Genomic DNA, 112,220 nt, shown 5'->3' on the forward strand with positions numbered 1-112,220 from the left:
CCCCCGCGCGGCTCACCGCCCGGGGCCGCGCCGCCGGAGCGCGACGTACCCCGTGCGTAATACACCGGGACCCCGGCCGTAACACACGCGCCGCACGCTCGGTGGCATGCTCGCCACCGCCACCACCTCCACGCACTGCCCGTACTGCGCCCTGCAGTGCGGAATGAACCTCCGGCCCGCCGAGGGCGGCGGGGTCGACGTCGTGGAGCGCACGGACTTCCCCGTCAACCGGGGCGCCCTGTGCGGCAAGGGACGTACCGCACCCGCCGTGCTCTCCTCCCGGGTCAGGCTGACCGGGCCGCTGATCCGGCGCCACGCCGCGGGCGGGCTGGAACCGGCCACCTGGGAGGAGGCACTGCGCGCCGTCGCCGACGGGCTGCGGCGCACCCGCGCCGCGCACGGGCCCGACGGGGTCGGGGTGTTCGGCGGCGGCGGGCTCACCAACGAGAAGGCGTACACGCTCGGCAAGTTCGCCCGGCTCGTCCTCGGCACCTCCCAGATCGACTACAACGGCCGCTTCTGCATGTCGTCCGCCGCGGCGGCCCACACCAGGGCGTTCGGCCTCGACCGGGGCCTGCCGTTCCCGCTGGAGGACCTCCCGCGCACCGGCTGCGTCATCCTGGTCGGCTCCAACCTGGCCGAGACGATGCCGCCGGCGCTGCGGTACCTGACCGAGCTGAGGGAGAACGGCGGCAGGCTCGTCGTCGTCGACCCGCGCCGCACCCGCACCGCCGAACAGGCCGACCTGCACCTCGCGCCCCGCCCCGGCACCGACCTCGCCCTCGCGCTCGGCCTGCTCCACCTGGTGGTCGCCGAGGGGCGCGTCGACGAGGAGTTCGTCGAGAGCCGCACGACCGGGTGGGCCGGTGCCCGCGCCGCCGCCATGTCCCACTGGCCGGCGCTCGTCGAGCGCATCACGGGCGTGCCGGTGCCGCAGCTGCGCGAGGCCGTCGCGATGTTCTGCGACGCGCCCAGCGGCATGGTCCTCACCGCGCGCGGCCCCGAGCAGCAGTCCAAGGGCACCGACACCGTCGGCGCCTGGATCAACCTGTGCCTGGCCACCGGCCGCGCCGGCCGCCCCCTGTCCGGGTACGGCTGCCTCACCGGCCAGGGCAACGGCCAGGGCGGCCGCGAGCACGGCCAGAAGGCCGACCAGCTGCCCGGCTACCGCAAGCTGGACGACCCCGCGGCCCGCGCCCACGTCGCCGGAGTGTGGGGCGTCGACCCGGACACCCTGCCCGGCCCCGGGCGCAGCGCCTACGAACTGCTCGACGCGCTCGGCCGGGACGTCAGGGCGCTGCTGCTGATGGGGTCCAACCCGGTCGTCTCCGCGCCGCGCGCCGCGCACGTCGAGGAGCGGCTGAGGTCCCTGGACTTCCTCGCCGTCGCCGACGTGGTGCTCTCCGAGACGGCCGCCCTCGCGGACGTCGTCCTGCCCGTCACGCAGTGGGCGGAGGAGACCGGGACCACCACCAGCCTGGAGGGCCGGGTCCTGCTCCGCCGCCGGGCGATCAGCCCGCCCGAGGGGGTCCGCAGCGACCTGGAGGTGCTGCACGGCCTCGCGGAGCTGCTCGGCTGGGAGAAGGGCTTCCCGACCGACCCCGAGGAGGTCTTCGACGAGCTGCGCCGCGCCTCCGCGGGCGGCATCGCCGACTACGCGGGCATCAGCTACCGGCGCATCATCGAGGAGGACGGCGTCTTCTGGCCGTGCCCCGACCCCGGCCACCCCGGTACGCCCCGGCTGTTCCTCGACCGGTTCGCCACCCCGGACGGCCGGGCCCGGTTCGTCCCGGTCACGCACCGGGCGTCCGCCGAGGAGACCGACGAGGAGTACCCGGTCGTCCTGACGACGGGCCGCGTCGTCTCCCAGTACCAGTCGGGCGCCCAGACCCGGCGGGTCGAGGAGCTGAACGCCGCCGCCCCCGGGCCGTTCGTGGAGCTGCACCCGCGGCTCGCGGAGCGGGTCGGCGTCGCGGAGGGCGACCCGGTCGCGGTCGTGTCGCGGCGCGGGCGGGCGGTCGCCCCGGCCCGCATCACCACGGCGATCCGGCCCGACACGGTGTTCATGCCGTTCCACTGGCCGGGCGAGGGCCGCGCCAACACGCTCACCAACCCGGCGCTCGACCCGACGTCGAAGATGCCCGAGTTCAAGGTGTGCGCGGTACGCCTCGAAGCGGCCGGCGGCTGAGCCAGTCGCCGCCCGGTATCCGCGGCCCCGGCACGGCGCGCGCCGCCGCCACGTACACCCACGCCGGCACCGGGGCCCCGTCCCGCACGCGGACCACGTCGCAGCGCCGGCGCTCGTACAGGTTCCGCGGGTGGCCGGGGCCGTGGTACTCCTCCAGCAGGTCCAGGGAGGCCAGCAGCCCGCCGTACGCGCCCGGCGCGGCGTGCACGAGGTCCCCGGCGACGTGGCCGGTGCCGCCGCGCACCGCGTACGGGTAGCCGGGCCCGTCGTGGAGGACGGCGCCCGGCAGCCGCGCCGGCTCCTCGGCGGCGGTGCGGCCCCGGAGGAACAGGGCGTGGTTGGGCTCGCCGGGCCGCAGCGTCCCGTACACGAAGAACGGCAGCTCGCCGGCGGTCATCCGGCCGTCTCCCGCTCCACCCACGCCAGGTAGTCGGCGCCGCCCCGCACCACGGGCGTGGCGACGATCTCCGGCGTCGCGTAGTCGTGGTGGCGGCGGATGTGCTCCTCCAGCGCGTCGTACCGCGCGGCGGCCGTCTTGAACAGCACCTGCCACTCCTGCGCGGTCTCGACGGCGCCCTCCCAGCGGTAGACGGACGTCACCGGCCCGGAGACCTGCGCGCACGCGGCGAGGCGCGCCTCCACCGCGCCCCGCGCCAGCGCCTCGGCCTTCGCCGCGCCGTCGGTGGTGGTCAGTACGGTCAGAACCTGCGTCACGCTCGCGCACCTCCGGGTGGGACACCGCCGTCGCCACCAGGATGGCACCCGCGCCCCGGCGCGCGGGCCCGCCCGTCAGGGGCGGGGGTGCAGGGGCACCGGCGGCCGGTCCAGGCGGACGCCGAAGTGCTCGCGGTACGCGGCGAGCAGCTCCGCGTCGTCGGCGAGCGGGCGCTCCGTACGCCGGCCGTCCTCGGTGGTGACGAGCCGCCGGCCGCTGAGCGTGAGGCGGCCCCGCGCGGTGAGGAGCGAGCAGACCGGCGAGCGGGTGAAGTGCGACCGGGGCGAGGTGCGGTGCCACCAGGCGCCCGCCGCGAAGTCGGACAGCGCGCGCGGCCGCCGCTCCAGCCGGTACTGGGGCCTGCCGTCCCGCACCACGTCGAGGTCGCCGTCCGCCCCGGGCCCCTCGCACTCCACGATCCGGAACACCCCCGACGGGTCCTTCTGGTCGCCCCGTTCGCCGAGGTCGATCGGGAAGTGGCTGTGGTCGCCGAAGCCCACGTCGGTCAGCCAGGCCCGGCCGTCGCCGTCGGCCGCCCGGACCCGCAGCGCGAGGTGGTCGTAGGGGATGCCGGGGCGGCCGTCCTTGTCGTACACGCGGGCCTGGAGCAGGTCCACCTCGTACCCGAGGGACCGCAGCAGCGCCGCGAAGGCGCCGTTCAACTCGTAGCAGAATCCGCCGCGCAGGCCGTCCACGATCTTCCCGACGAGCGCCTCCTCCTCCAGGACGACGTCCTCGCCGAGGTGGATCGAGAGGTTCTCGAACGGCACGGTCGTCAGGTGCCGCAGCTGCAGGTCGTGCAGCGCGTCCTCGGTGGGGCGGGAGGGCCGGTCGGCGCCGATGCGGCGCAGGTACGCGTCGACGCGTTCGGGTGACAGGGTCTCCATGTCCCCAGTCTCGCAGGCCCGTCTGGGCAGCCGCCCCGGGGAGGGCGGGCGCGGCGCCCCCGGCGCCCGGCCGGCCGGGGCCCGCACGGCGGCCCGGCGGGGGCGGCGCCGGGCAGCGCGCCGAGCGACCGCGCGGCGACGAAGCCGGGCAGCGAGGCGGGCGCGATCCCGGTGGCCGCGCCGCCGCCCGCTGACACCCGCCCCGCCCGCCGGGTGAGCCGACGCCAAAGCACCCGTCACCGCCGCGCAACACCGCGGCAATCTCCGCGCGCCAGGATCGGCACACGATCCCCACCCCCGACGGAACGCGCAGGCCGCCCATGAGCACACCCACCCTGGTCGCCGTCGCCCACGGCAGCCGAGACCCCCGGGCCCTGCCCGCGGTGGCCGCGCTGCTCGACGAGGTCCGCGGGCTCCGCCCCGGCCTGCCCGTCCGGCTCGGCCACGTCGAACTCGACGAACCCCTGCTCACCGACACCCTCGACGACCTCCCCGCCGGCGGCGACGCGATCCTCGTGCCGCTCCTCTTCGGCCGCGGCCACCACGTCAAACACGACCTGCCGCGGGCCGCCGCGGCCGCCGCCCCCCGCGTGCGCGTCCGTGTCGCGGCCCCCCTCGGACCCCACCCGCTCCTCGCCGAGGCCCTCCACGACCGGCTCGCCGAGGCCGGCTGGCGCCCCGGCCCCCGCACGAGCCGCACCGCCGGCGTCGTCCTCGCCGCCGCCGGCTCCCGCGACCCCGAGTCCACCGCCGGCACCCGCCGCCTCGCGGCGCTCCTCGGCGAACGCCTCGGCGGAGTGCCCGTCGTCCCCGCCTACGCCTCCGCCGCGTCCCCCACCGTCCCCGAGGCCGTCCGGGAGCTCGCCGCCCGCGGCCGCACCCGGATCGCCGTCGCCTCCTGCTTCACCGCCCCCGGCCTCTTCGCCACCCGCAGCGCCGCCGCCGCGCCCTGGATCGCCGCCGCCCCCCTCGGCCCGCACCCCGCGCTGGCCCGGCTCGTCCTGCACCGCTACGACGAGGCCCTCACCCGCCGCGCCGCGGCCCCGGCGCCCCGCGCGTACGCCCCCGCCTGACGCGGCGCACGCTTCACCGTCACCCCGGGCGGTTACCTTCACTGCATGAACGGCACGGCAGGCACGACCCCCCAGGACAGCGCGTACGACGCGGCGGCCACCGAACGCTGGGCCGCCGAGCCCGACAAGCGCCCCGGCCGCACCGCCTTCCAGCGCGACCGGGCGCGCGTCCTGCACTCCTCCGCCCTGCGCCGCCTCGCCGGCAAGACCCAGGTCGTCACCCCCGGCACGAGGAGCCCCGCCTGGGACGCCAGCCCCCGCACCCGGCTCACCCACTCCCTCGAATGCGCCCAGGTCGGCCGCGAACTGGGCGCCGCGCTCGGCTGCGACCCCGACCTCGTCGAAGCCGCCTGCCTCTCCCACGACATGGGCCACCCGCCGTTCGGGCACAACGGCGAGCAGGCCCTCAACGAGTTCGCCGAGGACTGCGGGGGCTTCGAGGGCAACGCCCAGTCGCTGCGCCTGCTCACCCGCATCGAACCCAAGCGGTTCGTCCCCGACCCCGCCACCGGCGACCTCGTCAGCGTCGGCCTCAACCTCACCCGCGCCGCCCTCGACGCCGCCACCAAGTACCCGTGGCCGCGCGGCGCCCACCCCACCGACCCGCACTCCCCGAAGTTCGGCGTGTACGAGGACGACCTGCCCGTCTTCACCTGGGCCCGCCGGGGCGCCCCCGCCGGCCGCACCTGCTTCGAGGCCCAGGTCATGGACTGGTCCGACGACGTCGCCTACTCGGTGCACGACTTCGAGGACGGCCTCCACGCCGGACACGTCGACCCCAACCTCCTCCTCGCCGAACCGGAGCGCGCCGACATCTGGCGCGTCGCCGTCGGCCGCTACGTGCCGGCCGACACCGACCCGCAGGAGCTCGCCGACGCCCTCGACCGGCTCGTCGACCAGGAGTGGTGGCCGCACGGCTACGACGGCACCGCCCTCGCCCAGGCCCGCCTCAAGGACGCCACCAGCCAGCTCATCGGCCGCTTCTGCCTCGCCGCCGAGGGCGCCACCCGCCAGGCGTACGGCTCCGGCCGCCTCACCCGGTACGGCGCCCGGCTCGTCGTCCCCCGCGAGACCCGCAACGAGTGCGCCGTCCTCAAGGCCGTCGCCGACCGGTACGTGATGCAGCGCGCCGAGCAGGAGGCCCTCCGCGCCGACCAGCGCGTCGTCATCGCCGAACTGGCCGACGCGCTGGTGCGGCGCGCCCCCGACGGCCTCGACCCGCAGTTCCGCGCCCTGTTCGACGCCGCGCCCGACGACCGGGCCCGCAAGCGGGTCGTCGTCGACCAGATCGCCTCCCTCACCGACGCCGCCGCCCGCGCCCTCCACGCGCGCCTGGCCGCCCCCCGCCGCACCCGGTAGGCCCTCCTCCGCGCCCCCGCACGGCGCGGGGCCCTCCCCGGGCACCCGACCGGACGGCGGCGCGCGGCGTAGCGTGGACACGGACGCACCGCGCATCCCGGGTAGGAGGCGACACGTGGTCGACACGGACGAGACCTTCGTCATCGTGGGCGGGGGACTGGCCGGTGCCAGGGCGGCGGAGACCCTGCGCGCCGAGGGGTTCCCCGGACGGGTGGTCCTCGTCGGCGACGAACCCGACCACCCCTACGAACGCCCCCCGCTGTCCAAGGGCTACCTGTCCGGCAGGGAGGCGCGCGACGGCGTCTTCGTCCACGAACCCGCCTGGTACGCCCGCTCCGGCGTTGAGCTCCACCTCGGCCGGCCCGCCACCGCCGTCGACCGCGACCGGCGGACGGTCCGCCTCGCCGACGGCACCACGCTCCCCTACGACAGGCTGCTCCTCGCCACCGGCGCCGAACCGCGCCGCCTCGACGTCCCCGGCACCGACCTCGCCGGCGTCCACCACCTGCGCCGCCTCGGCGACGCCGACCGCCTCCGGGGCGCCCTCGCCGCCCTCGGCCGCGACAACGGCCACCTGGTCGTCGCCGGCGCCGGCTGGATCGGCCTGGAGGTCGCCGCCGCCGCCCGCGGCTACGGCGCCGAGGTCACCGTCGTCGAACCGGAGGCCACCCCGCTCCACCAGGCCGTCGGCCCCGAGCTGGGCCAGATCCTCACCGAGCTGCACGCCGACCACGGCGTCCGCTTCCGGTTCGGCACCCGCCTCTCCGAGATCGTCGGCCAGGACGGCGCGGTCCTCGCCGCCCGCACCGACGACGGCGACGAGCACCCCGCGCACGCCGTGCTCGCCGCGGTCGGCGCCGTGCCCCGCACCGAGCTCGCCGAGGCCGCCGGGCTCGCCCTCGCCGACCGCGCCCACGGCGGCGGCATCGCCGTCGACGCCTCGCTGCGCACCTCCGACCCGTACATCCACGCCGCCGGCGACGTCGCCGCCGCGCACCACCCCCTCCTCGGCGTCCGGCTGCGCGTGGAGCACTGGGCCAACGCCCTGGACGGCGGCCCGGCCGCCGCCCGCGCCATGCTCGGCCGGGCCGTGTCGTACGACCGGCTGCCCTCCTTCTTCTCCGACCAGTACGACCTCGGCCTGGAGTACTCCGGCTGGGCGCCGCCCGGCTCGTACGACCAGGTGGTGCTGCGCGGCGACGCCGGCAGGCGCCGGTTCGTCGCGTTCTGGCTGAAGGACCGCCGGGTCCTGGCCGGGATGAGCGTGAACGTGGGGGAGGTCACGGGGCCGGTGCAGGACCTGGTCCGCGCGGGCGCGGCGGGCGCGGCCGTGGACACGGAGGCCCTGGCGGACCCGTCGGTCCCGCTGCCCTCCCTGCTGCCGGGAGCGTAGTCCGGGAGCGCGCCCCGCCCCCGTAGAATCTCTGCGTGGCAGGCAGGATCAACGATGACGACGTGAAGGCGGTGCGGGACGCCGTCCCCATCGACGCCGTCGTGTCCGAGTACCTCCAGCTGCGCAACGCCGGCGGCGGCAACCTCAAGGGGCTGTGCCCCTTCCACGACGAGAAGTCCCCCTCCTTCCAGGTCAGCCCCAGCAAGGGTCTCTTCCACTGCTTCGGCTGCCAGGAGGGCGGGGACACCATCGCCTTCGTCATGAAGATCGACCACCTCTCCTTCTCGGAGACGGTCGAGCGGCTCGCCGCCCGCGCCGGCATCACCCTCCGCTACGAGGAGGGCGGCTACAACCCCACCCACCAGCGCGGCGAGCGCATCCGCCTGGTCGAGGCGCACAAGGCGGCCGCCCAGTACTACGCCGAGCAGCTGGACGGCGCGGAGGCGGAGATCGGGCGCAGGTTCCTCGCCGAGCGCGGCTTCGACCAGGCCGCCGCCGGCCACTTCGGGGTCGGCTACAGCCCCGCCGGCTGGGACCACCTCACGCGCCACCTGCGCGGCAGGGGCTTCTCCGACAAGGAGCTGATCCTCTCCGGCCTGTCCCAGGACGGCCGCCGCGGCCCCATCGACCGCTTCCGCGGCCGGCTGATGTGGCCCATCCGCGACGTGGGCGGCGACGTGGTCGGCTTCGGCGCGCGCCGGCTCCGCGACGACGACAACGGGCCCAAGTACCTCAACACGCCCGAGACGCCGATCTACCGCAAGTCGCAGGTCCTCTACGGCATCGACCTCGCCAAGAAGGACATCGCCAAGTCCAGCCGCGCCGTCGTCGTCGAGGGCTACACCGACGTCATGGCCTGCCACCTCGCCGGTGTCACCACCGCCATCGCGACCTGCGGCACCGCCTTCGGCGGCGACCACATCAAGATCCTCCGCCGGCTGCTGATGGACAACGGCTCCGCCCGCGTGATCTTCACCTTCGACGGCGACGCGGCCGGCCAGAAGGCCGCGCTGCGGGCCTTCGAGGACGACCAGAAGTTCGCCGCCGAGACGTACATCGCGATCGCCCCGGACGGCATGGACCCCTGCGAGCTGCGGCTCGTCAAGGGCGACGAGGCCGTGCAGGAGCTGGTCGAGCCGCGCACCCCGCTGTTCGAGTTCGCACTGCGGCAGATCGTGAACCGCTACGACCTGGAGACCCCGGCGGGCCGCGCCGCCGCCCTCGACGAGGCCGCGCCGATCGTCGCCCGCATCAAGAACGTCGCCTCGCAGCACGAGGTCGCCGTGGAACTGGCCGGGATGCTCGGCATCCTCGACACGCAGTTCGTCGTGAAGCGCGTCGCGCAGCTCGCCCGCTGGGCCAGGGACCGCGGCGGCGCCCCCGACGGCCGCCCCCGCCCGGGGACCGGCCCCCGCCCGCCGGCGCCCGCCGGGCAGCGCCAGGCCCAGCCCTCCTTCACCGGCCCGGCCCTCAACCTGCGCAGCCCCGCCCACCGCACGGAGCGGGAGCTGCTGAAGCTCGCCCTGCAGTACCCGGCCCTGGTGTCCCCGGCGTTCGACGCGTACGGCGCCGACGAGTTCACCGCCCCGCCGTACGCCGCGGTGCGCCGCACCATCGCCGAGGCGGGCGGCGCCGCGCAGGGTGTCGACGCCGCCGCCGACTACCTGGCCCGCGTCCGCGCCGCCGCCCCCGACGACACGGTCCGCGCGATGGTCACCGAGCTGGCCGTGGAGGCCGTCCTCACCCGCACGGTCGACGAGGCGTACGCGGGGGAGCAGCTGGTCCAGGTCCGCCTCCGCGCCGTCGACCGCCGTGTCCACGAGGTCCAGGGCACCCTCACCCGCCTGGGCACGCACGGCGACCCGGAGCGGCTCGCGGCCGTCCAGAACGAACTGTGGGTCCTCCAGCAGTACGGCCAGTCGCTCCGCAACCACGGCGTCGCCGCCCTGTGAGGCGCCCCGCGCGCGGCCCCGCCCGCCGTACCGGCGGGTAGTCGCGCCGTCACGCACCGGTCGCAGAAAGTGGGCGCACGACCCTCGTGGCGGCGATGTGTCGTACCCCACACTGGGGGCGGTGACGGACCGAACCGGCAGCGATCACCTGGAGGTCGCCCCCGTGCAGACCCAGACCCTGAACGACGCCGTCCCCGTGCAGGACGTCCCTGTGCAGGGCCCGCCGCCGGAGCACCCCGAGCCCCTCCCGGAGGACGTGCCCGACCTGCCGGAACCGCTCCCGGAGCCGCCCGCCCGCCCCGTCGCCGACCGGACCGCGGCGCCCTCGTCGGACCTGTTCCGGCAGTACCTGCGGGAGATCGGCCGCATCCCGCTCCTCACCGCCGCCGAGGAGGTCGAGCTGGCCCGGCGCGTCGAGGCGGGCCTCTTCGCGGAGGAGAAGCTCGCCCGCACCCCGGACCCGGACTCCCGGCTCGCCGTCGACCTCGACACCCTGGTCGTGCGGGGCCGGATGGCCAAGCGCCGGCTCATCGAGGCGAACCTGCGCCTCGTCGTCTCCGTCGCCAAGCGGTACGTCGGCCGCGGCCTGACCATGCTGGACCTCGTCCAGGAGGGCAACCTCGGCCTGATCCGGGCCGTCGAGAAGTTCGACTACGCGCGCGGCTACAAGTTCTCCACGTACGCGACCTGGTGGATCCGCCAGGCGATGTCCCGGGCCCTCGCCGACCAGGCCCGGACCATCCGGGTCCCCGTCCACGTCGTGGAGCTGATCAACCGCGTCGTACGGGTGCAGCGCGGCCTGCTCCAGGAGCGCGGGCGGGAGCCCACCGCCGAGGAGGTCGCCGCCCGCCTCGGCCTGCCGCCCGAGCGGATCGGGGAGGTGCTGAGGCTCGCCCAGGAGCCGGTCTCCCTGCACACGCCGGTCGGCGAGGAGGACGACGTGGCCCTGGGCGACCTCATCGAGGACGGCGACGCCGCCTCCCCGGTGGAGAGCGCCGCGTTCCTGCTGCTGCGGGAGCACCTGGAGGCGGTCCTGTCCACGCTGGGCGAGCGCGAGCGCGAGGTCGTCCAGCTCCGCTACGGGCTGGTCGACGGGCGGCCCCGCACCCTGGAGGAGATCGGACGCCTCTTCGGCGTGACGCGCGAACGCATCCGCCAGATCGAGTCCAAGACCCTCGGCAAGCTGCGGGACCACGCCTTCGCGGAGCAGTTGCGCGGCTACCTGGACTGAGCCGCTACTCCCCGGCGTCCCTCCCCGCCTCCCGCCGCGCGCCGCCGCGCGGGCGACCGAGCCCGAAGCCGAGGACCAGGCCGACCGGGATGCCCAGGGCGATGCCCGTCGCCAGGTCCCCGGTGACCGTCCCGTAGGCGGCGCCGATCGCGACGCCGACCGGCAGCCCCAGGGCGATCCCCAGGCCGTCGGCCTCCTTCTCCGTGTCCCGCGCCGCGTCCGCGGGCGCCGGCTCGTCCGCCATGCCGTCTCCCCCTTCGTGTCCCGTCCGCGCGGTGGTCCGCCGCGCGGTCAGTCGACCTCGGCCACCGCCTCCGCGAACTGCGCCGCGTACAGGCGCGCGTACGCGCCCTTCGCCGCGAGCAGCTCGTCGTGCGTGCCCTGCTCGACGATGGAGCCATTCTCCATCACCAAGATCACGTCCGCGTCGCGGATGGTCGACAGCCGGTGCGCGATGACGAAGGTCGTCCGCCCGTGGGCGAGGCGCGCCATCGCCTTCTGGATCAGCACCTCCGTACGGGTGTCCACCGAACTCGTCGCCTCGTCGAGCACCAGGATCACCGGGTCCGACAGGAACGCGCGGGCGATCGTGACCAGCTGCTTCTCGCCCGCGCTGACCCCGCCGCCCTCGTCGTCGATGACCGTGTCGTACCCGTCCGGCAGCGTGCGGACGAACCGGTCGGCGTGCGCGGCCCGCGCCGCCGCCTCGATCTCCTCGCGCGTCACCTCGCGCCCGGCGGCGGCGCCGTACGCGATGTTCTCCGCGATCGTCCCGCCGAACAGCCAGGCGTCCTGCAGGACCATGCCGATCGACGAACGCAGCTCCTCCCGCGACATCCGGGCCACGTCCACGCCGTCGAGGACGATCCGGCCGCCCGTCACCTCGTAGAACCGCATCAGCAGGTTGACCAGCGTCGTCTTGCCGGCGCCCGTCGGCCCCACGATCGCGACCGTCTGGCCCGGCTCCACCGTCAGCGACAGGTCCTCGATGAGCGGCTTCTCCGGCTCGTAGCGGAACGACACCTTCTCCAGCGTCACCGCCCCGCGCACCTCGGCGGGCCGCTCCAGCGCGGGCGACCGCGGCTCCTCCCGCGCGTCCAGCAGCTCGAAGACCCGCTCGGCGGACGCCACGCCGGACTGCATCAGGTTCGCCATCGACGCGACCTGCGTCAGCGGCATCGAGAACTGCCGCGAGTACTGGACGAACGCCTGCACGTCGCCGATCGACAGCGTCCCGGACGCCACGCGCAGCCCGCCGACGACCGCCACCAGCACGTAGTTCAGGTTCGACACGAAGAACATCAGCGGCTGCATGATCCCGCTGTTGAACTGCGCCCGGAACCCGGCCTCGTACAACTCCTCGTTCTGCTCGCGGAACTCCCGCGCCGCCTCCTCCTGCCGGCCGAACACCTTCACCAGCGCGTGACCCGAGTACATCTCCTCGATGTGCGCGTTCAGCCCGCCCGTGGCCTTCCACTGCCGGACGAACTGCGGCTGCGACCGCTTGCCGACCCGCGCCGCCACGACCACCGACACCGGCACCGTCACCAGCGCGACCAGCGCCAGCAGCGGCGAGATCCAGAACATCATCGCGAGGACGCCCAGGATCGTCAGCACCGAGTTGACCAGCTGTCCCATGGTCTGCTGCATGGTCTGGCCGATGTTGTCGATGTCGTTCGTCGCCCGGCTCAGCACCTCGCCGCGCTGCGCCCGGTCGAAGTACGACAGCGGCAGCCGCTCCAGCTTCGCCTGCACGTCCTCGCGCAGCCGGTACACCGTCCGGTTGATGATCCTGATCGACATGCGGGTCGACACGAGCATCAGCAGCCCGGCGACCGTGTACACGGCCAGCGCCAGCAGCAGCACCTCGCCGACCGCGCCGAAGTCGATGCCCCGGCCGGGCGTGAAGTCCACGCCGGACAGCATGTCCGCGACCCCGTCGTCGCCGCTCTCCCGCAGCGCCCGGACGGCCTCCTCCTTGGTGCCGCCCGCCGGCATGCCGCGGCCGACGACGCCCGCGAACACCAGGTCCGTCGCCCAGCCGAGGATCTTCGGCCCGACCACGGCCGTCGCCACGCTGAGCACACCGGCGGCGACCATCACCCACAGCGCGGTCCTCTCCAGGGCGAGCTGCCGCAGCAGCCTGCGCAGCGACCCCCTGAAGTCCGCGGACCGGTCGCCCGGACCGCCGCCGGGCCGCATCATTCCGCCAGGACCGGCCATCAGGCAGCCTCCGCCTCGGTCAGCTGGGAGAGCACGATCTCCCGGTACGTCTCGTTGTCCGCCATCAGTTCGTGGTGGCGTCCCACCCCCACGACCCGGCCCTCGTCGAGGACCACGATCCGGTCGGCGTCCCTGATCGTCGACACCCGCTGGGCGACGATCACCACGGTCGCGTCGGCGGTCTCCCGCGCCAGCGCCGCCCGCAGCCGCGCGTCGGTGCTGTAGTCCAGCGCCGAGAAGGAGTCGTCGAAGAGGTAGATCTCCGGCCGCTGCACCAGCGTCCGCGCGATCGCCAGCCGCTGCCGCTGCCCGCCGGACACGTTCGTCCCGCCCTGCGAGACCGGCGCGTCCAGCCCGCCCTCCAGCTCCCGGACGAAGTCGGCCGCCTGCGCCGTCTCCAGGGCGTGCCACAGCTCCTCGTCCGTCGCGTCGGGCCGCCCGTACCGGAGGTTCGTCGCGACCGTCCCCGAGAACAGGTACGGCCGCTGGGGGACCAGCCCCACCGTCCGGGCGATCAGCGCCGGGTCCAGCTCGCGCACGTCGGTGCCGTTCACCAGCACCCGCCCGCCCGTCACGTCGAACAGCCGCGGCACGAGCCCCAGCAGCGTGGACTTGCCGCTGCCCGTGGACCCGATGACCGCCGTGACCTCGCCCGGCCCGGCCACCAGGTCGACGCCGCGCAGCACCGGCTCCTCGGCGCCCGGGTAGCGGAAGTCGGCGCCGCGGACCTCCAACCGGCCCCCGCGGGGCAGCTCCCGCACCGGCGACGCGGGCGGCAGCACGCTGGTCTCGGTGCGCAGCACCTCCTCGATGCGCTCGGCGCACACCTCGGCCCGCGGCACCATCATGAACATGAAGGTGGCCATCATCACGGCCATCACGATCTGCATCAGGTACGCCAGGAACGCCGTCAGCGCGCCGATCTGCATCGCGCCCTCGTCGATCCGGTGCGCGCCGAACCAGACCACGGCGACGCTGGAGAAGTTCACCACCGTCATCACGGTCGGGAACATCAGCGCCATCAGCCGGCCCGCCGCCATCGACACGTCGGTCAGCCCGGTGTTCGCGCCCTTGAAGCGCTCCCGCTCGTACGCGTCCCGTACGAACGCCCGGATGACGCGGTTGCCGGTGATCTGCTCGCGCAGCACCCGGTTCACCGTGTCGAGCCGCTCCTGCATCGTGCGGAACAGCGGCCGCATCCGGATCACGATCAGCGACACGGCGACGCCCAGCACCGGCACCACGGCCAGCAGCACGGCCGACAGCGGCACGTCCTGACCGAGCGCCAGCACGACCCCGCCCACGCACATGATCGGCGCCGACACCATCAGCGTGAACGCCAGCAGCACCAGCATCTGCACCTGCTGGACGTCGTTGGTGGTGCGGGTGATCAGCGACGGCGCCCCGAAGTGCCCCAGCTCCCGCGCCGAGAACGACTGGACCCGGTCGAAGACCGCCGCCCGCACGTCCCGGCCCAGCGCCGAGGCGGTCCGGGCGCCGTAGTAGACCGCGCCGATGTTCCCCGCGACCTGCACCACGGACACGGCGATCATCAGGGCGCCGTACCGCAGGATGTAGCCGGTGTCGCCCGTCACGACACCCTTGTCGATGATGTCGGCGTTGAGCGTCGGCAGATAGAGGGTGGCGCCCGTCTGCAGGAGTTGGAGCGCCACCAGGAGGACTATGGCCCGTTTGTACGGCACCAGATGGATGCGGAGTAGTTGTCTGAGCACGGATTCCACTATCGCTTCCGCGCCCCGGCCGTTACGACCGGGTTTCCGCCCCGTCCGCTACGAGCCGAACTCCCTTGCGCCGAAAGCCCCTACGCGCCGAACGCCCCCGGGTGCAACTGGTCCCGCGTCGCCTCGTACTGCTGGCGCACCGCCTGGCCCACCGCGAGCTCCTCACCCGGCTCGAACACCTGCGCCGCCGCGCCCCGCCACGCCGGCGGCGCCTGCCGGGTCAGCGTCCCGTGCGCCACCCCCAGCGCCCACGCCGCCTGCCGCGCGGCCCCCAGCGCCGTGTAGTCCGCCGGCTGCGGCACGACGACCTGCGCGCCGAAGATCGCGGGCGCCGCCGCCTGCACCGCCGGCAGCTCCGCCGCGGCCCCCAGCAGGAACACCCGGCGCACCGCCACCCCGCGCCGCCGCAGCACGTCCAGCGCGTCGGCCAGCGCGCACAGCATGCCCTCGAACGCCGCCCGCGCCAGGTGCTCCGGCTTCATCGACTCGCGCCGCAGCCCGCTCAGCGTGCCCGCGGTGTGCGGCAGCGGCGGCGTCCGCTCGCCCTCCAGGTAGGGGAGCAGCACCAGCCCGGACGCGCCGGGCGTCGACTTCAGGGCCAGCGCCGACAGCTCCTCCAGGCTCTCCACGCCCAGCATCTCCGCCGTGCCGCGCAGCGTCCGCACCGCGTTCGAGGTGTGGACCACCGGCAGGTGGGTGCCCGCCGCGTCGGCGAACGCCGTGATCATGCCCTGCGGGTCGCTCAGCGCCTCGTGGTGCACCGCCATCACGGACCCGGACGCCCCCAGCGACACCACGGCGTCGCCGATGCCGAGCCCGAGGCCCAGCGCGGCGGCCATCGTCTCCCCGGTGCCCGCCGAGATCAGCAGGCCCTCCGGGGTCACGCCGGCGGCCTCCGCCGGGCCCAGCACCTCCGGCAGCGCCACCCGGTGGCCCAGCGCCAGCTCGACCAGGTCCGGCCGGTACGTGCCCGTGGCCGCCGACCAGTAGCCCGTCCCGGAGGCGCCGCCGCGGTCCGTGGTGCGCCGCGCCGGCCTGCCCAGCAGCTGCCACACCAGCCAGTCCTGCGGCTGGAGCACGGCGGCCACCCGCCGCGCCGCCTCCGGTTCGGTCCGCGCCAGCCAGCGCAGCTTCGCGACGGGCTGCGCCGACTGCGGTACGCAGCCGACGGCCTCCGCCCACGCCTGCCGTCCGCCCAGCGCCTCGACCAGGTCCGCGGCCGCGACCTGCGCCCGCTTGTCGTTGCCGACCAGCGCGGGGCGCACGGTGCCGCCCTGCTGATCGAGCGGGACGAGGCCGTGCTGCTGGGCGCACACGCCGATGGCCTGCACGCCCTCCAGCAGCCCGCCCGCGGCCGCCTCGCCGAGCGAGAGGAGCCACGCCTGCGGATCGACCTCCGTGGCCTTCGGCTCGACGGGGTGGGCGGCGTACCCCTGGCGCAGGACGGCGCCCGTGTCCGTGTCGCAGACGACGATGCGCGTGAAACCCGACGAACTGTCCAACCCGGCGACTATCCCCATGAAGGAGATTCTGCCGTACTCCGCCCGGTGTCCGGCCGGAAGCGGCAGCGTCAGGTGTTGGTCGTGCCCCAGTCGTCCTCGGCGCCCTGCCCGCGCTCCCGCAGCGAGCGCACCCGCTCGGTGACCGATTCCGGCATCCGGTCCCCGACCTTCTCGCTGACCGCGTCGTACGCCCGCCCGGCGACCTGCCGGCCGGTCTGCGCGGCCGACTCCGCCGCGTTGCGCACGGCGGGGTTGGCGGAGAGCTGCCGCGCCGACCGCCGCAGCTGCTCGTACCGCTCCCGTCCGGCCCGGGTCCCCAGGACGTATCCGACGGCCGCTCCAACGACGAACGTGAGCTTGTACCGCATGGCTGTCACCCTTCTCCGTAGGCGTCGGTGCCCGCCGCCTGCCCGCAGGGGCGGAGGTCACACCCGGGTCCGGGGCGATACCGATTGGCGGAGCACCCCCCAGCTTGCGCTAATGTATGTGTCGCAGCGAGCGAGCGCCGCCCGGGAGTCCCCCAGGTGGGTATGTTCGGTGCAACGCAGCAATCCCCTGTAGCTCAATTGGCAGAGCAGCCGGCTGTTAACCGGCAGGTTACTGGTTCGAGTCCAGTCGGGGGAGCGCGATCCCCTGTAGCTCAATTGGCAGAGCATTCGGCTGTTAACCGGAGGGTTACTGGTTCGAGTCCAGTCGGGGGAGCGGTGACGAGAGAGGGCCCCACGGGGTCCTCTCTCGCGTTTTCCGATCTTCTCCGGCCGGTCCGGAACCGTCCGGGGCCGGCGGTCGTCCTCCAGGACGTGCGTTGCCGACCATCCGGAGCAGGAGATCGTATGAGCGGCTATGCTGCGGCAGACGGCGCGCACAAATGTGCGCGACGCGCCGCACGGGGCGGTAGCTCAGCCGGTTAGAGCAGCGGACTCATAATCCGTCGGCCGTGGGTTCGAGTCCCACCCGCCCCACCAGTGCGGTCACCCAGCAGAAACGTTCCGACCGGGACTTCCACCGGTTCGGCCGGTTCCCGGGGTGACCGCGGCGGCCTCCCCCCAGAGTGGGGACGGATCGAAGGGCGCGGAGACCGCGACACGCGCCGCATCAGCCGGACGGCACGTTTTTCCCCCGTTCGGGCCAGCCCGCGCCACGCGCCACCGCCCGGGCCGCGCACCGGCCCGGACGTCACCGCCTCCTCCCTCCACCCGCGCGCGAGCCGCCGCCCCGCCCCCGGGCCTCACACTCGGCGGACCGCCACCGGCTCGGCGAGGGGGCCCGGGCCCGGGAGCGGGCCCGGCCGCACCGCCGGGTACCGGACCGCCGGGCGCCGGTCCCACGGGGCGTGGGCGACCGTCGGGCGCGGCAGCGGGTGGGGCCGTACCGGCACGGGTTCGAGGGCCGCCGTGGAACCGGCCGGTGACCGCCGGTTCGTGCCGTCGGGGACGAAGCGCACGTCGCTGTCGGTGGCGGTGTCCGCGTCGCCGGGGAGGACCACGGTGCGCGCGCCGAAGCGGATCATCAGCACGCAGCCCCGGCGGTGCCGACGCCGACCACGGCCGTGAACACGGGGTCGCTGTCGGAGAAGCCGAGGCTCACCGGCCGCAGGACGCCGAGGCGGGTGAACAGGATGTTCGCCGGCTGCGGGGCCGGCGGGGAGGAGCAGACCGGCGGGTACTCCAGGTCGTGGCGCGCGCACGCCGAGTCGCCCACCCCGGCGGGGACCCCCGGGATCCCGGCCGGCGGGCTCGTCCCGCCCGGGGTCGCCGGGTCGTAGGAGGGCAGCCCCCACTCCGGGTGGCCGTCGCGGATGGTCCTCGGCAGGTGGAGCGGGTTCTCCGGGTCCGGGTCGAACGTCCGCTTCCCCAGGGTCGGGATGATCACCCTGGTGATCGGGCCCGGCGGCTCCGAGGCCGTCACGGCCCCGCCCCGAGCGCTGTTCACCGCGGTCTTCCCGGCGCGGGACGGACGGGTGGGCTGAAGTACGAGGGATGATCAATCACGATCACGACATCTATCAGCTCGTGGCGGAAACGGCCCTTTTTGCGGAGCTTCCGGGCGTCCGTCCCGGCGGGCCTGACGGATCGTCCGGGCCGCTCCGACGGGCCGTCCCGCCGGGCGGCGGGTGCGGGGGCCCCGTCGTGTGGCAGGGGCCGGTGGGCCGGGCGGGGCGGGGTGACGGGTCTTCAGGTTCGCCCGTCCGGCCGTCGCCTGGTCGGTGCAGGCCCTCTCCCCGCGCCCGGCGGGCGGCCCCGGTGCGTCGCCGCCGGCTCCCGCGTCCGTCAGTTGCCCACGGTCTCCGCGCTGCGGGCCGGGCGCTGGTGCAGCCGGGCCAGCGCCTCCTGGACGCGGCTGACCGGCTCGTCGAGGCGCAGCCGTGCCCGCGCGTACGCGTGGACCAGGCGCCCCAGCGCGTAGAGGCCCTGTCCCACGTGCTCGGCCAGCCCCGCCGCGTCGAGTTCGGCGAGCAGCCCCTGGGCCTCCTCCGGGCCCGTGCCGGACAGGAGGGCGGCGGCGCGCACGTCGGCGTACGCGCCGGGCTGCAGGGTGAGCAGCCGCAGCAGGCGGCGTGCCTCGTGGGACACCCGGCGCTCGGACGCCGCGAAGGACCGGCCCATGCCGCCGCGCAGCACCAGCGAGGCGACGACGTGCTCGTGGTAGTCGGCGAGCGGCCAGTCGGGGTGGGCGGCGATGTGACGCCCCACCAGGGCCAGGCCCTGCGGGAGGTGGCCGACCGCCTCGCCGACCAGCTTCGCGGCGAGCGGGTCCGCGTCGATCCGGGCGGCGCCCGCGACGGCTCGCAGGATGCGCAGCGAGTCGGCCGGTTCGCACGGCGGGATGCGGACGCGGCCGCCGACGCCCAGGCCGGGCAGGCGGCGCCGCGTGGTGACCAGCGTGTGGCCGGCGGGGAACCCCGGCAGCAGCGGCCGCACCTGCGCGGCGTCGTGGGCGTCGTCCAGGATCAGCAGCGCGCCCGTGCCGGCGAGCAGGCGGCGCAGCAGCGCGGAGCGGCCGTCCGTGGACGCCGGTATGCGGGTCATGGGCGTGCCCAGGACGCGCAGCAGGTGCCCCAGCGCGGTGAACGGGCCGGCCGGGGGAGCCTGCGGGTGCGTGCCGTGCAGGTCGACGACGAGGACGGGGCCGCCCGTGCGGCGGGTGGCGACGAGGTGGCGGCCCAGGGCGTGCGCCAGGGTGCTCTTCCCGACGCCCGCGGGGCCCTCCAGGACGACCGTGCGGCCGTTGCCGGGGAGGTCGAGGAGGCGGAGCGCCTCCTCCAGGACGGCGTCGCGCACCAGCAGCCCGTCGGGCGGCGGCGGGATCCTGTCGGTGACCCGGACGCCCGGGCCGGTCGCGGCTTCGCCCAGGGCGCTGTGCAGGGCGCGGCTCCAGGCGGCGACCACGTCGGGGTCGTCCATCGCGAGCGCCCGCACGACCGCCAGCAGGAGGTCGGAATTCGGCCGCCGGCGGCCCGTCTGAAAACAGTTCCCCACGGTGGAGCGGGCCGGCAACTCGCTTCTCGGACGGCCCGCGCGGCGCCAGTCCCGATGAACACGGCGCGTTATCTCAGTGATGGAGGGATTGCCGGCTCTCATCTTCAGTGTGCGTAGCTGAATGACGAAATCATCCAGCGTGCGAATTCCGTCGAGTTCCGACATGTGGGGCACGCGGCCCGCCCCCTCCCAGAAGTGCCAAGGCCGGTGGGTCATCCGCTGGCGCGTCACCGTACCGTACGGTCGGCCGTCCGCGTCAACAGCGATCCCGCATGGTGGGAAGGGTCTCGGACAGTTCGGCGGGTGCCGGCCGACGGACGGTTGGTCGGTTGGGGGAGGGGTCTGGTTCCCGCGCGCCGGAGGTTTTTCCGAAGCCTTTGGGCGAAGCCCGCCGCGGACCGGGGAATTCGGCCGGCGCTGTTCCGCGGGCGTCCCGGCCGCGCCTAGTATCGCGTTACCAGGGAATTATCCGGCTGCGGGACTTTGAGGGGGAGAGATGGCGAGTTCCCGATGGGCACCGCCCCGGCATCTGATCGGTTTCGTCGCGCTGCTCGTGCTGCTGTTCTTCTGGGCGTACTACGTGGGTGTGCTGGCCGGGACGGTCGCGCCCGGCCTCCGCCCCGGTGGGGTGGAGACCGGGCAGGGGGGCCAGCCGGCCCGTGAGCTGAAGGGCGGGCACGGCCACGGCATCTGAGCCGGCGGTCGGCTGGTCCGGCGGTCAGCGCTCCGCGACGGGCTGCGGCGCCGCGTCCCCGGCGCCGTCCGTCTTCGCCCCGCGCAGCGCCCGGGGCAGCCACACGGCGATGATCACGGTGGACACCAGGGCGATGACCGACGAGCCGACGACCACCGGGTCGTAGGACTGGAGCGTGTCGTAGCTGATGCCGCCGCCCTCGCTCGCGACGAACGAGCCGATCTGGTGGACGAACCACATCAGGCCCAGCGCCAGGCCCTTCGCCCGGGCGTCCAGCGAGTTGATCAGGTACATGGAGCTGGCGACCACGGTGCCCAGGTACGTGATGCCGAACAGCAGGCCGAAGGCGTTCGCGGCCAGTGCGGTCGGCGCCGCCATCAGCACCACCAGCGACAGCGAGCGCACCAGGTAGCAGGTGACCAGCACCTTCAGGCCGTGCCCCCGGTCGCAGTAGTAGCCGGCGATGAGCGCGCCCGCGATCTCGGCCGCGCCGAGCAGCGCCACGGTCGTACTGGCCACCGTGCCGCCCAGGCCGATGTGGTCCAGGTGCGCCACCAGGTGGACGTCGACGAAGGCCATGGTGACGCCGCAGCCGAAGAAGGCGAGGCTGATGGTCCAGAACACCCGGGACCCCAGCACCTCCGAGAGCATGCCCTGGCTCGACTTCGGCTGCGCGGCCGCCTCGCCCTGCGCCGCGCCGCCCGGCTCCTTCGGCAGGACGAACAGGGCGATCACGGTGACGACGAGCAGGACCACGCCCAGCCACTGGAACACCGTCCGCCAGACGGTCCCCTCGTCGATCTGGATCCACAGCGGCAGCAGCGCCACGAAGCCGACCGCCGTGCCGTTCATGAGGATCGCGTAGGTGACGCCCCGTCGCTCCGGCGGGAACATCTCGTCGACCAGCACGCCCAGCGGCACGTACGAGATCGCCGTGTACGAGATGGCCAGGCCCACCCCGTACACCAGCGTGAACACCGCGAACGACTGGGTGAGGCCACCCACCAGGAAGAGCACGCCGCCCAGGACGAGCCCGCCGGCCAGCGACTTGCGCGCCCCGAACCGGTCCGCCACGTACCCCATGACCGGCGACGCGACCGCGTACGTCAGCATGAACGCGGACGGCGCGATGGCGAACGTGCCGCGCGACACGTCGAAGTCCTCCGTCATGGAGACGAAGAACGCCGTGAGCGTGTTCTTGATCGACGAGGACAGCAGCGCGATGACGAAGCCCAGGCCGACGGCCACCAGCAGCAGGGTCCGCCCGTGCCGGGACGCCCCGGTCCCGGGCGGAACCGGCGCTTCGGGGCTGCGCGTGCTGGTCTCTTCCTCGAAGGGCGGCATGTCTCTCCCTGCCTGTGTCGTGGTCGGCGCGACCCGGGCCGTGTCGTGGGTAAGTGAATGTACGCGTTCAGTCGACGGGTGCCCGGGTCATTCCGGTCCGCGGACGGTCATCTGACGGACGATCAGCCCGCGGACGGGGCGCCGGCCCGCTTGCGGGCGTGCTCGGCCACGGCCGCCGCCAGCTCCCGCACCTGGTGCCGCATGTAGTGGCCCCGGTACGACCGGCCGTCCACGCGCGCGTAGTCGTCGAGCACGCCGTAGGAGGTGAACCCGAACCGCGACCACACGCGGTGCGCCTTCGAGTCCTCCCGCACGTCGATGACGAACGTCTCGACGCCGATCTCCTCCGCCTTCGCGCAGACCCGCTCGACCAGCTGGTACACGGCCGACGTGCCGCGCACCCGCGGATCCAGGTAGGCCTTCATCACCTCGGCGAGGTGGCGGCAGTTCGGCATGGAGTTGGTCTTCATCACGCACATGGCCGCCACCCCCTCCTCGTCCTCGCCGATCAGCAGGTGCCCGCCGCCGCCGGAGACCAGCTGCTCGACCCCGCTGACGAACCCCTCCCGCTGAGCCGGGGAGGGGGACTCGGCGTAGCCCAGGATGCCGTCGTCCGCGGCGCTCGCCGCCAGCATCCCGGCGAGTTCCTTCTCATAAGCCCGTACGTCGTCGGGCCAGTGCCATGTCAACACGGGGGTCAGCACTCCGCTCTCTCGAATCGTCCAGGGCCCGCAGCCAGTTGGCGAAGAAGGCCCGCGAGTCCGCCAGCCAGCCGTCGTCGATGCCCTCGGCGGCGGCCCGGTCGGGGAAGCTCTTGAGCAGCTCCGGGTCGCGCTGCTCCCGGAGCTTCTCGGCGAACGCGAGGAACACGTCCTGCGCGTCCGCCGTCAGGTATCCCTGCGGCACGTCCGGCACGTGGTCGGCCTCGCCGGCGGCGTACCGGCGCAGATCGCGCCGGTACTCGCTCAGCAGGGTCTCCCGCAGGTACTCGGGATGCCCCTGGCTGAAGACGTGCCGCAGCCCGTCGTCACCGGTCGCCAGGGACCACGCGCCGTCCTCGGCCTCCAGGACGAGGCGGACGCCCACCCGCCGCAGCTCCTGCGCCGGCATGGTGTTCCACCGCGAGTGCGGTACGAGCACCGTGTCCGACAGGCCGGCGGTGAGCGGGCCGCGGGCGTGCACGCGGTGGCCGAAGACGCCCTGCCGCTTGTGCGGCAGGCGGTTGCGGCTCAGCCCGTGCAGCAGGTGCAGCGCCGCGTGCGCCGACTGGCAGGAGTACACCGTCGACGTGACCCGGTCCGCCGTGTCGGTGAGGATCCGGTCCACCACCGCCAGGGCCGGCTCGGCCTCGACGGCGCGGTAGCGCGGCTCCCCTCCGGTGACGATCAGCCCGTCCAGGGACGGCAGCTCGTCCCAGTCGATGCCGCAGTCCGCCGTCGGCCGGGTCATGTCGGCGCCGTACGCCGTGATGTCCGCGGCCACGCCGAGCCGGTCCGCGGCGGCCTCCACGGAGGAGGCGAACATGTACCGCGCCCAGCTCTCCGGGGACGGCGAGAAGAGGTCGACGATCCCGATCCGCAGTGCCCCGCGGCCGGTGCCGTCCGGTGTGTCGGTCATGTTTCCCCCGTTCGGCTTGGCGTCCATGTCACGACGACCGGGCGTCGACGGTGCGCAGCGCCTGGTCCAGGTCGGCCATCAGGTCGGAGACGTCCTCCAGGCCGACCGAGACCCTCAGCAGGTTGGGGGCGATCCCGGCCCGCTCCTTCTCGTACAGCGACATCCGGCCGTGCGTCGTCGACGCGGGGTGCGTGATCATCGACTTGGTGTCGCCGATGTTGGTGGTCACGGAGATGAGCGACAGGTTGTCGACCACGTTCCAGGCGTCCCGCTGGTCGCCGCGCACGGTGAAGCTGACCAGCCCGCCGTGGCCGGACTGCTGCGCGTCGACCAGTTCCCGCTGCGGGTGCTTCTCCAGGCCGGTGTAGTACACCTCCTCCACCGCCGGGTGCTCCTCCAGCCACTCGGCGAGGAGCGTCGCGTTGCGCGAGTGCTCCCGCATCCGGATCGGGAGCGTCTCCAGCGACTTCAGGAACACCCAGGAGTTGAAGGCGCTCGGGCTGGGGCCGGCGGTCCGCAGCACCTCGGCCACCGGCTTGAGGAGGTCCGTCCGCCCGGCGACGACGCCGCCCCCGCACCGCCCCTGGCCGTCGATGTACTTGGCCGCGGAGTGGATGACGAGGTCGGCGCCGAGCGCGAGCGGGTTCTGCAGGACCGGCGTGCACAGGGTGTTGTCGACGACCAGCACGATGCCCCGCTCGGCCGCGAGGGCCGAGAGGGCGCGCAGGTCGGCGACGTGCATCATCGGGTTGGTCGGGGTCTCCAGGACGAACATGGCGGTCTCGTCCCGGACCGCCGCACGCCACTGGCCGAGGTCCCGGACGTCCGCGATGGTCACGGACACCCCGAACTTCTCCATGTAGGTGCGGAAGAACCGGGGCGTCGTGCCGAACATCCCGTCGCCGAGCACCACGTGGTCGCCGGCCGAGAGGAGCCCGAGTGCCACGGCGGTGTACGCCGCCATGCCGGAGCCGACCGCGACCGCCGCGTCCGCGCCCTCCATGGCGGCGATCCGCTGCTCGAAGGCGGCCGTGGTCGGGTTGCTGAACCGTACGTAGACGTTCCCGGGCCGACGGCCGGCGAACTTCTCGGCGGCGTCCTCGGCATCCGCGAACACGTAGCTCGCCGTCAGGGCGAGCCCCTCGCTGTGGAGATCCGACAGATCCTGGTACTGCCCCGCGCGCACGGCGTGCGTGGCCAGGGAGTACGGACTGGACGGCTGATTCACGGGCACTCCTGCTCCTCCGTCGTCCGCGGTCAGAGCCGGCCGGCCTTGTACTCCTGGTAGATGCCCTCGTACATGTTGTAGAAGAGGTCGCAGGTGTGGGAGACCGCGTACAGCGCCTCCTCCTGCATCTTCTCCGTGGTGCAGATGTCGGAGACCAGGTCCAGGCCGTGCCGGACGTGGTGGACGTCCTCCGCCTGGTGCACGGAGAAGAACAGCAGGTCCTCGTCCTTCAGGCCGTACACCCGCTTGAAGATGATGTCGCGGGCCTCGGCGCCGCGGGTCTCCAGGTTCTGCCCCTCGCTGGCGATCATCACCGCGGCGGCACCGATGTGGTACGTCTCGGGGTTCTTGCACGCCTTCATGCGGTAGTCGATCAGCTCCTGCGTGTTCGGCAGGGCCGTCTCGGCGTCGCGGGTGGCGTCGTCCACGCCGATGGCGCGGATGAAGTCCTGCATCAGGTCGACGTGGTTCTTCGTCTTGGAGATGCGGCCGGTCTCCTCCTCGTAGAGGTTGAACAGCAGACGCCGCTTGTGCCGGCCCTCCTTCGGGCAGAAGTAGAACAGCGTCTCTATGTAGTCCAGGAAGTGCTTCGTCAGCTGGTATCCCTGGAGCGCGACCTTCTGCAGCGTGCGCAGGTCCCGCTTCTCCGCGTCGAAGAGGATGTCGAACATCGGGTGGTTCAGCGTCAGCTTGTCGTGGAGCGTCCGCTCCAGCTGGTCGCGGAACTCGTCGCGGTCGGTCAGCATGTCCGCTCTCCTTGGTCGTCGTCTCGGGCCGCTCCCCAGCATCGGTGCCGGGGAGCGGCCGATCCGACTTCGTGGACGATCCTGGACGCGCCCGTCTACGACCGTTCGAGGGCGGCGAGCAGCACGCACACGGCGAGGCCCTCCATCGCCGTCTCCAGCTCGTCGAGACCCGGATAGGTCGGGGCGATCCGGATGTTCCGGTCGCGGGGGTCCTTCCCGTACGGGAAGGTGGCGCCCGCCGGCGTCAGCCGGATGCCCGCCTCCGCGGCCAGCTCCACCGTGCGCCGCGCGCAGCCGTCCGGCACGTCGAGGCTGACGAAGTACCCGCCCCGCGGCCGCGACCAGGTGGCCACACCGAGGCCGCCCAGCCGCTCCCGCAGCACCCGCTCGACCAGGTCGAAGCGGGGCCGCAGCAGCGCCCGGTGCTCCGCCATGTGCGCCCGCAGGCCCTGCGCGTCGCGCAGGAACAGGGCGTGCCGCAGCTGGTTGATCTTGTCCGGGCCGATGGTCCGGCGGGACAGGTGGCCGGTCAGCCAGTCCACGTTGGCGCGGGACGAGCCGAAGAACGCCACGCCCGCCCCCGCGAAGGTGATCTTCGACGTGGAACCGTAGACGAACGCGCGGTCCGGGTGGCCGTGCTCGGCACACAGGGCCAGGATGTCCGGCGCCGCCGCCGGCTCGTCGGTCAGGTGGTGCACCGCGTACGCGTCGTCCCACAGGATCCGGAAGTCGGGCGCCGCGGCGGGGAGCGCCGCCAGCCGGCGCGCGGTCTCCTCGCCGTACACGGCGCCCGTCGGGTTGCTGTAGGTGGGGACGCACCAGATGGCCCGGACGCCCGGGTCCTCGGCGGCGAGCCGTTCCACCTCGTCCATGTCGGGCCCGTCGTCGCCCATCGGCACCGGGATCATCTCGATGCCGAGCTTCTCGCAGAGCGCGAAGTGCCGGTCGTAGCCGGGCACGGGGCACAGCACGGCCGTCCGCTCCGCGCCCCACGGCCGCGCGGAGCCCGGCACGCCGAACAGCACGGCGTGGATCAGCGTGTCGTGCATGAGGGCCAGGCTGGAGTTGCCGATCGCCAGCAGCTGGTCGACGGGGACCCGCAGGACCTCGGCGAAGAGCGCGCGCAGCTCGGGCAGGCCGTGCAGGCCCCCGTAGTTGCGGTGGTCCGCGCCCGCGCCGGCGGGGCCCAGGGCGTCCGCGCCGATGTCCAGCAGGCCCGTCGACAGGTCGAGTTGGGCCGGGGACGGCTTGCCGCGCGTCAGGTCGAGCGCGAGGCCCCGCCCCTTCAGCGCGGCGTGGGCGGCGCGGATCTCCCCCGCCCGGTCGGCGAGGCGGGTGGTGCCGGTGGTGCTCAGTGTCATGGTGTCACCCGTGTTCGGGGTCGAGGATGTGGGCGAGGGCCCGGCGGACGCTCGGCTCGGAGCCGGAGGCGAAGCACAGCGGCTGCCCGTCCCGGGAGAGCCAGTCGAAGAGACGCGGTGCCGCGTCGTCCGGTTCGAGCAGCACCGGCGCGGAGTCCGGCGCCTGGACGAGGATCTCCGCCACGGAACCGAAGGTGACGGGCCCCTCCGCGGGCACCCGGGCCACCACGTGCTGCGAGAGCTGCCCGCCGCCCCGGACGCCGAGGGTCAGCAGCGCGGGCACCTCCGGCCGCTCCCGCTTCTCGTGGACGGTCAGCCGCACGGTGTGCGGCCCGCCCGCGAGCCCCGGGGCGTTCCGGTCGGCCCGCGCGATCGCCGTGTACCGGGCGGCCGAGGCGCGCCCCATCGCCAGGGCGAACGCGACGGCGTCCTCCAGCACCTCCGGCTGGTCGCCGAACACCTCCAGCCAGCGCGCCTGCAGGGCGGGCGACACCGCGCAGGTCACCGCGGCCCGGGTCAGCAGCGGCGTACGGTCCTGCGGGGACTCCCGCAGCCACCGGGCGACGTGCGGCGCCATCGGCACCCCGTGCGGCGCCTCGCCCGCGGCGGCCAGCGGCAGGACCCGCGGCCAGTCGACGTTGAACAGCATGACCGGCATCTGCGCGTCGACGTCCGCGTCGGTCAGCGCGGCGAGCTGCTCGCGCACCCGCTTCTCGTGCGCCTCCCGCTCGGCCGGGTCGGACCGCTTGGCCGCCGCGAAGTCCTGGAAGTCCACGGCGCCGGGCGAGCCCAGGGCGTCGGCGATGCGGCACCGCTGCGCGTCGTACTCCCGCAGCAGCTCCGGCTCGGCGAACAGCGCCGCCGCGAACCGGTTGCCGCCCGAGTACACCGTCATGCCGATCCGCTCGTCCCCGGCCAGCTCCCGGGCGGCCAGCACGAGGGCGACCAGCCGGCCCACGGCGTACACCTCGGCGAGGTCGGCCCACCGGCCGGTCGTCTTCAGCCCGCCGACGTCCCGCTTGGACTGCCCCCAGGCCAGCTCGAACCGGGGCGGCTCGTCCGCGCACAGGGCCCCGGCTATCCGGTGCTGGAGCGCTCTGGTGTCCAGGCGACCGGCGTTGGCGCTGATCTGGTGGTTGCGGAACAGCTCCGCGACGAGGGCGGCGCGCCGGAGCGCCGGGTCGTCCAGCCCGTCGTACAGGGTCTCCCCGGACAGCACCTCCAGGGTGCTGCGGGAGCGCCGGACCAGGGCCTTCGCCTGCCGCTCGACGCCCTCGCGCCAGCGGGGCAGCAGTTCGTCACGCAGCTGGTGCGACGTCAGTAAACAGACCGGCTCGGGCGAGGACGGGAAGAGCGGGACGGCGTCGGGGCTCTCCTTGAGCAGCGCGGGCAGTCCGCTGCCGCTGACGATCCTGTCCGGCTGGTAGGACGGGGTGGTGGTCGCGGTCGTCATATCTCCATGGCCTCCAGCAGTCGGGAAAAGGTGCCGTCGAGCAACGGTGCCGGGTCGTCCACGTACGCGATGGGCTGCTGCGCGCGTTCCAGCCGGGCCAGCGGCAGGTAGTGCGCCTCCCCGCCGTCGCGCCCGGCCGCGCCGTGGAGAAGCACGGGCGTCTCCCCGGCCGCCTCGCGCTCGATGCGGTAGCGGAACGTGGGGCGTGCCCGGCCGTCCCGCAGAGCGTATCCGCCCGTGGAGTGCTGGGCCGTCATGTTCGCGTCGCGGGAGGCGGCGGTGGTGAAGTGCAGCTCACCCGGCTTCCCGTGGATGGTGAGCTTCACCGCGCGGGGGGCGGTCTCCTTGATCAGGTTCAGGTCCCGGTCGGTCAGCGAGATCGCCACGTACCGGCAGGCCGCCTCCCACGCCTCCTCCCGCAGCGCGCGGTGCAGGTCCGGGTCGGCGGCGGTCCGCCCGTAGGGGGCCGCCGGGAGCTGCCCGCCGGCGCCCGCCCCGGTCAGCGGCCGGCCCAGGTGGGCGACGTAGAGGGCGTACGCGTCCTGGTAGGCGTCGGAGTAGCACGGCCCGTCCGGCAGGCCCCCGTGGCCGGTGGCGAGCGCGGTGTAGTGCACGGACGTCGCGATGGACCAGAAGGTGTGGGCCAGTTGCTCCCCGGTGCCGCCCGTGCCGGCCAGCCCCTCCAGGCTCTCGCGGGGCGCCTCCGGGGAGAACAGCCGCCCGTGGCGGTCGTCCAGCTCGGCGGACCGCCGCAGGTAGTACTCCTCGCGGGTGCGCAGGTCCGCCGCGCCGAGCCCGCCCGCGACCCACTGCTCGTAGTCGGCGACGCGCAGGACGCCCTCCGCGCCCAGCGCCACCACCCACCGCCGCAGCGTGTCCTGGTAGGCGTCGACGACCGGGTCGGGGGTGCGGCAGGCCCTGTTGTACTTGTGGCCGTCCGCGAGGATCGTGAAGCGGCAGCCGGTCGGGGAGAGGGCGGCCACGGTGTGCGCCAGCGCCGCGCAGCGGGCCAGCGAGTGCAGTTCGGCCGTGTCGGGGGAGACGCCCCGGTTCTTGACGGGCGAGAACGGCTTGCGGGAGAAGATCGGGAAGACCAGCTCCACCGGCTCGCCGTGCCGCAGGGACTCCGCCACGCGGTCGCGCAGTTCCGCCCGCCCCATGTGCTCGCGCTGCGTGCGGAACCACTTGTTGTCCGACAGCGCCTCCGCCACGACCTCCGCGGAGCCGAGGCGCCGCACCCCGTACTCGGACATCCGCTTGCGGGCCCGGGCGAGCGCCGTGTCCAGGCGGGCCGACGCCGTCCGGCTCACCGCGGCGCGCATCGCCGGCATGACCGCGGCCAGCCACGCCTCCGCGTCGACGGTCACCGCGCGGGTGGCGTGCCGGCGGGCGGCGTACAGCTGGAACGGGCGGGCGCGGACGGCCCGGATGAGCCGGTGCCCGTCGGATATCTGGCTCCGCCGCTGCTCGGCGGTGAGGTCCCGCAGGGCCCGTTCCCTGCGGCTCGTCACGAATCCCGAGGTGGACGGTCCGGTGGTGACGACGGTCATGGGTGTGCCTCACTTCCTCGTGTACGTGGTGGGTGACGGCGCCCCGGGGGAGGCGGGCGCGGCCTCGGCGGGGGGCTCGCGCAGGAGGCGGACGACGACCGCGGCGGTGCCGCCGACGGCGGTGAGGACCAGCCAGGCGGCGCCGAACCCGGCGTGGTCGACGAGCAGTCCGAACAGCATCGGGCCGGTGGCGCCCCCGAGCGAGACGCCCATCTGCGTGATCGCCGTCGCGCGCGCCGCCCGGCCCGGGAAGGCCGCGCCCGCCACGTAGTGCAGCAGTCCCGCCCACCCCCAGCCGCCGCCGAACGCGAGCAGGCCGCCCAGCGTCGTCACCCACGGCCCGCCGCCCACGGCCAGCAGCAGCGTGCCGACGGCGCCGGCGAGGTACAGCTGCCACAGCAGCGAACGCGGCGCGTACCGGCCCCGGTCCACGACCATCCCGGCCACCAGGCGGACCACGATGTTCGTCACCGAACCGGCGGCGGCGAGCATGCTCGCCCAGGTCAGCGTCATGCCCTCGTGGACACCGGAGGCGATGAGGAACCCGCCGATCGCGTTGCCGACCATCGCCCCGCACAGCCCCGCGACGGCCAGGCCCAGCAGGTGCCCGTTCATCCGCAGCGGCGGCGCCGGGACGGCGGGCGCGCGCCGCCCGCCGGACGCCCGGTGGCGCAGCACCAGACCCGGCAGGGCGTACGCCACGCACACGGCGGCCGACGCGACGAACACCGCCCGCCACCCGAACGGCACGGCCACGGCGGGCACGGCCAGGCTGCCCAGCAGCGTCGACGCGGGGATCGCGGCCTGCTTCAGGCCGAAGGCGAAGCCCTGGACGGACGGCGAACAGCGCTGCATCAGCAGGGAGTTGGTGTGCGGCTGGGTGTAGCCGTAGACCAGTCCGCCGACGGCCGTGCCCACGACCAGCCCCCAGCTGCCGGCCCAGGCCGACAGGGACAGCGCCACGGCGGTCACGAGCGCCGCCGAACCGACCGTCGCCTCCGCCGACACCGGGGTGTCGACCCGCCGGCTCAGGTACGCGCCGGACAGCGAGGACAGCCAGTACGCCGCCAGCAGCAGCCCCGTGTCGCCCGCGTCCCAGCCCAGGTCCCGGTTGACCAGCGTGCTCGTCGCCCCCACCAGGAACAGCGGCAGGGAGGTCAGTACGGTGATCAGCGCCACGCTCACGGCGGCGCCGGCCCCCGAGCCGCCGTTCCCGCCCTTGTCGCCGGCCTCTCCCACGTCCGCCCCTTTCCGGAGAACTTCCCGTCCGCCGCGCCGCCCGGCCGGAGAAAACATCGGCCTATTCCCGCGCGGCCACGCTTCTTTTCCGCGTGCCTTTCCCGGCTTCCGCGGTTTCGGTCCCATCATGGCCAGCCTGCAAATGCGCCGGTCAAGTCCACGCCCGACGCAGGGCCGATTTCTCGTCACGCCTGTCCTGAGCTGGGTAAAGGGCGGACGACATCGAAATGGAACCGAATGGAAAGAGCTGCCGCGGGGTGACGTCGGGGTGACGGGTGAAAGGTGCCCCGACGGCCGTGGAAAGTCCGTCCGGGAAAGGGGGCCGAGCGCGGTGCGCGGGTGTTTCGCGGTGACCGGGGCGGTCAGGGCACCACCGGGTGGTGCGGCAGGTCCTCGTCGGGGAACGCCGCCGTGGGGTGCGCCGGACCGGTGGCCGAGACCACTGCGTCCGCCTCCACCGCGCGCTCCGCGGCGAACAGCCGCACCAGGCCGTGCAGCCGGTAGCGCGGCCCGCCGGGGCCGTCCGGGCCGACGGCCTCGACCAGCCGGACGTCCACCAGCTGCTCGACCGCCGCCTCCGCCGCCTCCCGGCCGGCGCCGAGCAGCCGCGCCACCGCCCGGTCGGCGACCTCCGGCACGGGCAGCAGGGCGAGGCGGCGCAGCAGCCGCCGGGCGTCGGGGCCGACGGCCTCGTACGACGGGGCGATGCGGGCGCGGACCGCGACGCCGTCGTGCTCCAGCTCGTCCAGCCGCCCCCGCGCGTCGGCCAGCCGGGCGGCCATCCGGTCCAGCGTCCAGTGCGGCTTGGCCGCGAGCCGCGCCGCGACGACCCCCAGTGCGAGCGGCAGCCGTCCGCAGAACTCCACGACGCGCCGGGCCGCTTCGGGCTCCGCGGCGAGACGCGCCTCCCCGGCGCCGTGCCGCAGCAGCTCCAGGGCCTGCTCCGGCGGCAGCAGGCCGGGCTCCACCCCGAGCGCGGCGAACGGGGACGCCACGCGCGCGCGGCCGGTGACCAGCACGGCGCAGCTGCCGGTACCGGGCAGCAGGGGCCGGATCTGCGCGGCGGACGCCGCGTCGTCGAGGACGACCAGCACCCTCCGGTCGGCGAGCAGCGCCCGGTACGTCTCGGCGCGCGGCTCCAGCCCGTCCGGGAGCGCGGAGGCCGGCGTGCCCAACTGCCGCAGGAACCGGCCCAGGACCTCCTCCGGCGCTGCCGGCCGCGGGTGCGTGCCGCGCAGGTCGACGTAGAGCTGGCCGTCCGGGAAGGCGGGGCGGAGGAGGTGGGCGGCGCGGACGGCGAGCACGGTCTTGCCGGTCCCGGCCCCGCCCGTCACGGCGGCGACGGGGACCTGGCCGGTGGCCGCCGGGGACAGCGCCCCGGTGAGCGCGGCGACCTCGCGCTCCCGGCCGACGAACGCGCGCAGGTCGCCGGGGAGGAGGCAGGGTCCGGCCGGCGCCCGCCCCTCGGCCGCCCGGACCGGCCGGTGGGGACCGGCCGGTCCGGGCGCCGGGTGCGCCGGGTGCGCCGGGGTGGCGGGCGGGGGCGCCGGGAGCGGGTCCCGGTGCCGCGGGGCGGCGGGCGGGGGCGGTGTCCGCCGGGCGAGGGCCGGCAGCCGGGGCGTCCACGACGGGGGCAGCAGGGCCGGGCGCGGCTCCGGGGGTCCCGCGGGCGCGGGGCGGGGCGGTGCCGGCCGGGCGGGGGAGGGGGCGTGCGGCCCGGGGCGCGGTACGTCGCCGGGGGCGGCCGGGGCCGTACGGGCGCCCCCGCCGGCCTCCCGGAGGGCCTCGCCGTCCGCGCCGCCGGGGTGCCCCTTCCCGGGCGGCGCGTCCCCGGGGTGCCCGTCCCCGGGCGGCGCGTCCCCGGGATGCCCGTCCTCGGGGTGCCCGTCCCCGGGCGGCGCGGAGGTCCGGGGGGCGGGGGACCGGGGCAGGGTGCCGCGCAGGATCTCCCTCTGGATGCGCCGCAGTTCGGGGCCGGGCGCCGTGCCCAGCCGTTCCTCGAACAGCCGGACCGTGTCCCGGTACAGCCGCAGCGCGTCCGCCCGCCGCCCCGAGCGGTACAGGGCGGTCATGAGCTGGGCGCGCGGCCGCTCGGAGAACGGGTGCTCCTGGACGAAGGCGGCCAGCTCCGAGGTGACCCGCTCGTGCCGGCCCAGCGCCAGGTGCAGCTCCGCCCACTTCTCGCGCAGCGCGACCCGCTCCTCCTCCCAGGCCCGCACCTGCGGGCGCCAGGCCCGCCGGTCCATCCCGCCGAGCAGCGGCCCGCGCCACAGGGACAGGGCGCGGTGCAGCAGCGCGGCCGCCTCCTCCAGCCGGCCGTCCGCCGCGCAGGCGTCCGCCGACGACCGCAGTCGCCGGACGAGCGCGGTGTCGAGTTCCGCGTCGCGGGCGGTCAGGGCGTAGCCGGGCGGCACGGTGAGGATGCGCCGCGCGTCCGCGCCGGCCCGGCCCAGGCGCCGGCGCAGCAGCGACACGCAGACGGCGACCTGGTTGGCGGGGTCGGCGGGGAGCCGGCCCTCCCAGATCCCCTCGGCCAACTCGGCCACCGGCACCGTATGGTTGGCGTGGAGCAGGAGCAGGGCGAGGGCGTACCGCAGGCGGGGCGCGGTGAGCGGGAGCAGCCGGCCGGCGACGCGGACCTCCAGCGGCCCGAGAAGCCGGAACTCCACCGCGGCGCCCGGGAATTGCCCCATCCTCCTGTCGCCTCCCTCATCGATGGTTCGCGCTTTCGAACCACTGTCGATGGGTCGAACGCCCATCCGGCGACATTCGCACAACATGCCCGCGGGTGCCACAAGGGATCCACGGACAGAGACAGGGCCGTCCATTCTGTCCGACTGGATGTCTATTCATCACAACGGGTGGTGGGAATTCAGATTTTCTGTCGCTTCACACAAGAATGGCGAGTCCCGTCACCTCGCAGGAGATGCAGGAGATGCCGGTGTCCCGTCACGGTCCGTCGTCCTCGCCCCCCATGCCCCCCGCCCCCTCCTCCCCGTCCGCCGCGTCGCACATGACGACGCTCGGGTACGCGCTGTTCGCCACGCGCTGGCTCCAGGCGCCGCTGTACTTCGGCCTGGTGGCCGCGCAGGGCGTGTACGTCTACAAGTTCTTCAACGAGCTGTGGAAGCTCGTCGGGCACGTCCTCAGCGGCCAGGTGGACGAGACCCACGTCATGCTGGCGGTGCTCAAGCTGGTGGACGTGGTGATGATCGCCAACCTGCTGATCATGGTGATCGTCGGCGGGTACGAGACGTTCGTCTCGCGCATCGGCCTCCAGGGCCACCGCGACCAGCCGGAGTGGCTGTCGCACGTCAACTCCAACGTCCTGAAGGTGAAGCTGGCGACGGCGATCGTCGGGATCTCGTCGGTGCACCTGCTCCAGATGTTCGTGGACGTGCACCACACGCCGGAGCACGACCTGCTGTGGGGCACGGTGATCCACATGGCGTTCATCGTCTCGGCCCTGATCCTGGCGTACATGTCCGGTCCCATGGCGGCGCACGAGCACGGCGCCAAGGGGGACCTGGGGGACGTCCCGGCGGACGGCTCCGGTGCGGGCGGCCCCGCCCGGGGCGGCGGCGCGGACACCGCGGCGGCCCTCGTCCCGCGGCAGGCCGGGCCGGTGCGGGCCGCGGCCGGGGCGGAGGCGCGGATCGAGGCGGCCGGGTTCCCGGCCCGCAAGGAGCTGGAGGCGTTCGACGCCGCGCACCTGCGCGCCCCCGATCCGCTGGTGCTCGACCGGCTGGGCCGGCTCGACTTCGTCGCCCGCCGGGAGAACGTCGTGTTCCTCGGCGGCCCCGGCACCGGCAAGACGCACCTCGCGGTCGCCCTCGGCGTGCGGGCCTGCGAGGCCGGGCAGCGGGTCCTGTTCGCCACCGCCCCGGAGTGGGGCGCCCGCCTCCGCCGCGCCAAGGCCGCGGACCGGCTGGCCGACGAGCTGGCCGCGCTGGACGCGTACGCGCTGCTCGTCGTGGACGAGCTGGGCTACGTCCCCTTCGACGCGGAGTCCGCGAACCTCTTCTTCCAGCTGGTCGCGCACCGCTACGAGCGGGCCTCGCTGGTCGTCACGAGCGACCGCCCCTTCGGGCGCTGGGTCGAGGTGTTCGGGGACGCCGGCACCGCCTCCGCGACGGTGGACCGGCTCGTCCACCACGCCGAGGTCGTCGCGCTGGAGGGCGAGAGCTACCGCACGCGCGGGCTGACCGGCGCGGCGTCCGGGGGGTGGGCCGCGCTCGACGCGTGAGGCGCCGTACGGCGCGAGGGGCCCCGGACCGGTCGGGTCCGGGGCCCCTCGCGCCGTGCCCCGCGCCGGCGTCCGCGCCGGCCGGCGCGTCACTCGACGACGAGCTCCACCTCGATGTTGCCGCGCGTCGCCTTGGAGTACGGGCAGTACGCGTGGGTCTTCTCCAGCAGGTCGCGGCCCGCCTCGCCCTGGAGGTGGTCCGGCAGCTCCACGCGCATCACGACCGCGAGGCCGAAGCCGCCGTCCGTGTCCTTGCCGATGCTCACCTCGGCGGTGACGGAGGCGTCCTTGACGTCGATCTTCTCCTGGCGGCCGATCGCGCCCATGGCGCTGGCGAAGCAGGCGGCGTAACCGGCGGCGAAGAGCTGCTCCGGGTTGGTGCCCTGGCCGTTGCCGCCGAGGGCCGCGGGGAAGGCGAGCGGCAGGTCTATCCGGCCGTCGGAGCTGACGGCGCGGCCCTCGCGGCCGTTGGCGGTGGCGACGGCGGTGTACAGGGCGTCCATGCGGATCCCCGTCCTTTCGGTCGTGGGGTCTGTCGCCATTATTTATAGCAATCAATTCAGTTGTGCACAACTCAATTGGGTGGAGGTAGCCTGGTGGCATGCATCACACGGATTCGCACGGAGGCGTACGGGACGAAGACCTCCTCCGCCTCGACCACCAGATCTGCTTCTCGCTGCACGCCGCGACCCGCGCCTTCAACGGCGTCTACCGCGTCGCCCTCAGGGAACTGGGCCTCACCTACCCCCAGTACCTGGTGATGCTGGTGCTGTGGGAGCACGGCGAACTGCCCGTCAAGCGCATCGGCGAGCACCTGCGCCTCGACTCCGGCACGCTCTCCCCGCTGCTGAAGAGACTGGAGGCCGCCGGGTACGTGGAGCGCCGCCGCAGCCTGCGGGACGAGCGGTCCGTCACGGTGCGCCCCACCACCTCCGGCGCGGCCCTGCGGGAACGGGCGCTCGGCGTGCCCCGCCGGATGGCGGAGGTGACCGGGATGGACCTGGAGGAGGTCCGCGACCTGCGCACCCGGCTGCGGGACCTGGCCGCCGCCCTGGACGAGGCGGCCCAGGCCCTCGACGGCGGCGGTGGCACGGACGGCGGAGCCCGGTAGGCCCCCCGGCGGCCGGCGGGACCCCGGGGCCGACAGGCCGCCGGCCGCCGGGACCCCGGGGGACCGGGCCGGCCGCGCCCCCGCCGTGCCTCACACGACGCCGCGCACGACCCCCAGCTCCACCAGGTCCTGCGGCCGCAGCCGCAGCTGCTCGGCCGTGTGCGGGACCTGCTCCGGCGGGCGCTTCAGTATCGCCGCGGCCGCCTCCGGGGCGATCACCGAGAAGTAGCTGTCGCGCGTCGCCCAGGTGTTGCCGGGCGCCGCCAGCGCCAGAGCGCCGCCCGAGCCGCCCTCCCCGACGACCAGCGTGGTCACCGGCACCCGCGCCGCGGCCACCGCCGCGAACGCCTCCGCGATGGCCGGGCCCGCGCCGGCCCGCTCCGCCTCCGCGTCGTTCGCCGCGCCCGGCGTGTCCACCAGGGTGAGCACCGGCAGGCCCAGCCGGTCCGCGAGCCGGATCACCCGCGCGGCCGTGCGGTACCCGGCCGGACGCGTCGCCGTACCGCACTGCGCCGCGTACGCGACGCCGTACCCGTCGCGCAGCCCGATCCCGCACAGCATGCCGGGGTCCGTGCCGCCGCACCGGTCGCCGACCAGCGGCAGCCGCCGGTCGAAGTACGCCTCCAGGTACGCCTCCGCCCGCGGCCGCGCCGCGTCGCGCGCCCGCCGCACCGCCTCCCAGCCGCTCTCCGGCAGCCCGCCCGCGCCGCCCGGCGGCGACGGCGGGGGCACCGCCGCGGGCGCCGGCCGGGCCAGCGCGGTGAGCCAGTGCCCCAGCGCCGTGCGGAGCCCGCCGGCCGGCACCACCGCGTCGACGTGCCCCGCCGCGAGCTGCCCCTCCGCCGTGTACGCCGCGGGGTCCGCGTCCGCGGGCCGCACCCGCGCCCCGGCGAAGCCGACCTGCGCGCCGGGCAGCGCCAGGACGACGTCCGCGCCCGCCCCGACCGTCGCCCAGCCGCCCCCGGTCGCCGGGTCGCGCAGCACGGAGACGTGCGGCACGCCCGCCTCCCGCGCCAGCACCGACGCGCGGGCCACCCGCTGCAACTGCGTCAGCGCGACCATGCCCTCCTGCATCCGGCTGCCGCCCGTCGCCACCAGGGACACCAGCGGCATGCCCCGCTCCCGCGCCAGCCGGTACGCGGCGCACAGCCGGTCGCCGGCGCGCTCGCCCAGCGACCCGCCGAGGAAGCCGAACTCGAAGGCCAGCACCGCGCACCGCACCCCGGACACCTCGGCCTCGCCGAACACCACGGACTCGCTCTCGCCGGTCCGCTCCGCCGCCCGGGCGCGCGCCGCGCCGTACCCGTCCCACGCCAGCGGCCCGTCCGGGGCGGCGGACGGCCCGGCCGGGGGCGGGGCGTGCTCCGTGAACGCGTCCACCGCCAGCGCGATCGCCGCGCGCGCCGTCAGCCGGGCCGCCTCAGCCACGCAGGGCCCGCTTCATGACCTTGCCCATGTCGTTGCGGGGCAGTTCCGCCAGGTACCGGACGGCGCGCGGCCGCTTGTGCGGGGCGAGCTGCGCCGCCACGTGGTCGGCCAGCTCCTCGGCCGCCGGGGGAGCGACCGGGTCCGCCGGCACGACCCACGCCACGACCCGCTCGCCCAGGTCCGCGTCCGGCTCGCCGGCCACGGCGGCCTCCCGCACGCCCGGATGGGCGAGGAGCACGTTCTCGATCTCCCCGGCGCCGATCTTGAAGCCGCCGCTCTTGATGAGGTCGGTGGCCCTGCGCCCCACGAGCCGCAGCGAGCCGTCCGGGTCCCGCACGGCCATGTCGCCGGTCCTGAACCACTCCCCGTCGAACGCGGCGGCCGTGGCGTCGGGCCGGTTCAGGTAGCCGGTGAACAGGTTCGGGCCGCGCACCTGCACCTCGCCGATCGTCTCCCCGTCGTACGCGGTGAGCGGCGTCCCGTCGTCCCGCACCAGCCGCAGCCCGACGCCGCGCAGGGGCGTGCCGACGGAGCCGGGGCGGTGCGCCGGCCCGGTCCCGCGGGGGTCCACCCGCACGGAGCACAGCATGAGCGTCTCCGTCATGCCGTACCGCTCGACGACCCTCCGCCCCGTCGCGGCGGTGATCCGCTCGTGGTCGGGCAGCGGCAGCGCGGCGGAGCCGGAGACCAGCAGCCGGGCGCCCGCGAGCGCCCCGGCCAGGTCCTCGTCGGTGTCGAGCGCCTCCGCGATGCGGTGGTACATCGTCGGCACGCCGAACAGCATGGTCCCGCCGTCCGCCAGCTCGCGCGCCACGCCCTCGGGGGTGAACCGCCCGAGGTGCCGGACGCTGCCGCCCCGGCGCAGCGGGCCGAGGACGCCGAGGACGAGCCCGTGGACGTGGAACAGGGGCAGGGCGTGGACCAGGACGTCGTCCGCGGTCCACGCCCAGGCGTCGGCGAGGGCGTCGAGGGACGCCGCCAGGGCGCGGCGGGGCAGGACGGCGCCCTTGGGCGGGCCGGTGGTCCCGGACGTGTAGACGACCAGGGCGGGCGCCTCGGCATCGGGTTCGGCGGGCGGCCGCGCGTCCGGGCCAGCGCCTTCGCCCGCGTGGGGCGCGACGTCGACGCGCGGCAGGCCGGCGAGCGGGGCGGGCAGGTCGTCGCCCGGCGCGGCGAGCACCAGGGCGGGCGCGCTGTCGGTGACGATGTGCGTCAGCTCGCGCGCCCCGGTCCGCGGGTTGAGCGGTACGGCGGGGACGCCGGCGAGCAGCGCGGCGACCACCGCGACGGCGGTCTCGGCCGAGGGCGTCGCCCACACCGCGACCCGCCGGGCGCCGGCCAGACGGGGCACCAGCGCCGTGGCGGCCGCGCGGAGCCCGCCGTACGAGAGGGAGCGCTCACCGAACCGCAGGGCCGGACGGGGGTCGTCCGGGCCGGCGGCGAGCGCCGGAAAGAGGGAACTCACGGGTCGTCCTCCTCGCATTGCTGCACGGGCTGTCCCGCCATGGTCCCAGCAGTCGGTGGGCCTCCCGCGGGCGGCCCGCGCGGCGGGGGGTCCGCCGGGCCGGCCGGGACCGGCGGCGGGCTCAGCGGGTGCCCGCGAGGGGGTCCAGCACGAGCGGCTCGACCCGGCCCTCCAGCATCTCGCCCAGCCCGAGGACCGCGCAGACGTCCGGGTGGTCCGCGATCTGCACCGGCATCCCGGTCGCGTCGCGCAGCATCTGGTCGAGGCCGGGGAGCCGCGCGCTGCCGCCGACCATCGTGATCCCGCGCTCCGCGAGGTCCGCGACCAGGTCGGGCGGGCAGTCGCGCAGCACCCTGCCGATGCCGTCGAGCACGGTGGTGAGCGGCGTGTGGATGGCCTGGCGGACGGCGGCGGTCTCCACCACGACCGAACGCGCCAGGCCCGTGGCCACGTCCCGGCCGTGGATCTCCGTGGAAGCGGGGCCCTGGGCGGTGAGGCCGTTGCCATGCAGGGCCAGGTGGAGCGGCCGTACGGACTGGCTGGGCAGCATCAGCTGGTGCTGGTGGCGCAGGTACTGGATGACGGCGTGGTCGATGGCGTGACCGCCGATCGGGATGCGCTCGGCGGTGACGATCGAGCCCAGCGACAGCACCGCCACCTGGGTCGTCGCCGCCCCGCAGACCAGGATCATGGTCGCGGTCGGCTGCGCCACCGGCAGCCCGCAGCCGATCGCCGCCGCGATCAGGGTGTCCACCAGCTCGACCCGCCGGGCCCCCAGCCCCACCAGCGTCTCGACGGTCGCGCGCTGGGCGAGCGGGTCGCAGTCGTGCGGGATGCAGGCGGCGGCGCGCAGCAGCGGCTTGCGGCGCAGCTGGCGGCGGAGCCTCTCGCCGAGCAGGCTGCGGAGCATCCGCTGCGCCATCTCGATGTCGACGACGCTGCCGCCCGACGCCGGGTGGACGACCCGGATGTAGCCGGGGGTGCGGCCGGTCATCCGCTCGGCGAACTCGCCGACCGCGATCAGCCCGCCGGTACGGGTGTTCACGGCGGCCACGCTCGGCTCGTCCACGACGAGCCCCGCCCCCTTCACGAAGACGCGGGTCCTGGCGGCCCCGAGGTCGACGGCGACGTGGCAGCGGCGCAGCTGCTCAAGACTGACGGTCACGGCGGATCCTCCCGGGAGCGGTGTATGCCTGCATCGTCCGGCCGCCCGGAGCGCCGCGCGCGCTGGGCTGAGCCGGTCGGGCGTACGGACCTGACGGTGGGTCAGGCCGGGGGCGGGTCCGGGAGGGGCGGCGCGCGGGTGGGGCGGCGCCGTCCCCGCGCGCCGCGCGGGTGGGACGGGCGCACCATGGGAGGGGGGCCACACGACCGGACGGAGGTGCGGGCGCCATGGGCACGTACATGGACGTTCACCACGGGTTCGAGGGCATCACCGGGGAGCAGCTGCGGGCGGCGCACCAGGCGGACCTCGACAACGAGAAGAAGGAGGGCGTGCACTTCGAGCGGGCCTGGGCCGACCCCGAGTCCGGAACCGTGTACTGCCTGTCCACGGGGCCCTCGAAGGAGGCCGTGCAGCGCGTCCACGAGGTCGCCGGGCACAAGGCCGACGAGATCCACGAGGTGCGGATCGAGGTCTGAGCGCACCCGCGCCCGCACACGCTCCGTACGCGTCCACGCACGTCCGGCGCGCCCGGGCCGCAGGGCGTCCCGGACGGGGTCCTTCCACACAGAACCCTCACATGGCCTCCCGGTCGTGGTACCCGTATGGCGCATAATCTGCGGGCGCCATGGATTACTGCCACGAGTGCCGGCGGCACCTCAACGGGGCCCTGGCCTGCGCCGGGTGCGGGAGGCCCGCCCAGGAGCTGCGGCACGACGACCCCGCGACGCCCGCGGCGGACCACGTCTTCGAACTGGCCCGGGACGAGGAGGCGCCGCCCGCGCCGTCCCGCCGTTCCCCGGCGCCCGGCCGCGCCCGGTCGCGCCGCGCCGCGCGGACGGCCCGGGCGGCGAGCGGCCGCCGGGCACGCCGGCGGCGCGGCCGTGCCGTCCTGATCGCGGTGACCGGCCTCGTCCTGGCGGCGGGCGCCCTGAGCCTGGCCGAACTGGCGGTGGAGGGCGGCGGGGGGCCGGCGACCACCGTGCGCCAGGAGGACGTGGCCCTGCCGGCGCCGCTGCCCGACCCCTCCCGGAGCAGGGACCCCGCGGCCGACCCCGGCGAGGTGGAGGCGACCCCCTCCGCGTCGGGTCCCTCCGGCGACCCGTCCGCCCCCTCCGGGGACGGCACCGGTGACGCCTCCGGCCCGCCCGGGGCCGCGGCCTCCGCGTCCGGCGACGGCGACGGAACCGGTGGCGAGACCGGGTCCGGGCCCGGCTCCGACGGGACCGGCGAGGGCGGCGACGACGGGCCGGAGGACCCGGTGGACCAGGACGCGTCCCCGTCCGCCCCCGCGTCGTCCCCGTCCGGCTCCCCGGCGCCCGGCGGCGAGCCGGACGCGCCGCCCACCGCGACCGCCGGGCCCACCCCGGCGCCGTCGCCCACCCCGACGCCGGCCCCCGAGCCGCCGCCGGAGGAGTGCACCCGCTGGCTCTGGTGGTGCGTCTAGCCGGTCACGGCGTCGCCGGCTCGCCCAGCATGCGGCGGAGGAGGTCCCGCAGCAGGGCCCGCTCCGCCACGGAGAGGCCGGCCAGCGGCTCCCGGGCGAAGTCCAGGGCGTCCCGCAGCCGGCGCGCGGTGGCCCGGCCCTCCTCCGTCGGGGCGGCCAGCTTGACGCGGCGGTCGGCGGGATCCGGTCGCCGCTCGACGAGGCCGCGGGCCTCCAGGCGGTCGACGATGCCCGTCACGTTGGACGGCTCGCACCGCAGTGACACGGCGATGCGCCGCATCGGCAGCGGCTCCAGCGCGAGCAGGCTCAGGACGCGCGCCTGCGCGCCGGTCAGCGAGTGCTGCGCGGCGGCGTGCTCGTACTCCTCGTGGTAGCGGGCCACGACCGTGCCGATGAGTTCCACGACCTCGAGGGTGAGCGGGTCTGTGCGTGTACTGGCCATGCCCACCAGCCTACCCATTTACTTGACAACCTGAAATATCGAGGAGCATGGTTGTTTCAGTTCGTGAAACATCTCCTGGAGGCACGCAGCATGTCCGCACTCCCGACGTCCGGCCGTGAATGGCACCTCGTCTCCCGCCCGAACGGCTGGCCCACCCCGGAGGACTTCGCGCTCCGCGAGGTGCCCGTCGCCGCGCCCGGCGAGGGCCGCATCCTCGTCCGCAACCTCCACTTCTCGGTGGACCCCTACATGCGCGGCCGGATGAACGACGTGAAGTCGTACGTCCCGCCGTTCCGGCTCGACCACCCCATGGAGGGCGGCGCGGTCGGCGAGGTCGTGGCCTCCGAGGCCGAGGGCTTCGCGGTCGGCGACCACGTCCTGCACGGCCTGGGTTGGCGGGAGTACGCCGAGGTGGAGGCGAAGCGCGCCGCCAAGGTCGACGCCTCCCTCGCGCCCCTCACGGCCTACCTGGGCGTGCTCGGCATGACGGGCCTGACCGCCTACGCGGGCCTCTTCGAGACGGCCTCCTTCAAGGAGGGCGACGCCGTGTTCGTCTCCGGCGCCGCCGGTGCCGTCGGCAGCCAGGTCGGCCAGATGGCCCGCCTGAAGGGCGCCTCCCGCGTGATCGGCTCGGCCGGCTCCGACGAGAAGGTCAGGCTCCTGGTGGAGGAGTACGGCTTCGACGCCGCCTTCAACTACAAGGACGGCCCGGTGGCCCAGCAGCTGAAGGCCGCCGCCCCCGACGGCATCGACGTCTACTTCGACAACGTCGGCGGCGAGCACCTGGAGGCCGCGATCTCCTCGCTGAACGTCCACGGCCGCGTCACCATCTGCGGCATGATCGCCCAGTACAACAACACGGAGCCCACCCCCGGCCCGCGCAACCTGGCGCTGGTCATCGGCAAGCGGCTGCGCCTCCAGGGCATGCTGGTCGGCGACCACTCCGCCCTCCAGCCCCGCTTCGTCGAGGAGGTCTCCGGCTGGCTGCGCTCGGGCGCCCTGAAGTACAACGAGACGATCGTCGAGGGCATGGAGAACGGCGTGGACGCCTTCCTCGGTCTGCTGCGCGGCGACAACACCGGCAAGATGATCGTTTCGCTCACCCGCTAGGCTCCCCCCAGGCCGTCGCGATCGTGGGCGCGAGTCGCGGCGCATCACAGGAGGAACCTCTACATGTCCATCCAGCAGTCCGACGTCCTGTACACCGCGACCGCCACCGCCGAGAACGGGCGGGACGGCCGCGTGGCCACGGACGACGGGACGCTCGACGTGGTCGTCAACCCGCCCAGGGAGATGGGCGGCTCCGGTGCGGGCACCAACCCGGAGCAGCTCTTCGCCGCCGGCTACAGCGCCTGCTTCCAGGGCGCGCTCGGCGTGGTCGCCCGCCAGGAGAACGCCGACGTGTCCGGCTCGAAGGTCACGGCGCAGGTCGGCATAGGGAAGAACGACGACGGCTTCGGACTCATCGTGAAGATCTCCGCGACGATCCCGAACGTCGACGCCGCCACCGCCCGGGACCTGATCGAGAAGGCCCACCAGGTCTGCCCGTACTCCAAGGCGACCCGCGGCGACATCACGGTCGAGCTCGCCGTCTGACGCCCCGGGGCACGCGCCCCGGCCGGCCCCTCGGGGGCCGGAGCGGAAGGCACCGCCCGCAGGGCGGGAGGGGCCGCATCCCGATCCCGGGGTGCGGCCCCTCGCCGTACGCGGCCGTGCTCGCCGTGCGGGTCCTCGCCGTACGCGGCCGTGCTCGCAGGGTGGGCGCTTGCCGGGCGGGTCCCCGCCGTACGACCGCGCTCGCCGTACGACCGCGCTCGCCGTACGACCGCGCTCGCCGTACGGGCGCGCTCGCCGTACGGGCGCCGCACCGGCGGCGTCAGCGGGTGGCCGCCCGGTGGACCGCCGCCACCAGGCGCTCGTTCTCCGGCGCCGCGCCGCCCGGGAAGGCGTACCGCCGCCGCGCGTACCCGTACGCCAGCCCCGCCCGCGGATCGGCGAAGGCCTGCGAACCGCCCGCCCCGCTGTGCCCGAACGACCCGGCACCCAGCCACGGGTAGGGCAGCGTCGGGTCCTGGAAGCCCAGCACGAACGACCGGTGCGCGCGGGCCACCACGTCGAAGCCGCACGAGTGGACCTGCCCGACCTCCGCGAGCGTGTCCTCCTCCAGCAGCGGCGGCCGCCCGTCCAGCACGCCGATCGCCGCCGCGTACAGGCCCGCCAGCCCGCGCGCCGACGCCACGCCGCCCACCGAGGCCGGCCCCTTGGCGCGCACCAGCCGGGAGTTCGGCAGCGACTCCAGGTCCGTCGGCTCCCCGCCGTGCCGGTTTCCGGCGATCGCCGCCAGCGTGTGCGGTCCGTCCGGCGCGGCCTCCAGCACCGCGCGCTGCTCCCGCGTCGGGTCCATCGGCAGCAGGGACCTGAACCGCGGCTCGTGCTCCTCGGGCAGCCCCAGGAAGAAGTCCAGCCCGTACGGCTCGCGGATCCGCGCCGCGTACACCTCGTGCAGGGTCCGCCCCGTCGCGCGGAACACCACCTCGCCGGTCAGCGCCCCGATGTTCAGCGTGTGGTACCCGAACGCGGCGCCGGGACGCCAGTACGGCCGCTGCCCCGCGACCCGCTCCGCCACCACCCGGTCGTCCGCCAGCTCCGCGAGCGTCAGCCCCGCCTCGGCGCCCACGACGCCCGCCTGGTGCGCCATCAGCTGCCGCAGCGTGACCTCCCCCTTGCCGCCCGCCGCGAACTCCGGCCAGTAGTGCGCCACCGCCCGGTCCAGGTCGAGCACGCCCTCCTGGACGAGCAGCGCCACCACCAGGTGCGCGGCGCCCTTCGTGGAGGAGAACACCCCGAAGAGCGTGTCCCCGTCCGTGTCCGGTCCCGCCCACAGGTCGACGACCCTCCGCCCCCGCACGTGGGCGGCCAACTGGCCGGCGTAGTCCGGCCGCTCGTCCGCGACCACGGCCTCGAAGGCCTCCCGCACCTCCTCGTACCCCTCGGCGACGAAACCCCGTACGGCGTTCGACATCCCAGACATTCGTGTCCCTCCCGAAGCGATGGTGGCCAGAGACTAACCACACCGCCCCGATAGGGTGACCCCATGCGTGATCTTGGCAAGGGATTCGGCTTCCTCCTGCAGGGCCAGCGGTGGGTGGGCCGGCACGGCCGCTGGTTCGGGTTCGGGCTGCTGCCCGGCCTCGTGACGCTCGTCCTGTACGCCGGCGCACTGGTCGGCCTCGCCTACGGCGCCGACGACCTGACCGCGTGGGCGACCCCGTTCGCCGACGACTGGTCGTCGCCCTGGCAGGGCCTGTTCCGGGGCTTCCTCACCGCCCTGGTCTTCGCCCTCGGCCTGTTCCTCGCGGTGATCACCTTCACGGCGGTGACGCTGCTGGTCGGACAGCCCTTCTACGAGTCGCTCTCCGAGGAGGTCGACCGCTCCGAGGGCGGCCGCGTCCCGGAGTCCGGCCTGCCGTTCTGGCGCGAACTGTGGATCTCCGCCCGCGACAGCGTGCGCATCGTCCTGCGCGTCGCGTTCTACGGCGTCCTGCTGTTCGCCCTCGGGTTCGTCCCGGTGATCGGCCAGACCGTCGTCCCCGTGCTCGGCTTCTGCGTCTCCGGCTACTTCCTCACCGAGGAGCTGACCGCCGTCGCGCTCCAGCGCCGCCGCCTCCCGCTGAAGGAGCGGCTGCGGCTGCTGCGCGGCCGCCGCATGATGGCCCTCGGTTTCGGCGTGCCCCTGACCCTCGCGTACCTGGTGCCGTTCGTCGCCGTCTTCCTCATGCCGGGAGCCGTCGCGGGCGCCACCCTGATGGCCCGCGAACTGGCGCCGGACCCCGAGGACGAGCCGCGCCCCGAGCCCGCCGCCGGACCCGGAACGCCCTCCTCCGCCCCGTACGGGCTCCACAAGGACTGACGCCCCCGCTAGCCGACGTCGGCGCGCACCAGCCCCGGCTCGACCGGGTCCGCCTCGGCCAGCACCCCGCCGTCCGGGTCCCACACCGCGCTGCGCCCGCAGCCGGTCCAGGGCCCGGCGGCGCCCACGTGGTTCGCGAGGACCACGTGCAGTCCGCCCCGCCGGGCGACGTCCGGGTAGACCGTCGCCCGCTCGCGCACGCCGTCGCCCGTCCCGTACAGGGAGCTCGCCAGGTACACCTCGCAGCCGTCCGCCGCCGCCCGCTCGGCCAGCTCGGGGAAGTGGCTGTCGAAGCAGGTGGCCAGGGCGAAGCGGCAGCCGTCGAGGGTGAACCGCCCGTCGACGGCGCCCGCCGCGAACACCTCGCGCTCCGCCTGGTACAGGTGCTGCTTGTCGTAGCGCGTGAGCGTCGCCCCGTCCGGGCCGATCACGTACGAGGTGAGGTACGGCAGCCGCACGCCCGGCTCCCGGCCCGGCGCCGGCCCGTTGACGACGGCCGCCGCGCCGACCGCGCGGCACGCCTCCCGCACCGGGTCGAGGCGCGGGTCGTCGGCGGTGACCCACAGGCCGGGGTCGGCGGCTATGAGCTCCGGTTCGTAGCCGGTGAGGGCCAGTTCCGCGAAGACGACCACCCGCGCCCCGGCCGCCGCGCGGACCAGCCCCGCCATCGTCCGGACGTTGGCGCCGACGTCCCCGGGAACGGCGCTGAACTGACCTGCTGAAACGATCATGCGGTGATTATCCCCGCCCGGCGCGCGCCTCTCCGGCCGCGACCGCGACGATCGCGCGGACCTGCGCCGTGATCGCCGCCCGGTTCCGCAGCAGCTCCGGGTCCTCGACCGCGTCCGTGTTCCCCGCCCCGAACCGCAGCACCGGCGTGTGCACGTGGCCCCCCGGCAGCCCCGGCAGGCCCAGCCGGTCACGCAGCAGCGTGGCCCGGTAGGCGATCTCGTTCGAGAGGTAGTCGCCGCCCCCGCCCGCGCGGGCCGCCGAGCCCGGCGTCGGCCCGTCCGCCCGGACCACCGGCTCGCTCCCGCCCGCCGGGACCTCGGTCACCTGCGTGTTGTCGTACACCGGGAACGGGCCCGTGCCGGCCGCCGCGATCGCCGCGTACGGCAGGCTCGTCACCGTCCACTGCGGACGCGTCGCCGGGTCGTCGACCGGTACGGGGCCGGTCGCGGAGACGTTCTCGTTGTCGGGGAAACCGCCCCGCCAGGCGCCGTTGAACCGCTCCACGTCGAAACGGCCCACCCGCCCCTGGCTCACCGTCGTGAACAGGTCCACGCGCGGCAGGTGCGGCCGCAGCGCCCGCTCCACCGCGCCGTCCGCGAAGTCCCGCCAGCGCACCGGGAAGACCACCGCCTCCACCCGCGCCCACCCGCCGTCCGGCGTGCGCACCAGCGTCCCGTCCAGGGCGAGGGCCGCCGCCCCCGACGGGTTGCCGATCCGGATGTCCCGGTCCAGCGTGAACGGGTCGAACCCGGTCATCAACACGCGCTTCACGCCCCGCCCCCGGGGGAAGCCGACCGCGTCCTGGCCGCGCGAGGACGACTCCAGCCTCTCCAGCAGCAATCGCCGCGCCTCCCGCGGAAGCCCCGACCGGGCCTCCCACGCGCGCAGTTCACGTGTCATGCCGAGCCGCGCCCAGTACAGCGGCCGGTCGTCGTCCCGCGCCAGGTCGCCGCCCGCGGGCCCCCGGCCCTGCGCCCGGTCCACGGCCCGCCGCCACAGCGCCGCGCCGTGCCGCACGACGACCCGCTCGGCCTGCGCGTACGACTCCGCGCCGCGCAGCGCGGCGGCGAACCGGGGGGCCGCACCGTCGAACCCGGAGCGCCGCAGGATCTCCCGCGGCACCTCCCGGTCGAGGCGGGCCTCCTCGACGGTGGGGGCCTCCTCGACGGCGGGAGCCTGCGCGGCGGCCGTCCCGGCGGCGGAGGCGGGCGCGGGGGACGCGCCGAGGGAGAGGGAGGTGACGACGGCCGCGAGGGTCAGGCCGAGGGCGGTGGTGCGTATCCGTGACACGGGAGTCCTTCCGTCGGGTGCCGGCAGTATCCCGGCCCTCCCGCAACTCCCGCCACCACGCGCCTACTTTCCTTCCTCCACCCCCAGCAACCCCAGGAAGTCCCGGAACGCCGCCGCCATGTCGACCGCCTCCGGATCCAGCAGCCACTGGTACTGCAAGCCGTCCAGCATCGCCGTCAGCAGCGGCGCGGCCCGTTCCGGGGTGAGCCCACCGGGCAGCCGCTCGCCGAACTCGGCCCGCAGCACCCCCGCCATGTCCGCCCGTACGCGCGCGTAGCGGCGGGTGAAGAAGTCCCGCGCCGGATGGTCGTCCGTGACGCTCTCCCCGAGCAGCGCCGAGAACGTCTGCACGACGCCCGGCCGCATCGCGTTGTAGTCGACGAGCGTCGCCAGCAGGTCCAGCCGCCAGGCCGCCCGGCCGGTCGCGCCGCTGCCCCCCGTGTCCCACCGGTCGCGCTCCTCCAGCACCGCGACGAGCAGGGCGGCCTTGTTGGGGAAGTGGTGCAGCAGCCCCTGCTGGGTGAGACCCGCCCGCTCGGCGACCGCCGCGAGCGACGCGCCCCGGTAACCGCGCTCGGCGATCACCTCGAACGCCGCGCGCAGGATCTCCGCGCGCCGCTCCGCGCTCCTGGGCCTGACAGGCGTCATGCGGTTCGCTGGTCCCTTCTTTTTTTGGCTCGTTGCGCCTCCGGGGCGCTTTGAGCGGGTGTCGACAGGCCGAACGTGCTCGGCCCTTCGTTCCTCAGGGCCTCCGCGCGATCGGCCTGTCGACACCCGCGCGCCCCTTCGGCTCCACGAGCGGCCCATGTGGGCACCCTCCCCCTCCCCGGGGGCGGTCCAGCCGACACCCGCGTCCCTTCGGCTCCACGAGCGGCCCAACACGGCGCCCTCCCCCTCCCCGGGGGCGGTCCAGCCGACACCCGCGTCCCTTCGGCTCCACGAGCGGCCCAACACGGCGCCCTCCCCCTCCCCGGGGGTGGTCCAGCCGACGCCCGCGCGCCTTCGGCTCCGTGGATGGCCGAAGGGTACTCGGCGCCCTCCCGCATCCTTGCCCCTCGGTTCCGCGAGCGGGGCACGGGGTAGCCGACCCCCGCCCTCCCGCGCGCCCTTCGGTTCCCCGGCCTGTGGGACAGGACCGTACGGCATCCGGTCGAACGCTGCATCACGAACAGGTAACAACGCCTACCGTTCGTCAGGCACCGGTTCACCATGGACGCCACCCGGCGACAGGAGGGACCGGCATGACGGCCGACGAAGCGGTGGAGGCGGCGCTGGGCGCGCTCGATCTGGAGACCAAGGCCCGGCTCCTGGCCGGACAGGACATGTGGACCCTTCCGGCCGTCCCCGCGATCGGCCTCGCGTCGCTCGTCATGTCCGACGGCCCCGTCGGGGTTCGGGGCGTCCGCTGGAGCGCCGACGACCCGTCCGTCACCCTGCCGTCCCCGACCGCGCTCGCCGCCTGCTGGGACCCCGGCCTCGCCCGCCGCGCCGGCCGGCTCCTCGCCCAGGAGGCCCGCCGCAAGGGCGTGCACGTCCTGCTCGCCCCCACCGTGAACCTCCACCGCTCACCGCTGGGCGGCCGCCACTTCGAGGCGTACAGCGAGGACCCGTACCTCACCGGCGAGATCGGCGCCGGCTACGTGCGCGGTGTCCAGGACGGCGGGGTCGCCGCCACCGTCAAGCACTTCGTCGCCAACGACGCCGAGACCGACCGCTTCACCGTCGACAACACCGTCCCGCCCCGCGCCCTGCGCGAGCTGTACCTCGCCCCGTTCGAGGCGATCGTCGAGCGCGCCCGCCCCTGGGCCGTCATGGCCGCGTACAACCAGGTCAACGGCGTCACGATGACCGAGCACCGGCACCTGCAGAACGAGGTGCTGCGCGAGGAGTGGGGCTTCGACGGGGTCGTCGTCTCCGACTGGTTCGCCGCCCGCTCCACCGCCGGGGCGCTGCTCGGCGGCCTCGACGTCGCCATGCCCGGCCCGCACACCGTGTACGGCGAGGCCCTCGCCGCCGCCGTGCGGGCCGGGGACGTCGACGAGGAGCGGGTCGACCGCGCCGTACGCCGCGTGCTGCGCCTCGCCGCCCGCGTCGGCGCCCTGGACGGCGCCGCACCGGCCGTCCCGAAGCCGCCGGAGCCCCTCGACGGGGAGGCCCTGGCCCGCGAGATCGCCCACCGCTCCTTCGTCCTCGTGCGCAACACCGGCGACGTCCTGCCCCTCGACCCCGCCCGCACCCCCCGCATCGCCCTCGTCGGCGCCGCCGCCCGCGCCGCCCGCGTCCTCGGCGGCGGCTCCGCCCAGGTCTTCCCCGCCCGCACCGTCTCCCCGCTCGACGGCCTCACCGCCGCCCTGCCCGAGGGCACCACCCTCACCTACGCCCCCGGCGCCGACCTCTCCGACGAACCGGAACCCGCGGGACCCGGCTTCACCCTGCGCGCCGTCTGCCGCGACGCCTCCGGCACCGTCCTCGCCGACACCCCGCTGCCCTCCGGCCAGATCCAGTGGGTCGGCACCGACCTGCCCGCCGGGGTCACCCACGAGGCACTGCACAGCGTCGAGGTCACCGGCACCTTCACCCCGCGCGAGAGCGGCGACCACGGCTTCGGCACGCGCGGCCTCGGCCCCCTCACCCTCACCGTCGCCGGGCGCGTGCTGTACGACGGGGTGCAGGAGGCGGGCGCGGAGGGCGACCCGTTCGAGGCGTTCGCGGGCGCCCCCGCCGAACGCGGCACGGCGCACCTCACCGCAGGGAGGCCCGTCGAGGTGTCCCTCCGCCACACCGTCGGCCACGACCGCTCCGCGCCGCTGCCCGCCGTCGTCCTCTCGCTGCTGCACCGCCCGCCCCGCCGCGACCCCGACGCGCTGATCGCCGAGGCCGCCGAGGCCGCCCGCGCCGCCGACACCGCGATCGTCGTCGTCGCCACCACCGAACGCGTCGAGTCCGAGGGCTTCGACCGGTCCGACCTGCGGCTCCCGGGCCGCCAGGACGACCTCGTCCGCGCCGTCGCCGCCGCCAACCCCCGCACGGTCGTCGTCGTCAACGCCGGGGCGCCCGTCGAGATGCCCTGGCGAGACGACGTGGCCGCCGTGCTCCTGACCTGGTTCCCCGGCCAGGAGGGCGGCGCCGCGCTCGCCGACGTCCTCCTCGGCGCCGAGGAGCCCGGCGGCCGCCTGCCCACCACCTGGCCGGCCGCGCTCGCCGACGCCCCGGTCACCGCCGTCACCCCTGTCGACGGCGAACTGCGCTACGACGAGGGGCCCTTCATCGGCTACCGCGCCTGGGACCGGGCCGGGGGCCCCGCGCCCGCGTACCCCTTCGGCCACGGCCTCGGCTACACCACCTGGGAGTACGAGTCCCTGGCCGTCACCCCCACCACGGCCCGGGTCCGGGTCCGCAACACGGGCACCCGCCCCGGCCGCGAGGTCGTCCAGCTGTACGTCGCCCCCCGCGCCGACCTGGTCGACCGCCCCGCCCGCTGGCTGGTCGGATTCGGGGGCGCGCAGGCCGCGCCCGGCGCCTCGGCGGAGGTGGAGATCCGGCTGGCGCCCCGCCTCTTCGACCTCTGGGACGAGGACGCCGGCACCTGGACCACCGTCCCCGGCCCGTACGAGATCCGCGCCGGCCGCTCCCTCGCCGACATCCGCCTCGCCGTCACCCTGGAACTCGACTGACGCCCCGCCGGACGGCGAAACGGCCGGTCAGCGCAGGCCGAAGCCGTACCGCGTCTCCGACGTGAACACCTCGCCCGGCCGGAGCACCGTGCTCGGGAACTCCGGCCGGTTCGGGGAGTCCGGGAAGTGCTGCGTCTCCAGCGCGACCCCGCCCAGGTGGTCCGGCGCGTACACCTGGAGCCCCGGCTCCGTCGTCCACACCGTCACCACGCGGCCGGTCGCCGGCGCGTACAGCTCCGCGACCGGCTCCGCGCCGCCGGGCGCGTCCAGGACGAAGTTGTGGTCGATGCCCGTGCCCGCCGGCCGCGAGGAGCGGAAGTCCAGCCGCGTGCCCTCCACCGGGGCCAGTTCGCCGGTCGGCGCGCCCGTCCCGTCCAGCGGGGTGAACCGGCTCGCCGCGACACGCAGTTCGGGGGCGCCGCCGAGGTCCCAGTACGTGTGGTTGGTGAGGTTCACCACCGTCGGGGCGTCCGTCACCGCCTCGTACGCGATCCGCAGCGCCCCGTCCCCGTCGAGGCGGTACGTCGCGGACACCTCCAGCCGGCCCGGGAACCCCTCCTCGCCGTCCGGGCTCACCCGCGACAGCCGTACGCCGCCGTCCGCCTCCCGCGCCTCCCACACGCGCTTGTCGAAGCCCCGCTCACCGCCGTGCAGGCTGTGCGGCCCGCCGTTGCGCGCCAGCCGGTACGTCCGGCCGTCCAGCGGGAACACCCCGTCCCGGATCCGGTTCGCGTACCGCCCGACGAGCGCCCCGAAGTACGGCTCGGGCCGCTCCTCGTACCCGGCCACCCCGTCGAAGCCCAGCACGACGCCGGCGACCGCCCCGTCCCGGTCCGGCCGCTCCACGGACTGCACGATCCCGCCGTACGTCAGGATCCGCGCGCGGGTCCCGGCCCGCTCCAGCGTCCAGCGGTGCACCACCGTGCCGTCGGAGAGCCGGCCCCACTCCTCAACCCCTGTGATCATGCGCCGGAGCCTACGCGGGGGGCCGCGCGGCCGTGACGGTGCGGTGGGCGATCTCCGCCAGCCGCCCCTGCCCGTCCCGGCTCGGGTGGAACACGTCCCAGGGACTCAACTGCGTCTCGTCGAAGGCGTACGCGAAGACGGCACCCCCGTCGTGCCGGCACCGCTCGTCGCGGGCGCACACGTCCCGCAGCACCTCGTTGTACGCGACGACCCGCTCCCGCACCCGCGCGCGGCGCTCCTCCGCCGCCGGGCCCAGGTCGTGGGCGTCGGCCAGCATCGACGCGCAGACGCCCATCCGCCACACCCGCCGGCCCACCGGGTGCTCCCGCCCCGTCGACCACAGCCGCCACAGGTCCGGGACGCTCGCCACGTACACCTGGGTGCGGGGCGACGCCCGCCGCAGCCGGGCCATCGCCGCCTCGAACGACGCCCGGAAGTCCGCGACCGGCGTCATCAGGTCGACGGACGGCCGGCAGGCGTCGTTCGCACCGACCATCACCGTCACCAGGCCGGGCTTCCTCCCCGCCGCCAGGGCCATCTGCTCGGGCAGCTCGGCGACGCGCGCCCCCGACCGGGCCAGGTTCCAGCTGCGGGACGCCAGCGCGGGTGCGCCGAGCAGTCGCAGCGCCAGGCTGTTCACCCGGGTGTCCGAACCGGTGGCCCACGACACCGTCGGACAGTCCGTCAGCAGCCCGCAGGCGTCGAAGCCGCGCGTGATGGAGTCGCCGACCGCGGCGACGGAGGCCGGCCGCGGGTCCCACAGGGGGGTGGGGGAGGGGCTGGGCCGCACCGGAGTGGGACGTCGTACCGCGTCCGCGGCGTTGCTGCTTTCGGGGGACGTGACGCACCCGGTCAGCGTCGCACCGCAGATCAGCGCCGCCACCGCCGCGCGGGCGGCACCGCGGCGGAAGCGGCCGACGCCGGGCGCGGGGGCGGGAGCGGCGAACGCGGGCGCGGAGGCGGCCTCCTGGCGGGTGAAAGCTTCGTGTCGACGGGCCACGGGACCGACCGTACGTCATCCCAAGCGCCCCGGCGCACGATAGCTTTTCCCCGTCGAACCAGAGACGCCTGGCCGACCGGCTCCGGTAAATTACATCACGTCACGAGCTGTCCCTTTTGCGGAGTTTCGCTCCCGATGCTGTTTACTGAGGCCGCTGGGAAAAGGCGAACCTCGTCCCACACTGGAGGTCCCGGTGACGACACGTGGAGTCCTGTACGTCCACTCCGCGCCGCGCGCGCTGTGCCCGCACGTCGAATGGGCGGTCGCGGGGGTGCTCGGCGCGAGGGTCCAGCTCGACTGGATCCGGCAGCCGGCCTCACCGGGCACCTGGAGAGCCGAGTTCTCCTGGCAGGGCGAACCGGGCACCGCCTCCCAGCTGGCCTCCGCCCTGCGCGGCTGGCAGATGCTGCGCTTCGAGGTGACCGCCGAACCCTGCTCCACCGCCGAGGGGGAGCGCTACAGCGCCACCCCCGACCTGGGCATCTTCCACGCGGTCATCGGCATCCACGGCGACATCATGATCCCCGAGGACCGGCTGCGCGCCGCCCTGGCCCGCTCCGCGCAGGGCGAGACCCTGCTGGAGGCCGAGGTCGCCAAGCTCCTCGGCAAGCCCTGGGACGACGAGCTGGAGCCCTTCCGGTACGCCGGCGAGGGCGCCCCGGTCCGCTGGCTCCACCAGGTCGTCTGAGCCCCGCGAGGCCTTCCGGCCCCGGTTCTCCGGCCTTCCGGCACGCGAAGAGGCCCCCGCCCATCAGGGCGGGGGCCTCCTCACGTCGTGCGGGCGCGCGGTCAGACCGTGCGGAAGGCGAGGACGACGTTGTGGCCGCCGAAGCCGAACGAGTTGTTGATCGCCGCGATCGTGCCCTCGGGCAGCGGACGGGGCTCGTCGCGCACGATGTCCGCGTCGACCTCCTCGTCCAGCTCGTCGACGTTGATGGTCGGCGGGGCCGTGCGGTGGTACAGCGCCAGGACCGTCGCGACGGTCTCGATGCCGCCGGCGCCGCCCAGCAGGTGGCCCGTCATCGACTTGGTCGCGGAGACCGCGACGTGGTCGAGGTCGTCGCCGAGGACCTTGCGCAGCGCCTTCACCTCGGCGACGTCACCCTGCGGCGTCGACGTGGCGTGCGCGTTCAGGTGCACGACCTCCGACGGCTTGAGGTCCGTCGAGTCCAGCAGGTTCTGCAGGGCGGCGGCGATGCCGCGGCCGGTCGGCTCGGGCTGCGCGATGTGGTGGCTGTCGGCGGACAGTCCCTGGCCCAGCGCCTCGCAGTACACGCGGGCGCCGCGCGCCGCGGCGTGCTCCGCGGACTCCAGGACGACCACGCCCGCGCCCTCGCCCAGCACGAAGCCGTCACGGGCCTTGTCGTACGGGCGGGAGGCCTTCTCGGGCTCGTCGTTGTTCTTGGACATCGCCATCATGTTGGCGAACGCCGCGACGGGCAGGGGGTGGATGGCCGCCTCGGTGCCGCCCGCCACGACCACGTCGGCCCGGCCGGTGCGGATCATCTCGATGGCGTAGCCGATCGCCTCGGCGCCCGACGCGCACGCCGACACCGGGGTGTGCACGCCCGCCTGGGCGTTCACCTCCAGGCCGACGTTGGCGGAGGGGCTGTTCGGCATGAGCATGGGCACCGTGTGCGGGGAGACCCGCCGGGCGCCCTTCTCCTTCAGTACGTCGTACTGGTCGAGCAGGGTGGTCACGCCGCCGATGCCGGAGGCGATGACGGAGCCGAGCCGCTCCGGGGTGACCTGCGCGTCCTCACCGGCGGGGCCGGAGAAACCGGCGTCCGCCCACGCCTCACGGGCGGCGATCACCGCGAATTGCGCGGAACGGTCCAGCTTGCGGGCCAGCGGCCGCGGCAGGACCTCCAGCGGGTCGACGGCCACGCGGGCCGCGATCCGGACGGACAGGTCGGCGAAGCGCTCGTCCTCGAGGGGCGCGGCGCCGGAGCGCCCGGCCAGCAGTCCCTCCCAGGTCGAGGCGGAGTCGCCACCCAGCGGTGTGGTTGCGCCGATACCGGTGACGACCACGGTGCGATTGGTCGAGCTCACAGGAATTCTTTCTCCACGTGTATGAGGTAAGCGTGAATACGGCGCCACCGCCGGGTGGCGGACCGATCAGGCCTGGTGCTTGAGGATGTACTCGGCGGCGTCGCGAACCGTCTTGAGGCCCTTGACGTCCTCGTCCGGGATCTTCACCGAGAAGCGCTCCTCGGCGGCGACGACGACCTCGACCATGGACAGGGAGTCCACGTCCAGGTCGTCCGTGAAGGACTTGTCCAGCTCGACGTCCTCGGTCGGGATGCCGGCGATCTCGTTGACGATCTCGGCGAGACCTTCGACGATCTCTTCCAGGGTGGCGGCCATGTGGCGCTCCTTCAGTGTGTAGCTCTGTGCTTGTCAGAGGATGTGATGGCGTTCCGCCCGGTACGGAGACCGGAACGGCTGCCTAGGGGAGGGTAACGACCGTCGCGGCGTAGACGAGTCCCGCCCCGAAGCCGATGACGAGCGCGGTGTCACCGCTCTTCGCCTGCCCGGTCGCCAGGAGCCGCTCCATCGCGAGCGGGATCGAGGCGGCCGAGGTGTTGCCGGTGGTCTCCACGTCGCGGGCGACCGTGACGTGCTCCGGCAGTTTCAGCGTCTTCACCATCGAGTCGATGATCCGCATGTTGGCCTGGTGCGGGATGAAGACGTCCAGGTCGGCCGCGGTGATGCCGGCCGCGTCGAGCGCCTGCTGGGCGACCTTGGCCATCTCGAAGACGGCCCAGCGGAACACCGCCTGGCCCTCCTGCGTGATGGCGGGGAACCGCTCCACCGTGCCGTCGCGGTAGTCCGTCCACGGCACGGTCTGCTTGATGGTCTCGGACTTGTCGCCCTCGGAGCCCCAGACGGTGGGGCCGATCTCCGGCTCCTGGGACGGGCCGACCACGACCGCGCCCGCGCCGTCGCCGAACAGGAAGGCCGTGGCCCGGTCCTCCAGGTCGGTCAGGTCGCTGAGCCGCTCCACGCCGATGACGAGGACGTACTCGGCGGAGCCCTCGACGACCATGCCCTTCGCGAGCGTCAGCCCGTAGCCGAAGCCCGCGCAGCCCGCCGAGATGTCGAACGCGGCCGGCTTGCTCTGCGTGATCTGGTCGGCGATCTCGGTGGCGACGGCCGGGGTCTGCTTGAAGTGCGACACGGTGGAGACGACGACGCCGCCGATCTGCTCGGGGCTGACCCCGGCGTTCGCGAGGGCCTTGCCCGCCGCCTCGACCGACATTGCGGTCACGGTCTCCTCGGGCGACGCCCAGTGGCGGGTCGCGATGCCGGAGCGCGAGCGGATCCACTCGTCCGACGAGTCGATCTTCTCGAGGATCACCTCGTTCGGCACGACCCGGGTCGGACGGTAACCGCCGACACCCAGGATGCGCGCGTACGGGGCGCCCTTGCTGGGCTTGATCTTCGCCATGCTCTACGGCTCCTTGCTCCGGTTCAGGAGGCGGCGCCTGCGTGCTCGGCGATGAGCGCGCGTGCCGCGTCGAGGTCGTCGGGGGTTTTGAGCGCGAGCGCCTTGACACCGGGCAGGGCCCGCTTGGCGATACCGGTCAGTGTGCCACCCGGGCACACCTCGACCAGCGCGGTCGCGCCGAGCCGCTGGAACGTTTCCATGCACAGGTCCCAGCGGACCGGGTTCGCGACCTGGCCCACGAGCCGGGTGACGACGTCGGCACCCGTGGCGACGGTCAGCCCGTCCTTGTTGGACACGTAGACGACCTTCGGGTCGGCCGGGGCGAGGCCCTGCGCGGCCTCCTCCAGCTTGGCCACGGCGGGCGCCATGTGGTGCGTGTGGAACGCGCCGGCGACCTGGAGCGGCACCACGCGGCGGACGCCCTCGGGCTTGTCCTCCGCCAGCGCGGCCAGCTGCTCCATGGTGCCGGCGGCGACGATCTGGCCGGCGCCGTTGACGTTCGCCGGGGTCAGACCGAGCTTCTCCAGGTGCCTGGTGGTGACCTCCGGGTCCCCGCCGAGCAGCGCCGACATGCCGGTGCGGGTCACGGCGGACGCCTCGGCCATCGCCAGGCCGCGGGTCCGCACGAGACGCAGCGCCGCCGTGTCGTCGAGGACGCCCGCGAACGCGGCGGCGGTGATCTCACCGACGCTGTGGCCCGCGACGGCGTCCGGGACGACCTCGCCGAGCGCGGCGGCGGAGAGCAGGCCCGCGGCCACCAGCAGCGGCTGGGCGACCGCCGTGTCGCGGATCTCCTCCGCGTCGGCCTTCGTGCCGTAGTGGATCAGGTCCAGTCCGATGGCCTCCGACCAGGCACCGACGCGGTCGGCGGCGCCCGGAAGATCGAGCCAGGGAGTCAGGAAGCCGGGCGTCTGAGCGCCTTGGCCGGGAGCGACGAGTACGAGCACCCTCACACTCTCTCTTGTGGACGGTCCCGTACGCCCGTGGGGACTAGGACGAAGAACCGTCGGGTGAATTGTTGATCCCCCACAAAAACCTAGGACTGTGTCTCGCTGTCGGCCAGACGCCCCAGGATCAGGGCGATCCGCAGCGTGAACGCCGACCGTACATCGGATGGTGACCAACCCGTGACATCGGTCACACGTCGGAGCCGGTAGCGCACGGTGTTGGGGTGCACGAAGAGCATCCGGGCAGCCCCCTCGAGGCTACTCGCCTGCTCCAGGTACACGCTCAGAGTCTCCAGGAGAGCCGATCCGGCCTCCTCCAGCGGTCTGTAGATCTCCTCCACCAACTGCTCGCGCGCGGAAGGGTCCGACGCGATCGCGCGCTCCGGCAGCAGATCGTCCGCGAGGACCGGCCGGGGGGCGTCCTGCCAGGCGGAACACGCCTTCAGACCGGCCGCCGCCGCCTGCGCGGACCGGGTCGCCGCCAGCAGGTCCGGCACCACCGGACCGGCCACGACGGGCCCGGCCGCGTACGGGCCGATCAGCGACTTCGCCACGGCCAGCGGGTTGTCGCTGCCGCCCGCGATCACCACGAGGCGGTCGCCGAGCACCCCGGTGAGGACCTGCAGCTTGGCGTGGCGGGCCGCGCGGCGGATCGCCTCGACGGTCAGCTCGCTGTCGCCGTCGGGGGCGGTGCCGAGGATCACGCACACGTGCTCCGGCGAGTTCCAGCCGAGGGCGGCGGCCCTGCTGACCGCGCCCTCGTCGGCCTCGCCGGACAGCACCGCGTTCACGACGAGGGACTCCAGCCGCGCGTCCCACGCGCCGCGCGCCTCGGCGGCCTGCGCGTACACCTGCGCCGTCGCGAAGGCGATCTCCCGCGCGTAGACGAGCAGCGCCTCACGGAGCACGGACTCGTCACCGGGGGCGGCGACCTCCTCGATCGCCGACTCCATGACCTCGATGGTCGTGCGGACCATCTCGACGGTCTGGCGCAGCGTGATCGCCCGGGTCAGCTCGCGCGGCGCCGTGCCGAACACGTCGGTGGAGATCGCCTGCGGGGCCTCCGGGTGCCGGAACCACTCGGTGAACGCGGCGATGCCGGCCTGCGCCACCAGACCGATCCAGGAACGGTTCTCCGGGGGCATCGCCCGGTACCACGGCAGCGTCTCGTCCATGCGGGCGATGGCGTTGGCGGCGAGCCGCCCGGAGGACTGTTCGAGTCGCTTGAGGGTCGCTGCGTGCGGGTGGGCGTCGTTCACTGCGGGATCAGGCACGGGACAAGACTGCCTTATCGGGACGGCGGCCCGCCCGGGCGGTCTACCGTTGGGTCCGTGATGTCCATACACAGGGCCGGGGACCGCTACCCGGGCGGCGACCCGGACGCCGGGATCGAGACCCGGCACGCCTTCTCGTTCGGCCCGCACTACGACCCGGACAACCTCCGCTTCGGCGCGCTCGTCGCCTGCAACGAGGAGCGGCTCGCACCGGGCGCCGGCTTCGACGAACACCCGCACAGCCACACCGAGATCGTCACCTGGGTCGCCGAGGGCGAGCTGACGCACCGCGACTCGGCCGGGCACGCGACCCTGGTCCGCCCCGGCGACGTCCAGCACCTGCGCTCCGCGGGCGGCGTCCGGCACGTGGAGCGCAACGACGGCGCGGCGCCGTTGGTCTTCGTGCAGATGTGGCTCGCCCCGCTGGAACCCGGCGGCGACCCGTCCTACACGCTCGTCCGCGGCCTCGCCGACGCCACCCCCTACGCGGTGCCCGCCGCGGGCGCGGTCCTCCACGTGCGCCGCCCGGACGCGGGGGAGCGCACCGCCGTCCCGGACGGGGACTTCGTGTACGTGCACGTGGTGCGCGGCGCCGTCCGGCTGACCGGCGACGGTGAGGCGTGGGAGCTGTCGGCGGGCGACGCGGCCCGGATCACCGACGCGCGGGGCGTGCGGCTGACCGCCGCCACGGCCGCCGAGGTACTGGTCTGGGAGATGGCCCGGTCGACGCCGGCCCGCTAGGCGCCGCCGCCCCGGCGCAGCTCGGCGAGCACCGCGTCGGTGAACGGGGTCCACGCCTCGACCGCCCACGGCCCGAAGGCCCGGTCCGCCAGCGCGACACACGCCGCCCGGGCGTCCGGGTCGACCCACAGGAACGTACCCGACTGCCCGAAGTGCCCGAACGTCCGCGGCGACGACGAACCACCCGTCCAGTGCGGCGACTTGCCGTCCCGGATCTCGAAGCCCAGCCCCCAGTCGTTGGGCCGCTGGTGCCCGTACCCGGGCAGGACACCGGTCAGGCCGGGGTGGACGACCGTCATCGCCTCCAGCACCGTCCGCGCGTCCAGCAGCCGGGGCGCCTGCACCTCCGCCGCGAACCGCACGAGGTCGTCGACCGTCGACACCCCGTCCTTCGCGGGCGAACCCTCCAGCGTCGTCGCCGTCATCCCGAGCGGCTCCAGCACCGCCTGGCGCAGGTACTCCGCGAACGGGATGTCGGTGGCCTTCGCCACATGGTCCGCCAGGACCTCGAACCCGGTGTTCGAGTAGATCCGCCGCGTGCCGGGCGCCGCCATCACACGGTGCTCGTCGAAGGCGAGCCCCGACGTGTGGGCGAGCAGGTGCCGCACGGTCGAACCCTCCGGTCCGGCCGGCTCGTCCAGCTCGACGGCGCCCTCCTCGTAGGCGACGAGCACGGCGTACGCGGCCAGCGGCTTCGTCACCGAAGCGAGCGGGAACCGCTGCGCCGTGGGCCCGTGGGCCCCCGCGAGGGTGCCGTCCGCGCGGACGACTGCGGCGGCCGCGGTCTGCACGGGCCAGTTCTCGATCATCGCCAGGCTCTGCATGCCGATGAGGGTACTTGCTCGACGCGGCGCTTGCTTCGAGTGCGCTCGAAGGTCCTAGCGTGGGGGCATGACGGTGATCGAGAGCACTCCGGCGGCCACCGGGACCACCGATGTCTGCGCTGCCGCACCGCCCAGCCACCCCCGCCCCGACGGACAGGACCGCTACACCATCAGCGAGGTCGCCGCCTGGACCGGCCTCACCGCCCACACCCTCCGCTGGTACGAGCGCATCGGCCTGATGCCCCACGTCGACCGGTCCGCCACCGGCCAGCGCCGGTTCACCAACCGGGACCTGGACTGGCTGACCCTGGTCGGCAAACTGCGGCTGACCGGCATGCCCGTCGCGGCGATGGTGCGCTACGCCGAACTGGTCCGCGCGGGCGACCACACCTTCGACGAGCGGCGCGAACTGCTGGAGACCACCCGCCGGGACGTCCTGGCCCGCATCGCTGAACTCCACGAGACCCTCGCCGTACTCGACTACAAGATCGACATCTATACGGGCGCCCGACCGGCGCCGGAAAGGGCTGCACGATGACCTCCGGACAGACGATCCCCCAGGTACGGCTCGGCGCGACGGGCCCCATGGTCGGCGTCCAGGGCCTGGGCGCCATGGGCATGAGCGAGTTCTACGGCGACACCGACGAGGCCGCCGCCCGCGACACGCTCGACGCCGCCCTCGAAGCCGGCGTCACCCTCGTCGACACCGCCGACATCTATGGGCGCGGGGCCAACGAGGAGTTCCTCGCCCCGTTCGTCGCCGCCCACCGCGACGAGATCACCCTGGCCACCAAGTTCTCCGTGGTCCGCACCGACGACCCCTCCTACCGGGCCGTCCGCAACGACCCCGCCTACATCAAGTCCGCCGTCGAGGGCAGCCTGCGCCGCCTCGGCGTCGACGTCATCGACCTCTACTACATGCACCGCCGCGACCCGGCCGTGCCGCTCGCCGAATCCGTCGGAGCCATGGCCGACCTCGTACGCGAGGGCAAGGTCAAGCACCTGGGCCTCAGCGAGGTCACCGGGCAGGAACTGCGCGAGGCCCACGCCGTCCACCCCATCGCCGCCCTGCAGTCCGAGTGGTCGCTGTTCTCCCGCGACGTGGAGCAGAGCGCCGTCCCCGCGGCCGTCGAACTGGGCGTCGCGCTCGTGCCGTACTCCCCGCTCGGCCGAGGCTTCCTCACCGGCGCGTTCGCCGACGCCTCCAAGGACCTCGCGGAGGGCGACTTCCGCCGTTCCCAGCCACGGTTCTCCGGGGACAACGCCCGCCGCAACGCCGCGCTCCTCGAACCCGTCCGCTCCATCGCCGCCGCCCACGACGCCACCCTCGCCCAGATCGCCCTGGCCTGGGTGCAGCAGCGTGCGGCCGTGCACGGTCTGGCCGTCGTCCCCATCCCCGGCACCCGCAAGCGCAGCCGGCTCCTGGAGAACACCGCCGCCGTCCGCATCGTCCTCACCGACTCCGAACTCGACCTTCTCGAACCCATCGCCGCCCAGGTGGCCGGCAGCCGCTACTCCGACATGTCCCTCACCTCCGCCGCCCGCGAGAACTGACCCGTCCGCACCCACCGCCCGGACCCCTCAGGCCAGGCCCAGGGCGAAGGCCGCGAAACCGGCCGCCAGGACGCCCGCCACCGCGCGACGTGTCCTGGTGGCCTTCGTCCACGGTGACTCGAAGCCCCGTGCGTACCGGGCTATGAGCACCAGCAGCACCGCGAACACCGGCAGCCACACCACCCGCGCCGCTATCCAGCCGAGCGTGTCCGGCGCCGTGGTCAGACCGGGAACCGCCCCGACCGTCAGGGACGCGGGCACGGCCGCCGCGAGCATCGCCGTCTGGTGCCAGCACAGGATGGTCATCGCCGACAGGTTGACCACCACGACCGGCGCCCACAGGGCGGGCCGCCGCAGCAGGGCCCCGAGCCTGTCCCGCAGCAGTATCGCGGCACCGCTCTGGGCGGCCGCCAGCGCGAGGACGAGCAGCGACGGCGGGTGCGAGTTGGTACGCGCCTCACCGGGCACACCGACCATCGACGCCGGGTAGTGGAACACGGCGAGCAACGTCGCGAAGAGGACCGCGCCGCCCACGAGCAGCACCCACGCCTGGCGCCGGCCGATCCGGCGTTCACCCCACGACACCCCGAGCTGGTAGGCGAACAACCAGCCCGGCAGCACGTTGAGCAGGCTCAGCCACGACGGCACGGCCTCGGCGTACGGGCCGTACCGCAGCAGGTCGACGACGGCGACGGAACCGAGCAGCGGCGCCGCAGCCCATGCGCCCATGACCCGCGAGGCCCGCACACACCAGGGGGTGAGCACGGTGATCACCGTGTACACGCCCACGAACCACAGCGGCTGTATCACCAGCGTCGCCCCGGTCCGCAGGGTGTCGCCGGGGACGCCCACCACGGAGCCGGCCGCTATCAGCGCGGCCCACACGGCGGTCACCCCCAGGACGGGCCTGCCGAGCCGGGCGACCCTGCCGCGCAGCCACTCCCCGGTGCCGCCCGGCCGGCGCCGGTAGGAGAGCACGGACGCGTAACCCCCGACGAGGAAGAAGACGCCGAGCATCTGCAGCACCCAGCTGGCGGGCGCGAGGAACCCGAACGTCGACAGCGGACTCGCGTTGTGGATCGCCCCCTCACCGTCCAGGGTGAACCCGCCGAGCAGCCAGTGCCCGATCGGCACGGCCAGCAGGGCCAGCGCCCGCAGACCGTCGACGGCCCGGTCGCGGTGGGCCGGCGTGCGCTGTTCGATACGGTCGACGAGCCTCACGCGGCTTCCCCCCGGGCGATCGCGGCGAACGTGCGGAGCGAGGCGGTGCCGGGCGCGAAGTAGCCGCTGTGGCCCCGCGCGTCCTCGGCGGGCACCCGCCGGGCGCCGAACTCCTCGGACACCGGGTCCGCCCCGTGACCCAGGCCCAGGAACGTCACGTGGGGCACCTTGGATATCCAGTCCGTCGGGTCCTTGGCGGCCCACACCCGCGCGGCCGTGCCCAGCTCCGCGACGTTCGCCGCGCGCATGCCGGGAGAGCCGAAGGCCACCAGGTCCTTGGCCTTCACCTCGGCCGCGGCGAGCCCGCACACCACGGAGCCGTAGCTGTGACAGAACAGCGAGGGGGCGGCGGCGCCCGTCGCGGCGAGCCCGCCGGTGAGGCGGACCAGCCGCTCCGCCCCCACCTCGGCGAGGCCGCCGGTCGCGGCGTCGAGGCCGACCCCGACCGGCGTCGTGTAGCCGGCCCAGGCGATCACCGCCGTACGTCCGCCCGTCGCCGCCCGCAGCTGCCGGGCCATCCCGGCCGGTGTGCCGTACGGGTCGCGGGGGCGGTCGTACGACCCGGCGTCGATGTCGGATCCCGGCACCACGACCGCGACGTGGCGACTGCGCTCCAGGTCCCCGAAGACCTCCGCGACCAGGCCGCGGCCGCGCGGGTCGAAGGCGAGGAGGCGGCGGCCGGCGAGGTGCGCGTACCGCGCGTCACGGCTCGCGGAGAGGGCGTTGGCCTCGTACCGCAGGGCCACCGGGGCCCCGTCGAGGTTCCCCACCACACCCGGGTGCCGCCGGACCAGCCGGTGCCGCTGCCGTCCGTCGAGGCTCCGGAAGAACGCGGCCACCTCGGCCGGCGCGGCCCGCGCGGGGTCCGGCAGCGGCCGCCCCAGCGAGGTGTCGGCCAGCCAGGCCGAACTCCCCGGCGGCGGACCGGCCATGGCCTGCTGGGCGGTTCCCGACGCCCATCCGGCGGTCCCGGTGACAACGGTCGTCGCCAGAGCGGCGGCCACCAGAGTCCTTTTGTAACGGCGCATGACGTCCCCCTCTTCTGCCTCGTGCGGTGTGACGAGGAGGAAGGTAGGAAGACGGCACCCGGGCGATCGTCACCCTGCGGAGCCAACCGCCAGGTGATACCGGGGTAGGGGGTGTCCTACGCCGAGGCCGCAGACCGGTGCGGTGGAGGGCGCCGGCGGGTCAGACCGTCTCGCCGGGCGTGACGAGTCCGGACTCGTAGGCGAACACCACCGCCTGCGCCCGGTCGCGCAGGCCGAGCTTGGCCAGGACACGCCCGATGTGCGTCTTCACCGTCTGCTCGGCGAGGACGAGGTGCGCGGCGATCTCCTGGTTGGACAACCCCCGCGCAACCAGCTCCAGGACCTCCGTCTCGCGAGGCGTCAGCCCGTTCAACCGCACCGAGCGCTCCTTGCGCGGCGCGGGCCGCTGAGCGGCGAAGTCCTCGATCAGCCGCCGCGTCACCGACGGGGCGAGCAGCGCCTCGCCCCCGGCCACCACGCGTACGGCGGCGATCAGGTCGGCGGGCGGGGCGTCCTTGAGGAGGAAGCCGGACGCCCCGGCGCGCAGCGCTTCGTACACGTAGTCGTCCACGTCGAACGTCGTCAGCATCAGGACCTTCGGCCGGTGGACCACCCCGGGCGGCGGGTTCAGCAGTTCGCGTGCCGCCGCGAGTCCGTCCATCTCCGGCATGCGCACGTCCATCAGCACCACGTCCGGGTGCGTGGACCTGCCCACCTCGACACCGGCCCGCCCGTCCGGGGCCTCACCCACGACGTCGATGTCGGGCTGCGCCGACAACAGGGCGGCGAACCCCGCCCGCACCATGGCCTGGTCGTCGACGATGATCACGCGGATGGTCACGAGGGTCCCTTCTGACGGGTCAGGGAAGCGGTGCGGTCAGCGGCAGCCGTGCCGCCACGCGGAAGCCGCCGTCCGGCAACGGCCCGGTGTCGAGCCTCCCGCCGGTCAACCGTACGCGCTCCCGCATCCCGACCAGGCCGTGTCCCGTCCCCGACGTCTCCAGCGGTGAAGTCGGCTCCGTCGGCGGGCCGTTGACCACGAGGACGATCAGCCACTCCAGATTGGGCGACCGTGACACGGACACCCGCGTCCGGGCGCCCGGGGCGTGCCGCACCACGTTGGCCAGCCCCTCCTGCACGATCCGGTAGGCCGACAGGTCCACCGCCTGGGGCAGAGGGCCCAGGTCCGCCGCCAGCGACAGTTCCACCGGCAACCCCGCCCGTATCGTCGCCTCGACGAGCTGCTGCACCCGGTCGACACCGGGCTGCGGAGCCCGCTCGCCCTCCGCGTTCTCGCTGCGCAGCACCGCCAGCAGCCGCCGCATCTCGGTCAGGGACTCCCGCGCGGACGCCGCTATGGACGAGAACTCCTCGCGCGCGGCGTCCGGAAGGCCCTCGATCCGGTAGGGCGCCGAGTCCGCCTGCACGGTGATCACCGACATGTGATGGGCGACCACATCGTGCAACTCGCGCGCGATGCGCGTGCGTTCCTCCAGCAGTGTCCGCCGGGACCGCTCGGCCTCGCTGATGGTCTCCTGCTCCACGAGGCGCCGCTGGGCGTCACCGCGCTCCCGGAGCATGCCGGTTATCAGCAGGACGACACCGCTCAGCACGAACAGCACCAGGTGGATGCTGCCGCTTCCGCGCGCCTCACCGGACAGCTCGAACGCGAACCCGGCGGCGCCGGTCACCAGCCACACGCTCACCAGGGCCCGCCGCTGCTCGCGCAGTCCCACGGCGAGCATCAACCCCAGGTAGCCGACCACGACCATCGGCGTCCACGGCCACGGCCGGCCCTCCGCGACGTCCGTGTTCATGGTCACCAGGGCGCCGAGCACGTCGGCGGCGAAGACGATCCACCACGCCTGCAGCGGCCGCGCCACGGCCATGAGCAGCGGCGCCGTCTGCGCCGTGGCCAGCAGGCCGGCGATGCCGCCGTTCACGCCGTAGTCGTTGACGAGCACCACGACCGTGACCGGCAGCAGGGACGCGACGAGCACCAGCGCCAGCACGTACGGCGTGAGCCGCACCCACCGCGACGAGGCCTGCCCGAACAGCGGCGCCCCCGGCTCCGTGGGGGTCGACAGCGCCGCACCGACCGCGTGGGTCGCCTCCCGCGCGAAGCGCCGCACACGGTCGGCGGGCGGGCCGGCGGCGCCGGCCGCGGGCCCCGGCGGGAAGGGAGGCGGATCCACCGGCGGGAAGCCGGGTGGATCATTCGGCGGGAAGGGGGGCGGGGGAACGCTGCTCATGGTCCCGTCAGCCTAGGCACGCGCCGCCTCACGGGCGTCATACCAGGGAGCCAGTTCCCCGTCTCATACCCCGGTATGAGATCTCCCGCCGACCGCCGACCGCCGACCGCCGACCGCCGACCGCCGACCGCCGACCGCCGACCGCCGACCGCCGACCGCCGACCGCCGTCGCTACAGCTCGGCGAGCAATTCGGCCTTCTTCGCCGTGAACTCCTCGTCCGTCACCAGGCCCGCCTGGTGCAGATCCCCCAGGTGCCTGATCCGGTCCGCTATGTCCGCCGGGTCACGCCGGCCGGCCCCCACGGGAACCGGCACCGGCACCGGCACCGCCCGGTCCGTGCCTCGCACCGCCTGGAGCACCGCGGCGGCGAACGGCAGCGACTCGTGGACCGGGCCGTAGCCGAGGCCGAACACGACCGCCGCCGGATCCTGGTCCGGTTGGGCCGGCCCCGCGTCGACCCCGCGCCGCACCAGCCGCAGGTAGCCGTCGAGCACGTCGGGCGACCGCCATTCCACCCCGCTGAGGTCGCTCACCGCGAACGACTGGTCACCGGCCTTCCACTTGGCGGTCGACGCGCCCGTCCAGAACCATCGGAAGGAAATGTTCCGGCCATCGAAGGACGCCTTGCCGTCGTACGCCTTGAACTGCAGCGGCGGCTCGGGGGCGGCCACCAGGAACCGCTCCGCCGGCTCCCCGCGCTCCGGCCCGAGGCACGCCCGCAGCTCGTCCGCGTAGTACTCGGCGAGCGTCTCCCGGTCGGCGGGCAGCACCAGCCGGTACGGGTCGCAGCCCTCCTTCAACTGGCCGTCCGCCGCCGCCATCAACGGGTCGGCGCCCGCGCGCGGCACGGCGTGCAGCACCACCGTGCCCCGCTTGCCCGGGGAGAGCGTCACCGATGCCAGCGCCTCATGCGGAACGCGTCTTTCGCGTAGCGTCTGGAACAGCTTCGGCGCGCGGATCCCCCGTTCGAAGCGGATGAGCACGGCGTCGGTTTCGAACTCCCAGGTGGCATGAATTCCGGCCAGCACATCACCCATGCGCCTCATCGTATGCGGCGTGCGCCCGCGCGTCGCCCCCCGGAAGACGAGCGGAAATGGACTGCCCTGTCCGACTTCTACGCGGGTCGGACCGATCCGGCACCGTAAATTCCGCTACGGCAGGCGTCCGCGGCGTCGGCGCAGCGCACGCTGCCGTACGCCCCGACGCCTATCTCCGCGAAGTTCCGCAGGCTGTCCGTGTCCGGTACGAAGTACCCCGCGTGGCCCGCCGCGCCCTCTGCCGACAGCAGGCGCGCCCCGAACTCGGGCGCCACCGGGTCGGCGCCGTGCCCCAGGCCGCCGACGTCCAGGTACGGCACGTCGGCGATCCAGTCGTCGACGTCCCGCATGGCCCACACCCGGGCCCGCGTACCGAGCGCCGCCGCGCTCCTCGCCCGCATGCCGGGGCTGCCGGCCACGGCGATGTCGGTGACCCGCCCGGGCAGCCGGCGCGCGGCGAGCCCGCACACCACGGAGCCGTAGCTGTGGCAGAACAGCGAGACGCGTGACGCGCCGGGCAGTGCCGAGACCAGGGAGACCAGCCGCACGGACCCCTCGGCGGCGAGCCGCCCGGTCGCCGCGTCCATCCCGACGCCGGTCGGCGCGGTGTAGTCGGCCCAGGCGATGACCGCGGTCCGCACGCCCGGCGCCGCCTCGCGCTCGGCGCTGTACAGGGACTCCGCCATCCCGTACGGGGCCGTGTAACGGCGCGCGGTCTTCTGGAAGGTGAGCAGGTGGGTGTCGACGCCCGGGACGACCACCGAGACCCGCTCGGCATGGTCGAGGTCGCCGAAGACCTCCGCCACCCGACCCTGTCCCGACGGGTCGAACGCGAGGATCTGCCGCCCGCCGGACATGAGCGAGGAGAACCGGTGCGCCCGCCGTACGGCCTCGCGGTGGCCCTCGGCGGAGAGCCGCCGGTCGGCGACACGGACGCGTTCGGCGGCGAGCGCCCGGCGGAGCGTGTGCCGGTTGGCGCGGTACCGCAGGGCCACCGGGGCCCCGGCGAGATTGCCCACGACGAGGGGGTGCTCCTCGGCGAGCCGCACCCGCTGCGCCGGCCTGAGCGAGGCGAAGAACGCGGCCACGGTCGTCGACGGCGACCCGGGAACGGGAAGCGCGCGGCCGCCGATCCGGTCGGCGCGCCACGAGGCCGCCGCCGCTTCCCACGAGTCCAGGGACACGGCACGCGCGCGGTGCGGGCCGGTCCATCCCGTCGTGGCGAGGAGAACGAGGATCACCGCGAGGACCAGCAGGGTCCGCCAGACGGCGAGCGAAGAGGAGGCGATGGTGGGAGTCACTACGAGACACCCTAGGAGAGACCGAACGACCTCCGGGGCAGGCGTGACGCAGATCACGGTTTGTCACGGGAGTTCGGGGAAAGAAACGCGCGCGCCATGGGGAGGGGCCACTCGGAGTGGGGGTGTCGAGGGGGTGGTGGTCACGCCCTGTTCGCGCCTCCGGCGGATCGGTGCGCCTCGGAGGGAGCGGTTTCCCGCCAATTCGTGGCGAGTGCCGGGGTGAGGTGGTCGAGGTAGCTCACGGTCAGGGACCGCAGGGCGTCCAGACTCGCGTCCTTCCCCTGGACCCACAGCTGGCCGGTGACCCGCATGACGCCGCCGAAGGACGCGACGGCGACGCGCGGCCGGGGGTCGGCCTCCACGTCGAGCCCCTCCCGGTCGGCGATCAGCCGGGCGATGTACTCCTCCATCTCGAAGGAGCGCCGCAGGTGAGCAGCGAGCAGCGTCGGCGACGATTCGATCACCTGGAGCATCCGCAGGTAGACGTCGACGGGGACGACCTCGGTGAGGGCCTCGCCGATGGTGTCCCAGGTGCCGAGGACGGAGTTCCGCAGGGCGTCGAAGGGGCCCTCCTCGGCGGGGCGGGCCCGCAGGGCCTCGACGAAGTGGTGCTCCATCATCTCCTGTACGGCGAAGGCGGCCTTCTCCTTGTTCGCGAAGTAGCGGAAGAAGGTGCGCTGCGAGACCTCGACGGCCTCGGCGATCTCGTCGACCGTCGTCTCCTCGTACCCCTTGGTCGTGAAGAACTCCAGTGCGGTGCGCAGCAGGGCGGCGCGGGTGCGCTGCTTCTTCTGCTCGCGCAGGCCCGCGGCGGAGCCCGTCGGGGCCGGCCGCCCACCCGTCACTTCATGCCCTCGTTTCCCGTTCTTCACCGGCTCCACCTCGGTGTGAGCCACGTGACACTTACCGGCGCTTGAATTGCTTTGTCAATTGTCAGTCGCTGTCACTAGCCTCGCGGTATGACTGGTCAGACCACCATCCGCAAGGCATCGCAGAGCCCGGAACCCGTGCCCACACCGGCCAAGGGACTGCGGGGCCACCCATGGCTCACGCTGTTCAGTGTCGCCGTCGGTGTGATGATGGTCGCGCTCGACGGCACGATCGTCGCCATCGCGAACCCCGCGATCCAGCAGGACCTGAAGGCGTCCCTCTCCGACGTCCAGTGGATCACCAACGGCTACCTCCTCGCCCTGGCCGTCGCGCTCATCACGGCGGGCAAGCTCGGTGACCGCTTCGGTCACCGCCAGACGTTCCTCATAGGCATCGCCGGGTTCGCGGTCTCCTCCGCCGCGATCGGCCTCTCCGACTCCATCGCCCTGGTCATCGCCTTCCGCGTCCTCCAGGGCCTCTTCGGCGCGCTGCTGATGCCGGCCGCGCTCGGCCTGCTCCGGGCCACCTTCCCCGCCGAGAAGCTGAACATGGCCATCGGCATCTGGGGCATGGTCATCGGCGCCTCGACCGCGGGCGGCCCGATCGTCGGCGGTCTGCTCGTCGAGCACGTCAGCTGGCAGTCCGTGTTCTTCGTCAACGTGCCGGTCGGTGTGATCGCCCTCGTCCTGGGCGCGGTGATCCTGAAGGACCACCGGGCGCAGAACGCGCCGCGTTCCTTCGACCTCCTGGGCATCGTGCTGCTGTCCGCCGCCATGGCGGCCCTGATCTGGGGCATCATCAAGGCCGGTGAGAGCTGGGGCTGGGGCAGCGGTAAGACGTGGGGCTTCCTGGTCGGTGCCGTCGTCCTCTTCGGCCTCTTCGCCGCCTGGGAGCAGAACGCCCGGGAGCCGCTCGTCCCGCTGGGCATGTTCCGCTCCGTCCCGCTCTCGGCGGGTGTCGTCCTCATGGTGCTCATGGCCTTCGCCTTCATGGGCGGCCTGTTCTTCGTGACGTTCTACCTCCAGGGCGTCAAGGGCCTCAGCCCCGTCGACAGCGGTCTGCGCCTGTTGCCCCTCACGGCCATGATGATCGTCGCCTCGCCGCTCGCCGGTGCGTTGATCACCAAGCTCGGTCCGCGTATCCCGCTGGTCGGCGGCATGCTCTGCACCGCGGGTGCGATGTTCGGCATGCTCACCCTCACGTCGGGGACCGGCACGCTCGCCACGTCGCTCTGGTTCGCCCTGCTCGGCCTGGGCCTCGCTCCCGTCATGGTGGGCGCGACCGAGGTCATCGTCGGCAACGCGCCGCTGGAGCTGTCGGGTGTGGCCGGTGGTCTGCAGCAGGCGGCCATGCAGGTCGGCGGCGCGCTGGGTACGGCGGTGCTCGGCGCCGTGATGTCCTCCAAGGTCAGCTCCGAGTTCTCGGACAACTGGAAGGACGCCGGCATCCCGGTCCCGCCCATGCCCGAGCTGGAGCAGGCGGCGGAGTTCGGCACCGTCCCCCAGGAGCTCGCCAAGGCTCCGGGGATGACGCCGGACGTGCTGGGCGCGATCACCAAGGTCATCCACGACACGTTCATGTCGGGCATGGGCCTCGCCTTCACCGTCGCCGGTGTCGTGGCGCTCGCCGCGGCCCTCGTCGCGACGCTCGCCAAGCGCGGCGTCAACGCGGAGGCCGGCGGGGGCGGCGTCCACGTCTGACCCGGGCGGCTTCACCGTCGAAAAGCCAGGTCACGGGCCTCGGTACCTTCTCGGTGCCGGGGCCCTCGGCATGCCCGCACCCTTCTGCCCGGAGCCTCCTCCGTCACCCGTCCGGGTGGATCGAGCCGATGCCCCTTCCCTTGGGTGGTCACACAGCGTCAAGCTTGGGTCCGACATCGATACGGAGTGTCACGAATCGGGGGTTGATCCATATGCGTACGTCCTCACGGCCCTTCCTCACCGCCGCCGCGCTCGGCCTGACCGCGGTCACCGTCGCCGCCCTGTCCACCTGCGCCACGCCCGCCGACGCCGTGCAGCCCGCACTGGGGCCGTGTGACAGCGGACAGCTGTGCCTGTGGGGGAAGGAGACGTTCAAGGGCAAGCGGCAGACGCACGAGCTGGCGACCACGGACGTCGACAGCTGCGTCGCCCTCCCCGCCGGCACCACGGCGGCCGCGCTCGCCAACCGCACGGGCCGGCCCGTCACCACCTACCAGTCCGCCACCTGCGGGGAGACCGGGGAGTTCGAGACGTACCCCGGCAGCGGCACCTGGGTGCCGCGCTCGCCCTACCAGGTACGGGCGATCAAGATCTGGGAGAACTGACGCCGGGCCCCGTGCCCTGCCCGGGCGCGGGACCGGTGCCGGAACCCGCCGCTGCGGCGGAGGGCCCCGGTGGCCCCGGCGGAACACCCACCGCCGAGGCCGCCGCCGTCACCGGCGGGGCGCCCGAGAGGCGGACGACCTCCGCCCGCAGCTCCCGCACCTCCTGCGTCAGGGCCTCCAGGGCAGCGGTCCGGCGCTGCTCCTCGGCGTCGTCCCGCTCGAAGCGGGCGATGAACCACGCGGCGATGTTCGCCGTGACCACGCCCAGCAGCGCGATGCCCGACAGCATCAGGCCCACCGCCAGCAGCCGCCCCAGCCCGGTCTTCGGCGCGTGGTCGCCATAGCCCACGGTCGTCATCGTCGTGAACGACCATCACACCGCGTCACCCAGCGTCTTGATGTTCCCGCCCGGTGCGTCCCGCTCCACCTGGAGCACGGCCAGCGAGCCGAACATCATCAGCCCCACCACGGAGCCCGCCACGTACGTCGTCAGGCGCACCTGCGACGCCATCCGGGCCCGCTTCCCCACCAGCAGCAGCGTCGACACCAGCCGCAGCAGCCGCAGCGGCTGGACCAGCGGAAGCAGCACCACCAGGAGGTCCATCCAGTGAGCGCGCACGAAGACCCACCGCGACGGCGCCAGGCAGAGCCGTCCGACGTAGTCGGCGGCGAACGCCGCCCACACCACCCACTCCACGCCCGTGCACAGCGTGTGCACCCACGGCCTCGCCCCGGGGGCGACGATCGGCACCGCGTACGCGACAGCGAACGCCACGGCCAGGGCCAGCAGCGGGTTCTGCGTGCGCTCCTCCCACCGGACCTGCGCCGTCGGTTCCCTCATGCCGCGCATCGTAAGGGGGAGCAGGGGGCCCGGGCGCCGGCGCGCCCGGCCCCCCTGGGGCACGCCTTACGCGTCACCACCCGCCGGGCCGGGATCGGCCGCCGACACGTCCAGCAGCTGGTAGCGGTCCACCGCCTGCTTCAGCACGGAGCGATCCACCTTCCCCAGCCGCGCCAGCTCCGTCAGCACGCCCAGCACGATCGACTGCGCGTCGATGTGGAAGTACCGCCGGGCGGCACCGCGTGTGTCCGCGAAGCCGAAGCCGTCCGCGCCGAGGGAGCTGTACGGGCCCGGCACCCAGCGCGAGATCTGGTCCGGGACCGACCGCATCCAGTCGGAGACGGCCACGAAGGGACCCTCGGCGCCCGACAGCTTCCGCGTCACGTACGGAACGCGGGGCTCCTCCTCCGGGTGCAGCAGGTTGTACTGCTCGGCCTCCACCGCGTCGCGGCGCAGTTCGTTCCAGGACGTCGCCGACCACACGTCCGCGCGGACGTCCCACTCCTCGGCCAGGATCCGCTGCGCCTCCACGGCCCAGGGGACGGCCACGCCGGACGCCATGATCTGCGCCGGGATCGAGCCGGCCTCACCGGCGCGGAACCGGTAGACGCCCCTGACGATGCCCTCCGCGTCGACGTCGGCTGGCTCCGCCGGGTGCTGGATCGGCTCGTTGTAGACGGTCAGGTAGTAGAAGACGTCCTCGCCGTGCGGGTGCTCCTGGGAGGAGCCGTACATCCGCCGCAGCCCGTCCTTGACGATGTGCGCGATCTCGTACCCGAAGGCCGGGTCGTAGGCGACGCACGCCGGGTTGGTCGAGGCCAGCAGCTGGGAGTGGCCGTCCGCGTGCTGGAGACCCTCACCGGTCAGCGTCGTACGGCCGGCGGTCGCACCGAGCACGAACCCGCGCGCCAGCTGGTCGGCCATCTGCCAGAACTGGTCACCGGTCCGCTGGAAACCGAACATCGAGTAGAAGACGTACACCGGGATGAGTGGTTCGCCGTGCGTGGCGTACGCGGACCCGGCGGCGATCAGCGACGCCGTGCAGCCCGCCTCGGAGATGCCGTCGTGCAGCATCTGGCCGGTCGGCGACTCCTTGTACGCGAGCAGCAGCTCCCGGTCCACCGCCTCGTACTGCTGGCCCAGCGGGTTGTAGATCTTGGCGCTCGGAAAGAACGAATCCATGCCGAACGTGCGGTACTCGTCGGGCGCGATCAGGACGAACCGCTTGCCGATCTCCTTGTCCCGCATCAGGTCCTTCAGCAGCCGCACGAACGCCATCGTCGTCGCGATCGACTGCTGCCCCGATCCCTTCTTCACCGCCGCGTACGTCCCGTCGTCCGGCAGCGCCAGCGGCTTCGACCGCACGACCCGTGTCGGGACGTACCCGCCCAACGCCTTGCGGCGGTCGTGCATGTACTGGATCTCCTCCGACTCCCGGCCCGGGTGGTAGTACGGCGGAAGGCCGGACTCCAGCTCGTCGTCGGGGATCGGCAGGTGCAGCCGGTCGCGGAACCGCTTCAGGTCGTCGACGGTCAGCTTCTTCATCTGGTGGGTCGCGTTGCGGCCCTCGAAGTTCGGGCCGAGCGTCCAGCCCTTGACCGTCTGGGCCAGGATCACCGTCGGCTGGCCCTTGTGGGCCTTGGCCGCCGCGTACGCCGCGTAGATCTTCCGGTGGTCGTGGCCGCCGCGCCCCAGGTGGAGCAGCTGCTGGTCGGTCATGCCCTCGGTCATCGCGCGCAGCCGGTGGTCGTCGCCGAAGAAGTGCTCCCTGATGTACGCGCCGGACTCCGTGGCGTACGTCTGGAACTGCCCGTCCGGCGTGGTGTTCATCCGGTTGACCAGGATCCCGTCCCGGTCCTGGGCCAGCAGCGGGTCCCAGGAGCGGTCCCAGATCAGCTTGATCACGTTCCAGCCGGCGCCGCGGAAGACCGACTCCAGCTCCTGGATGATCTTGCCGTTGCCCCGGACCGGGCCGTCGAGACGCTGGAGGTTGCAGTTGACGACGAAGGTCAGGTTGTCGAGGCCCTCGCGCGCGGCCAGGGTGAGCTGCCCCAGCGACTCGGGCTCGTCCATCTCACCGTCGCCGAGGAACGCCCACACGTGGGACCGCGACGTGTCCGCGATGCCGCGCGCCTCCATGTAGCGGTTCATCCGCGCCTGGTAGATCGCGCCCAGCGGACCCAGACCCATGGAGACCGTCGGGAACTCCCAGAAGTCCGGCATCAGCCGGGGGTGCGGATACGACGACAGGCCGTTCGGGTACTTCGACTTCTCCTGGCGGAAGCCGTCCAGCTGCGCCTCGCTCAACCGGTCCAGCAGGAAGGCGCGGGCGTAGATGCCGGGGGAGGCGTGGCCCTGGAAGAAGATCTGGTCGCCGCCGTCCCCCTCGTCCTTGCCCCGGAAGAAGTGGTTGAAGCCCACGTCGTACAGGGAGGCGGAGGAGGCGAAGGTGGCGATGTGCCCGCCGACGCCGATGCCCGGGCGCTGCGCGCGCGAGACCATGACGGCCGCGTTCCAGCGCGTCGCGTTGAGGATCCTGCGCTCGATCTCCTCGTTGCCGGGGAAGAAGGGCTCGTCCTTGGTCGCGATGGTGTTGACGTAGTCCGTGCTGCGCATCTCGGGCACGGCCACGCGCTTCTCGCGGGCCCTCTCGATCAGGCGGAGCATCAGGTAACGAGCCCGCTCCCGCCCCCGCTCGTCGACGGCGGCGTCGAGGGAGTCGAGCCATTCCTGGGTCTCCTCCGGATCGAAGTCCGGGACCTGGCTGGGAAGGCCGCCAATGATGATCGGGTTGCGATCGGATCCGGAAGCCACGCTGTTCCTTCACTGTTCGATGTGTCTACGGGTGATGGCATGCGGGGTGGAGTGTCGGCTTTGCGGTCGCGTCGCCACCATCGTCTACCCCGTGGGCGCCCACGTCATCTCTACCGGGTGGTAACCCATTGTCGACGCCCGACGCCCGACGCCCGACGCCCGACGCCCGACGCCCGACGCCCGACGCCCGACGCCCGACGCCCGACGCCCGACGCCCGACGCCCGACGCCCGACGCCCGACGCCCGCGCCCGACGCCCGCGCCGGCCCGCCGGGGCCCCGTACCGGTCGGCCGACGCGGCGCCCCGAGAGGGACGCGGCACCTACAACCCCCTAAAGTGGGTCAAGAGGTGTGGTGTGTGTCACGAGCGCGGGAAGGCGGGTACCCGGAGTTGCGGCAGGACGGCCCCAAAAGTCACCGTTTCGGCGGTCTAGGTCGCCGGGTACTTGCGCGATCCGTCCAGCACGTGTGGACTACGCCCAATGCCACGCGTACGCGCGCGGCCGAAGCACTTTCCCATCATGATCAGGAGGCAAGCCGTGAGCGCGACCGCGGACCACGCGGAGGAGCGGACCAACCCGGCCGGAAGGCTGGGGTTCGAGCCCGGACAGGTGGTCCAGGAGATCGGCTACGACGACGACGTCGAGCAGGAGCTCCGTGAGGACATCGAGGCTGTCATCGGCCAGGAACTCGTCGACGAGGACTATGACGACGTCGCCGACGTCGTCGTGCTCTGGTTCCGGGACGAGGACGGCGACCTCACGGACGCGCTGGTCGACGCCATCGGCCTGATCGAGGAGGGCGGCCAGATCTGGCTGATGACGCCCAAGACCGGGCGTGACGGCTACATCGAGCCCAGCGACATCAACGAGGCCGCCCAGACCGCCGGCCTCTCCCAGACCCGGAGCATCAACGCGGGCAAGGACTGGGTCGGCAGCCGCCTGGTCACCCCCAAGGCGGGCAAGCCGAAGCGCTGACCGCCGGCTCCCACAGTCGAGAGGCCCCCGCCGAGCACATCGGCGGGGGCCTCGTTGCGTAGGGTGGGACCCCAGCGATCCGCCCACCGAAGGGATGCTTTTGCCATGGCGATCGAGGTCGGCACGAAGGCCCCGGACTTCGAACTGAAGGACAACCACGGGCGCACCGTGCGACTCGGCGACTTCCGCGGCGAGAAGAACGTCGTGCTGCTCTTCTACCCGTTCGCGTTCACCGGCGTCTGCACCGGCGAGCTGTGCGCGCTCCGCGACCAGCTGCCGCGCTTCGTCAACGAGGACACCCAGCTGCTGGCCGTCTCCAACGACTCCATCCACACCCTGCGCATCTTCGCCGAGCAGGAGGGCCTGGAGTACCCGCTGCTGTCGGACTTCTGGCCGCACGGCGAGGTCTCCCGCGCCTACGGCGTCTTCGACGAGGAGAAGGGCTGCGCGGTCCGCGGCACCTTCGTCATCGACAAGGAGGGCGTCGTGCGCTGGACGGTCGTCAACGGCCTCCCCGACGCCCGCGACCTGAACGACTACGTCAAGGCCCTCGACGCCCTCTGACACCCGTGGGGCGCGGGGTGACCACGTGACGAGTGGGCCCCGCGCCCGCGCGCACGTGCACCCGAAACCCTGACTCATCGGTTCAAGAGCGTACGCACGGCGGGAACCCCTCACTAGGATCCAGTCGTTGATCCGATGCCAACGCACGACGGGGGCGCTGCCCCTGGAAACCTATGGAGGGACTCGTGGGAGTCAGCCTCAGCAAGGGCGGCAACGTCTCGCTGACCAAGGCCGCGCCCAACCTGACCGCGGTCACGGTCGGTCTCGGCTGGGACGTCCGCACCACCACCGGTACGGACTTCGACCTGGACGCGAGCGCTCTGCTGCTGAACGCCCAGGGCAAGGTCGCCACCGACGGCAACTTCGTCTTCTTCAACAACCTGAAGAGCCCGGACGGTTCCGTCGAGCACACCGGCGACAACCTGACGGGTGAGGGCGAGGGCGACGACGAGCAGATCAAGGTCAACCTCGCGACGGTCCCGGCCGACGTCGACAAGATCGTCTTCCCGGTCTCGATCTACGACGCCGAGACCCGCCAGCAGTCCTTCGGCCAGGTGCGCAACGCGTTCATCCGCGTCGTGAACCAGGCCAACGACGAGGAGCTCGCCCGCTACGACCTCAGCGAGGACGCCTCGACGGAGACGGCGATGGTCTTCGGTGAGCTGTACCGCCACGGCGTGGAGTGGAAGTTCCGCGCCATCGGCCAGGGTTACGCCTCCGGCCTGCGCGGCATCGCGCAGGACTTCGGCGTGAACGTCTGAGCCGTACCGCAGCTCCGTCCGGCGCCGCACCCCGCCCGGTGCGGCGCCGGATGCGCCCTTTTCGCACCGCACGGCACACAGGCACCGCACGGCACGCAGTACGTCACCGGGGAGGATCATCGTCATGGGCGTCACGCTCGCCAAGGGAGGCAACGTCTCCCTCTCCAAGGCCGCACCCAATCTGACGCAGGTGCTGGTCGGACTCGGCTGGGACGCGCGCTCCACCACCGGAGCGCCCTTCGACCTCGATGCCAGCGCGCTGCTCTGCCAGTCCGGCAGGGTCCTCGGCGACGAGTGGTTCGTCTTCTACAACAACCTCACCAGCCCCGACGGCTCCGTCGAGCACACCGGTGACAACCTCACCGGCGAGGGGGACGGCGACGACGAGTCCCTCATCGTCGACCTCGGCAAGGTCCCCGCCCACTGCGACAAGATCATCTTCCCGGTCTCGATCCACGAGGCCGACAACCGCGGCCAGACGTTCGGTCAGGTGAGCAACGCGTTCATCCGTGTCGTGAATCAGGCCGACGGCCAGGAACTGGCCCGTTACGACCTGAGCGAGGACGCCTCGACGGAGACCGCGATGATCTTCGGCGAGCTGTACCGCCACAACGGCGAGTGGAAGTTCCGGGCCGTGGGTCAGGGGTACGCGTCCGGACTCAGGGGCATCGCTCTAGACTTCGGGGTCAATGTTTCCTAAAGCTCGTCCCAGGGTTCGTTCAAGGCCCGGCGCAATCGGCGTGGAGGGGACCCTCCCGCAGGCTTCGCCCGGGGGGACCCCCAACACGATTGGGTAGTCAGTGGTTCTGAAAACCTTCGGCTGGTCGTTCGCCGTCACGGCGCTCGGCCTCGCTTTCGCCGCCTGGCAGTGGGGGTGGGAGGCGTTCGGGATCGTACTGATCCTGTCGATCCTCGAGATCTCCCTCTCCTTCGACAACGCGGTCGTCAACGCCGGAATCCTCAAGAAGATGAACGCCTTCTGGCAGAAGATCTTCCTGACGATCGGCATCCTGATCGCGGTATTCGGTATGCGGCTGGTCTTCCCGGTCGTCATCGTCGCGATCAGTGCCAAGGTCGGCCCGATCGAGGCCGTGCAGCTGGCGCTGGACCAGCCGAAGCAGTACGAGAACCTGGTCACCGACGCGCACGCGGCCATCGCCGCCTTCGGCGGCATGTTCCTGCTGATGATCTTCCTCGACTTCATCTTCGAGGAGCGCGAGCACAAGTGGCTGGCCTGGCTGGAGCGCCCGCTCGCCAAGCTCGGCAAGGTCGACATGCTGTCGGTCTGCATCGCGCTCATCGTCCTCCTCGTCACCGCGATCACCTTCGCCACCGAGGCGCACACCAGCACCGGCCACGCCGACAAGTCCGCCACGGTGCTGCTCTCCGGCGTCGCCGGCCTGATCACCTACCTGGTCGTCGGCGGCCTCTCCGGCTACTTCGAGAACAAGCTCGAAGAGGAGGAGGAACGGGAGCACGAGGAGGAGGAGAAGGCCCACCGGGAGGGCAAGCAGGTCTCCGCGGTCGGCCTCGCCGGCAAGGCCGCGTTCTTCCTCTTCCTGTACCTCGAGGTCCTCGACGCCTCGTTCTCCTTCGACGGCGTCATCGGCGCCTTCGCCATCACCAACCACATCTTCTGGATGGCGCTCGGCCTCGGTATCGGCGCCATGTACGTCCGGTCGCTCACCGTCTACCTGGTCCGCCAGGGCACGCTCGACGACTACGTCTACCTGGAGCACGGCGCGCACTACGCCATCGGCGCCCTCGCCGTGATCCTCCTGATCACGATCCAGCACGAGATCAGCGAGCTCGTCACCGGCTTCATCGGCGTGTTCCTGATCGCCGCCTCCTTCCTCTCCTCGGTCCGCCGCAACAAGCGCATCGCCGAGGCCGAGGGCGGTGCGGGAGGCCCCGGCGAGAAGGCCGAGGCCCCGACCGGGGTGTGACCACTCCGGTAACGAGGAACGCTTCTGAAGCGGGGCGGTCGGGTGCTCCCGGCCGCCCCGCCGCGTATCCGGACACCTTGGGGGGTGGCATGGCTTTCTGGGACAGCCTGCGGCAGAACAGGGCGGCGCAGTTCGACTCGGGCAGCGCCGCGAGCAACGCGATCGACCTGACACGGCGGCGCCCGACGGTCTCGCTGACCAAGCAGGGCGCCGCGACCGGCAACCTGCGCGTCAACCTCTCGTGGAAGATGCGCACGTCCGACTTCGACGACAGGGGCAGGCAGAGCGGCCGGCTGCTGCGGCACCCGCTGAAGTTCTTCCAGCCCGAACCGGTCCAGGCCCACACCCGGGCCGTGACCAACGTCGACCTGGACATCGGGTGCCTGTACGAGCTGACCGACGGCAGCAAGGGCGTCGTCCAGCCGCTCGGCGGCTACTTCGGCGACCTCAACGACGCGCCGTACGTGAAGCTCAGCGGCGACGACCGGTTCGGCTCGCCGTCCGGCGAGACGATCTTCGTCAACCTCGACCACCGCGACGACATCAGGCGGCTGCTGTTCTTCGTCTACATCTACGACCAGACGCCCGCCTTCGACCGCACCCACGCCATGATGACGCTCTACCCGAGCAACGGCCCACGCATCGAGATCGAACTCGACGAGCGCGCCCCCGAGGCCCGCTCCTGCGCGGTCTTCCTGCTGGAGAACGTCAAGGGCGAGCTGGTGGTGCGGCGCGAGGTGAAGTTCGTCTACGGCTTCCAGGGCGAGCTGGACCGGATGTACGGCTGGGGCATGCAGTGGGGCCGCGGCTTCAAGGCCGGGACGCACTGACGGCCGCGCCGCCGCGCTCCCGGCCCCACCCCGCGGCTCCCCACGGGGCTCAGCGCTGGAACTGCGGCCCCATCGGCGGCAGCTGGAAGCTCGGGTCCGGTACGGGCGCCCCGGCGGCCGCCGCGGCGGGCTGGGGCGCCGGGTGCGGGTAGCCGTAGGAGGGCTGCGGCGCGGGCGAGCCGTACGGAGGCGCCGACGCGGGCTGGGGGTAGCCGTAGGAGGGCTGCGGCGCCCCGGGGTGCGGATACCCGTACGCGGGCGGGACGGCCGGCGGGGGCGGCAGCGGAGGAGCGGCGGGGACGGCGGGGACGGCGGGAGCCGCCGTGACGCCGGTGGCGGCCCCGGCGGGTATCGCCTGGGTGGCGTCCGAGGGGTCCGTCCCGGTCACCGGCTCCGCGGCCGGGGCCTGGGACGCCGCCTCGGCGTCCGCCGCGGCCGCGGCGGCGGCCTCCTCCTCGTCGACCGAGATGCCGAACGCCGTGGCCAGCCCGATCAGCCCCGTCGGATAGCCCTGCGCCACCGCGCGGAACTTCCACCCCTCGCCCCTGCGGTACAGCTCGCCGCAGATCACCGCGGTCTCCTCGCCCGTCTCCGGGCGCACGTGGAACGACGCCAGCGCCTCGGCGTCCTCGCCCGCCGCGGCGTCGTACAGCACGATCCGCAGGTCCGGCACGTGCACGAAGGTGTCGCCGTCCGAGGACGCCGCGACCACCACCTGGTCCACGGACTGCTCCAGCCCCGCCAGGTCTACCTCGACCGTGTCGGTGAGCCCGTCCTCCACGCGCTTCTTGGGCAGGCGCCGCACGGCACCGGAGGGGTGCCGGGGCTGGTTGTAGAAGACGAAGTCCTCGTCGGAACGCACCCGCCCGTCCAGGCCGAGCAGCAGGGCCGAGGCGTCCACGTCGGGCACCCCCGGGCCAGGGGTCCAGCGCAGTACGGCCCGTACGGCCGCGACGTCGAGCGGGACGTTCGAGCCCTTCAGCATCTCGTGCGTCATGCCCGTCATCCTGCCTGGCCGTCCGCCCGGGGGACAACGCGGGGGCCGGTACCGGGCGCGCCGGCCGCCCGGCGCGCCCCCTCGGGGTCGGTCCTCATGTCACGCGGCGTTCACACCGGCGGGGAACCGGCGACACTTGTCCCTACGTACTATTACCGGCCACATGTCACCAGGCCGCAGGCAGCACATCACGGCAGTTCGGGGAATCCGCATGCGTCATTTCGGGCATATCTCGCCTGCTGCTCGGGCTGGGCTGTTCCATCGGGAGCCGTGCGCGTTCGACAGCCACTCGCCGGCCCGCGTCCTCTCGGCCGCGCTCGGCGCCACCCTCTACAGCCCCGCCACCCGCCCCGGCCTCGCCGACGACGTGATGAAGCAGGCCGGGCGCGGGGTCGTGTCGATGGTGCTCTGCCTGGAGGATTCCATCGGCGACGGGGACGTCGAGAGGGGCGAGGAGAACCTCGTGCGCCAGTTCGCCGACCTCGCCGGGCGGGACGGTGAGCCGCCGCTGCTGTTCATCCGCGTCCGCGAACCCGAGCAGATACCCGACCTGGCCCGCCGCCTCGGCCCCGCCGTGCGGCTGCTGTCCGGATTCGTACTGCCGAAGTTCACCGAGAAGCGCGGCACGCCCTTCCTGGAGGCCCTCGCCGCCGCCGAGGCGGAGCCCGCCACGGCGGACGCCCTCGCCGGCCGCCCCCTGTACGCGATGCCCGTCCTGGAGTCGCCCGAGCTGCTCCACCTGGAGACCCGCGCCGACACCCTCGCCGGGATCGCCCGCTCCGTCGCCGCCCACCGCGACCGGGTCCTGGCCCTGCGGCTCGGCGTCACCGACTTCTGCTCCGCGTACGGGCTGCGCCGCTCACCCGACATGACCGCGTACGACGTGCAGATCGTCGCCCACGTCATCGCGGACGTCGTCAACATCCTGGGCCGCGCCGACGGCAGCGGCTTCACGATCACCGGACCGGTGTGGGAGTACTTCCGCCTCCAGGAGCGGATGTTCAAGCCGATGCTGCGGCGCAGCCCCTTCACGGAGGGCCGCGCCGACGCCCTGCGCACCGCGCTGATCGAGCACGACCTGGACGGGCTGCTCCGCGAGATCGAGCTGGACCGGGCCAACGGCCTGCTCGGCAAGACCTGCATCCACCCCTCCCACGTCCAGCCCGTGCACGCCCTGTCCGTCGTGAGCCACGAGGAGTACACCGACGCCCGGGACATCCTGCGCCCGGAGCGCGGCGGCGGAGGCGTCCTGCGTTCCGCCTACACGAACAAGATGAACGAGGTGAAGCCGCACCGGGCCTGGGCGGAGCGCACGCTCCGGCGGGCCGAGGTGTTCGGCGTCGCCAAGGCGGACGTGGGGTTCGTCGAACTGCTCGCGGCGGGCCTGGCGGTACCGTGAGCGGCGCCCCGCACCCGGCAAGGCACCTGTACCTGAGAGAGAAGAGGCACGTCATTCACAGCACGGTGTGGACGGGAACATGGGTCGCCGAGCGGCTCGGCGTCGAGCTCCGCGGGCAGCGGGGGGACGACGGGGAGCTGCGCGGCCTGCTGGGGCTGGCCCTGCGGAACAACAGGAAGCGGGCGCACCTCCTCGTCTCCCGGGTGCTGGGCAAGCACGTGCCGCAGAGCCCCGCCGTGGTGCGCGGCGCCGGACACGAGTTGGGGCGCCGCGTGCGGGAGCTGCTGGGCGACGCCCAGGCGCGGCGCGCGGTCGTCGTCGGGTACGCGGAGACGGCGACCGGCCTGGGCCACTGCGTCGCGGACGGCCTGGGCCACGCCCCGTACCTGCACTCCACGCGCCGCCCCGTGCCGGGGGTGCCCCGGGCGGCCGGGTTCGAGGAGTCCCACTCCCACCACACCTCGCACCTCCTGCTCCCCGAGGATCCCGGGCTGCTGGCCGGGCCGGGCCCGCTGGTGCTGGTCGACGACGAGTTCTCGACCGGCAACACCGTCCTGAACACCGTGCGGGCGCTGCACGAGCGGTACCCGCGCGAGCGGTACGTGATCGTGGCGCTCGTCGACATGCGGTCGGCGGAGGACCGGGGGCGGCTGGCGGAGTTCGCCGACGAGATCGGCGCGCGGGTGGACCTGGTGGCGCTCGCGGCGGGGACGGTACGGCTGCCGGACGGCGTCCTGGAGAAGGGCCGCGCCCTGGTGGCCGCCCACGAGGAGCCCGCGCCGGCGGCGTCCGGCGACGTGACCGCCGTACGGCGCGTGGACCTCGGCTGGCCGGCCGGGCTGCCGGACGGGGGCCGCCACGGCTTCACCCCGGAGCACCGGGCCCGCCTGGAGGCGGCGCTGCCGTCGATGGCGGCCCGCCTGGCGGAGGCGCTCGCCCTGACCGCCGCGCCCGCGCCCGCGCCGCCCGCTCCCGCCGGTGACGCCCCCGCCCGCGCCCCCCGCGTCCTCGTCCTCGGCTGCGAGGAGCTGATGTACGCCCCCCTCGCCCTGGCCGCCGCGCTGGAGGAGCGGACCCCGCACGCCGACGTGCGCTTCTCCACCACCACCCGCTCGCCCGTCCTCGCCGTCGACGACCCCGGCTACGCCATCCGCACCCGCCTCGTCTTCCCCGCCCACGACGACCCCGCGGACGGCCCCGGCGACCGGTACGCGTACAACGTCGCCGGCGCCGGCTTCGACGCGGTCGCCGTCGTCGTCGACTCGACCGCCGACACCCCCCTCCTCCACGCCCGGGACGGCCTCCTCGCCCGGCTCGCCGCGCACGTCCCGCGCGTCGTGCTGGCGACCGTCCCCTCGTACGTACCGGAAAGAGCCGGCATGCTGCCCGAGCCGCTGCGCGGACCCGCGTTCTCCTCCTACGCCCCCGACGAGGTCGGCTGGCTCCTGAAGGACCTGTCGGCCGTCGAGCTGGAGGCCCCCACCGAGGAACGCGAGGAGGCCATCCAGAGCGGCGGCGCCCACTACGCCGAGTCGCTGCCCGTCGAGTACCAGCCGAGCGACGAGTACCAGAAGCTGTTCCACGCCGCCCTCGACGCCTCCGCGGCCCGGATCGCCCGCGCCGTCGGCGCCGTCACCGAGACGGTGCTCGCCGAGCGGTCGCCCCGCCCCGTACTGGTCTCCCTCGCGCGCGCCGGCACCCCCGTCGGCGTGCTGATGCGCCGCTGGGCCCGCCACCGCCACGGCCTGGACCTGCCGCACTACGCCGTGTCGATCGTGCGCGGCCGGGGCATCGACACCAACGCGCTGCGCTGGCTGCGCGCCCACCACGACCCGGCGGACGTCGTGTTCGTCGACGGCTGGACCGGCAAGGGCGCCATCACCCGCGAACTGGCCGCCGCCCTCGACGGCTTCCCGGACTTCGACCCGGAGATCGCCGTACTCGCCGACCCGGGCTCCTGCGTGCGCACCCACGGCACCCGCGAGGACTTCCTCATCCCCTCCGCCTGCCTCAACTCCACGGTCTCCGGGCTGATCTCGCGCACCGTCCTGCGCGCCGACCTGGTGGGCCCCGACGACTACCACGGCGCCAAGTTCTACCGCGAGCTGGCCGGCGCCGACGTGTCCGGGGACTTCCTCGACGCGGTCTCCGGTCGCTTCGACGAGGTCGCGGACGCCGTCGCCGCGGACGCCGCCCGCCTCCTCGCCGCCGACCGGACACCCACCTGGGAGGGGTGGGCGGCCGTCGAGCGGATCAGCGAGGAGTACGGCATCCACGACGTGAACCTCGTCAAGCCGGGCGTCGGCGAGACCACCCGGGTCCTGCTGCGCCGCGTCCCGTGGAAGATCCTCGCCCAGCGCGGCGCGGGCGCCGACCTGGACCACGTACGGCTGCTCGCCGAGCAGCGCGGCGTCCCGGTCGAGGAGGCCGACGGACTGCCCTACACCTGCGTGGGCCTCATCCACCCCCGGTACACGCGCGGCGCGACCGGCGCCGACGGCCGGGCGGTGACGGCGCCGTGACGTTCCGGCCCGCGCTGGTCGCCAGCGACCTGGACCGCACCCTCATCTACTCGACGGCCGCGCTCGCGCTGACCGCCCCCGACGCCGAGGCGCCGCGCCTGCTGTGCGTGGAGGTGTACCAGGGCAAGCCGCTCTCGTACGTCACCGAGGCGGCCGCCGAACTGCTCGACGAACTGGCCCGCACGGCCGCGTTCATGCCGGTCACCACCCGTACCCGGGAGCAGTACCGGCGCATCCGGCTGCCGTGCCCGACGCCCCGGTACGCGATCTGCGCCAACGGCGGCCACCTGCTGGTCGACGGCGAGTCCGACCGCGACTGGCAGGCGGTCGTCGCGGCGCGCCTCGCCGACGAGTGCGCCACGCTCGACGAGGTGCGGGCGCACCTGCTGGCCGCCGCCGACCCGGCGTGGCTGCTGAAGGAGCGGGTCGCCGAGGACCTCTTCGCGTACCTCGTCGTGGAGCGGGCCCTGCTGCCCGACGGGTGGCTCGCGGAGCTGTCCGACTGGGCCGGCTCACGCGGCTGGACGGTGTCCCTGCAGGGCCGCAAGGTGTACGCGGTGCCGAAGCCGCTGACGAAGAGCGCGGCGGTACGGGAGGTGGCGCGCCGCACCGGCGCCCGCACCGTCCTCGCGGCGGGCGACTCGCTGCTGGACGCGGACCTGCTGCTGGCCGCGGACCGCGCGTGGCGGCCCGGGCACGGCGAGCTGGCCGACACGGGCTGGCGCGCCGGCAACGTCGAGGTGCTCGCCGACCGGGGGGTCGCGGCGGGGGAGGAGATCCTGCGCCGGTTCCTGGCGGCGGCCCGGACGGCGCCCGCGGCGGTCTGAGGGCGGGGCCGACCGGCCCGGCGCCCGCGGCGGCACGCCGGGCCGGTCGCCGGGACGGTCGGCTTCGGGGCGGACGGTTCCGGGGCCGGCAGTCCGTCGAGGCCGGCGGCTCCGGAGCGGGGGCGTCAGCCGCAGCAGCCGCCTCCGCAGCACCCGCCGCCACCGCCGCCGCTCGCGGACCCGGCCGGTGCGGCGGCCGCCGTGCCGCCGACCGCGACGGCCGACAGCAGCTTCACGGTGTCGCCGTGCCCGGCGGGGCAGGCGGCGGGGGCGGAGGACTCCGCCATGGGACGGCTCAGTTCGAACGTGTCGCCGCAGGTGCGGCAGCGGTACTCGTAGCGAGGCATGCGCACAGGTTAACGACCCCGCCGCGACCGCGGGCCCGGTGGCTCCGGCCACCCGGCCCTGCCCCCGGCCCCTGCTTGAGCTGCGATCCGACATCGGCCCCGGCCCCGATCCCGGCTGAGGCCCCGCCCCGGCCCCCATCCCCGCCCGCGCGAGCTACCCGGCCCCGCCCCGCCCCGGCCCCGACGGGCCGCCCCCGCGCTCCTCGCGGATCTGCTCCACCACGCGGGCCACCTCCGCCCGCACGGCCCGTGTCTCGTTCAGGAAGTGCCAGTAGTCGGGGTGCCGCCCCTCCAGGCCGTCCACCGCCCGGTCGAGGCGGGCGACCGCGGCGTCGAGGGGCCCGGCGTGCCGGGGATCGGGGGTGTGGCGGCCCTCCATGGCGAGCCGCTGGGCGTCCCGGATCGTGAAGCGCGTCCGCTCGACCTCCCGCTGCGGGTCCCCGGACACGGCGTCCAGCCGCCGGAGCCGGTCCCCGGCGGCGGACACGGCCTCGTCCGTCGTGTTCAGCAGCGCCCGCACCGTGCCCAGCAGCGCCGTCGCGTCCGCCCACCGCTGCTCGTCCCGCGCCCGCCCCGCCTCGGCGAGCTTCTCCTCCGCCCGCCGTACGGTCTCCACGGCCCGCGCCGGTACGGGCTGGAGGTCCTGCCAGCACGCGGCGCTGAACCGGCGCCGCAGCTCGCTCAGCACGGGTTCCACGGAGGCGGCCCGGTTGGCGAGGGCCTGCGCGCGCGTGCGGAGGGACACCAGCCGCCGGTCGATCTCCGCGGCCCGCTCGGGCAGCCGCTCCGCCTCGGCCCGTACGGCTTCGGCCTCGCGCAGCACACGGTCGGCGCGCTGCAGGGTCTCTGCGACACCGTGCCGCCCCGCGCCCTCGTTGAGCCTGGTCAGCTCCGGGGCGAGGGCGGCGAGCCGCGCGGCCTGCTCGTCGGCGCGCAGCCCCGAACCGCGTACGGCGTCCAGCGCCTCGCTCGCCGCGAGCAGCGCCGCGCGGGCCCGCTCGACGGCGGGGGCGAGCCGGGCCAGCTGCGTCTCGGCCGTGTCCAGGAGCGGCGCGATCCGCTGCTCGAACCGCTCCAGCTCGCCCCGGACCCGTACCAGCTCCTCCCTGGCGCGGGTCAGGTCCGTGCGCGCGCCGGCCGCCGTGGCGGCGTCGAGGTCGACCCGGTCCAGGTCGTGGCTGTCGACGGCCTCGATGTACGCCTGGCTGACCTCGTCGATGCGCCGCCCCAGCGCGGCGAACTCCTCGGCGGCCCGGCCCGCGGCGGGCGAGGAGTCGACCGCGACGATCGTCTCGACGGAGATCCGCAGGCCCCGCTGCGCGGTGTCCAGCTCGTAGAACGCGGCGGCCGCGGCGTCCTTCGCGGCCTGCGCGTCGGCCCGCTGGCCCTCGGCGCGTCCGCCGCCGAACCAGCGCCGCGTACCGCCCCCGGACCCGCTCCCGGCGAACGCCCCGGCCGAGGCGAGCGCCCCCGCCGAGACGGCGGCGAGCAGGGGCAGGGGCAGCAGCACCAGGGCGAGTACATCCTTCGCGTACCGCCGTGCGCCGCGTGTCCCCGTCACATCCGCTCCCCGTACCGTGCGTGTCCGAGCCGACCCGGTCCATTCTCCCACCGGGTAGGACGAACGGGAGGGCGGATCAGTTCGCGGTACGGACCCGCACGTCGCCGTTCTCGCTGAACGCGGTGACCGACCGGGGGCTGCCCGGGTCGCGGGGCACCTCGGAGGCGACCTCGCCGTTGTCGCTGCCGGCGTCCACGGCGTACGGCCCCGCGGCGGAGGGCAGCTCGACGACGACGTTGCCGTTGGAGCTGCGCCCCTCGACCCGCCGGGGGGCGCCGTGCAGGCCGAGGTGGACGTCGCCGTTGTCGCTCCGGGCGGTGACCGTCTCGGAGACGGCGCGTTCGACGCGGAGGGTGCCGTTGTCGGTGTACAGGTCGAGCGGCCCGCGGGCGTCCTTCACGGCGACGTCGCCGTTGTCGGTCCGCACCGTGAGGGCCGAGGTGAAGCCGTCGGCGGACACGGTGCCGCTGTCGGCCCTGACGGTCACGGCGGTGCCGCGCGGCACCCTCACCTCGTGCCGGGCGTCGCAGTTCTCGACGACGGCGTCGCACTCCACGCGCAGCGTGAGCGTGCCGCCCTCCATCCGCCAGTGCGCCTCGGGCCCGTTGCCGAGCACCACCCACCCGTCGACCTGCCGGGTCACCTCGACGCCCTTCACGTCGGCGGGGACGAGCACGACCTCGCTGTCCCCGGAGTCGACGGTCAGCGAGGTCCCGCCGAACGGGAACACCTCGCGTTCCACCGGCGCGTCCGCCACGTCGACGTCCCCGCACCCCGCGAGCCCGAACACCAGGCCCGCCGCGACGGCGAGACGGACGGTGCGACGACGAAAACGCTGCGTGACCACGAGCTTCCCCCAGGATGGAACCACTGCGACGGCCCCACGCTACGCACCACCCCACCGCCCCACGATCCGGCGACCCACCGCGCCCGGGGTGGGGCTAACCCCCCTGCGACGGTTTGCGAACCCCACCCATGGGCCATGTACGCTGTTGCCTCACTCCGAGGGTGCGTAGCTCAGGGGTAGAGCGCTGCTCTTACAAAGCAGATGTCGGCGGTTCGAAACCGTCCGCGCCCACATGATCGGCGATACGCCGAAGGCCCAGGTCATCCGGAAGTTTCCCGGAGTCCTGGGCCTTGTTCGTTCCCCCGTGGTCATGGGGCGGGAGGACCGTCGTGCCACTCACATGCCACATCGGGGCCACAACGAGTCCACATCACCCGTCCCGATCGCGGGTCCTCCTGATCTGACGGTCGACGTGGTCGGCGATCTCCTGATCACGGCCGTTGATCAGATGCTGGTAGATCAGCGCGGCCCGCACCGACGAGTGCCCCATCCGGTGCATCAGCTCCCGCGTGGTCGCGCCACCGGTGGCCGCCAGGGTGTTGCCCGTGTGCCGCAGGTCGTGGAAGTGCACGTCACCCAGACCGGCCTGGGGGAGGGCGCGCAGCCAGATACGGCGGAAGTTGTTGCGGCGCAGCATGCCGCCGCGGGGCCCGACGAAGACCAGTCCGTTGCGGCCGGCCTCCGAGTACTCGGACAGGTGGGCTTGCAGCTCCTCGACCAGCGAGGCCGGAAACGCGACCGTACGGATGCCCGCTGCGCTTTTCGGCGCCTTGATCAGCAAGCCGTCCGTGCGCGTCTCGGCGGCAGCCCGGCGGACGGAGACGACGCGGCGTTCCAGGTCGATGTCATGCCGCTGGAGTGCGGCCAGCTCCCCAAACCGCAGCGACGTGAAGGCGGCGAGCAGGATCAACATTCGGTAGCGCTTGGGAACGACGTCGGCGAGCCGGAACACCTCGGCGACCGTGAGGAAGGGGCGCTCAGCCGTCTTCGTGGTGCCGGCGCCCTTGATCCGGCACGGGTTGCGCTGGATCAGTCCGTCATCAACCGCCGTGTTCATGATCGCTCGAAGGATCTGGTACGCCTTCGCCACGGTCGCCTCCCCCACGCCGCTGTCGAGGAGGCCGGCACGCCAACGCCGGATCTGCGGCGTGCTGATGTCGCCCACGTTGACGTCGCGGAACGTCGGCAGGATGTGCAGCCGCAGTGCACTGCCGTTGCGCTCCCGCGTGGTTGCCGCGTAGTCGCGCTCCTTGAACCAGGCGTCGGCGTACGCCCCGAATGGGATCTTGTCGTCCGGATTCTGCCAACGACCCTCGATGATCTCGGCTTCCTTGCGGACCAGCCATCGGTCGGCATCCGTCTGCGTCCCGAAGGTCTGGGGTGCCGCGCGGAGCAGCCCGTCAGGGCCTCGATAGCGCGCCTGGAAGCGCCCGGACGGCAGCTTGCGGACCGAGCCGAAACGGCGCTTCCTGCCCTTGCCGTTCGCCATCAGGCCACCGCCCTGTACGCCGTCCCGCGGCTTGGCGAGATCGGTGACACGGTGTTCGCCAGGACGAACGACTCCAATGCGCTCTCGGGAATGCGCACATGGCGGCCGACCTTGACAAACACGATGCGACGCTCGGCGATCAGACGTCGCGGGAAGCGTTCCGTCGTCCCGAGGTACTCGGCGACTTCGGCAACGCTCAGCAGTCGGTCCTTCATGCTGCGGTTCCTTCCAGGTCGAGTTCGGCGCGGATTTCTCGGGCGTGCTCGCGGTTGTGTTGGATGTCGCGGCGGATGTTGGCGGCGAGCCAGGATTCGCCGGGGGTGTGGCCGTGGCCGGCGTAGGCCCAGTGGGCGACGACGAGGGTGGTGGCTTCGGGGTGGTCGTCGGGGTCGGGCAGGCCGAGGGCGGCGCGTTGTTCGGCGGCGCGGTAGTCGGCGCGTGCCTGGCGCAGGGCGGTGAGGGTGGTGGAGTAGCGGCGGGACTTGGTGGAGAAGTGGCCGCGGAAGCCGAGCATGTGAGCCCAGTCGCGCAGCTTGCGGTCGGGGTAGAGCGGGTGGAGGTCGAGGCAGGCTTCGATCAGGCGCCGGGGGTGGTCGGGCACGCCGAGCAGGTCGAGGGCTTCTTTGTTGCCGATGCGGCGGTCGACGGTGCCGGTGGTCTCGGCGGCTTTGGTGGCGTACTTGGCGACGTAGGAGGCGACGGCTTGTTCGTTGATCTCTTCGCCGTTGCCGAAGGCGCCGATGGGCTGGATGTCGAGTTGGGTGCCCCAGCGCAGCGTGCGGGCGGGCTGGTCCCCGGCGGCGGGGATGTCGACGCGGACACGGGCGGCGGCGGCCCGGATGGCGTCGGTGAGCAGGTCGAGGGTCGCCCACGGCGGCGGAGGCGAGTCGGGGCCTTCGGGGCCGTCGAAGCGGATGACCGCGTGGAAGTGGACGGCGCCGCGCTTCTGGTACTCGGCGACCTTGCCGAAGGAGACGCGGGACTGGTCGCGGGCGGCTTTCTGGGTGAGGCCGGCGCGGCGGGCGATCTCGCGGCGGAGGTAGATCGTGAAGTAGCGCCACAGTTCGGAGGCGTGGTTGTTCCACAGCACCGCGCCCGCGTAGTCGTACGTCGCCGGGTCGAGCGCCGTGCCCAGCTCGGGGGCGTCTTCGGGGTGGCGGGTGCCGCAGGCGCAGGGCCGGTTGCCGGGCCGGTTGTGGACCGGGCCGAACGAGGGGGCGGTGAGGGTGGCGAAGACCCGGGGGTGGTCGCGCACGGTGTCAGGGGTGCCCTTGGCGGGGTCTCCGACGAGTCCGGCGCGGATCAGGTGGTAGGTGTCGCCGGCGTAGGTCCAGGCGCAGGCGGGGCAGCGCGAGGCGCGGCGGTTGCCGCAGGCGACGCGGAGGCGTCCGCCCGGTTCGGTGTCGGTGGAGTAGTGGTGCAGGACCAGCCCGGTGGCGGCATCCCGAGTGACGGTCTGGCCCTGGAGGTGGATGGGGTTGGCGCAGCCGCCGGTGCGGCGGATCTGGTCCTGGAGGCGGTCGAAGCCGGTAGACCCGGCCAGCCTCAGCACGTCGGCGAGGGTGGCCGGGTCCAGGCCCGCCATGGTGGCGGCATCACTCACGCGTCGTCCTCCTGCGGGGCATGGGTGTCGATCCACTCTTCGGCGCAGACCTTGTGAACGGGCTTGCCGCGGTCGGAGCGCAGCGGGGTGGGCTTGGTGCAGAGCACGCAGGGCTTGTCGCCGGTGTGGTCGTAGTGGTCGGCGGAGCGCCAGTTCAGCAGGGCCACGGCGGTCACTTCCCGGCGCGGACGCGGGTGGCGGCGGAGGTGGTGTGGCCGGTGCCCTTGCAGGTGGGGCAGGTGACGCGCAGGGTGGTGCGGGTGCCGTCGGCGTGACGGATGCCGGTGGTGATGGTGGCGGTGGCGAAGCCGTCGCAGTCGCGGCACACGGGCGCGGTCGGAGTGTGCTGGGGCATGATGGGCTCTCCCTTTCGGGTCCGTTGGATCTGGGATGGGGCTCAGGCGCCCGGGGCGGCGGAAGTTTGGCGACCGAGGCCGCCCCGGGGGCCGCTCAGCGGCGCCGGTTGCGGCGCGGCGGGTTGATGGGCGGGATGGCGTCGTACGCCTCCTGGCCCTGCTGGAACGAGGCCGCGTCGGCGTTGGTCCGCACGGTGTTGCTGTACTCGCGGCCGATGCGGCGCATGGTCTTGCGGTCGCCGTGGCGGCGCGCGATGGCGAACTCACGACCCAGCTCGGCCATGGCCGGGTTCGCCGGGGTCTCGGTGTCCTTCTTGCGGTTGAACAGGCCCATGACGGGTCTCCCTTTCAGCGCTTGTGGTTGAGGTCCTTCAGCAGCAGGCGCAGCACGACGGCGACCAGGGCGACCGAGGCCGCGGTGACGGCGACCGCCAGGAGCGTGGAGACCAGGACCGTGCCGACGACGAGGACGGCGGCGGTGCCGGTGGCGACGGCGGCGGGCGTGACCTGGACCGTGGCGCGCGACGGGGCCGGGGTGGGCGTCACCGTGGCCGGGGCGGGAACGGCCGGCGGAGTCGCGGTGGCGTCGGTCGGCTGGAGCGGGACGACCTGGGTGGCGGTGTCGGGCAGCGGGTACTTCGGGGTGAACATGGGGCGCCTCCTTCAGGCGTTGCAGCGGTGGGTGCGGGCGGCGAGTTCGGCGGCGGAGCGGTGGTGGTAGTCGGCGGAGAAGTCGCAGCCAGGGGCGGTGCACACGGCGGTGTGCTTGGTCCGGCCGCGGCCGTCGTAGTGGCTGCCGACCCGGACCGGGCCGATGCGGATCACGTCGTAGAAGCGGTTCGGACGCGCCATGGGGTTACCTCCTTTCTGATCAAGTGAGTTGGGCGGCGATGGAGTCGGCCAGCGGGGCAGGGACACCGAGGCGGGCGCGCAGGGTGCTGGAGTCGATCGGCGTTCCGGTCTGGGCGCGGTGAGCGTCAGCGACCTTGCGTGCGTGGTCGAGGAGCGCGGGCGGTACCGGCACGGAAGTGGTCGGTGCGGGTGCGGGCAGTTCCGGCATGGAGTCCGGGGCAGGCTCGACCCTGACCAGATCTGGTTCGAGGGTCTGTTCGAGGGTGATCGGCTCCGGGGCCGCTTCGGGGGCGCGGTGATCCGGTTTGGTGACCGGTGTCGGAGGCGTGGTCGACTCGTCCTCGGTGTGCGTGGGGGCATGGACGAGGAGGGTTCCGCCGAGGAAGGCGAGCGCGGGCCATCCGGCGACGAGGATGCGGAGCCAGGCGGGTACGTCGTTCAGATCGAGCAGTCCGGCGGTGGCGACGTTCGCGCCGAGGGACGCGGCGAGGGCGATGACGAACCACACCCAGGCGGCGCGGTTGTCACCCTGCTTGCGCATCCGACGCCAGGCCGCCACCAACAGCAGGTCGACACTGACCGGGTAGGCCCACGCCTTCCACCCGTCCTGCCCGGCCGCTTCGGCCAGGTCGTGCAGGTGGGCGAAGGACAGGGCGCCGGCGATGACGGCCTGAACAAGCACGGCGTCGAAGCGGAAGTTACGGAACATGGTTCACCTCCTTTCAGGCATGGAAGGGGTAGGGACCTGGCGCGGGGTGCGGTCGCGCCGACCGTCGAATAGGGGGTTAGTCGGTGATGGGCACCGGCTTGAGCAGCGGCGGGGCGTCGGCCGCCGGTGCGGTGGGAACGACCGGCCAGAACGGCTCCAGGGCCGGGATGCGCGGGGTGAGGTGCGCGTACTGGGCGCAGAGGGCGGCGGTCTTGGTCGCGCTGAGTTCGGGGGTGCGGATGCGGGACCAGCCGCCGGAGGAGTCGCCGGCCACCGCGAGGCCGGGCCGGTCGGGCGGGATCGTCAGCACGGCCACGACCGCGTCAGGGGCGATGTCGCCCAGGCCCATGTCGGCGGTCTGCTTGTCGTTGACGCGGTGGACGACCCGGCCGGTGAGCTGGGCGCGAAGGGTGGTGGCGCCCTTGCCGAGGTCGGAGCCGAAGCGCTGGCCGCAGACCTCCAGGAAGATGCCGGCCGCGCGGGCCATCTGCCCCAGGCGGATCATCTGCGTGACCATTCGGTCCCGGCGTTCCTCGTCCTTCTTCCCCGTCACGAGGAACAGCTCGGCGACCTCGTCCACCAGGAGCACGACTGGCACCGGACGGACTTTGTCGGGCAGCGCCCACACATCCGCGGCGCCGTACTCGCTGAGCAGGTCGAAGCGCGCTTCCATCTCGCCTACCAGGGCGTCCAGCAGCGCGGACGCTTCCTCCGGGGTGACGGCCAGGGCCGACAGGCGGGGCGCGTATCCGCGCTGCTCGACCCCGCGCTTGCAGTCGATCCCGACCAGCGCCACGTTCAGCCGAGCGAGCCCGGCAATGAGGTTGCGCTGATACATGGACTTGCCCGACTGGTTGGCGCCGAGCGTCAGCGCGTGCGGGACCTTCAGGTAGTCCCGGACGAACGCCGTGCCATCCTCCCGCAGCGCGACCGGCACCGTCATCGGCCCGGAAGGCAGCCGGCGCGGCATCTTCACCCGCCGCAGTACGTCGTAACCGGTCATCCGCAGCTCAACGAACCCCGGCTTGGTCTCCACCACGTTGACCGAGTGGACCCCCCAGGCGTGCCGCAGCCGCTCAGAGGCAGCGACCACGTCAGCGGGCTCAAGGCCGGCCGGGAGGCGGAGCGTGACCCGCATCCCGGTCGCAGAACCCCGCACGCGCCGGATCTTCGGCGGGACCGGCTGGACGTCCGCGCGGCGGGCGACGGTGCGGACCATGAACGCCCGCAGACGCGACGGCTGCACCGTCAGCCCACACACGTCCATCGTGGACCGGTACGTCACCGCGAACCGAACCCGCGCCACCGGGAGACCCACCAGCGACCAGAACACCCGCGGAGCGCGAGCCCTCGCGTATCCCAGACCACCACCGGCACCGGCCAGAGGGAGACCGACCTCCCATAACGTCGACAGATCCGACATGGTCAGGCCCCCAGCGGCGTGACGGCGACCGCACGGAACGAGATCCCGTGACGGGTCTGCCCGTTGAACGTGTTCTCCCAGTCCCGCGCCTTGAGCCCGATCACCGACACCGGCATCCCCGGCTTCAGGCCCTCGGGGAGGCCGGTCTGCGGGACGGTCACCTGGTACAGGTTCCCCTCCCCCTCGTCCGAGATCAGCAGACCCACCGTGGACAGGCCGGCACCGCTCTCCCGGTCCACCGCCCGCTCACCGGTCTGCTTGCTGACGAGCTTCGGCACGGGGGCCGTGGCCACGAACACCACGGCAGTCGACGTGTCCACCTTGAACGACGGCATAGCTGTCTCCTCGTCCCTGAGGCCACCCCTTGTGAGCAACCTCTCTAGAGATGACTCCATAGAACAGCGCCTCTCTAGAGATGTCAACACGTCTCTAGAGAGGTTTCGGATTGGCCCCTGAGGCGAGCCGCCGGTTGGGGTGAACGCGTGATCGCCCCTAAGGTGTCTAGAGAGGAAAGGAGGGATCACATGGCCACCCAGGGCAGCGGACGCCAGCCGAAGTACCAGCGCATCGCGGACGATCTGAGGGAAGCGATCCAGGCCGGCGAGTACGGCCCAGGTGATCGGCTACCGGGAGAGAACGACCTCATGGCCACTTACGAGGTGGCTCGCATGACGGCGCGGCAGGCACTCGGCGTGCTCCAGAACGAGGGCCTTGCCGAGTCGCGCAAGGGCGCCGGCGTATTCGTGCGCGCTTTCAAGCCGCTCAGGCGGCGAGGCATTCAGCGACTGTCCCGCGATCAGTGGGGAGCGGGGCGTTCCATCTGGTCGGCGGACATCGAGGACCGGACCCTAGTAGTCGACCAGGTGCAGGTGTCCGAAGCCGCGGCACCCGAGCGGATCAGTCGAGTGCTCGGCATGGAGGCCGGTGCGGCGACCTGCACGCGGAGTCGCCGTTTCGTTCTCGACGACAAGCCCGTCCTTCTGGCCACGTCTTACCTGCCCGCGGACTTGGTGGCGGGTTCGGCGATCACTCAGGAGGACACCGGCCCCGGCGGCATCTACGCCCGTTTGGCCGAGCTGGGCTACAAGCCCGTGCACTTCCGTGAGGAGATCCGTTGTCGGATGCCGTCGCAGGAGGAAGCGAGTCGGCTTCAGCTCTCGATGGGCACCCCGGTGATCATGATTTGCCGTACGGCGTTCGCGGACGAGGGGCGACCCGTCGAGGTGAACGAGATGATCCTCGACTCCGCCGCGTACGTGCTGGAGTACGACTTCGACGCCTGATCAGCCGGTCCAGGTGCGGGCCTGCCGGGCCACGCTGTAGATGTGCGCCGCCTGATCGGGCGAGAGCACCGGTGACAGCCCCGACAGCACCCGGTCGATGTGCTCGACCTCCAGGACGAGCACCGGCGGGTTCGCACCCTTGACCGTGAGTTTCGCCGCGTGGACCACGGAGATCACGGGTCGGACGGGGACGTCGATCCCGCAGTGACGGGACAGGACGCGGGATACCCGGCGCGCTTCAGACTGACTGGCTGCGATGTGCCGAGTCCGGCTGCCGTTGATCGTGATCGCGATGTCGCCGTACCAGACGGTCTTCCCCGGATGCCGTTTCGAGTTGATGGTGAAGACGCCGGCGGGACCGATGGCGATGTGATCGATGTCCGTGCCGGTCGCCCATTGGATGGCGTGAAGGGTGAACCAGCCGCGGCCCCGGAGCCGGTCCAGGCGCTTACCGGTGAGCCGCTCACCTACGAGGCCGTCCTTCCAGCTGCGAAGCTTCGGTTCCGCCGACCATCGGTCCACCAGCCTGAGCAGCGGGTTCGGTTGCAGTTCCCGGATCTTGCGGCGTACCGCATCGCCCGCCCGATTCTGCGCCAAGTCATCCGGTAATGGCTGCACCCTGCCCCCTCATGCGTACGGCTCGACTGCCACACCATCACCCAGGCATGACCAGCGCCAAGAGTCCTATCGGTCATGAGTTGTTACAGGTTTCTCTACCTCATCAAGCACCCGGCTGCGCTCCGCTCCGCCGGGCGGGCTTCCCGGCTCCGCTCCGCGCGACGCTCCTGCCTTCGGCCCGCTCCGCGCGCGCTGCGCCGACGCCCGCCCCTACGGCTGGTAGGCCCAAGGGCATGAGCCGAGCCCCAACCGCCCGCGGTTCCCTCCTCGTCACGGACATGCCTCCGGCGGGGGCGCTCCGACTCCGGGATGGCGGGGGCACCGTATGCGAGTGCCGGCCGTGGAGGGCTGAGGCGGGGAACTCCCATCCCGTCTGCCATCGACCCAGGACAAGCCGAGCAGACACGGCACCGGGCGTCCAGGTCGTTCGTACAGTGGCGCGCTCCACCTGGACGCCCGGCACCGCGCCCGCTCCACTGACGTGTGGGTCGACGGCAGACGGGATGGGAGTTGGGGGTGAGCGGTGGATCTACGGGCGGGCTACTGGTGCAATACGTCATACATGCGACTCAGAAGTTCATTTCGAGCTTCACGCGTGAGGTCAAGCAAGCTCTGAAAATCAGAGCCGAGGTTCGATAGGTGTCCGTCGTGAACGAGCCCACTCCACACATAGAGGGTGGTGTGAAGGTCTGCGGCCGCTTCCGAAAGCTTCTCAATAACATGATCAAGAACCTCGGCGGGCCCCTCAAGACGAAGTGAATTGATTTGTGCATTGAGTTGGTCAAGGGTCTCCGAAACTCGCCTTCCCTCCGCTTCGTCATTGAATGAACCAACGATTTCACCGTTCTCATCATGCTGGTCTATGAGAAGTTCTCCCGCCGCGAAGGTAGCCGTCAGGTAGTGATGGCATGCCGTCAGCGTTTCGGCATAGGTGCTGCGACGCGACTCCCACCGCGCCTGATCGCGTACGGCAACCGCGTTCCGGTCAACCTGCGCCAAGAGGGCGAGCGACTGTTGGTGAGCGATCTCCTGCCCTTTGCGTGCTTGTCGTAGGACGCCATATAGGGCCAAGCACCCGACGATGATCGCCCCCATTGTGGCCAGTAGTCCATTAAGCAGTGTGTACTTCCATTCCTCCATCACTAGATGATGACTGAAGTCTGCGGGCAGCGCAGCAACGAACGTAAGTAACAGCGGGCTTGGAAGCTCCGCCATGCTGTGGGGCAGCGAGACAGCAACCATCCGGCAGCGCCGCCGCTCTCAGCACCCCACACCTGTAGCTCGCATCGAAGGTCGGGGTGAGTGTCTGACACGAAGAGGTTGCGTGCCACAGCCGTGCCAGATCGAGTGGTCAACCGCGGTCAATGCAGGTGCGTAGTGGCTTCGACGACCGTCTGCGGTATCAGCGTCCCGTAGGACTGGTGACCAGTGAGGATGTGTCTGCGAGGGGCGCCAGGCTTACAAAGCAGATGTCGGCGGTTCGAAACCGTCCGCGCCCACCACCACGAAGGCCCCCGCAGCACATCGCTGCGGGGGCCTTTGACGGTAGAGATTGACGGCAGTCTCACTCGGGACGGCGCCGGCGGAGCAGCCGGTCCATGTGCCCCATCGCCTCCCTCCGACGCTCGTCGGAGACGTGCGTGTAGATGTTCATCGTGACGGCGATTTGCGAGTGCCCCAGGATCTCCATCACGACCCGCGCCGGCACGCCCGCGGCGAACAGGAGCGTTGCGCACCCGTGCCGGGCGTCGTGCAGCCGGATCCGGGGGAGCCCGGCCGCCTCCGCGATGCGCTGGAACGAGCGGCTGAGGTTCATCGGCTCGACCGTGCGGCCCGTACGCGTCGTGAAGACGTAGTCACTGTCCTGCCATTGCTGCCCCGCCGCGTCCCGCTGCATGGCCTGGCGGAGCCGCTGCCAGCGCAGCGGCGGCACGCACATGAGGGGGAGGGGGATGACGCGGCTCCGACAGCAGCGCCCGAGGTACCACCGAATTGCGGATGACCTGCGGGGACAGATCGAACGGGGGGAGCTTCAGGCCGGTGAACAGCTCCCAACGGAGTTCGAACTGGTCGAACGGTACGAGACGAGCCGCAACACGGTTCGGCTAGCCCTGCGACGCTTGACGGAAGAAGGACTCATCATTGCTGGTCAGGGGCGGGGTAGCTTCGTTCGTCGAAGCCTGACGCCGGCGGTGTGGGAGTGGTCGGTGTTGGAGTCGCGGGCGCGGCATGAGCCGGATGAACGCGGCGACCAATGGGCCGGCACTGTGGCCGAAAGTGGCCGCCAGGCCCGGCAGGAGGTCCGGGTGTCCATCCGCCGCCCGCCGCCCGCCGCCCGCCGCCCGAAGTCGCGGAGCGTCTCCGGTTGGATGCCGAGACCGCGTTGACCGTCGTCCGGGAAGGAGCGCGCATGGTCGACCAGGACCCGTACGCCTTGGCTGACTCCTACTTCCCTGAGGAGTCGGCCCGGGGCACGCCGCTCATGCTGCCGGAAGACGTATGGGCACCCGGCGGCATCCTGGCCGGCATCGGCCTCGTACAGGCTCGCTACTGCGACGAGATCACCGTTGAGGATGCCGACTCGTGCGGAGATCGAAAGACTGTCGCCGCCCTCCGCGACTCCCGTCGCCGTCCACATGCGTACGGGATACGACGAGAACGATCGACCCCTACGGGTAATGATCACGATCCTTCCGGGAGACCGTCATGTCATCACGTACGACGTCTCGGCGGAGTGAGCGAGCCCCACAGGAGCAAGCAGGCGTGAAGGCACTGAGAAGCATCGACTCGACACTTCCGCGCGACGTGTGCCCTGAACAGGTTTGGTACACGTCCTACGGCTCGAACATGCACCTGGATCGGCTGGCCGCGTACATCCAAGGGGGGCAGCCTCCAGGGGCCGCGAGGGAGTATCCGGGGTGCCGCAACCCCACAATGCCGGCACGGTCCATCCCCGTGGAGCTCACGGGCGCGATGTACTTCGCAACCGAATCGCCTGCGTGGGGAGGCGGCAGGGCCTTCTACGATCCGCACGCCAGTGGGCGCGTGCTGGCGAGGGCGCACCTGGTGACCGCTCAGCAGTTCGCTGACATTGCGGCTCAGGAGATGTACCGAGCACCGGATTCGGATCTCGACCTGACCAACGCGCTGACGCAGGGTCGAGCCGTGCTGGGGGAGGGCCGGTACGAGACGCTCGTGTGCGCCGGGCAAGTCGACGGCATGCCCGTGCTGACGTTCACAGCCCCGTGGGGCATGAGTGACGTCCAATGACTTCCTCCCTCCCCCGCCTACGTGCGCTTCCTGGCGTCGGGCTTGTTGTCGGCCGGTGCTTGGGATGTGGAGGCGATTGCTGCGTACGTCGCGGCTTGTCCTGGCGCGGCGGGCCACTGGACGGAGCGAGGTATCTTCGAGCTGCTGAGTGAAGACGCGTGAGGGGCGCTGGCGAATAGCCTTGCGGCCACCCTCCGGCCAAGAAGCTGACTGAAGGGCCCGCAGAACAAGGGAAGTAGCAGGTCGAAGGCCACTTACTCCTCGTTCGTGTCACGGTCTTGAAAACCGTCGCCGCCGAGGCGGGTAAAACTTTCCCTACTTCATCAAGGCGCCCGCCGCGCACAGCGCGGCGCGCGCGGCCCGGTCGCCCGGGCCGACGCTCCTGTCTCCGCCCCGCTCCGGCCCGGCCCGGCCGCACGCCTAACAGCTCGGGTTGATAGTGGGAGAAACCCGCTGTGGCTGGGGCGGTCGGTTCCATGGCTTTAAGATGCGTGAAACTTTCCGAGATGAGACCCTGATGATGGGATCATCCTACGGAGTGAGGCGGCCCCGTTAGACGTGGGAAAAATCAGCGAGGTCCTGTCATGAAGCTTGGGCGTATTGCGGCTGCGGCAGTTCTTGCGGCGTCCATCCCGTTCGTGGGCACAGCCCAGCCTGCTGCGGCAGCAAATACACACACTGTCACCCTCCAAGGGACTATGGAGGTTGTTGAATGTTGTGGATTGTTCGGTGCAAGTGACAAACAAATACGCGATATCAATCGCTCAGTTCGCCTTACTCACGGTCAAGCGGAATTGTTCAAGGAAACGGTCTGCGCGGGGGGTGAAGCCAGAGGTGAGCTGCGTGTAAACGTGCGGGTGCGAAGTTCCGAAGCTCTTGTCGTCGTCCCGACCCTAAGATTGTTCGAAGGCTCAAGCTGTAGCAACCTTGATCTCGATGGGCAAGGGCTTGGTGGGGGTCGAAATCTCCCCTTGGGTACCGCGCAGACGTGGGTCTTGAATGCATTTAACAACGAATTCCACTCGGCTGATTATGCCAGCGCGTGGTTTAGCGTTATCCATAAGATTGGACCGGGCGGCTGAAACTGGCTATCTGGCTTCATCTACTCAACATGCTTGTCCAGGGGGGGTCTCCCCGACAGCCACGCGCCGACGGGAAGTGCGCGCAGCACTCGGCCGTCCGCCTGGACACGCGCACAACCCATCAGTCCGAGCCCTGCGGAGACGAGCACGCCTGTTAGGAGCCATCTCATTTGGCGGATTGGGTTGGCTGTCGGTCGTGGTGGGAATTGTTGAGCGGCTGGTGCCGGAGGCGCCGTCGCGGCCGCAGGGTGGTGGCCGGCGTCGGCACGGTGACCGGGAGGTACTCGCTGCGATCGTGTTCGTGGCCACGTCGGGCTGTACGTGGCAACAGCTGCCGAAGGCGTCGTTCGGGCCGTCGGGGGCAACAGCTCACCGACGCTTTTCCGAGTGGAGCAAGGCCCGGGTGTGGACCAGGCTCCACCCCTGGCTGCGGTGGGGCGCTCGTGTGTCCCAGGTGTCACCGATGTGAGCCCGGTCGAGATGACGGCAGAATGTGACGGCAACGAGAGCGTACAAGCCCAGTCAGACAGGCACCGGCCCGTCGGAGGCGAACCCGCGCCGCAACTCCTAGCGCGGGTTTGGATGGTCATCCGGTCGAACTTACAAAGCAGATGTCGGCGGTTCGAAACCGTTCGCGCCCACCAGGAAATAGGCCCCCAGTCGATCACGACTGGGGGCCTCTGACATCCACATCCATGTGACTCACAGGCCCGCGTTGTTGTCCTGGACGACGTGGGGGTAGGCGTTCACCGGCACGGTGATCTGGCTGCGGCCGAGGATCTCCTTCACGAGGCGGGGCGGGATGGCGGTGGCGGTGGCGGTGGGGAGCGTCGCCGTACCGTGGCGGGTGTCATGCAGCCGGACGATGCGAAGGGCGGCGTGCTGGTCGTGATGGACCTCCGAAGGAGGCGATCGCTGTTCCGTCACGGCTAGGAGGGTGGATCGTCCAGGCGCTCCAAGGTGAGTTGATAGGCGTTCCTCAGCCGCGTGAAGTCGTAGAAGTCCCCCTGCGGCTCGCGCTTGACGGTCAATAGCCCTTGTGCTTCGAGCTCCTTGCGGCCCTTGGTCCACGTGTCTGAGGACAGGTTGTAGCGCTGACGCCTCGCCGTGTGGATGTATCGAGGCTCCGAGTGCCCTCCAAGGGCTTCTCTGAGGGCAAAGAGTAGGGCTGTTGCCGTTGGCGACAGATAGAGGAGCCAGCCCCGCGTCCAGAACTCGACCGGCATGCCGACGTAGCGGCCCTCCTCCCTTGGTTGCGTGTACACCCCTCCATCACCGGTGGCGCTCCGCAGGGTGATCGCCGAGGGCCGCCCCCACTGCGGCTGGAGGTCGATGAACTGGTTCTCTTCCAGCCACTTCAAGTTGCTGGCCACCCGCCTCGGCCCCGTCCTCGGGTCGAGTGCGAGCATCTGCGTCCAGCCGTTCGGGCCCGGCGGTCTGCGCAGGTCAAAGGGCTCTTTCGTGGCCATCATGGTGATGCACAGGTAAAGCCGGAGACGCACCTTGCCGCCGCGTCCGCCTTGGATGAGCCGAGCCAGCGGCGGAGGCGAGTCGCCGTCCTCAGGCGCGATGACGAACGCCGGCGGGAAGGGGATGTGCCCCCGCCTCTTCGCCTTGTCCGCTGCCCCCTGCAGGTAGGCGAGCGCCTCAGACTGACGTCCATCGAGCGGCACGTCTTTTACCTTCCTGCAGGAGAAACAGGGATATGGGGCTAAACGGGGTACACGGGGGTGCTTGGAGCTTCTCTATGGATCCCGTCACGGGGGTTGAGAGATTACAGCAAGAGCGTAGACCTATACGACACGAAGGGAGACTACTCCTCTGCTGACGTCGAGTGACTCCTGCGCAGACGACAAACACCCCTTTTGACGTGGTGTTTTCTCCCTGTCAGCATCGCCTCAGTCAAGCCGGAGATCGTCGCGTGGCCCACCTGGGATGCTGCCGCGATTCCACGGATGAGGGGATTGATAGAGGTTGTCCAACCACGACTCATCGCTCCGAGGCCTCTGGGCGGCGGTCATCGTGCTCGGTGCACTCATGGCTGCCATGCTGAGCACCGCCGCTCTCTGGACGGCGGGAGCGCCTGCGTACGCCGCGCTGGGGGGAGGGGGTGTCACCTTCATCGGTGTAGCCACCCTGGGGTTCACCCTGAGGAAGTTCTTGACCGAGTGAGGAGCGAGGCGTGATGCCGTGAGGCTCTGAGTAGTCGATGTGGGTGCTCAGAGCCGTCCGGACGGTACGGCGGGAGAAGTCTGAGCTTGTTCTCCGGGGCTGAGCCGTCGGCGTGCTGCTGTCCGCCGCGGTTGCGCCTCCCCCTCTGCGGCGAGTGCTGGAAGCATTCCAGCGTCCGACGACGAAGGGGACAGGATGGTTCAGCCGAAGTGCGGTGCTCCTACCCAGAGCGGAGGCCGCTGCCAGAACAAGGCGGTCACGGGTACCTCGCGGTGCTCCAAGCACCAGGGACCGTGGTCCCCTTATGGGGTCGAGCAGCGGAAGAAGAAAGAAGCCGAAGCCAAGATGAAGAAGCTTCGGAAGAGGCGGTAGAGGGCCGTCGAGCGCAGCCGGCTGACATCTAAAACTGACATCAACGGCGACGGATGACGGCGGTCGCACACGAGCTGCCATGGCGGTGGTGACCAGCGATCCGCCCTTGGTGAGAGCGCCCCGCACGAGCTTACAAAGCAGATGTCGGCGGTTCGAAACCGTCCGCGCCCACCAGCGAGAAGGCCCCCAGCCGATCACGGCTGGGGGTCTTTGACATCCGGCGCTGACGTCAACGGCGCCGGTCACCGGCGGTCGGGGCGCCTCCTGAGCAGTCTGTCCGTGTGGCTGACGGCCTCACGCTGGGTGTCCTGCACGACGTGCGTGTGCACGTTCATGGTCACGGCGATCTGGCTGTGCCCGAGGATCTCCATGACGACGGCGCGGATGTGGGAGCCGTCCGCGCACGCGCGGGACCAGTCGAGTTCGCCGGCCGCGTTCAATTCGACGAGCAGGATGCGGTGCAGTCGGTCGAAGGCCCCGGCCTGCTGACACCACTCCAGGCGCCGCCAACAGGTCTGCCCGGAACCGAATCCCGGCTCCGGTGGCAGGAGTTGCCAGGTTGTTCGCCGGCCTGGGCATCACTGGGGATCTTGGTGATGTGAGGGCGCAACGGGGAGGTCAGCGAGGTGCCGCGAGTACGTCCCGGAGTACGTTCTCGAGCGTGACGCGGGCCAGTTCGTGTCTCAGCGTCTCCTCGATGCCCTCGTAGATGCCCTGCATTGTCGGCTGGATGCCGCGACCCACCACGCATCCCTGGTCCGGGGTGGTGCGGTGCATTGCGAACAGCGGGCCGGGTTCCACTGCCTCGTACACGTCGAGCAGGGTGATCGACTCCAGCTCGCGTGCCAGCGACCAGCCCGCGCCCACGCCCCGCCGTGACTCCACGAGCCCGGCCCTGCGCAGCTCGCCGAGCAGCCGTCTGATCACCACGGGGTTGGTGTTCGCGCTGGTCGCGATCTGCTCGGAGGTGGCGACCTCATGGCCCTGGCGCTGGTAGAGGCCGATCCAGGCCAGCGCGTGGGCGGCGATGGTCAGCCTGCTGTTGGCGCTCATGGGCTCCTCCTCTCGGCCGCAACGCTTCATGTTACGACGGCGCAGTCGTAACAGTGAATGTTGCAACAGCCTGTCGTAACAATTAATGTTGCGACTGCTGGGAAGGGTCAATCAACGAGGTGAGAAGAATGAGCAAGCCACTCACGGGCAAGGTCGCCCTGGTCACCGGGGGGTCGCGCGGACTGGGAGCCGCGACCGTACGGCTGCTGGCCGAGCAGGGCGCCGACGTCGCCTTCACCTACGTCAACTCCGAGAAGCAGGCGCAGGCCGTCGTCGACGAGGTGCACGGCAAGGGAGCCAAGGCCGTCGCCTTCCAGTCCGACCAGGCGGACACGAGCCGGGCGTCGGCACTGATCGACGACGTGGTCGCGCACTTCGGCGGCCTGGACATCCTCGTCAACAACGCGGCGATCTCCGTGGCCGGCACGGTGGACGACCCGGACGCCGACACCGCCGCACTGGACCGGATGCACGCCACCAACTACCTCGGCGTGATCGCCCTCATCCGGGCCGCCTCCCGAGTGCTGCGCACGGGCGGCCGCATCATCACGGTGAGTTCCGGACTGGGCTCCCGGGTCGGTGCCCCGGGCGTTGCCGACTACGCGGCGACCAAGTCCGGGATCGAGAGGTACACCATGGGCGTCGCACGCGACCTCGGGCCCCGGAACATCACGGCCAACGTCGTGGAGGCCGGGCTGATGGAGGGCGGCATGCAGCCGCCGGACCCCGAGACCCTCAAGGCCCTGCTCAGCTCGCTGTCCCTGCAGCGCATGGGGCACCCCGACGAAATCGCCGCGGCGATCGCCTTCCTGGCGAGCCCCGCCGCGTCGTACGTCACGGGCGCGGTGCTGGACGCCCACGGCGGCTACAACGCCTGAACCCGAACTCCTGCCGCGCGCCCCGAAGGACATCGCGTCTTCGGGGCGCGCACCGCCAACGACCCGCGTGTGCGTGGACACGCCTCAAGAAGCCCGGATCGTGATCGTGCGGGGAAGCGGGGCCGCACGGTGGAAACGCCGAGTTCGGCGGAGGCAGGCGCCAGTCGTGTGCCCAGGTCGGCGTCCCTCCCGACCGCGAATGGTCGCGTCTTCCCGAGCTCATGGCTTCAGTCGGACGCCTGGTGGGCCGCCACTTCCCCGTCGTTCAGCGCGTCACTGATCTCCCGGAGGCGTTCCTCGGGCAGGGCGAAGGCGTTGCCGGGGTTTCGATACGAGTGCCCGCCGTCGTTGAAGCAGACGCCGCCTGCAGACCTCCAGTGGGCAGGAGCCCATTGGCCCTGGTTCTCCAGGAGCGTGCCCGCCACTTCGGCGGGCTCCTCGATCAAGGTGAGCGCCGTGAGCGCGGCGGTGAGGGCGGCGGTCGCGTCGTCGGGAAGCAGGGCGTCACCGAGTGCCGGGAAGAGCAACAGGAGACGGGCGTCGGGGTCGGTGACGCCCTCCGTCGCCGGCTGTCGGGCAGCGGAGAGCAGTTCCGGCCAGGCCATGCCGGGCCCCATGAAGTGACCGTCGTCCGTGGCGAGGGTTTCCGCTGCGGGCCACGACGGGTGGTGTATCAGGTAGTCCACTCCGTGTTCGCCCTCGATGTTGCGGTAGACGACGTGGATGGTGTGCCCGGAGGAGAGGGGCACGCTGAACGCCGGCCACTCGTGCTCGGCGGACAGCACGCGGTACAGCTCCATGGCCGCGTCCCAGTCGGCACCGAACGCGGCTCGCTGCGCGTCCTCACCGCGCAGGCCGGTACCGAGGTGGACGGGCCAGAACAACGGATCGTCCAGGTAGGCGGTGCCCTGGACCAGAGGTCCGTCTTCGTATCCGGGGATCTTCAGCACGTGAGGATGGTGGCACGAGGGACGGACACCGCCTCGGGGTCCGCGCCCGCAGCGGGAGGGGCCCAGGCGATCGCGGCTGGGGGTCTTCGACGGCCGGTTCCGGCAACGGCGGTGGTGGTCGCCCGCGGCCGGGGCGCCTCCCGAGCCGGCGGTCCGCCTGGTCGGTGGTTTCACGCCGTGCGTCGCGGGTGGTGCGGGTGGGTGAGGGGTGGAGGGGCCGGGGGTTCGACCGGTTGTCCCGTCGGGGGGTGGAGGTGCGGCCGGTGTTCTCGTCCGGGTGCTCGTGCATGTTTTCCCGCTTCGGGAGGGAAACCGACCTCGATGGGAACTGACGAGCTGACCGACGTCCTGGCCGACGCCCAGGGATTCCTGTTCGACTTCGACGGGCCCCTGTGCGATGTCTTCGCCGGGCGCCCCGCACCGCGGGTGGCCGGGGAACTGACGGAACTGGCGGTGGGCTGGGAGCCCGCCCTCGCCGAACGGCTGCACGGGGTGGACGACCCGATCGAAGTGCTGCGCCTGGTGCACGCGGCGGACGTCGACCTCGGGCACGAGGTGGAACGCGCACTGACGGCGGCCGAGGTGGAGGCGGTCGCGGTGGCGGGAGCCCCCACGCCGGGAGGGGCGGCGGCGCTGAGGGCGGCGAGGGAGGCGGGGCGGCGGGTCGCGGTCGTCAGCAACAACTCGGCGGAGTGCGTCCGGGCGTACCTCGACCGGCATGACCTCTCCGCGTACGTGCTGGAGGTGGTGGGGCGGGCCGAGCACCAGCCGGACCTCATGAAGCCGAACCCGCATCCCCTCATCACCGCGGCCGAGAGCCTCGGCGTGGACGTGACGCGCTGCGTGCTCATCGGGGACTCGGTCACCGACGTCCAGGCCGCGCACGCCGTCGGCGCCGTCGCGATCGGCTACGCCGGCGGGACCGACCAGCCCGAGCTGCTCGTCGAGGCCGGGGCCGACGCCGTCATCCGGACCATGCAAGCCGTCGCGGACGTCCTGGAGTCCGAGTAGGCCGAACCAGAAGGCGACGGAGAGCCCCCCGACCCCCGAAGATGACGGCTCGGCTCAGCCGCTGGGGTTCACCGCCGAGGCGGCCGACCGCGCCGCTCACACCTCGGTCCACGGGCCGGTGGACTCGCCCTTCGGGATCCAGAGCAGTGGCTGGCTCGTGCGGCAGTACTCGTCCGCCCCCTCGTCCCAGGGGAACCGCCCGGCCCGGTCCGGCCAGAACAGCTGGGTGATCGGCAGGGGCGGGGCCTGGTAGAAGTCGACGCCCGCGCCGAAGAAGTCGAGGTACCAGCTGGGGTGGACGGGCCGGACGGTCACGTCGTGGCCGTTGAGGACGTCGCCCCGGCGCTGGTCGGGCTCCAGCGGGGCGCCGTCCCGGACGGCCGCGGCGGCGCTGTTCGCCACGCGCATCGCGGTCGGGGACGGCAGGCCGAACACGCTGACCTCGGGGCTGCGCAGGGTGTGCCAGAGGCCGATGGAGTAGCCCCAGTCACCGGGGGAGTCGCCGCCGGCCACGCCCATGACGTGCCAGCCGAACTCCGTGACGTTCCCGGCTACGCGGCTGTCGCGCTCCTCCCACGCCGGGCCGCCCCGTTCGGTCGGGGCGCAGAGGAGGCAGAAGCACGGGGACTCGTTCATCCGAGGAGGGTAGCCGGTGGCCCGGTACGGCTCCGATCGGTCCCCGGCGGGTTTCCCGCGGCTCCAGGGGCCGGTCCTGCCGGGAGCCGGCGCGTGGGGGCCGGATGACCTCGCCCCGCCGGGGGCCCGTGCGGGGACTCGGGGCCGTGTTCGTCGCCCTGCTCGCCGCACTGACCGTTCCCGCCCGGGCGCGGACGGCCACGATCCGGCTGGAGGAGGCGCGGGAGGCCCGGCGGGGCGGTGGTGGTCAGGCCGCCGGGGAGGAGCGGTGGTAGGCGCCGCCGTCCCTGGTGCGGGTCAGGTGGCCTGACGTGACCAGGTAGCGGCGGAGGGCCGAGCAGTCCGGGTGGACGGTGCGCAGCGCCTCGTTGACCTCGGGCTCCGTGTAGGTGCGGCCCTGTTCGAAGAGGGTCTGCGCCAGGTGGGCCAGCAGCTGTTCGCGGCGGGCCGGCCTGCGGGGGACGGTGGTGAGGCGGCCCTCGCCGTCGAAGAGGGCGGACACGCTGTGCGACGTACGGTGCTCCGGCATGACGGGCAGCCTCGCAGGCGGCGTGCTCGTCCCGCAACGGGTTTGTCGGGCCGCCCCGCCGGCCGCGTCACAGGGTCCAGAACGGGCCCGAGACCGCGCGGTGGAGGAGGCGGACCGGGCGGTTGTCGGGGGTCCGCGCGCGGACCATGAAGCGCAGGTGGCGTCCCGCCCCCAAGTCGGCCGTGCACGTGAACTGGTGGCCGCCCGCCCCGTACGCCTGGGTCGGCAGGTACAGGGAGCGGTCGCCGCCGTTCTTGTCCGTCGTGTAGAAGCGGCCCTCGATCACCGTGTTCGCCGGGGTGTCGTCCCCGAACAGCAGGTGCACCACGACGTGGTGGCGGACCGGCCCCACCAGCAGGATCGCGGTGCGGAAGGAGAGTCCGGCCCAGTTGCCGGACGTGAGTTCCAGATCGCCGGCGTTGGCCTCGTTCAGCATGTCGGGCACGGAGTCCTCCTCGGGCGGTACGGGTGCCGTCTGGCCGTTGGCGCGTTTCACGATCCCGGGGAAGACGACCTTGCGGAACTGGTTCACGCGCGCGTCCCCCGGGCACGCGGTGCCGCCCGACGACCAGGCGGAGTGCAGGCGGTGGTAGCCGTAGCCGGGGTCGTCGTGGCTGCGGCAGATCCGCAGGGGCAGGCCGTGGTGCTGGTGCAGCCACACCCCCAGCCGGATCAGCTGCTCGACCTGCTTGTCCGTCCACGGGTCGGTGTGCTTCAGGTTGGACGCCGTCTCGATGGACACCGCGCCGGTGCCGTCGGGGCGCCGGTTGGCCGTGTAGTTGGCGTCGGCGCGGGTCTGGGTGCCGATGTACTGGGCGAGGTCGCCCTCGTACCCCAGTCCGAAATGCGACTCTAGGTTCGATGAATCGCGCCAGTACTCGTACATCCGGCGCGCGGTCCACGGGGCGGCGATGCTGTGCAGGATGAACTGCGTCGGCCGGATCGCCGACTGCGCGTCCGACTCCGGCTGCAACTCCATGCGCTGAGCCCCCGGATACCAGGCCATGCGTCTCCTCCTTGGGGCGTGGGGTGCCGCGTGGCAGAGCGGGCGGGCGGTGCGGGCACCTGACAGTGAGGTGCCCGCCACGGGGGCTGGTCACTCGGGGCGGCACGCAGTTGCCAAAGACGAGTGAAACAAGCGGAATCCAACTCCCCCACGTCGCAGTGTCGTTCTCGTACGCGTACTCCCTGCCCGCAGTGGAACCGCCCGTACGGAACGGCCGTTCCGCGTCGTCGATCCGTGCCGTGCCGCGCCGGTTCCCGCTGGACCACTCGGCGCCGAGGACCCGCGCGCCGCCGCAGCGCACCGCCGTCGCCCCCCGTCCGGCTCCGCGCCGTCCCGCCGGCCGTCCCGCGTCTCCCCAGGCCGGAGGACGCGTCCCGTTCCGCCACCCACCGCTTGCCGCCGTGCCGGGTACCTGCCGACGCTGGTCGTAACGACTCGTCGAAACGGGGGCCTGCTCCCATGAACCTCACGACACGTGTCAACCGCCGCACCGCCGCGCTCCTGGGCGCCGCCGCCGTCGGCGCCCTCCTCGCACCCCTCGCGCCGGGTGCCCAGGCCGCACCGGCCCCCGCCGCGAGGGCCCCCGCCGTACGCGCCGCGGCGCCCGGCTTCCTCGCCCCCGCCGACCTGCCGCCCGCCCCCGGGACCGCCTGGACCGGCGGCAGGGTGACGGCGGGCATGCCGGAGTGGTCGCCGTTCTGCCTGGAGGACGTCCTGCCGCCGAAGGGCGGCGCGACCTGGCACCGCCGGTTCGGCACCGACCTCGACACCTGGGCGGTCCAGGTCTCCGTGACCGCGCCCGGCACCGCCGACGCCCGCAGGCTCGCCGCGGCGGGGGAGCGGGCCGTCGCCGGATGCGCAGCCGACTGGTTGCGCCGCACGCCCGGCGGTACCGCCTCCTGGGCGGACCACGGCCGCCTCGCCGTCGAGGAGGGCGCACACGTGTACGGCGTGCACACCTCCGTCCCGGATGCGGATTCCGGCGTGCACCTGGTCGGCGTCGGGCGCGACGGACGCACCGTCACGTTCGTGCAGTGGGCG

The 112,220-nt window shown here is 73.1% G+C and carries 107 protein-coding genes, 4 tRNA genes and 4 pseudogenes (1 of these 115 only partly in view); 42 read left to right on the plus strand and 73 right to left on the minus strand.

The features are described 5' to 3' along the window. Positions 1-106 precede the first annotated feature (106 nt). On the plus strand, positions 107-2,188 hold the full coding sequence (locus tag IE106_RS18140) for a molybdopterin oxidoreductase family protein (RefSeq protein ID WP_189535282.1): 2,082 nt from the start codon (positions 107-109) through the stop codon (positions 2,186-2,188). On the opposite strand, the gene IE106_RS18145 is transcribed toward IE106_RS18140, so the two are convergent. The 3 genes from IE106_RS18145 to IE106_RS18155 form a co-directional block, all read right to left on the minus strand. Next, the gene (locus IE106_RS18145) at positions 2,148-2,585 is read right to left on the minus strand and encodes a gamma-glutamylcyclotransferase family protein (RefSeq protein WP_189535284.1); all 438 of its coding nucleotides are present in this window, start codon (positions 2,583-2,585) and stop codon (positions 2,148-2,150) included. The genes IE106_RS18140 and IE106_RS18145 overlap by 41 nt on opposite strands. Beyond that, the gene (cutA, locus tag IE106_RS18150; protein WP_189535286.1) at positions 2,582-2,902 is read right to left on the minus strand and encodes a divalent-cation tolerance protein CutA; all 321 of its coding nucleotides are present in this window, start codon (positions 2,900-2,902) and stop codon (positions 2,582-2,584) included. The genes IE106_RS18145 and cutA overlap by 4 nt, the downstream gene beginning before the upstream one ends. 75 nt (positions 2,903-2,977) lie before the next feature. Further along, complete coding sequence (locus IE106_RS18155) at positions 2,978-3,790, minus strand: arylamine N-acetyltransferase family protein (protein WP_189535288.1); 813 nt, start codon at positions 3,788-3,790, stop codon at positions 2,978-2,980. A 320-nt stretch (positions 3,791-4,110) separates the two neighbouring features. On the opposite strand from IE106_RS18155, the gene IE106_RS18160 reads away from it, so the two are divergent. The 5 genes from IE106_RS18160 (at position 4,111) to IE106_RS18180 (ending at position 10,798) form a co-directional block, all read left to right on the plus strand. Next, complete coding sequence (locus tag IE106_RS18160) at positions 4,111-4,863, plus strand: sirohydrochlorin chelatase (RefSeq protein ID WP_189535290.1); 753 nt, start codon at positions 4,111-4,113, stop codon at positions 4,861-4,863. Positions 4,864-4,908: 45 nt separating this feature from the next. Next, positions 4,909-6,222 (plus strand): deoxyguanosinetriphosphate triphosphohydrolase, encoded by a 1,314-nt coding sequence (locus IE106_RS18165; protein ID WP_189535293.1) that lies wholly within the window; start codon positions 4,909-4,911, stop codon positions 6,220-6,222. Positions 6,223-6,337: 115 nt separating this feature from the next. After that, positions 6,338-7,615 carry an NAD(P)/FAD-dependent oxidoreductase gene (locus IE106_RS18170; RefSeq protein ID WP_189535295.1) on the plus strand — a complete coding sequence of 426 codons (1,278 nt, stop codon included), beginning with the start codon at positions 6,338-6,340 and terminating at the stop codon, positions 7,613-7,615. 35 nt (positions 7,616-7,650) lie between these two features. Beyond that, complete coding sequence (dnaG, locus tag IE106_RS18175) at positions 7,651-9,567, plus strand: DNA primase (protein ID WP_189535298.1); 1,917 nt, start codon at positions 7,651-7,653, stop codon at positions 9,565-9,567. A 97-nt stretch (positions 9,568-9,664) separates the two neighbouring features. Beyond that, the gene (locus IE106_RS18180; protein ID WP_373295958.1) at positions 9,665-10,798 is read left to right on the plus strand and encodes an RNA polymerase sigma factor; all 1,134 of its coding nucleotides are present in this window, start codon (positions 9,665-9,667) and stop codon (positions 10,796-10,798) included. Positions 10,799-10,802: 4 nt separating this feature from the next. On the opposite strand, the gene IE106_RS18185 is transcribed toward IE106_RS18180, so the two are convergent. The 5 genes from IE106_RS18185 to IE106_RS18205 all read right to left on the minus strand — a co-directional run bounded on the left by IE106_RS18185 (position 10,803) and on the right by IE106_RS18205 (position 16,633). Continuing rightward, on the minus strand, positions 10,803-11,042 hold the full coding sequence (locus IE106_RS18185; protein WP_189535299.1) for a glycine zipper domain-containing protein: 240 nt from the start codon (positions 11,040-11,042) through the stop codon (positions 10,803-10,805). 47 nt (positions 11,043-11,089) lie between these two features. Next, complete coding sequence (locus IE106_RS18190) at positions 11,090-13,021, minus strand: ABC transporter ATP-binding protein (protein ID WP_189535301.1); 1,932 nt, start codon at positions 13,019-13,021, stop codon at positions 11,090-11,092. Then, the gene (locus IE106_RS18195; RefSeq protein ID WP_189535303.1) at positions 13,021-14,754 is read right to left on the minus strand and encodes an ABC transporter ATP-binding protein; all 1,734 of its coding nucleotides are present in this window, start codon (positions 14,752-14,754) and stop codon (positions 13,021-13,023) included. The genes IE106_RS18190 and IE106_RS18195 overlap by 1 nt, the downstream gene beginning before the upstream one ends. 89 nt (positions 14,755-14,843) lie before the next feature. Beyond that, positions 14,844-16,283 (minus strand): xylulokinase, encoded by a 1,440-nt coding sequence (locus IE106_RS18200; protein ID WP_189535306.1) that lies wholly within the window; start codon positions 16,281-16,283, stop codon positions 14,844-14,846. A gap of 50 nt (positions 16,284-16,333) precedes the next feature. Next, positions 16,334-16,633 carry a YtxH domain-containing protein gene (locus tag IE106_RS18205; protein ID WP_189535308.1) on the minus strand — a complete coding sequence of 100 codons (300 nt, stop codon included), beginning with the start codon at positions 16,631-16,633 and terminating at the stop codon, positions 16,334-16,336. A 183-nt stretch (positions 16,634-16,816) separates the two neighbouring features. Here IE106_RS18205 and IE106_RS18210 point away from each other — a divergent pair. The 3 genes from IE106_RS18210 to IE106_RS18220 all read left to right on the plus strand — a co-directional run bounded on the left by IE106_RS18210 (position 16,817) and on the right by IE106_RS18220 (position 17,230). Next, positions 16,817-16,889: transfer RNA gene (locus IE106_RS18210), tRNA-Asn, on the plus strand. A 5-nt stretch (positions 16,890-16,894) separates the two neighbouring features. Continuing rightward, a tRNA-Asn gene (locus IE106_RS18215) sits at positions 16,895-16,967 on the plus strand. 186 nt (positions 16,968-17,153) lie between these two features. Beyond that, positions 17,154-17,230, plus strand: a tRNA-Ile gene (locus tag IE106_RS18220). A 263-nt stretch (positions 17,231-17,493) separates the two neighbouring features. Here the strand turns inward: IE106_RS18220 and IE106_RS18225 are convergent. From IE106_RS18225 to IE106_RS18235, 3 genes are all read right to left on the minus strand, one after another. Then, the gene (locus IE106_RS18225) at positions 17,494-17,775 is read right to left on the minus strand and encodes a hypothetical protein (protein ID WP_189535310.1); all 282 of its coding nucleotides are present in this window, start codon (positions 17,773-17,775) and stop codon (positions 17,494-17,496) included. After that, the gene (locus tag IE106_RS18230; protein ID WP_189535312.1) at positions 17,775-18,137 is read right to left on the minus strand and encodes a hypothetical protein; all 363 of its coding nucleotides are present in this window, start codon (positions 18,135-18,137) and stop codon (positions 17,775-17,777) included. The genes IE106_RS18225 and IE106_RS18230 overlap by 1 nt, the downstream gene beginning before the upstream one ends. A gap of 398 nt (positions 18,138-18,535) precedes the next feature. Continuing rightward, positions 18,536-19,669 (minus strand): tetratricopeptide repeat-containing protein, encoded by a 1,134-nt coding sequence (locus IE106_RS18235; protein WP_229840578.1) that lies wholly within the window; start codon positions 19,667-19,669, stop codon positions 18,536-18,538. 571 nt (positions 19,670-20,240) lie between these two features. Between IE106_RS18235 and IE106_RS18240 the strand changes: the two genes are divergently transcribed. Further along, positions 20,241-20,438 carry a hypothetical protein gene (locus IE106_RS18240; RefSeq protein WP_189535317.1) on the plus strand — a complete coding sequence of 66 codons (198 nt, stop codon included), beginning with the start codon at positions 20,241-20,243 and terminating at the stop codon, positions 20,436-20,438. A gap of 24 nt (positions 20,439-20,462) precedes the next feature. Here IE106_RS18240 and IE106_RS18245 read toward each other — a convergent pair whose 3' ends face one another. The 10 genes from IE106_RS18245 to IE106_RS18290 form a co-directional block, all read right to left on the minus strand. Further along, a complete protein-coding gene (locus IE106_RS18245; protein ID WP_189535319.1) occupies positions 20,463-21,782 on the minus strand; it encodes an MFS transporter in 1,320 nt (439 codons plus the stop codon). A gap of 122 nt (positions 21,783-21,904) precedes the next feature. Further along, positions 21,905-22,474 carry a GNAT family N-acetyltransferase gene (locus IE106_RS18250; protein ID WP_189535321.1) on the minus strand — a complete coding sequence of 190 codons (570 nt, stop codon included), beginning with the start codon at positions 22,472-22,474 and terminating at the stop codon, positions 21,905-21,907. Beyond that, positions 22,434-23,399 carry a homoserine O-acetyltransferase/O-succinyltransferase family protein gene (locus IE106_RS18255; RefSeq protein WP_189535323.1) on the minus strand — a complete coding sequence of 322 codons (966 nt, stop codon included), beginning with the start codon at positions 23,397-23,399 and terminating at the stop codon, positions 22,434-22,436. The genes IE106_RS18250 and IE106_RS18255 overlap by 41 nt, the downstream gene beginning before the upstream one ends. A gap of 28 nt (positions 23,400-23,427) precedes the next feature. Further along, entirely contained in the window at positions 23,428-24,627 is a 1,200-nt protein-coding gene (locus tag IE106_RS18260; RefSeq protein ID WP_189535326.1) for an O-succinylhomoserine sulfhydrylase, read from the minus strand. Between the two features lie 29 nt (positions 24,628-24,656). Beyond that, entirely contained in the window at positions 24,657-25,373 is a 717-nt protein-coding gene (locus IE106_RS18265) for an iron-containing redox enzyme family protein (RefSeq protein ID WP_189535328.1), read from the minus strand. Between the two features lie 95 nt (positions 25,374-25,468). Then, positions 25,469-26,734 carry an aspartate aminotransferase type Ic gene (locus IE106_RS18270; protein WP_189535330.1) on the minus strand — a complete coding sequence of 422 codons (1,266 nt, stop codon included), beginning with the start codon at positions 26,732-26,734 and terminating at the stop codon, positions 25,469-25,471. A 4-nt stretch (positions 26,735-26,738) separates the two neighbouring features. Then, positions 26,739-28,187, minus strand: a complete 1,449-nt coding sequence (locus IE106_RS18275; protein WP_189535332.1) for a hypothetical protein — start codon at positions 28,185-28,187, stop codon at positions 26,739-26,741. After that, positions 28,184-29,737 (minus strand): L-tyrosine/L-tryptophan isonitrile synthase family protein, encoded by a 1,554-nt coding sequence (locus IE106_RS18280; RefSeq protein WP_189535334.1) that lies wholly within the window; start codon positions 29,735-29,737, stop codon positions 28,184-28,186. The genes IE106_RS18275 and IE106_RS18280 overlap by 4 nt, the downstream gene beginning before the upstream one ends. Before the next feature lie 9 nt (positions 29,738-29,746). Then, positions 29,747-30,976, minus strand: coding sequence for an MFS transporter (locus tag IE106_RS18285; RefSeq protein ID WP_189535336.1), 1,230 nt, complete (start codon positions 30,974-30,976; stop codon positions 29,747-29,749). A 362-nt stretch (positions 30,977-31,338) separates the two neighbouring features. Next, positions 31,339-33,669: an AfsR/SARP family transcriptional regulator gene (locus tag IE106_RS18290; protein ID WP_189535339.1), complete on the minus strand. Its 2,331-nt coding sequence runs from the start codon at positions 33,667-33,669 to the stop codon at positions 31,339-31,341. A gap of 242 nt (positions 33,670-33,911) precedes the next feature. Between IE106_RS18290 and istB the strand changes: the two genes are divergently transcribed. Next, positions 33,912-35,222 carry an IS21-like element helper ATPase IstB gene (gene istB / locus IE106_RS18295; protein WP_229840600.1) on the plus strand — a complete coding sequence of 437 codons (1,311 nt, stop codon included), beginning with the start codon at positions 33,912-33,914 and terminating at the stop codon, positions 35,220-35,222. A gap of 89 nt (positions 35,223-35,311) precedes the next feature. Here istB and IE106_RS18300 read toward each other — a convergent pair whose 3' ends face one another. Beyond that, a complete protein-coding gene (locus tag IE106_RS18300) occupies positions 35,312-35,725 on the minus strand; it encodes an organic hydroperoxide resistance protein (protein WP_189535341.1) in 414 nt (137 codons plus the stop codon). A gap of 98 nt (positions 35,726-35,823) precedes the next feature. Here IE106_RS18300 and IE106_RS18305 point away from each other — a divergent pair, with 98 nt between their 5' ends. Then, positions 35,824-36,333 (plus strand): MarR family winged helix-turn-helix transcriptional regulator, encoded by a 510-nt coding sequence (locus IE106_RS18305; protein WP_189535342.1) that lies wholly within the window; start codon positions 35,824-35,826, stop codon positions 36,331-36,333. A gap of 90 nt (positions 36,334-36,423) precedes the next feature. Here IE106_RS18305 and IE106_RS18310 read toward each other — a convergent pair whose 3' ends face one another. The 3 genes from IE106_RS18310 to IE106_RS18320 all read right to left on the minus strand — a co-directional run bounded on the left by IE106_RS18310 (position 36,424) and on the right by IE106_RS18320 (position 40,391). Beyond that, positions 36,424-37,761 (minus strand): carboxyl transferase domain-containing protein, encoded by a 1,338-nt coding sequence (locus tag IE106_RS18310; RefSeq protein WP_229840579.1) that lies wholly within the window; start codon positions 37,759-37,761, stop codon positions 36,424-36,426. Further along, complete coding sequence (locus IE106_RS18315) at positions 37,754-39,226, minus strand: acyl-CoA synthetase (protein ID WP_189535345.1); 1,473 nt, start codon at positions 39,224-39,226, stop codon at positions 37,754-37,756. The genes IE106_RS18310 and IE106_RS18315 overlap by 8 nt, the downstream gene beginning before the upstream one ends. A gap of 121 nt (positions 39,227-39,347) precedes the next feature. After that, complete coding sequence (locus IE106_RS18320; RefSeq protein ID WP_189535347.1) at positions 39,348-40,391, minus strand: rod shape-determining protein; 1,044 nt, start codon at positions 40,389-40,391, stop codon at positions 39,348-39,350. Positions 40,392-40,618: 227 nt separating this feature from the next. On the opposite strand from IE106_RS18320, the gene IE106_RS18325 reads away from it, so the two are divergent. Then, positions 40,619-40,867 carry an SCO4226 family nickel-binding protein gene (locus IE106_RS18325; RefSeq protein WP_189535349.1) on the plus strand — a complete coding sequence of 83 codons (249 nt, stop codon included), beginning with the start codon at positions 40,619-40,621 and terminating at the stop codon, positions 40,865-40,867. 149 nt (positions 40,868-41,016) lie between these two features. Continuing rightward, positions 41,017-41,835, plus strand: coding sequence for an SCO2400 family protein (locus IE106_RS18330; RefSeq protein ID WP_189535351.1), 819 nt, complete (start codon positions 41,017-41,019; stop codon positions 41,833-41,835). A gap of 4 nt (positions 41,836-41,839) precedes the next feature. Here the strand turns inward: IE106_RS18330 and IE106_RS18335 are convergent, their stop codons facing one another. Next, positions 41,840-42,277: a MarR family winged helix-turn-helix transcriptional regulator gene (locus IE106_RS18335; protein WP_189535353.1), complete on the minus strand. Its 438-nt coding sequence runs from the start codon at positions 42,275-42,277 to the stop codon at positions 41,840-41,842. 90 nt (positions 42,278-42,367) lie between these two features. Between IE106_RS18335 and IE106_RS18340 the strand changes: the two genes are divergently transcribed. Together IE106_RS18340 and IE106_RS18345 are read left to right on the plus strand one after the other, a co-directional pair. Then, positions 42,368-43,387 carry an NADP-dependent oxidoreductase gene (locus IE106_RS18340; protein ID WP_189535355.1) on the plus strand — a complete coding sequence of 340 codons (1,020 nt, stop codon included), beginning with the start codon at positions 42,368-42,370 and terminating at the stop codon, positions 43,385-43,387. Between the two features lie 63 nt (positions 43,388-43,450). Further along, on the plus strand, positions 43,451-43,873 hold the full coding sequence (locus IE106_RS18345; RefSeq protein WP_189535357.1) for an organic hydroperoxide resistance protein: 423 nt from the start codon (positions 43,451-43,453) through the stop codon (positions 43,871-43,873). A gap of 280 nt (positions 43,874-44,153) precedes the next feature. Here IE106_RS18345 and IE106_RS18350 read toward each other — a convergent pair whose 3' ends face one another. After that, entirely contained in the window at positions 44,154-45,308 is a 1,155-nt protein-coding gene (locus tag IE106_RS18350) for a serine hydrolase domain-containing protein (protein WP_373295959.1), read from the minus strand. A 63-nt stretch (positions 45,309-45,371) separates the two neighbouring features. On the opposite strand from IE106_RS18350, the gene IE106_RS18355 reads away from it, so the two are divergent. Beyond that, entirely contained in the window at positions 45,372-46,187 is an 816-nt protein-coding gene (locus tag IE106_RS18355; RefSeq protein ID WP_189535359.1) for an EI24 domain-containing protein, read from the plus strand. An 8-nt stretch (positions 46,188-46,195) separates the two neighbouring features. Here the strand turns inward: IE106_RS18355 and IE106_RS18360 are convergent, their stop codons facing one another. The 3 genes from IE106_RS18360 to IE106_RS18370 form a co-directional block, all read right to left on the minus strand. Next, positions 46,196-46,918 carry a carbon-nitrogen hydrolase family protein gene (locus IE106_RS18360; RefSeq protein ID WP_189535361.1) on the minus strand — a complete coding sequence of 241 codons (723 nt, stop codon included), beginning with the start codon at positions 46,916-46,918 and terminating at the stop codon, positions 46,196-46,198. Between the two features lie 7 nt (positions 46,919-46,925). After that, on the minus strand, positions 46,926-48,209 hold the full coding sequence (locus IE106_RS18365) for a PA0049 family protein (protein WP_189535363.1): 1,284 nt from the start codon (positions 48,207-48,209) through the stop codon (positions 46,926-46,928). Between the two features lie 63 nt (positions 48,210-48,272). Further along, on the minus strand, positions 48,273-48,857 hold the full coding sequence (locus IE106_RS18370) for a TetR/AcrR family transcriptional regulator (RefSeq protein WP_189535366.1): 585 nt from the start codon (positions 48,855-48,857) through the stop codon (positions 48,273-48,275). 593 nt (positions 48,858-49,450) lie between these two features. Between IE106_RS18370 and IE106_RS18375 the strand changes: the two genes are divergently transcribed. Further along, positions 49,451-51,883 carry a beta-glucosidase family protein gene (locus IE106_RS18375; RefSeq protein WP_189535368.1) on the plus strand — a complete coding sequence of 811 codons (2,433 nt, stop codon included), beginning with the start codon at positions 49,451-49,453 and terminating at the stop codon, positions 51,881-51,883. 27 nt (positions 51,884-51,910) lie between these two features. Here IE106_RS18375 and IE106_RS18380 read toward each other — a convergent pair whose 3' ends face one another. Then, positions 51,911-52,849 carry an aldose epimerase family protein gene (locus tag IE106_RS18380; RefSeq protein ID WP_189535371.1) on the minus strand — a complete coding sequence of 313 codons (939 nt, stop codon included), beginning with the start codon at positions 52,847-52,849 and terminating at the stop codon, positions 51,911-51,913. A 10-nt stretch (positions 52,850-52,859) separates the two neighbouring features. Further along, positions 52,860-53,732 carry a GDSL-type esterase/lipase family protein gene (locus IE106_RS18385; protein WP_189535894.1) on the minus strand — a complete coding sequence of 291 codons (873 nt, stop codon included), beginning with the start codon at positions 53,730-53,732 and terminating at the stop codon, positions 52,860-52,862. Between the two features lie 310 nt (positions 53,733-54,042). On the opposite strand from IE106_RS18385, the gene IE106_RS18390 reads away from it, so the two are divergent. Beyond that, positions 54,043-54,537, plus strand: a complete 495-nt coding sequence (locus IE106_RS18390) for a DUF3145 domain-containing protein (RefSeq protein WP_189535373.1) — start codon at positions 54,043-54,045, stop codon at positions 54,535-54,537. Positions 54,538-54,638: 101 nt separating this feature from the next. Here the strand turns inward: IE106_RS18390 and fabF are convergent, their stop codons facing one another. From fabF to fasR, 5 genes are all read right to left on the minus strand, one after another. Beyond that, a complete protein-coding gene (gene fabF, locus IE106_RS18395) occupies positions 54,639-55,901 on the minus strand; it encodes a beta-ketoacyl-ACP synthase II (protein ID WP_189535375.1) in 1,263 nt (420 codons plus the stop codon). Positions 55,902-55,967: 66 nt separating this feature from the next. Then, entirely contained in the window at positions 55,968-56,216 is a 249-nt protein-coding gene (locus IE106_RS18400) for an acyl carrier protein (protein ID WP_168437731.1), read from the minus strand. 82 nt (positions 56,217-56,298) lie between these two features. Continuing rightward, complete coding sequence (locus IE106_RS18405; protein ID WP_189535377.1) at positions 56,299-57,300, minus strand: ketoacyl-ACP synthase III; 1,002 nt, start codon at positions 57,298-57,300, stop codon at positions 56,299-56,301. Between the two features lie 23 nt (positions 57,301-57,323). Next, the gene (locus IE106_RS18410) at positions 57,324-58,247 is read right to left on the minus strand and encodes an ACP S-malonyltransferase (protein ID WP_189535379.1); all 924 of its coding nucleotides are present in this window, start codon (positions 58,245-58,247) and stop codon (positions 57,324-57,326) included. Positions 58,248-58,336: 89 nt separating this feature from the next. Further along, positions 58,337-59,521, minus strand: a complete 1,185-nt coding sequence (gene fasR / locus IE106_RS18415; RefSeq protein WP_189535381.1) for a fatty acid biosynthesis transcriptional regulator FasR — start codon at positions 59,519-59,521, stop codon at positions 58,337-58,339. Positions 59,522-59,581: 60 nt separating this feature from the next. Here fasR and IE106_RS18420 point away from each other — a divergent pair, with 60 nt between their 5' ends. Next, complete coding sequence (locus IE106_RS18420) at positions 59,582-60,262, plus strand: pirin family protein (RefSeq protein WP_189535383.1); 681 nt, start codon at positions 59,582-59,584, stop codon at positions 60,260-60,262. Here the strand turns inward: IE106_RS18420 and IE106_RS18425 are convergent. Continuing rightward, positions 60,259-61,086 carry a serine hydrolase domain-containing protein gene (locus tag IE106_RS18425; protein WP_189535386.1) on the minus strand — a complete coding sequence of 276 codons (828 nt, stop codon included), beginning with the start codon at positions 61,084-61,086 and terminating at the stop codon, positions 60,259-60,261. The genes IE106_RS18420 and IE106_RS18425 overlap by 4 nt on opposite strands. A gap of 67 nt (positions 61,087-61,153) precedes the next feature. Between IE106_RS18425 and IE106_RS18430 the strand changes: the two genes are divergently transcribed. Together IE106_RS18430 and IE106_RS18435 are read left to right on the plus strand one after the other, a co-directional pair. Further along, positions 61,154-61,624 (plus strand): MerR family transcriptional regulator, encoded by a 471-nt coding sequence (locus IE106_RS18430; protein WP_189535388.1) that lies wholly within the window; start codon positions 61,154-61,156, stop codon positions 61,622-61,624. Further along, positions 61,621-62,640 carry an aldo/keto reductase gene (locus tag IE106_RS18435; protein WP_189535389.1) on the plus strand — a complete coding sequence of 340 codons (1,020 nt, stop codon included), beginning with the start codon at positions 61,621-61,623 and terminating at the stop codon, positions 62,638-62,640. The genes IE106_RS18430 and IE106_RS18435 overlap by 4 nt, the downstream gene beginning before the upstream one ends. Before the next feature lie 27 nt (positions 62,641-62,667). On the opposite strand, the gene IE106_RS18440 is transcribed toward IE106_RS18435, so the two are convergent. The 7 genes from IE106_RS18440 to IE106_RS18470 form a co-directional block, all read right to left on the minus strand. After that, the gene (locus IE106_RS18440) at positions 62,668-63,861 is read right to left on the minus strand and encodes an acyltransferase family protein (protein WP_189535391.1); all 1,194 of its coding nucleotides are present in this window, start codon (positions 63,859-63,861) and stop codon (positions 62,668-62,670) included. Then, positions 63,858-64,889, minus strand: coding sequence for an alpha/beta hydrolase (locus IE106_RS18445; protein ID WP_189535393.1), 1,032 nt, complete (start codon positions 64,887-64,889; stop codon positions 63,858-63,860). The genes IE106_RS18440 and IE106_RS18445 overlap by 4 nt, the downstream gene beginning before the upstream one ends. A gap of 160 nt (positions 64,890-65,049) precedes the next feature. Next, positions 65,050-65,730, minus strand: coding sequence for a response regulator (locus tag IE106_RS18450; protein WP_189535396.1), 681 nt, complete (start codon positions 65,728-65,730; stop codon positions 65,050-65,052). A gap of 19 nt (positions 65,731-65,749) precedes the next feature. After that, a complete protein-coding gene (locus IE106_RS18455; RefSeq protein WP_189535398.1) occupies positions 65,750-67,141 on the minus strand; it encodes a sensor histidine kinase in 1,392 nt (463 codons plus the stop codon). Positions 67,142-67,312: 171 nt separating this feature from the next. After that, positions 67,313-68,179 carry a DUF4429 domain-containing protein gene (locus IE106_RS18460; RefSeq protein ID WP_189535401.1) on the minus strand — a complete coding sequence of 289 codons (867 nt, stop codon included), beginning with the start codon at positions 68,177-68,179 and terminating at the stop codon, positions 67,313-67,315. Positions 68,180-68,256: 77 nt separating this feature from the next. Further along, positions 68,257-69,480, minus strand: coding sequence for an alpha/beta hydrolase (locus IE106_RS18465; protein ID WP_189535402.1), 1,224 nt, complete (start codon positions 69,478-69,480; stop codon positions 68,257-68,259). 140 nt (positions 69,481-69,620) lie between these two features. Further along, positions 69,621-70,325 carry a TetR/AcrR family transcriptional regulator gene (locus IE106_RS18470; protein ID WP_189535403.1) on the minus strand — a complete coding sequence of 235 codons (705 nt, stop codon included), beginning with the start codon at positions 70,323-70,325 and terminating at the stop codon, positions 69,621-69,623. 114 nt (positions 70,326-70,439) lie between these two features. Here IE106_RS18470 and IE106_RS18475 point away from each other — a divergent pair, with 114 nt between their 5' ends. Continuing rightward, positions 70,440-72,050, plus strand: a complete 1,611-nt coding sequence (locus tag IE106_RS18475; protein ID WP_189535405.1) for an MFS transporter — start codon at positions 70,440-70,442, stop codon at positions 72,048-72,050. A gap of 212 nt (positions 72,051-72,262) precedes the next feature. After that, entirely contained in the window at positions 72,263-72,655 is a 393-nt protein-coding gene (locus IE106_RS18480; protein WP_189535407.1) for a peptidase inhibitor family I36 protein, read from the plus strand. Here the strand turns inward: IE106_RS18480 and IE106_RS18485 are convergent. Together IE106_RS18485 and aceE are read right to left on the minus strand one after the other, a co-directional pair. Next, positions 72,636-73,496 (minus strand): annotated as a pseudogene (locus IE106_RS18485) (potassium channel family protein). The gene IE106_RS18480 and the pseudogene IE106_RS18485 sit on opposite strands and share 20 nt — an antisense overlap. Before the next feature lie 66 nt (positions 73,497-73,562). After that, entirely contained in the window at positions 73,563-76,310 is a 2,748-nt protein-coding gene (aceE, locus tag IE106_RS18490; RefSeq protein WP_189535409.1) for a pyruvate dehydrogenase (acetyl-transferring), homodimeric type, read from the minus strand. Between the two features lie 538 nt (positions 76,311-76,848). On the opposite strand from aceE, the gene IE106_RS18495 reads away from it, so the two are divergent. The 6 genes from IE106_RS18495 (at position 76,849) to IE106_RS18520 (ending at position 81,387) form a co-directional block, all read left to right on the plus strand. Further along, positions 76,849-77,286, plus strand: coding sequence for a DUF3052 domain-containing protein (locus IE106_RS18495; protein ID WP_189535411.1), 438 nt, complete (start codon positions 76,849-76,851; stop codon positions 77,284-77,286). 105 nt (positions 77,287-77,391) lie between these two features. Then, entirely contained in the window at positions 77,392-77,850 is a 459-nt protein-coding gene (locus IE106_RS18500; protein WP_189535413.1) for a peroxiredoxin, read from the plus strand. Positions 77,851-78,035: 185 nt separating this feature from the next. Next, positions 78,036-78,611: a TerD family protein gene (locus tag IE106_RS18505; RefSeq protein ID WP_189535415.1), complete on the plus strand. Its 576-nt coding sequence runs from the start codon at positions 78,036-78,038 to the stop codon at positions 78,609-78,611. A 124-nt stretch (positions 78,612-78,735) separates the two neighbouring features. After that, a complete protein-coding gene (locus tag IE106_RS18510; protein ID WP_189535417.1) occupies positions 78,736-79,311 on the plus strand; it encodes a TerD family protein in 576 nt (191 codons plus the stop codon). A 100-nt stretch (positions 79,312-79,411) separates the two neighbouring features. After that, positions 79,412-80,557, plus strand: coding sequence for a DUF475 domain-containing protein (locus IE106_RS18515; RefSeq protein WP_189535420.1), 1,146 nt, complete (start codon positions 79,412-79,414; stop codon positions 80,555-80,557). Between the two features lie 89 nt (positions 80,558-80,646). Beyond that, complete coding sequence (locus IE106_RS18520; RefSeq protein ID WP_189535422.1) at positions 80,647-81,387, plus strand: TerD family protein; 741 nt, start codon at positions 80,647-80,649, stop codon at positions 81,385-81,387. Between the two features lie 49 nt (positions 81,388-81,436). On the opposite strand, the gene IE106_RS18525 is transcribed toward IE106_RS18520, so the two are convergent. Further along, complete coding sequence (locus IE106_RS18525) at positions 81,437-82,393, minus strand: TerD family protein (RefSeq protein ID WP_189535424.1); 957 nt, start codon at positions 82,391-82,393, stop codon at positions 81,437-81,439. A 202-nt stretch (positions 82,394-82,595) separates the two neighbouring features. Between IE106_RS18525 and IE106_RS18530 the strand changes: the two genes are divergently transcribed. The 3 genes from IE106_RS18530 to IE106_RS18540 all read left to right on the plus strand — a co-directional run bounded on the left by IE106_RS18530 (position 82,596) and on the right by IE106_RS18540 (position 87,132). Continuing rightward, positions 82,596-83,783, plus strand: coding sequence for an HpcH/HpaI aldolase/citrate lyase family protein (locus tag IE106_RS18530; protein WP_189535426.1), 1,188 nt, complete (start codon positions 82,596-82,598; stop codon positions 83,781-83,783). Between the two features lie 65 nt (positions 83,784-83,848). Continuing rightward, positions 83,849-86,305 carry a phosphoribosyltransferase gene (locus tag IE106_RS18535; RefSeq protein ID WP_189535428.1) on the plus strand — a complete coding sequence of 819 codons (2,457 nt, stop codon included), beginning with the start codon at positions 83,849-83,851 and terminating at the stop codon, positions 86,303-86,305. Next, a complete protein-coding gene (locus IE106_RS18540) occupies positions 86,302-87,132 on the plus strand; it encodes an HAD family hydrolase (protein ID WP_189535430.1) in 831 nt (276 codons plus the stop codon). The genes IE106_RS18535 and IE106_RS18540 overlap by 4 nt, the downstream gene beginning before the upstream one ends. Positions 87,133-87,257: 125 nt before the next feature. Here IE106_RS18540 and IE106_RS18545 read toward each other — a convergent pair whose 3' ends face one another. The 3 genes from IE106_RS18545 to IE106_RS18555 form a co-directional block, all read right to left on the minus strand. Beyond that, positions 87,258-87,479 carry an FmdB family zinc ribbon protein gene (locus tag IE106_RS18545; protein ID WP_189535432.1) on the minus strand — a complete coding sequence of 74 codons (222 nt, stop codon included), beginning with the start codon at positions 87,477-87,479 and terminating at the stop codon, positions 87,258-87,260. A 154-nt stretch (positions 87,480-87,633) separates the two neighbouring features. After that, on the minus strand, positions 87,634-89,040 hold the full coding sequence (locus IE106_RS18550) for a hypothetical protein (RefSeq protein ID WP_189535434.1): 1,407 nt from the start codon (positions 89,038-89,040) through the stop codon (positions 87,634-87,636). A gap of 76 nt (positions 89,041-89,116) precedes the next feature. Continuing rightward, entirely contained in the window at positions 89,117-89,887 is a 771-nt protein-coding gene (locus IE106_RS18555; RefSeq protein ID WP_189535436.1) for a DUF4097 family beta strand repeat-containing protein, read from the minus strand. Between the two features lie 159 nt (positions 89,888-90,046). On the opposite strand from IE106_RS18555, the gene IE106_RS18560 reads away from it, so the two are divergent. Then, a tRNA-Val gene (locus tag IE106_RS18560) sits at positions 90,047-90,118 on the plus strand. Positions 90,119-90,257: 139 nt separating this feature from the next. Here IE106_RS18560 and IE106_RS18565 read toward each other — a convergent pair. The 11 genes from IE106_RS18565 to IE106_RS18615 all read right to left on the minus strand — a co-directional run bounded on the left by IE106_RS18565 (position 90,258) and on the right by IE106_RS18615 (position 96,654). Continuing rightward, complete coding sequence (locus IE106_RS18565) at positions 90,258-91,376, minus strand: tyrosine-type recombinase/integrase (protein WP_189535438.1); 1,119 nt, start codon at positions 91,374-91,376, stop codon at positions 90,258-90,260. Next, positions 91,376-91,591 (minus strand): excisionase family DNA-binding protein, encoded by a 216-nt coding sequence (locus tag IE106_RS18570; RefSeq protein ID WP_189535440.1) that lies wholly within the window; start codon positions 91,589-91,591, stop codon positions 91,376-91,378. The genes IE106_RS18565 and IE106_RS18570 overlap by 1 nt, the downstream gene beginning before the upstream one ends. After that, positions 91,588-92,979, minus strand: coding sequence for a replication initiator protein RepSA (gene repSA, locus IE106_RS18575; protein WP_308427882.1), 1,392 nt, complete (start codon positions 92,977-92,979; stop codon positions 91,588-91,590). The genes IE106_RS18570 and repSA overlap by 4 nt, the downstream gene beginning before the upstream one ends. After that, positions 92,976-93,146, minus strand: a complete 171-nt coding sequence (locus IE106_RS18580; protein WP_189535442.1) for a hypothetical protein — start codon at positions 93,144-93,146, stop codon at positions 92,976-92,978. Before IE106_RS18580 ends, repSA begins: the two co-directional genes overlap by 4 nt. A 5-nt stretch (positions 93,147-93,151) precedes the next feature. Then, the gene (locus IE106_RS18585) at positions 93,152-93,334 is read right to left on the minus strand and encodes a hypothetical protein (RefSeq protein ID WP_189535444.1); all 183 of its coding nucleotides are present in this window, start codon (positions 93,332-93,334) and stop codon (positions 93,152-93,154) included. 95 nt (positions 93,335-93,429) lie between these two features. Beyond that, positions 93,430-93,669 (minus strand): hypothetical protein, encoded by a 240-nt coding sequence (locus IE106_RS18590; RefSeq protein WP_189535446.1) that lies wholly within the window; start codon positions 93,667-93,669, stop codon positions 93,430-93,432. Between the two features lie 14 nt (positions 93,670-93,683). Next, complete coding sequence (locus tag IE106_RS18595; protein WP_189535448.1) at positions 93,684-93,986, minus strand: SpdD protein; 303 nt, start codon at positions 93,984-93,986, stop codon at positions 93,684-93,686. Between the two features lie 12 nt (positions 93,987-93,998). Continuing rightward, a complete protein-coding gene (locus IE106_RS18600) occupies positions 93,999-94,187 on the minus strand; it encodes a mobile element transfer protein (RefSeq protein ID WP_189535449.1) in 189 nt (62 codons plus the stop codon). A 19-nt stretch (positions 94,188-94,206) separates the two neighbouring features. Further along, positions 94,207-94,896: a DUF2637 domain-containing protein gene (locus tag IE106_RS18605; RefSeq protein ID WP_189535451.1), complete on the minus strand. Its 690-nt coding sequence runs from the start codon at positions 94,894-94,896 to the stop codon at positions 94,207-94,209. A gap of 76 nt (positions 94,897-94,972) precedes the next feature. Next, entirely contained in the window at positions 94,973-96,319 is a 1,347-nt protein-coding gene (locus tag IE106_RS18610; RefSeq protein ID WP_189535453.1) for an FtsK/SpoIIIE domain-containing protein, read from the minus strand. Between the two features lie 2 nt (positions 96,320-96,321). Next, positions 96,322-96,654, minus strand: a complete 333-nt coding sequence (locus IE106_RS18615) for an SCO3933 family regulatory protein (protein ID WP_189535455.1) — start codon at positions 96,652-96,654, stop codon at positions 96,322-96,324. 189 nt (positions 96,655-96,843) lie between these two features. On the opposite strand from IE106_RS18615, the gene IE106_RS18620 reads away from it, so the two are divergent. After that, on the plus strand, positions 96,844-97,602 hold the full coding sequence (locus IE106_RS18620; RefSeq protein ID WP_189535457.1) for a GntR family transcriptional regulator: 759 nt from the start codon (positions 96,844-96,846) through the stop codon (positions 97,600-97,602). On the opposite strand, the gene IE106_RS18625 is transcribed toward IE106_RS18620, so the two are convergent. The 3 genes and pseudogenes from IE106_RS18625 to IE106_RS18635 all read right to left on the minus strand — a co-directional run. After that, positions 97,603-98,220 (minus strand): nuclease-related domain-containing protein, encoded by a 618-nt coding sequence (locus tag IE106_RS18625; protein WP_189535460.1) that lies wholly within the window; start codon positions 98,218-98,220, stop codon positions 97,603-97,605. A gap of 540 nt (positions 98,221-98,760) precedes the next feature. Continuing rightward, the gene (locus IE106_RS18630) at positions 98,761-99,360 is read right to left on the minus strand and encodes a hypothetical protein (RefSeq protein WP_189535461.1); all 600 of its coding nucleotides are present in this window, start codon (positions 99,358-99,360) and stop codon (positions 98,761-98,763) included. Positions 99,361-99,784: 424 nt separating this feature from the next. Next, a pseudogene (locus tag IE106_RS18635) lies at positions 99,785-100,186 on the minus strand (tyrosine-type recombinase/integrase); the annotation flags it as partial. On the opposite strand from IE106_RS18635, the gene IE106_RS30990 reads away from it, so the two are divergent. The 3 genes and pseudogenes from IE106_RS30990 to IE106_RS30995 all read left to right on the plus strand — a co-directional run. Next, positions 100,173-100,607 carry a GntR family transcriptional regulator gene (locus tag IE106_RS30990; protein WP_189535467.1) on the plus strand — a complete coding sequence of 145 codons (435 nt, stop codon included), beginning with the start codon at positions 100,173-100,175 and terminating at the stop codon, positions 100,605-100,607. The pseudogene IE106_RS18635 and the gene IE106_RS30990 overlap by 14 nt on opposite strands. Before the next feature lie 568 nt (positions 100,608-101,175). Beyond that, positions 101,176-101,490: a hypothetical protein gene (locus tag IE106_RS30835; RefSeq protein WP_308427883.1), complete on the plus strand. Its 315-nt coding sequence runs from the start codon at positions 101,176-101,178 to the stop codon at positions 101,488-101,490. 1,245 nt (positions 101,491-102,735) lie between these two features. Further along, positions 102,736-102,993, plus strand: a pseudogene (locus tag IE106_RS30995) (transposase); the annotation flags it as partial. A gap of 281 nt (positions 102,994-103,274) precedes the next feature. Here IE106_RS30995 and IE106_RS18655 read toward each other — a convergent pair. The 4 genes and pseudogenes from IE106_RS18655 to IE106_RS18670 form a co-directional block, all read right to left on the minus strand. Beyond that, entirely contained in the window at positions 103,275-103,499 is a 225-nt protein-coding gene (locus IE106_RS18655) for a hypothetical protein (protein WP_189535469.1), read from the minus strand. 2 nt (positions 103,500-103,501) lie between these two features. After that, a complete protein-coding gene (locus IE106_RS18660; RefSeq protein ID WP_189535471.1) occupies positions 103,502-104,245 on the minus strand; it encodes a hypothetical protein in 744 nt (247 codons plus the stop codon). Positions 104,246-105,358: 1,113 nt separating this feature from the next. Next, a pseudogene (locus IE106_RS30840) lies at positions 105,359-105,493 on the minus strand (site-specific integrase); the annotation flags it as partial. Between the two features lie 241 nt (positions 105,494-105,734). After that, positions 105,735-106,169, minus strand: coding sequence for an Rrf2 family transcriptional regulator (locus tag IE106_RS18670; protein WP_189535473.1), 435 nt, complete (start codon positions 106,167-106,169; stop codon positions 105,735-105,737). Positions 106,170-106,297: 128 nt separating this feature from the next. Between IE106_RS18670 and IE106_RS18675 the strand changes: the two genes are divergently transcribed. After that, on the plus strand, positions 106,298-107,047 hold the full coding sequence (locus IE106_RS18675; RefSeq protein WP_189535475.1) for an SDR family NAD(P)-dependent oxidoreductase: 750 nt from the start codon (positions 106,298-106,300) through the stop codon (positions 107,045-107,047). Between the two features lie 227 nt (positions 107,048-107,274). Here the strand turns inward: IE106_RS18675 and IE106_RS18680 are convergent, their stop codons facing one another. Beyond that, positions 107,275-107,997, minus strand: a complete 723-nt coding sequence (locus IE106_RS18680) for a hypothetical protein (protein ID WP_189535477.1) — start codon at positions 107,995-107,997, stop codon at positions 107,275-107,277. A gap of 321 nt (positions 107,998-108,318) precedes the next feature. Here IE106_RS18680 and IE106_RS18685 point away from each other — a divergent pair, with 321 nt between their 5' ends. Next, a complete protein-coding gene (locus tag IE106_RS18685) occupies positions 108,319-109,008 on the plus strand; it encodes an HAD family hydrolase (protein WP_189535479.1) in 690 nt (229 codons plus the stop codon). Positions 109,009-109,104: 96 nt separating this feature from the next. Here the strand turns inward: IE106_RS18685 and IE106_RS18690 are convergent, their stop codons facing one another. Then, entirely contained in the window at positions 109,105-109,644 is a 540-nt protein-coding gene (locus tag IE106_RS18690) for a DUF4262 domain-containing protein (protein ID WP_189535480.1), read from the minus strand. Positions 109,645-109,748: 104 nt separating this feature from the next. Between IE106_RS18690 and IE106_RS18695 the strand changes: the two genes are divergently transcribed. Then, positions 109,749-109,919: a hypothetical protein gene (locus IE106_RS18695; RefSeq protein ID WP_189535482.1), complete on the plus strand. Its 171-nt coding sequence runs from the start codon at positions 109,749-109,751 to the stop codon at positions 109,917-109,919. On the opposite strand, the gene IE106_RS18700 is transcribed toward IE106_RS18695, so the two are convergent. Together IE106_RS18700 and IE106_RS18705 are read right to left on the minus strand one after the other, a co-directional pair. After that, entirely contained in the window at positions 109,892-110,173 is a 282-nt protein-coding gene (locus IE106_RS18700; RefSeq protein ID WP_189535484.1) for a DUF2087 domain-containing protein, read from the minus strand. The two genes, IE106_RS18695 and IE106_RS18700, sit on opposite strands and share 28 nt — an antisense overlap. Positions 110,174-110,240: 67 nt before the next feature. Further along, positions 110,241-111,179, minus strand: coding sequence for a peptidoglycan recognition protein family protein (locus IE106_RS18705; RefSeq protein ID WP_189535486.1), 939 nt, complete (start codon positions 111,177-111,179; stop codon positions 110,241-110,243). Positions 111,180-111,638: 459 nt separating this feature from the next. On the opposite strand from IE106_RS18705, the gene IE106_RS18710 reads away from it, so the two are divergent. Further along, a protein-coding gene (locus IE106_RS18710; protein WP_189535488.1) for a hypothetical protein crosses the window boundary here: on the plus strand, positions 111,639-112,220 show its 5' portion. The gene runs 78 nt beyond the window's last position; only the first 582 of its 660 coding nucleotides appear in the window; the start codon lies at positions 111,639-111,641; its stop codon lies off the right edge, out of view.

It is taken from the genome of Streptomyces roseolilacinus (assembly GCF_014649335.1).
Lineage (GTDB): Bacteria > Actinomycetota > Actinomycetes > Streptomycetales > Streptomycetaceae > Streptomyces > Streptomyces roseolilacinus.

Excerpts from the sequence above, each read along its gene's own strand:
- IE106_RS18460 (WP_189535401.1), bottom strand. The coding sequence starts at position 68,179 with ATGGGTGATGTGCTGGCCGGAATTCATGCCACCTGGGAGTTCGAAACC.
- IE106_RS18205 (WP_189535308.1), bottom strand. The coding sequence starts at position 16,633 with ATGCGGTACAAGCTCACGTTCGTCGTTGGAGCGGCCGTCGGATACGTC.
- IE106_RS18290 (WP_189535339.1), bottom strand. The coding sequence starts at position 33,669 with ATGGGGCAATTCCCGGGCGCCGCGGTGGAGTTCCGGCTTCTCGGGCCG.
- IE106_RS18235 (WP_229840578.1), bottom strand. The coding sequence starts at position 19,669 with ATGGACGACCCCGACGTGGTCGCCGCCTGGAGCCGCGCCCTGCACAGC.
- IE106_RS18475 (WP_189535405.1), top strand. The coding sequence starts at position 70,440 with ATGACTGGTCAGACCACCATCCGCAAGGCATCGCAGAGCCCGGAACCC.
- IE106_RS18420 (WP_189535383.1), top strand. The coding sequence starts at position 59,582 with ATGTCCATACACAGGGCCGGGGACCGCTACCCGGGCGGCGACCCGGAC.
- IE106_RS18590 (WP_189535446.1), bottom strand. The coding sequence starts at position 93,669 with ATGGGCCTGTTCAACCGCAAGAAGGACACCGAGACCCCGGCGAACCCG.
- IE106_RS18280 (WP_189535334.1), bottom strand. The coding sequence starts at position 29,737 with ATGACCGTCGTCACCACCGGACCGTCCACCTCGGGATTCGTGACGAGC.
- IE106_RS18325 (WP_189535349.1), top strand. The coding sequence starts at position 40,619 with ATGGGCACGTACATGGACGTTCACCACGGGTTCGAGGGCATCACCGGG.
- IE106_RS18380 (WP_189535371.1), bottom strand. The coding sequence starts at position 52,849 with ATGATCACAGGGGTTGAGGAGTGGGGCCGGCTCTCCGACGGCACGGTG.
- IE106_RS18425 (WP_189535386.1), bottom strand. The coding sequence starts at position 61,086 with ATGCAGAGCCTGGCGATGATCGAGAACTGGCCCGTGCAGACCGCGGCC.
- IE106_RS18355 (WP_189535359.1), top strand. The coding sequence starts at position 45,372 with ATGCGTGATCTTGGCAAGGGATTCGGCTTCCTCCTGCAGGGCCAGCGG.
- IE106_RS18565 (WP_189535438.1), bottom strand. The coding sequence starts at position 91,376 with ATGGCGAACGGCAAGGGCAGGAAGCGCCGTTTCGGCTCGGTCCGCAAG.
- IE106_RS18400 (WP_168437731.1), bottom strand. The coding sequence starts at position 56,216 with ATGGCCGCCACCCTGGAAGAGATCGTCGAAGGTCTCGCCGAGATCGTC.
- IE106_RS18670 (WP_189535473.1), bottom strand. The coding sequence starts at position 106,169 with ATGAGCGCCAACAGCAGGCTGACCATCGCCGCCCACGCGCTGGCCTGG.
- IE106_RS18700 (WP_189535484.1), bottom strand. The coding sequence starts at position 110,173 with ATGCCGGAGCACCGTACGTCGCACAGCGTGTCCGCCCTCTTCGACGGC.
- IE106_RS18600 (WP_189535449.1), bottom strand. The coding sequence starts at position 94,187 with ATGGCGCGTCCGAACCGCTTCTACGACGTGATCCGCATCGGCCCGGTC.
- IE106_RS18225 (WP_189535310.1), bottom strand. The coding sequence starts at position 17,775 with ATGATCCGCTTCGGCGCGCGCACCGTGGTCCTCCCCGGCGACGCGGAC.
- IE106_RS18585 (WP_189535444.1), bottom strand. The coding sequence starts at position 93,334 with ATGCCCCAGCACACTCCGACCGCGCCCGTGTGCCGCGACTGCGACGGC.
- IE106_RS18605 (WP_189535451.1), bottom strand. The coding sequence starts at position 94,896 with ATGTTCCGTAACTTCCGCTTCGACGCCGTGCTTGTTCAGGCCGTCATC.
- IE106_RS18615 (WP_189535455.1), bottom strand. The coding sequence starts at position 96,654 with ATGCCGTCGTTCAAGGTGGACACGTCGACTGCCGTGGTGTTCGTGGCC.
- IE106_RS18705 (WP_189535486.1), bottom strand. The coding sequence starts at position 111,179 with ATGGCCTGGTATCCGGGGGCTCAGCGCATGGAGTTGCAGCCGGAGTCG.
- IE106_RS18245 (WP_189535319.1), bottom strand. The coding sequence starts at position 21,782 with ATGCCGCCCTTCGAGGAAGAGACCAGCACGCGCAGCCCCGAAGCGCCG.
- IE106_RS18240 (WP_189535317.1), top strand. The coding sequence starts at position 20,241 with ATGGCGAGTTCCCGATGGGCACCGCCCCGGCATCTGATCGGTTTCGTC.
- IE106_RS18270 (WP_189535330.1), bottom strand. The coding sequence starts at position 26,734 with ATGACACTGAGCACCACCGGCACCACCCGCCTCGCCGACCGGGCGGGG.
- IE106_RS18445 (WP_189535393.1), bottom strand. The coding sequence starts at position 64,889 with ATGCGCCGTTACAAAAGGACTCTGGTGGCCGCCGCTCTGGCGACGACC.
- IE106_RS18595 (WP_189535448.1), bottom strand. The coding sequence starts at position 93,986 with ATGTTCACCCCGAAGTACCCGCTGCCCGACACCGCCACCCAGGTCGTC.
- IE106_RS18305 (WP_189535342.1), top strand. The coding sequence starts at position 35,824 with ATGCATCACACGGATTCGCACGGAGGCGTACGGGACGAAGACCTCCTC.
- IE106_RS18480 (WP_189535407.1), top strand. The coding sequence starts at position 72,263 with ATGCGTACGTCCTCACGGCCCTTCCTCACCGCCGCCGCGCTCGGCCTG.
- IE106_RS18145 (WP_189535284.1), bottom strand. The coding sequence starts at position 2,585 with ATGACCGCCGGCGAGCTGCCGTTCTTCGTGTACGGGACGCTGCGGCCC.
- IE106_RS18435 (WP_189535389.1), top strand. The coding sequence starts at position 61,621 with ATGACCTCCGGACAGACGATCCCCCAGGTACGGCTCGGCGCGACGGGC.
- IE106_RS18510 (WP_189535417.1), top strand. The coding sequence starts at position 78,736 with ATGGGCGTCACGCTCGCCAAGGGAGGCAACGTCTCCCTCTCCAAGGCC.
- IE106_RS18340 (WP_189535355.1), top strand. The coding sequence starts at position 42,368 with ATGTCCGCACTCCCGACGTCCGGCCGTGAATGGCACCTCGTCTCCCGC.
- IE106_RS18500 (WP_189535413.1), top strand. The coding sequence starts at position 77,392 with ATGGCGATCGAGGTCGGCACGAAGGCCCCGGACTTCGAACTGAAGGAC.
- IE106_RS18630 (WP_189535461.1), bottom strand. The coding sequence starts at position 99,360 with ATGGAGGAATGGAAGTACACACTGCTTAATGGACTACTGGCCACAATG.
- IE106_RS18265 (WP_189535328.1), bottom strand. The coding sequence starts at position 25,373 with ATGCTGACCGACCGCGACGAGTTCCGCGACCAGCTGGAGCGGACGCTC.
- IE106_RS18545 (WP_189535432.1), bottom strand. The coding sequence starts at position 87,479 with ATGCCTCGCTACGAGTACCGCTGCCGCACCTGCGGCGACACGTTCGAA.
- IE106_RS18405 (WP_189535377.1), bottom strand. The coding sequence starts at position 57,300 with ATGGCGAAGATCAAGCCCAGCAAGGGCGCCCCGTACGCGCGCATCCTG.
- IE106_RS18275 (WP_189535332.1), bottom strand. The coding sequence starts at position 28,187 with ATGACGACCGCGACCACCACCCCGTCCTACCAGCCGGACAGGATCGTC.
- IE106_RS18335 (WP_189535353.1), bottom strand. The coding sequence starts at position 42,277 with ATGGCCAGTACACGCACAGACCCGCTCACCCTCGAGGTCGTGGAACTC.
- IE106_RS18370 (WP_189535366.1), bottom strand. The coding sequence starts at position 48,857 with ATGACGCCTGTCAGGCCCAGGAGCGCGGAGCGGCGCGCGGAGATCCTG.
- IE106_RS18685 (WP_189535479.1), top strand. The coding sequence starts at position 108,319 with ATGGGAACTGACGAGCTGACCGACGTCCTGGCCGACGCCCAGGGATTC.
- IE106_RS18300 (WP_189535341.1), bottom strand. The coding sequence starts at position 35,725 with ATGGACGCCCTGTACACCGCCGTCGCCACCGCCAACGGCCGCGAGGGC.
- IE106_RS18345 (WP_189535357.1), top strand. The coding sequence starts at position 43,451 with ATGTCCATCCAGCAGTCCGACGTCCTGTACACCGCGACCGCCACCGCC.
- IE106_RS18255 (WP_189535323.1), bottom strand. The coding sequence starts at position 23,399 with ATGACCGACACACCGGACGGCACCGGCCGCGGGGCACTGCGGATCGGG.
- IE106_RS18375 (WP_189535368.1), top strand. The coding sequence starts at position 49,451 with ATGACGGCCGACGAAGCGGTGGAGGCGGCGCTGGGCGCGCTCGATCTG.
- istB (WP_229840600.1), top strand. The coding sequence starts at position 33,912 with ATGCCGGTGTCCCGTCACGGTCCGTCGTCCTCGCCCCCCATGCCCCCC.
- IE106_RS18185 (WP_189535299.1), bottom strand. The coding sequence starts at position 11,042 with ATGGCGGACGAGCCGGCGCCCGCGGACGCGGCGCGGGACACGGAGAAG.
- IE106_RS18200 (WP_189535306.1), bottom strand. The coding sequence starts at position 16,283 with ATGGGGATAGTCGCCGGGTTGGACAGTTCGTCGGGTTTCACGCGCATC.
- IE106_RS18360 (WP_189535361.1), bottom strand. The coding sequence starts at position 46,918 with ATGATCGTTTCAGCAGGTCAGTTCAGCGCCGTTCCCGGGGACGTCGGC.
- IE106_RS18160 (WP_189535290.1), top strand. The coding sequence starts at position 4,111 with ATGAGCACACCCACCCTGGTCGCCGTCGCCCACGGCAGCCGAGACCCC.
- IE106_RS18525 (WP_189535424.1), bottom strand. The coding sequence starts at position 82,393 with ATGACGGGCATGACGCACGAGATGCTGAAGGGCTCGAACGTCCCGCTC.
- IE106_RS18430 (WP_189535388.1), top strand. The coding sequence starts at position 61,154 with ATGACGGTGATCGAGAGCACTCCGGCGGCCACCGGGACCACCGATGTC.
- IE106_RS18530 (WP_189535426.1), top strand. The coding sequence starts at position 82,596 with ATGCGTCATTTCGGGCATATCTCGCCTGCTGCTCGGGCTGGGCTGTTC.
- IE106_RS18695 (WP_189535482.1), top strand. The coding sequence starts at position 109,749 with ATGACCTCGCCCCGCCGGGGGCCCGTGCGGGGACTCGGGGCCGTGTTC.
- IE106_RS18350 (WP_373295959.1), bottom strand. The coding sequence starts at position 45,308 with ATGTCTGGGATGTCGAACGCCGTACGGGGTTTCGTCGCCGAGGGGTAC.
- IE106_RS18140 (WP_189535282.1), top strand. The coding sequence starts at position 107 with ATGCTCGCCACCGCCACCACCTCCACGCACTGCCCGTACTGCGCCCTG.
- IE106_RS18455 (WP_189535398.1), bottom strand. The coding sequence starts at position 67,141 with ATGAGCAGCGTTCCCCCGCCCCCCTTCCCGCCGAATGATCCACCCGGC.
- IE106_RS18620 (WP_189535457.1), top strand. The coding sequence starts at position 96,844 with ATGGCCACCCAGGGCAGCGGACGCCAGCCGAAGTACCAGCGCATCGCG.
- IE106_RS18675 (WP_189535475.1), top strand. The coding sequence starts at position 106,298 with ATGAGCAAGCCACTCACGGGCAAGGTCGCCCTGGTCACCGGGGGGTCG.
- IE106_RS18570 (WP_189535440.1), bottom strand. The coding sequence starts at position 91,591 with ATGAAGGACCGACTGCTGAGCGTTGCCGAAGTCGCCGAGTACCTCGGG.
- IE106_RS18520 (WP_189535422.1), top strand. The coding sequence starts at position 80,647 with ATGGCTTTCTGGGACAGCCTGCGGCAGAACAGGGCGGCGCAGTTCGAC.
- IE106_RS18155 (WP_189535288.1), bottom strand. The coding sequence starts at position 3,790 with ATGGAGACCCTGTCACCCGAACGCGTCGACGCGTACCTGCGCCGCATC.
- IE106_RS18610 (WP_189535453.1), bottom strand. The coding sequence starts at position 96,319 with ATGTCGGATCTGTCGACGTTATGGGAGGTCGGTCTCCCTCTGGCCGGT.
- IE106_RS18190 (WP_189535301.1), bottom strand. The coding sequence starts at position 13,021 with ATGGCCGGTCCTGGCGGAATGATGCGGCCCGGCGGCGGTCCGGGCGAC.
- IE106_RS18165 (WP_189535293.1), top strand. The coding sequence starts at position 4,909 with ATGAACGGCACGGCAGGCACGACCCCCCAGGACAGCGCGTACGACGCG.
- IE106_RS18330 (WP_189535351.1), top strand. The coding sequence starts at position 41,017 with ATGGATTACTGCCACGAGTGCCGGCGGCACCTCAACGGGGCCCTGGCC.
- IE106_RS18690 (WP_189535480.1), bottom strand. The coding sequence starts at position 109,644 with ATGAACGAGTCCCCGTGCTTCTGCCTCCTCTGCGCCCCGACCGAACGG.
- IE106_RS30990 (WP_189535467.1), top strand. The coding sequence starts at position 100,173 with ATGACGCGGCTCCGACAGCAGCGCCCGAGGTACCACCGAATTGCGGAT.